This is a genomic window from Mycobacterium sp. PO1 (genome assembly GCF_017312405.1).
GTDB lineage: Bacteria > Actinomycetota > Actinomycetes > Mycobacteriales > Mycobacteriaceae > Mycobacterium.
The window spans coordinates 1-99,283 of record NZ_BLTG01000010.1 but is presented as its reverse complement, the minus strand read 5'-3'; the positions used below and the strand labels follow the sequence as shown (position 1 = coordinate 99,283).

93 protein-coding genes, 4 tRNA genes and 1 pseudogene are annotated in these 99,283 nt (G+C 69.0%); 52 read left to right on the top strand and 46 right to left on the bottom strand.

Annotation, left to right across the window (positions count from 1 at the left end; translation table 11 throughout):
• On the bottom strand, positions 1-1,321 hold a 1,321-nt coding region (locus J3476_RS04430; RefSeq protein WP_207065330.1), incomplete at its 3' end, for a septum formation family protein.
• A gap of 124 nt (positions 1,322-1,445) precedes the next feature.
• Here J3476_RS04430 and serS point away from each other — a divergent pair.
• Genes serS through J3476_RS04415 form a run of 3 tightly spaced genes read left to right on the top strand, consistent with a single transcriptional unit; the run spans position 1,446 to position 4,134 of the window.
• Positions 1,446-2,705 (top strand): serine--tRNA ligase, encoded by a 1,260-nt coding sequence (gene serS / locus J3476_RS04425; RefSeq protein WP_207065316.1) that lies wholly within the window; start codon positions 1,446-1,448, stop codon positions 2,703-2,705.
• A 17-nt stretch (positions 2,706-2,722) separates the two neighbouring features.
• Positions 2,723-3,709 (top strand): MOSC domain-containing protein, encoded by a 987-nt coding sequence (locus tag J3476_RS04420; RefSeq protein WP_207065315.1) that lies wholly within the window; start codon positions 2,723-2,725, stop codon positions 3,707-3,709.
• Complete coding sequence (locus tag J3476_RS04415; protein WP_207065314.1) at positions 3,706-4,134, top strand: DUF3592 domain-containing protein; 429 nt, start codon at positions 3,706-3,708, stop codon at positions 4,132-4,134. Before J3476_RS04420 ends, J3476_RS04415 begins: the two co-directional genes overlap by 4 nt.
• Here J3476_RS04415 and J3476_RS04410 read toward each other — a convergent pair.
• Both J3476_RS04410 and J3476_RS04405 read right to left on the bottom strand, forming a co-directional pair.
• Positions 4,131-4,469, bottom strand: a complete 339-nt coding sequence (locus J3476_RS04410; RefSeq protein ID WP_207065313.1) for a hypothetical protein — start codon at positions 4,467-4,469, stop codon at positions 4,131-4,133. The two genes, J3476_RS04415 and J3476_RS04410, sit on opposite strands and share 4 nt — an antisense overlap.
• Positions 4,466-6,028 (bottom strand): Rieske 2Fe-2S domain-containing protein, encoded by a 1,563-nt coding sequence (locus J3476_RS04405; protein ID WP_207065312.1) that lies wholly within the window; start codon positions 6,026-6,028, stop codon positions 4,466-4,468. The genes J3476_RS04410 and J3476_RS04405 overlap by 4 nt, the downstream gene beginning before the upstream one ends.
• A gap of 135 nt (positions 6,029-6,163) precedes the next feature.
• On the opposite strand from J3476_RS04405, the gene J3476_RS04400 reads away from it, so the two are divergent.
• From J3476_RS04400 to J3476_RS04390, 3 genes are read left to right on the top strand one after another with little or no spacing between them, the layout of a single operon-like run.
• Complete coding sequence (locus J3476_RS04400; protein WP_207065311.1) at positions 6,164-6,952, top strand: 1-acyl-sn-glycerol-3-phosphate acyltransferase; 789 nt, start codon at positions 6,164-6,166, stop codon at positions 6,950-6,952.
• Between the two features lie 7 nt (positions 6,953-6,959).
• Positions 6,960-7,706 (top strand): 1-acyl-sn-glycerol-3-phosphate acyltransferase, encoded by a 747-nt coding sequence (locus J3476_RS04395; RefSeq protein WP_207065310.1) that lies wholly within the window; start codon positions 6,960-6,962, stop codon positions 7,704-7,706.
• Positions 7,703-8,515, top strand: a complete 813-nt coding sequence (locus tag J3476_RS04390) for an HAD family hydrolase (RefSeq protein WP_207065309.1) — start codon at positions 7,703-7,705, stop codon at positions 8,513-8,515. Before J3476_RS04395 ends, J3476_RS04390 begins: the two co-directional genes overlap by 4 nt.
• A gap of 7 nt (positions 8,516-8,522) precedes the next feature.
• Here the strand turns inward: J3476_RS04390 and J3476_RS04385 are convergent, their stop codons facing one another.
• The gene (locus tag J3476_RS04385) at positions 8,523-10,094 is read right to left on the bottom strand and encodes an N-acetylmuramoyl-L-alanine amidase (protein ID WP_373889021.1); all 1,572 of its coding nucleotides are present in this window, start codon (positions 10,092-10,094) and stop codon (positions 8,523-8,525) included.
• Positions 10,095-10,293: 199 nt separating this feature from the next.
• Positions 10,294-11,184 carry a hypothetical protein gene (locus tag J3476_RS04380; protein WP_207065307.1) on the bottom strand — a complete coding sequence of 297 codons (891 nt, stop codon included), beginning with the start codon at positions 11,182-11,184 and terminating at the stop codon, positions 10,294-10,296.
• A 217-nt stretch (positions 11,185-11,401) separates the two neighbouring features.
• On the opposite strand from J3476_RS04380, the gene glf reads away from it, so the two are divergent.
• The 15 genes from glf (at position 11,402) to J3476_RS04305 (ending at position 34,067) form a co-directional block, all read left to right on the top strand.
• On the top strand, positions 11,402-12,619 hold the full coding sequence (gene glf, locus J3476_RS04375; RefSeq protein WP_207065306.1) for a UDP-galactopyranose mutase: 1,218 nt from the start codon (positions 11,402-11,404) through the stop codon (positions 12,617-12,619).
• Positions 12,620-12,621: 2 nt separating this feature from the next.
• Positions 12,622-14,562 carry a glycosyltransferase gene (locus J3476_RS04370; protein WP_207065305.1) on the top strand — a complete coding sequence of 647 codons (1,941 nt, stop codon included), beginning with the start codon at positions 12,622-12,624 and terminating at the stop codon, positions 14,560-14,562.
• Complete coding sequence (locus J3476_RS04365; protein ID WP_207065304.1) at positions 14,555-15,070, top strand: phosphatase PAP2 family protein; 516 nt, start codon at positions 14,555-14,557, stop codon at positions 15,068-15,070. Before J3476_RS04370 ends, J3476_RS04365 begins: the two co-directional genes overlap by 8 nt.
• Complete coding sequence (locus J3476_RS04360; protein WP_207065303.1) at positions 15,067-16,002, top strand: decaprenyl-phosphate phosphoribosyltransferase; 936 nt, start codon at positions 15,067-15,069, stop codon at positions 16,000-16,002. The genes J3476_RS04365 and J3476_RS04360 overlap by 4 nt, the downstream gene beginning before the upstream one ends.
• Positions 15,980-17,986, top strand: a complete 2,007-nt coding sequence (gene zomB / locus J3476_RS04355) for a flagellar motor control protein ZomB (protein WP_286182595.1) — start codon at positions 15,980-15,982, stop codon at positions 17,984-17,986. Before J3476_RS04360 ends, zomB begins: the two co-directional genes overlap by 23 nt.
• A gap of 260 nt (positions 17,987-18,246) precedes the next feature.
• Positions 18,247-19,317, top strand: coding sequence for an alpha/beta hydrolase family protein (locus J3476_RS04350; RefSeq protein ID WP_207065302.1), 1,071 nt, complete (start codon positions 18,247-18,249; stop codon positions 19,315-19,317).
• Positions 19,318-19,460: 143 nt separating this feature from the next.
• The gene (locus J3476_RS04345; RefSeq protein WP_207065328.1) at positions 19,461-20,366 is read left to right on the top strand and encodes an alpha/beta hydrolase family protein; all 906 of its coding nucleotides are present in this window, start codon (positions 19,461-19,463) and stop codon (positions 20,364-20,366) included.
• A 53-nt stretch (positions 20,367-20,419) separates the two neighbouring features.
• Entirely contained in the window at positions 20,420-20,890 is a 471-nt protein-coding gene (locus J3476_RS04340) for a DUF732 domain-containing protein (protein ID WP_207065301.1), read from the top strand.
• 51 nt (positions 20,891-20,941) lie between these two features.
• Positions 20,942-21,952: a cutinase family protein gene (locus J3476_RS04335; RefSeq protein ID WP_207065300.1), complete on the top strand. Its 1,011-nt coding sequence runs from the start codon at positions 20,942-20,944 to the stop codon at positions 21,950-21,952.
• A 196-nt stretch (positions 21,953-22,148) separates the two neighbouring features.
• A complete protein-coding gene (gene fadD32, locus J3476_RS04330; protein ID WP_207065299.1) occupies positions 22,149-24,038 on the top strand; it encodes a long-chain-fatty-acid--AMP ligase FadD32 in 1,890 nt (629 codons plus the stop codon).
• A 66-nt stretch (positions 24,039-24,104) separates the two neighbouring features.
• Positions 24,105-29,630, top strand: a complete 5,526-nt coding sequence (pks13, locus tag J3476_RS04325) for a polyketide synthase Pks13 (RefSeq protein WP_207065298.1) — start codon at positions 24,105-24,107, stop codon at positions 29,628-29,630.
• A complete protein-coding gene (locus J3476_RS04320) occupies positions 29,627-31,177 on the top strand; it encodes an acyl-CoA carboxylase subunit beta (protein ID WP_152519149.1) in 1,551 nt (516 codons plus the stop codon). The genes pks13 and J3476_RS04320 overlap by 4 nt, the downstream gene beginning before the upstream one ends.
• A gap of 15 nt (positions 31,178-31,192) precedes the next feature.
• Positions 31,193-32,209 carry a DUF4331 family protein gene (locus J3476_RS04315; RefSeq protein WP_286182593.1) on the top strand — a complete coding sequence of 339 codons (1,017 nt, stop codon included), beginning with the start codon at positions 31,193-31,195 and terminating at the stop codon, positions 32,207-32,209.
• The gene (locus tag J3476_RS04310) at positions 32,209-32,601 is read left to right on the top strand and encodes a hypothetical protein (protein WP_286182592.1); all 393 of its coding nucleotides are present in this window, start codon (positions 32,209-32,211) and stop codon (positions 32,599-32,601) included. The genes J3476_RS04315 and J3476_RS04310 overlap by 1 nt, the downstream gene beginning before the upstream one ends.
• A 59-nt stretch (positions 32,602-32,660) precedes the next feature.
• Positions 32,661-34,067, top strand: a complete 1,407-nt coding sequence (locus tag J3476_RS04305; RefSeq protein ID WP_207065297.1) for a serine/threonine-protein kinase — start codon at positions 32,661-32,663, stop codon at positions 34,065-34,067.
• A gap of 2 nt (positions 34,068-34,069) precedes the next feature.
• On the opposite strand, the gene J3476_RS04300 is transcribed toward J3476_RS04305, so the two are convergent.
• From J3476_RS04300 to J3476_RS04255, 10 genes are all read right to left on the bottom strand, one after another.
• Positions 34,070-34,960 carry an MBL fold metallo-hydrolase gene (locus tag J3476_RS04300; RefSeq protein ID WP_286182591.1) on the bottom strand — a complete coding sequence of 297 codons (891 nt, stop codon included), beginning with the start codon at positions 34,958-34,960 and terminating at the stop codon, positions 34,070-34,072.
• A complete protein-coding gene (locus J3476_RS04295) occupies positions 34,957-38,157 on the bottom strand; it encodes an arabinosyltransferase domain-containing protein (protein WP_207065296.1) in 3,201 nt (1,066 codons plus the stop codon). Before J3476_RS04295 ends, J3476_RS04300 begins: the two co-directional genes overlap by 4 nt.
• Complete coding sequence (locus J3476_RS04290; RefSeq protein ID WP_207065295.1) at positions 38,154-41,402, bottom strand: arabinosyltransferase domain-containing protein; 3,249 nt, start codon at positions 41,400-41,402, stop codon at positions 38,154-38,156. Before J3476_RS04290 ends, J3476_RS04295 begins: the two co-directional genes overlap by 4 nt.
• 24 nt (positions 41,403-41,426) lie before the next feature.
• Entirely contained in the window at positions 41,427-44,615 is a 3,189-nt protein-coding gene (locus tag J3476_RS04285) for an arabinosyltransferase domain-containing protein (protein ID WP_286182590.1), read from the bottom strand.
• Between the two features lie 4 nt (positions 44,616-44,619).
• Complete coding sequence (locus J3476_RS04280) at positions 44,620-46,518, bottom strand: galactan 5-O-arabinofuranosyltransferase (RefSeq protein ID WP_207065294.1); 1,899 nt, start codon at positions 46,516-46,518, stop codon at positions 44,620-44,622.
• Entirely contained in the window at positions 46,518-47,282 is a 765-nt protein-coding gene (locus J3476_RS04275; protein WP_207065293.1) for a decaprenylphospho-beta-D-erythro-pentofuranosid-2-ulose 2-reductase, read from the bottom strand. The genes J3476_RS04280 and J3476_RS04275 overlap by 1 nt, the downstream gene beginning before the upstream one ends.
• Complete coding sequence (locus J3476_RS04270) at positions 47,283-48,665, bottom strand: FAD-binding oxidoreductase (protein WP_207065292.1); 1,383 nt, start codon at positions 48,663-48,665, stop codon at positions 47,283-47,285.
• Positions 48,666-48,697: 32 nt separating this feature from the next.
• Positions 48,698-49,093, bottom strand: coding sequence for a GtrA family protein (locus J3476_RS04265; RefSeq protein ID WP_286182598.1), 396 nt, complete (start codon positions 49,091-49,093; stop codon positions 48,698-48,700).
• 123 nt (positions 49,094-49,216) lie between these two features.
• Positions 49,217-49,690 (bottom strand): nitroreductase family deazaflavin-dependent oxidoreductase, encoded by a 474-nt coding sequence (locus tag J3476_RS04260; protein ID WP_207065291.1) that lies wholly within the window; start codon positions 49,688-49,690, stop codon positions 49,217-49,219.
• A gap of 9 nt (positions 49,691-49,699) precedes the next feature.
• A complete protein-coding gene (locus J3476_RS04255; protein WP_207065290.1) occupies positions 49,700-51,109 on the bottom strand; it encodes a PLP-dependent aminotransferase family protein in 1,410 nt (469 codons plus the stop codon).
• Between the two features lie 49 nt (positions 51,110-51,158).
• On the opposite strand from J3476_RS04255, the gene J3476_RS04250 reads away from it, so the two are divergent.
• Together J3476_RS04250 and J3476_RS04245 are read left to right on the top strand one after the other, a co-directional pair.
• Positions 51,159-51,620, top strand: coding sequence for a carboxymuconolactone decarboxylase family protein (locus tag J3476_RS04250; protein WP_207065289.1), 462 nt, complete (start codon positions 51,159-51,161; stop codon positions 51,618-51,620).
• Between the two features lie 106 nt (positions 51,621-51,726).
• The gene (locus J3476_RS04245; protein ID WP_207065288.1) at positions 51,727-52,167 is read left to right on the top strand and encodes a pyridoxamine 5'-phosphate oxidase family protein; all 441 of its coding nucleotides are present in this window, start codon (positions 51,727-51,729) and stop codon (positions 52,165-52,167) included.
• 7 nt (positions 52,168-52,174) lie between these two features.
• Here the strand turns inward: J3476_RS04245 and J3476_RS04240 are convergent, their stop codons facing one another.
• From J3476_RS04240 to J3476_RS04225, 4 genes are read right to left on the bottom strand one after another with little or no spacing between them, the layout of a single operon-like run.
• Entirely contained in the window at positions 52,175-53,005 is an 831-nt protein-coding gene (locus J3476_RS04240) for an ABC transporter permease (protein WP_207065287.1), read from the bottom strand.
• A complete protein-coding gene (locus tag J3476_RS04235) occupies positions 53,002-53,892 on the bottom strand; it encodes a glycosyltransferase (RefSeq protein ID WP_373889020.1) in 891 nt (296 codons plus the stop codon). Before J3476_RS04235 ends, J3476_RS04240 begins: the two co-directional genes overlap by 4 nt.
• A gap of 8 nt (positions 53,893-53,900) precedes the next feature.
• Positions 53,901-54,716: an ABC transporter ATP-binding protein gene (locus tag J3476_RS04230; RefSeq protein WP_207065285.1), complete on the bottom strand. Its 816-nt coding sequence runs from the start codon at positions 54,714-54,716 to the stop codon at positions 53,901-53,903.
• 1 nt (position 54,717) lies between these two features.
• On the bottom strand, positions 54,718-55,239 hold the full coding sequence (locus J3476_RS04225; RefSeq protein ID WP_207065284.1) for a bacterial proteasome activator family protein: 522 nt from the start codon (positions 55,237-55,239) through the stop codon (positions 54,718-54,720).
• A 296-nt stretch (positions 55,240-55,535) separates the two neighbouring features.
• On the opposite strand from J3476_RS04225, the gene J3476_RS04220 reads away from it, so the two are divergent.
• On the top strand, positions 55,536-56,732 hold the full coding sequence (locus tag J3476_RS04220; protein WP_207065283.1) for a cysteine desulfurase-like protein: 1,197 nt from the start codon (positions 55,536-55,538) through the stop codon (positions 56,730-56,732).
• 7 nt (positions 56,733-56,739) lie between these two features.
• Here J3476_RS04220 and J3476_RS04215 read toward each other — a convergent pair whose 3' ends face one another.
• Entirely contained in the window at positions 56,740-57,714 is a 975-nt protein-coding gene (locus tag J3476_RS04215) for an NAD(P)H-quinone oxidoreductase (RefSeq protein ID WP_207065282.1), read from the bottom strand.
• A gap of 79 nt (positions 57,715-57,793) precedes the next feature.
• On the opposite strand from J3476_RS04215, the gene J3476_RS04210 reads away from it, so the two are divergent.
• On the top strand, positions 57,794-58,306 hold the full coding sequence (locus tag J3476_RS04210) for a MarR family winged helix-turn-helix transcriptional regulator (RefSeq protein ID WP_207065281.1): 513 nt from the start codon (positions 57,794-57,796) through the stop codon (positions 58,304-58,306).
• 10 nt (positions 58,307-58,316) lie between these two features.
• Positions 58,317-58,403: transfer RNA gene (locus tag J3476_RS04205), tRNA-Ser, on the top strand.
• Between the two features lie 43 nt (positions 58,404-58,446).
• Here J3476_RS04205 and J3476_RS04200 read toward each other — a convergent pair.
• Entirely contained in the window at positions 58,447-59,757 is a 1,311-nt protein-coding gene (locus J3476_RS04200) for a hypothetical protein (RefSeq protein ID WP_207065280.1), read from the bottom strand.
• A gap of 237 nt (positions 59,758-59,994) precedes the next feature.
• Here J3476_RS04200 and J3476_RS04195 point away from each other — a divergent pair, with 237 nt between their 5' ends.
• Entirely contained in the window at positions 59,995-61,260 is a 1,266-nt protein-coding gene (locus tag J3476_RS04195) for an MFS transporter (protein WP_207065322.1), read from the top strand.
• Here J3476_RS04195 and J3476_RS04190 read toward each other — a convergent pair.
• The 4 genes from J3476_RS04190 to hisC are packed head-to-tail and all read right to left on the bottom strand — an operon-like array spanning position 61,247 to position 64,107.
• Complete coding sequence (locus tag J3476_RS04190) at positions 61,247-62,074, bottom strand: crotonase/enoyl-CoA hydratase family protein (RefSeq protein ID WP_207065279.1); 828 nt, start codon at positions 62,072-62,074, stop codon at positions 61,247-61,249. The two genes, J3476_RS04195 and J3476_RS04190, sit on opposite strands and share 14 nt — an antisense overlap.
• A gap of 27 nt (positions 62,075-62,101) precedes the next feature.
• The gene (locus J3476_RS04185; RefSeq protein ID WP_207065278.1) at positions 62,102-62,554 is read right to left on the bottom strand and encodes a hypothetical protein; all 453 of its coding nucleotides are present in this window, start codon (positions 62,552-62,554) and stop codon (positions 62,102-62,104) included.
• A gap of 18 nt (positions 62,555-62,572) precedes the next feature.
• The gene (locus J3476_RS04180) at positions 62,573-63,055 is read right to left on the bottom strand and encodes a DUF4334 domain-containing protein (RefSeq protein ID WP_207065277.1); all 483 of its coding nucleotides are present in this window, start codon (positions 63,053-63,055) and stop codon (positions 62,573-62,575) included.
• Positions 63,052-64,107 (bottom strand): histidinol-phosphate transaminase, encoded by a 1,056-nt coding sequence (hisC, locus tag J3476_RS04175; protein ID WP_207065276.1) that lies wholly within the window; start codon positions 64,105-64,107, stop codon positions 63,052-63,054. The genes J3476_RS04180 and hisC overlap by 4 nt, the downstream gene beginning before the upstream one ends.
• Positions 64,108-64,190: 83 nt before the next feature.
• Between hisC and J3476_RS04170 the strand changes: the two genes are divergently transcribed.
• The 5 genes from J3476_RS04170 to J3476_RS04150 all read left to right on the top strand — a co-directional run bounded on the left by J3476_RS04170 (position 64,191) and on the right by J3476_RS04150 (position 65,898).
• Positions 64,191-64,279, top strand: a tRNA-Ser gene (locus J3476_RS04170).
• A 53-nt stretch (positions 64,280-64,332) separates the two neighbouring features.
• Positions 64,333-64,405, top strand: a tRNA-Arg gene (locus J3476_RS04165).
• Between the two features lie 16 nt (positions 64,406-64,421).
• On the top strand, positions 64,422-64,976 hold the full coding sequence (locus J3476_RS04160) for a DUF664 domain-containing protein (RefSeq protein ID WP_207065275.1): 555 nt from the start codon (positions 64,422-64,424) through the stop codon (positions 64,974-64,976).
• 9 nt (positions 64,977-64,985) lie between these two features.
• Positions 64,986-65,489, top strand: a complete 504-nt coding sequence (locus J3476_RS04155; RefSeq protein WP_207065274.1) for a metallophosphoesterase — start codon at positions 64,986-64,988, stop codon at positions 65,487-65,489.
• Positions 65,482-65,898: an MmcQ/YjbR family DNA-binding protein gene (locus tag J3476_RS04150; protein ID WP_207065273.1), complete on the top strand. Its 417-nt coding sequence runs from the start codon at positions 65,482-65,484 to the stop codon at positions 65,896-65,898. Before J3476_RS04155 ends, J3476_RS04150 begins: the two co-directional genes overlap by 8 nt.
• 1 nt (position 65,899) lies before the next feature.
• Here the strand turns inward: J3476_RS04150 and J3476_RS04145 are convergent, their stop codons facing one another.
• Entirely contained in the window at positions 65,900-66,448 is a 549-nt protein-coding gene (locus J3476_RS04145) for a cupin domain-containing protein (protein ID WP_207065272.1), read from the bottom strand.
• 50 nt (positions 66,449-66,498) lie between these two features.
• Here J3476_RS04145 and J3476_RS04140 point away from each other — a divergent pair, with 50 nt between their 5' ends.
• The gene (locus tag J3476_RS04140; RefSeq protein WP_207065271.1) at positions 66,499-68,373 is read left to right on the top strand and encodes an alkyl/aryl-sulfatase; all 1,875 of its coding nucleotides are present in this window, start codon (positions 66,499-66,501) and stop codon (positions 68,371-68,373) included.
• A 91-nt stretch (positions 68,374-68,464) separates the two neighbouring features.
• Here the strand turns inward: J3476_RS04140 and J3476_RS04135 are convergent, their stop codons facing one another.
• Positions 68,465-69,226, bottom strand: coding sequence for an SDR family NAD(P)-dependent oxidoreductase (locus tag J3476_RS04135; RefSeq protein ID WP_207065270.1), 762 nt, complete (start codon positions 69,224-69,226; stop codon positions 68,465-68,467).
• Positions 69,223-70,305, bottom strand: coding sequence for a putative zinc-binding metallopeptidase (locus J3476_RS04130; protein ID WP_286182587.1), 1,083 nt, complete (start codon positions 70,303-70,305; stop codon positions 69,223-69,225). The genes J3476_RS04135 and J3476_RS04130 overlap by 4 nt, the downstream gene beginning before the upstream one ends.
• Before the next feature lie 18 nt (positions 70,306-70,323).
• On the opposite strand from J3476_RS04130, the gene J3476_RS04125 reads away from it, so the two are divergent.
• The 3 genes from J3476_RS04125 to J3476_RS04115 all read left to right on the top strand — a co-directional run bounded on the left by J3476_RS04125 (position 70,324) and on the right by J3476_RS04115 (position 72,873).
• Positions 70,324-70,932: a histidine phosphatase family protein gene (locus tag J3476_RS04125; RefSeq protein WP_207065268.1), complete on the top strand. Its 609-nt coding sequence runs from the start codon at positions 70,324-70,326 to the stop codon at positions 70,930-70,932.
• 10 nt (positions 70,933-70,942) lie between these two features.
• On the top strand, positions 70,943-71,962 hold the full coding sequence (locus tag J3476_RS04120) for a phosphotransferase family protein (RefSeq protein ID WP_207065267.1): 1,020 nt from the start codon (positions 70,943-70,945) through the stop codon (positions 71,960-71,962).
• 101 nt (positions 71,963-72,063) lie between these two features.
• Entirely contained in the window at positions 72,064-72,873 is an 810-nt protein-coding gene (locus tag J3476_RS04115; protein WP_207065266.1) for a transglutaminase family protein, read from the top strand.
• Between the two features lie 5 nt (positions 72,874-72,878).
• On the opposite strand, the gene J3476_RS04110 is transcribed toward J3476_RS04115, so the two are convergent.
• Complete coding sequence (locus J3476_RS04110) at positions 72,879-73,256, bottom strand: lipopolysaccharide assembly protein LapA domain-containing protein (protein WP_207065265.1); 378 nt, start codon at positions 73,254-73,256, stop codon at positions 72,879-72,881.
• Positions 73,257-73,403: 147 nt separating this feature from the next.
• Between J3476_RS04110 and J3476_RS04105 the strand changes: the two genes are divergently transcribed.
• The 5 genes from J3476_RS04105 to J3476_RS04085 are packed head-to-tail and all read left to right on the top strand — an operon-like array spanning position 73,404 to position 77,498.
• Entirely contained in the window at positions 73,404-74,321 is a 918-nt protein-coding gene (locus J3476_RS04105; protein ID WP_207065321.1) for an ABC transporter substrate-binding protein, read from the top strand.
• Between the two features lie 16 nt (positions 74,322-74,337).
• A complete protein-coding gene (locus J3476_RS04100; protein ID WP_286182586.1) occupies positions 74,338-75,432 on the top strand; it encodes an ABC transporter ATP-binding protein in 1,095 nt (364 codons plus the stop codon).
• 4 nt (positions 75,433-75,436) lie between these two features.
• On the top strand, positions 75,437-76,111 hold the full coding sequence (locus tag J3476_RS04095; RefSeq protein ID WP_207065263.1) for an ABC transporter permease: 675 nt from the start codon (positions 75,437-75,439) through the stop codon (positions 76,109-76,111).
• A complete protein-coding gene (locus J3476_RS04090; protein ID WP_207065262.1) occupies positions 76,108-76,902 on the top strand; it encodes an ABC transporter permease in 795 nt (264 codons plus the stop codon). The genes J3476_RS04095 and J3476_RS04090 overlap by 4 nt, the downstream gene beginning before the upstream one ends.
• The gene (locus J3476_RS04085; RefSeq protein WP_152519097.1) at positions 76,899-77,498 is read left to right on the top strand and encodes a putative glycolipid-binding domain-containing protein; all 600 of its coding nucleotides are present in this window, start codon (positions 76,899-76,901) and stop codon (positions 77,496-77,498) included. Before J3476_RS04090 ends, J3476_RS04085 begins: the two co-directional genes overlap by 4 nt.
• Here J3476_RS04085 and J3476_RS04080 read toward each other — a convergent pair.
• Positions 77,440-78,405: a prephenate dehydrogenase gene (locus J3476_RS04080; protein WP_207065320.1), complete on the bottom strand. Its 966-nt coding sequence runs from the start codon at positions 78,403-78,405 to the stop codon at positions 77,440-77,442. The two genes, J3476_RS04085 and J3476_RS04080, sit on opposite strands and share 59 nt — an antisense overlap.
• A gap of 95 nt (positions 78,406-78,500) precedes the next feature.
• Between J3476_RS04080 and J3476_RS04075 the strand changes: the two genes are divergently transcribed.
• The 4 genes from J3476_RS04075 to J3476_RS04060 all read left to right on the top strand — a co-directional run bounded on the left by J3476_RS04075 (position 78,501) and on the right by J3476_RS04060 (position 80,850).
• Positions 78,501-79,022 (top strand): tRNA adenosine deaminase-associated protein, encoded by a 522-nt coding sequence (locus tag J3476_RS04075; RefSeq protein ID WP_152519096.1) that lies wholly within the window; start codon positions 78,501-78,503, stop codon positions 79,020-79,022.
• Complete coding sequence (locus J3476_RS04070; protein WP_207065261.1) at positions 79,019-79,468, top strand: nucleoside deaminase; 450 nt, start codon at positions 79,019-79,021, stop codon at positions 79,466-79,468. Before J3476_RS04075 ends, J3476_RS04070 begins: the two co-directional genes overlap by 4 nt.
• Before the next feature lie 184 nt (positions 79,469-79,652).
• Positions 79,653-79,743, top strand: a tRNA-Ser gene (locus J3476_RS04065).
• A gap of 90 nt (positions 79,744-79,833) precedes the next feature.
• Positions 79,834-80,850 (top strand): DNA topoisomerase IB, encoded by a 1,017-nt coding sequence (locus J3476_RS04060; protein ID WP_207065260.1) that lies wholly within the window; start codon positions 79,834-79,836, stop codon positions 80,848-80,850.
• Here the strand turns inward: J3476_RS04060 and J3476_RS04055 are convergent, their stop codons facing one another.
• Both J3476_RS04055 and J3476_RS04050 read right to left on the bottom strand, forming a co-directional pair.
• Entirely contained in the window at positions 80,851-81,015 is a 165-nt protein-coding gene (locus J3476_RS04055) for a hypothetical protein (protein WP_173012134.1), read from the bottom strand. It abuts the gene before it with no gap.
• A gap of 73 nt (positions 81,016-81,088) precedes the next feature.
• Positions 81,089-82,174 carry a zinc-dependent dehydrogenase gene (locus J3476_RS04050; RefSeq protein ID WP_207065259.1) on the bottom strand — a complete coding sequence of 362 codons (1,086 nt, stop codon included), beginning with the start codon at positions 82,172-82,174 and terminating at the stop codon, positions 81,089-81,091.
• Positions 82,175-82,381: 207 nt separating this feature from the next.
• Here J3476_RS04050 and J3476_RS04045 point away from each other — a divergent pair, with 207 nt between their 5' ends.
• Together J3476_RS04045 and J3476_RS04040 are read left to right on the top strand one after the other, a co-directional pair.
• On the top strand, positions 82,382-84,373 hold the full coding sequence (locus tag J3476_RS04045; RefSeq protein WP_207065258.1) for a PTS mannitol transporter subunit IICBA: 1,992 nt from the start codon (positions 82,382-82,384) through the stop codon (positions 84,371-84,373).
• Positions 84,374-85,132, top strand: coding sequence for a DeoR/GlpR family DNA-binding transcription regulator (locus tag J3476_RS04040; protein ID WP_207065257.1), 759 nt, complete (start codon positions 84,374-84,376; stop codon positions 85,130-85,132).
• Between the two features lie 63 nt (positions 85,133-85,195).
• Here the strand turns inward: J3476_RS04040 and J3476_RS04035 are convergent.
• Positions 85,196-85,477, bottom strand: a pseudogene (locus J3476_RS04035) (hypothetical protein); the annotation flags it as partial.
• A 157-nt stretch (positions 85,478-85,634) separates the two neighbouring features.
• Between J3476_RS04035 and J3476_RS04030 the strand changes: the two are divergent.
• The gene (locus J3476_RS04030; RefSeq protein WP_207065319.1) at positions 85,635-86,669 is read left to right on the top strand and encodes a dihydrodipicolinate reductase; all 1,035 of its coding nucleotides are present in this window, start codon (positions 85,635-85,637) and stop codon (positions 86,667-86,669) included.
• Here J3476_RS04030 and J3476_RS04025 read toward each other — a convergent pair.
• Positions 86,660-87,031, bottom strand: a complete 372-nt coding sequence (locus J3476_RS04025) for a hypothetical protein (RefSeq protein ID WP_207065255.1) — start codon at positions 87,029-87,031, stop codon at positions 86,660-86,662. The genes J3476_RS04030 and J3476_RS04025 overlap by 10 nt on opposite strands.
• Positions 87,032-87,153: 122 nt before the next feature.
• On the opposite strand from J3476_RS04025, the gene J3476_RS04020 reads away from it, so the two are divergent.
• A complete protein-coding gene (locus J3476_RS04020; RefSeq protein WP_372511815.1) occupies positions 87,154-87,468 on the top strand; it encodes a DUF732 domain-containing protein in 315 nt (104 codons plus the stop codon).
• A 16-nt stretch (positions 87,469-87,484) separates the two neighbouring features.
• Here the strand turns inward: J3476_RS04020 and J3476_RS04015 are convergent, their stop codons facing one another.
• Together J3476_RS04015 and J3476_RS04010 are read right to left on the bottom strand one after the other, a co-directional pair.
• A complete protein-coding gene (locus J3476_RS04015; protein WP_207065254.1) occupies positions 87,485-87,955 on the bottom strand; it encodes a lipoprotein LpqH in 471 nt (156 codons plus the stop codon).
• A gap of 109 nt (positions 87,956-88,064) precedes the next feature.
• Positions 88,065-88,511 carry a lipoprotein LpqH gene (locus J3476_RS04010; RefSeq protein ID WP_207065253.1) on the bottom strand — a complete coding sequence of 149 codons (447 nt, stop codon included), beginning with the start codon at positions 88,509-88,511 and terminating at the stop codon, positions 88,065-88,067.
• Between the two features lie 52 nt (positions 88,512-88,563).
• Here J3476_RS04010 and tgt point away from each other — a divergent pair, with 52 nt between their 5' ends.
• Positions 88,564-89,754, top strand: coding sequence for a tRNA guanosine(34) transglycosylase Tgt (tgt, locus tag J3476_RS04005; protein ID WP_373889019.1), 1,191 nt, complete (start codon positions 88,564-88,566; stop codon positions 89,752-89,754).
• 34 nt (positions 89,755-89,788) lie between these two features.
• A complete protein-coding gene (locus tag J3476_RS04000; RefSeq protein ID WP_207065252.1) occupies positions 89,789-91,012 on the top strand; it encodes a cytochrome P450 in 1,224 nt (407 codons plus the stop codon).
• Here J3476_RS04000 and J3476_RS03995 read toward each other — a convergent pair.
• Positions 91,001-91,918, bottom strand: coding sequence for a LysR family transcriptional regulator (locus tag J3476_RS03995; RefSeq protein ID WP_207065251.1), 918 nt, complete (start codon positions 91,916-91,918; stop codon positions 91,001-91,003). The two genes, J3476_RS04000 and J3476_RS03995, sit on opposite strands and share 12 nt — an antisense overlap.
• Before the next feature lie 81 nt (positions 91,919-91,999).
• Here J3476_RS03995 and J3476_RS03990 point away from each other — a divergent pair, with 81 nt between their 5' ends.
• Positions 92,000-92,764, top strand: coding sequence for an SDR family oxidoreductase (locus J3476_RS03990; RefSeq protein WP_207065250.1), 765 nt, complete (start codon positions 92,000-92,002; stop codon positions 92,762-92,764).
• Position 92,765: 1 nt separating this feature from the next.
• Here the strand turns inward: J3476_RS03990 and J3476_RS03985 are convergent, their stop codons facing one another.
• The 9 genes from J3476_RS03985 to J3476_RS03945 form a co-directional block, all read right to left on the bottom strand.
• Positions 92,766-94,139, bottom strand: a complete 1,374-nt coding sequence (locus tag J3476_RS03985; protein WP_207065249.1) for an FAD-dependent oxidoreductase — start codon at positions 94,137-94,139, stop codon at positions 92,766-92,768.
• A gap of 13 nt (positions 94,140-94,152) precedes the next feature.
• Positions 94,153-95,040, bottom strand: a complete 888-nt coding sequence (gene gluQRS, locus J3476_RS03980) for a tRNA glutamyl-Q(34) synthetase GluQRS (RefSeq protein WP_207065248.1) — start codon at positions 95,038-95,040, stop codon at positions 94,153-94,155.
• Between the two features lie 12 nt (positions 95,041-95,052).
• Complete coding sequence (locus J3476_RS03975; protein WP_207065247.1) at positions 95,053-95,835, bottom strand: GntR family transcriptional regulator; 783 nt, start codon at positions 95,833-95,835, stop codon at positions 95,053-95,055.
• Between the two features lie 63 nt (positions 95,836-95,898).
• Positions 95,899-96,678 carry a 3-oxoacyl-ACP reductase FabG gene (gene fabG / locus J3476_RS03970; RefSeq protein ID WP_207065246.1) on the bottom strand — a complete coding sequence of 260 codons (780 nt, stop codon included), beginning with the start codon at positions 96,676-96,678 and terminating at the stop codon, positions 95,899-95,901.
• 27 nt (positions 96,679-96,705) lie between these two features.
• Positions 96,706-97,704, bottom strand: coding sequence for a phosphotransferase enzyme family protein (locus J3476_RS03965; protein WP_207065245.1), 999 nt, complete (start codon positions 97,702-97,704; stop codon positions 96,706-96,708).
• Positions 97,704-98,345, bottom strand: a complete 642-nt coding sequence (locus tag J3476_RS03960; protein ID WP_152519079.1) for a microcompartment protein — start codon at positions 98,343-98,345, stop codon at positions 97,704-97,706. The genes J3476_RS03965 and J3476_RS03960 overlap by 1 nt, the downstream gene beginning before the upstream one ends.
• A gap of 17 nt (positions 98,346-98,362) precedes the next feature.
• Positions 98,363-98,644, bottom strand: coding sequence for a BMC domain-containing protein (locus J3476_RS03955; protein ID WP_152519078.1), 282 nt, complete (start codon positions 98,642-98,644; stop codon positions 98,363-98,365).
• Positions 98,645-98,685: 41 nt separating this feature from the next.
• Positions 98,686-98,931: a EutN/CcmL family microcompartment protein gene (locus J3476_RS03950; protein WP_207065244.1), complete on the bottom strand. Its 246-nt coding sequence runs from the start codon at positions 98,929-98,931 to the stop codon at positions 98,686-98,688.
• Positions 98,928-99,283, bottom strand: a 356-nt coding sequence (locus J3476_RS03945; protein ID WP_207065243.1) for a hypothetical protein, incomplete at its 5' end; no start/stop codon positions are given. The genes J3476_RS03950 and J3476_RS03945, both read right to left, overlap by 4 nt.

The window sequence follows — 99,283 nt, the reverse complement described above, 5'->3', positions numbered from 1 at the left end:
GCGCATCGGCGGGCGGGGGCGCCGCGACGTCACCGGGCGGTGGCAGCGGCGGCGGCGGCGGACCGTTGAGGAACGTGTTGCCGCTCGGGGCGGGGCCGTCGGCCGGGGGAGCCTGCTCGGTTTGCGGGGCCCCGCCACCGGTGGCCAGCTGCGGCAGATGCTGGGTCTGATCGCTCTGGCTGTCGCTGGACTGGGACCCCTGCGACGACTGAGATCCCTGCGAGGACGACTGCGAGGACTGCGACGACGACTGGGACGGGGATTCGTCGGGGATCGGGATGGGCGGCAGGTTGAGCCGCTCGGCCGGGATGTCCGGCGGCGGCACCGGCGGCTGACCGTTGATCAACAGCGGCCCCTTCGCGCTGTTGAGCAGCGTGGACCAGCCACCGTTGCCGAGCGTCGCGCCGATGCTGCAGGAGACCTGGCGGCTACCCGCCGACCAGCTCGGCAACGAGATGGTGCTGTACACCAGGGTCAGCGTGGTCTCGCGCAACTCGATCGGGGCCAGGTAGGCGTCGGTGATCTTGGTGCAGGTGTCCTTGATGAACGTGTCCTGCTCCGGCTCGGGCGGCAGCGCGTCGGGGAAACGCTCGGCGAGGTTCACCGCGCCGGTGACCTCCATCGCGTGCGGGGCTGCGCAGTCGACCGGGATGTCGGTCGGCTGATTGGTGGCCGGGTCGATGCCCAGACAGGTTCCGGGGGGCCACACCTTGGACTGGTCGATCTCGGCGACCTTGCCGGTGAACGTCAGCTGCTGGTTGTTCGGACCGGGTAACTGCAGGCCGCACAACATCCGGCGCTCCCCGGTGGTGCGCCAGGCCTTCTCGCCGGACCAGAGCATGCTGATGGTGAACCGGCTGTTGGGGTCGAAACGTTGGCCGAGATAACGCTTCACCGCCGCCGAGCACTGTTCCTGGCTGATCTGCTGGATGCGCGCCGCGGACGGCGGGGGCGCCTCGGGGCCGTATTCGCTGCCGGGGAAGGTGCGCATGTCCACCGACTCGGCGACCTCGAACCGGTGCTCGGCGGCGCAGTCGACGATCTCGGCGGCATCGGGGGTGCGCTCTGGCCAGCTGAGGCAGTCGCCTGCCTTCGCGTGATCGAAGGTGTCGTTGCCGCGTGGGCCCAGCGAGATCGCGTTGGCGGTCAGCCCGCTGCTGCGCTCGGACTGCGGGAGCGCGGTGATCACGCCGGCGATCAGCAGTCCGCCGAGCGCGGTGAGCAGCAACGCGCGCCGGGTCGACTCCGCCTGCAGGCTGCGCCACCACCGCGCTTTCGGCGCCTGCGCCTGTCCGTGGTTCGCCCCGGATTCGTCGTGCATGTGTTCGGGTCCCTCCGCCATCGCGCTCCATTGTGACAGGCGTGTCAGGTGCTGTGCCAAGAGATGCAGTTGTAACGTGATGCGGTTGTGCCGGGCGGGGTGCTCACCCCGTAGGGTTCTGGCCGTGATCGACCTCAAGGTGCTTCGCGAAAACCCCGATGTGGTGCGGGCCTCGCAGCAGGCCCGCGGGGAGGACGCCGGTCTCGTCGACGCGCTCGCCGCGGCCGACGCCACCCGCCGGGCGGCGATCTCCTCGGCCGACAACCTGCGCGCCGAGCAGAAATCGGCGAGCAAGCAGATCGGCAAGGCGTCTGCCGAGGAGCGGCCCGCTCTGCTGGCCGCGGCCAAGGACCTGGCCGAGAAGGTGAAGGCGGCCGAGGCGGCGCAGGCCGAGGCCGAGCGCGCCTACACCTCGGCGCACATGGCGATCTCGAACGTCATCATCGACGGTGTGCCCGCCGGCGGCGAGGACGACTTCGTGGTGCTCGACACGGTGGGCGAACCGCCGGCGATCACGGACCCCAAAGACCACCTCGAGCTCGGGGAGTCGCTCGGGCTGATCGACATGGAGCGCGGTGCGAAGGTGTCCGGCTCCCGCTTCTACTTCCTGACCGGTGTCGGAGCACTGCTGCAGCTGGGACTGTTCCAGCTCGCGGTGCGCGTCGCGGTCGACAACGGGTTCACGCTGATGATCCCGCCGGTGCTGGTGCGGCCCGAGGTGATGGCCGGCACCGGGTTCCTCGGCGCCCACGCCGACGAGGTGTACCGCGTCGAGGCCGACGACCTCTACCTGGTCGGCACCTCGGAGGTCCCGCTGGCCGGCTACCACGCCGACGAGATCCTGGACCTGTCGGCGGGACCCAAGCGCTACGCCGGCTGGTCGTCGTGCTTCCGGCGCGAGGCCGGCAGCTACGGCAAGGACACCCGCGGCATCATCCGAGTGCACCAGTTCGACAAGGTCGAGGGCTTCGTCTACTGCCGTCCCGAGGAGGCCGAGGCCGAGCACGAGCGGCTGCTGGGGTGGCAGCGCCAGATGCTGGCCCACATCGAGGTGCCCTACCGGGTGATCGACATCGCCGCCGGGGACCTCGGGTCGTCGGCGGCGCGGAAGTTCGACTGCGAAGCCTGGGTGCCGACTCAGAAGACCTATCGCGAGCTGACCTCCACGTCGAACTGCACGACGTTTCAGGCGCGGCGGTTGGCGGTGCGCTACCGCGACGAGAACGGCAGGCCGCAGACCGCCGCGACGCTCAACGGGACGCTGGCCACCACCCGCTGGCTGGTGGCGATCCTGGAGAACCACCAGCAGCCCGACGGCAGCGTGCGGGTTCCCGCGGCGTTGGTGCCCTACGTGGGCGCCGAGGTGCTGACCCCGGCGCGCTGAGCCGGTTAGGGTTGCCCATGACCGCGTCGGTGGTGCAGTTGTGGCGTTTCCCGGTGAAGTCGATGGCCGGTACCCCGGTCGACCGGCTCCGCATCGACCGTCGCGGCGTGCATGCCGACCGGCTGTGGGCGGTCCGCGACGTGGAACGTGACATCACTGCGTCGGCGCGCAAAGTGCCCGCCCTGCTGGGCTGTTCGGCGCGCTACGCCGCCGAACCCGGACCTGACGCCGGACCGGGCAATGCCCCCGAGGTCATCATCACGCTGCCCGACGGCACCGAGGTGTCCAGCGCCGATCCCGGCGTCGACGCTGCGCTGTCCGCGGTGGCCGACCGTGAGGTGCGGCTGACGTCGCTGCCGGCCGCCGACGACGTCAGCCTGCACCGGCTGTCGATTCGCCAGAGCCGTGCCGGTTTCGCGCCCAGCGAGGTGCGCAGCGACTTCGGTCTGTCGGATACCGAGGCGCTGCCCGACACATCGGTGTTCTCCACCAGGCAGATGCTGACGTTGGCCCGCTTCGCCACCCCGCCGGGGACATTCGTCGATCTCAGCCCGGTCCACCTGCTCAGCACCACCAGCCTGGCGTCGCTGGCCGGTGAGGGCCTGCCCTACGACGTACGTCGATTCCGGCCGAATGTGCTCGTGGACGTCACGCAGCCGGGCGGCGGCTACCCCGAGAGCGGCTGGGTCGGCGCGGAGGTCACCGTCGGTGCGGTGACGGTGCGGGTGACCAATCCGACGATCCGGTGCGTGGTGCCGACCCGGGCCCAGCCCGGGCTGCCACCGGATCGCGCACTGACCAGGCGCCTGGCGCAGGCCACCGACCGATTTCTCGGGGTCTACGCCGACGTCACCGGTCCCGGTGTGGTGCAGGTGGGCGACCCGGTCCAGGTCGATGTGCCCGCTCCGGCCGGGGTGTGGCGCCGGACCGCGTCGGCGGCGGGGCAGGCCACGATGCGGGGACTGCAGAGCGTGCTGGAAGCGACGCTGCTGCGCGGGCGATGACGCCGCCGCGGTACTGGGCGCTGCTGCTGTGGGCGGTCACCGCCGCAGCGCTGTTCGCGGCGCTGCTGCTGGCCGCGTTCAGTTACGGGACGTGGGCCTACGGCCGGTACCTGGACCGCGACGGCCTGGCGACCCAGGCGAGGGTCGTCGACAGCGACGTCACCTCGGTCTCGGTCGAGTTCGCCAACTATCGCGGGTCCCGGTCGGTGGCCGTGGTGCGGTGGTGGGCGCCGGGGGCACCGGGGGTCGGTGACGAGATCGCCGTCGTCTACGACCCGTGGGATCCGCGCGACGCGGTGCGTGCCGGCCGTCCGGAAAATCGAGCGGTGGCGATCGGTGCCGCGGCGGGGTCGGCCGTCATGGTCAGCGTCGCCGTCGGGGCGGGCGTGGGCGCCGGCCTGATCCACCGCGCGCGGCGGTCTTAACTCGGCAGCAGATCGTCGAGCAGGGCCAGGAACTCCTTGGGGCGCACCGGGGTACACGCCGGGTCGGGGAACGAACCGGCGACGTCGAAGGTCACCAGCGTCGATTTGATCGGCCGGTAGATGTCCAGCGGCAGCCAGCGGCGCAGATCCGAGCTGCCCCACAGGCGGAACCGCTGCAGGAACAACCCCAACGGCTCGGCCCGGTAACTGCGGATGTCGCGCAGCGGGATGACTTTCGAGGTGCCGGACGGAAAGTGGTAGCGGCGCAACGTCAACGCCTCCCGATCCAGTTGGATCCGGCCGTCGTCGTAGAACTGCCGCGCGGGCGCGCTCATGCCTTGGCCGACCGCAACTCGTGGCCCTTGGTGGTCAGGCACCGTCCGTTGGTCAGATTCCACTGCCACCCGTGCAGGTTGCAGGTCAGCGTGGTGCCTTCGACGACACCGAACTTCGACAGGTCGGCTTTCAGGTGCGGGCACCGGCGCTGGATCTCCCAGCCGTCCAGCGTGATCGACGCGCTGTCGTCGTGCGCCTCGGCGAACCACCCGTCGGCGTAGGCGATCCGTTCGTCGGTCAGGCACTTGAAGAACGTGTAAAGATACTCGTTGTAACCGCCCACCCGCCAGGCGGTGAATCGGGTGGACAGGAAGATCGTGTTCACCCAGTCCGGTTCGCGGTCGCGCAGCACGGTGCGCACCAGCTCCGGCGCGATCGCGAAACCGTAGCGGAACTTCTCATCCGCAATGGGTTCGCGCACAGCGCGTTTCGGAAAGTCGATGACCACGGTTTCCGAGTGGCCGGAACCGTCGAGCCGCAGCTCCACCGGGTATCCGATGCCGTCGCAGATCTGATCGCTCTGCACCATGATCGGCTCGAACAGCTCGCGCAGCGGTTCGAGGAGCGGCTCGCCCTGCGCGGGTGCCCACCGGGCCTTCTCGGCGGCCAGCACCGGCGCCATCCGCTCGGCGTAGTCGGCGATGTAGTCCGCCTTACCGGTGGTGAAGATCGCCTCCACGTCGCCCTCAGGTAGCGGGTGGGTGAGCGAATCGAGCTGTGCGCCGCGGAAATCGGCGGTGGAGCCGGGGATCATCAACAACCCGCCGTGGTGGTCGTGCGCCCGCATCTCCTCGAGGAAGACCATCTGGTCGGGGAAGATGTTGGCGGGGTCGCCGTGGTCGTCGTTGAGGTCGCGCAGGTCCGGGTCCAGGAAGCAGGGCGGCCCGGCCGACGGGATCACCCACGTGGCGCCGACCTGGGCGATGTACTGGCGGCAGCGGTCCATCTGGCGCTGGCGCTTCTGTGTTCCGAACGCCTCCTTGGCGCGGGCGGGCATCTCGTAGACCATCGGGTACCAGATGGCTCCGGAGTACTGCAGCATGTGCACGTCGATCTGGCCGAAGTCGGTGTGGAGCACGTCGAGGTCCACCGGCCGCGCGTCGTTCATGTTGAACGCGACCGTCTCGCCGTCGTCGACGACCAGTCCCGAGTCCCCGATGGGCCCGTCGGCCGGGGCGCGCAGCGCGATGATCATCACGTCCAGGTCGCCCTTGGGTCCGCTCACCCGGTGCTTGACCGAGTCGGTGGTCTCGAAGAACCGGGAGAATCCGAGTCCCTCCAGTTCGCGACGCAGGTCCGGCACCGGGAAATCGGGGAGCAGCACCACAGCGTCCTTGTTGACGTGCTCACGCAGGTTCTGCGGATCGAAGTGATCCTTGTGCAGGTGGGAGACGTAGAGGTAGTCGACGTCGCCCAACGCCGCCCACTCCAACCCGCTGTTGTCGGGGAACGGGAACCACGACGCGAAGTAGGCCGGGTTGACCCACGGGTCGCACAGGATGGACCCGGCCTTGGTGTCGATCCGGAATCCGGCGTGTCCGACGCTGGTGACCTGCACAAATACCCCTTCGATACGCCCTCGACGACGCTGTCGCGGATCGTCTGAACAGCTGCGTACTCCGCATCGCAGCTTAGTCCTGTCCGATGGGCCCCGTCGTTCTGGTGAGCCGGTCGTCGGATTACGCTGGCGGCTGTGGAACCGGTATACGGCACAGTCATCCAGCTGGCCCGGTTGGTCTGGCGCGCCCAGGGGCTGACGTTCACCGTGACCGGTGTGGAGAACCTGCCGCGCACCGGTGGTGCCGTGGTCGCGATCAACCACACCAGCTACTTCGACTTCACCTTCGCCGGGTTGCCCGCCTACCGGCAGCATCTGGGCCGCAAGGTGCGTTTCATGGCCAAGAAAGAGGTCTTCGACCACAAGATCACCGGGCCGATCATGCGCAGCCTGCGCCACATCGAGGTCGACCGGGACAGCGGGGCGGCGTCGTTCGAAGCGGCGTGCCGCATGCTCAAGGAGGGTGAGCTGGTCGGCGTCTACCCCGAGGCGACCATCAGCCGCAGCTTCGAGATCAAACAGTTCAAATCCGGGGCCGCGCGGATGGCGATCGCCGCCGGGGTGCCGATCGTGCCGCACATCGTCTGGGGTGCCCAGCGGATCTGGACGAAGGGGCACCCGAAGAATCTGCGCCGGCCCAAGGTGCCCATCTCGGTGGCCGTCGGCAAGCCGATCGAGCCGACACTGCCGGCAGAGGAATTGACCGCGTTGCTGCACTCGCGGATGCAGCACCTGCTCGAGCAGGTCCAGGATGCGTACGGCCCGCACCCGCCCGGCGAGTTCTGGGTTCCGCACCGGATGGGCGGCGGGGCGCCGTCGCTGGCCGAGGCCAACCGGATGGACGCCGAGGAAGCAGCGGCCAAGGCCGCGCGACGGGCGCAGCCGCCGCAGGCGGGTGACGGTTCCACCGGGGCGCCGGGCTAGGCGCGCCATGGAGCCGGTCTTCCGCACGCTGGAGATCGCGGCCCACGCGGTGGTCCGGGCCACCGGAACGCGGATCACCTACCACGGGCTGCACCACCTGCCCAGGTCAGGTGGTGCGGTCATCGCCATCAACCACACCGGCTACGTGGACTGGCTTCCCGCGGCGCTGGCCGCCGAGAACCGGGGTCGCCGGATGCGGTTCATGATCAAGGCCGAGATGGCCGATGTGTCGGTCATCGGCTGGCTGATCCGGCACACCAAGACCATTCCCGTCAACCGGCAGGCCGGGGCCGAAGCGTTCGCCGCGGCCGTGCAGGCACTGCGGGACGGTGAGATCGTCGGGGTCTATCCGGAGGCCACGATCAGCCGCAGCTTCGAACTCAAGGAGTTCAAGACCGGTGCCGCCCGGATGGCGCTGCAGGCGCAGGTGCCGATCGTCCCGCTGGTCGTCTGGGGCGCTCACCGGAAATGGACCAAAGACCACCCGCGGGCGCTGGGCCGGACCAAGACCCCGGTCAGCGTCGCGGTGGGCGATCCGCTGGCGCCTGAGGGCAGTGTGGAGGCGCTCGACGCCGCCCTGCGGGCGGAGATGACGCGTCTGCTGCATGATGTGCAAGCCGGTTATCCCCGGCCGAAGGGAGCGTTCTGGGTGCCACGCCGACTGGGCGGCTCTGCGCCGACCCCCGAGCAAGCCAAGGTCCTCGACGCCGAGGAGCTCGCGGAGCGGGCACGCAGGCGGGCCGAGCGCCCATGACCCCTGAGCTCATCGCCACCGATGTCGACGGCACACTCCTCGACGACGACGAGAAGGTCACTGCCAGGACCCGGTCGGCTGTGCACGCCGCGGTCTCGGCGGGGGTGCAGTTCGTGCTGGCCACCGGCCGGCCGCCGCGCTGGGTGACGCCGATCGTGGATCAGTTGGGCTTCGCTCCGATGGCGGTGTGCGCCAACGGCGCGGTGCTCTACGACCCGTCGGCCGACAGGATCGTCTCGGCGCGCACGTTGTCCGCCGAGGCGCTCGCCGGCCTCGCCGAGATCGCCACGCGGGTGATCCCCGGCGCCGGGCTCGCCGTGGAACGGGTGGGGCGCTCGGCTCACGACGCCGCGACCCCGCAGTTCGTCAGTTCGCCCGGCTACGAGCACGCCTGGCTCAACCCCGACAACACCGAGGTGTCGGTCGAGGATCTGCTGAGCGCCCCGGCGGTCAAGCTGCTCATCCGCAAGGCCGGGGCGCGCAGCGCCGACATGGCGGCGGCGCTGCTCGAGCACATCGGCACCGAGGGCGACATCACGTACTCCACCAACAACGGGCTGATCGAGGTGGTGCCGCTGGGCATCAGCAAGGCCACCGGGATCGAGGAGGTGGCCCGCCCGCAGGGTATCGAGGCCGCCGCGGTGGTCGCGTTCGGTGACATGCCCAACGACGTGCCGATGCTGGGCTGGGCCGGACTGGGCGTGGCGATGGGCAATGCCCACCCGGACGCGGTCGCGGCGGCCGACGAGGTGACGGCCACCAACGCCGACGACGGGGTGGCGCGCGTTCTGGAGCGGTGGTGGCCCTGAGCGGCGGTCAGGCCGGGTTGGTCGGCGGGGTGAACCGCTCCAGCTGAATCGGCGCGAAGCCGGACTCGGTGCTCGGCAGTTCGACGGGAACGCCGTCGAGGACGCGGACCACGGTGCCCTTCTCGCGATCGAAGTTCAGGGTGCCGTGCTGGAAGTTCTGCACGATCCACTGCGGTTCGGCGATCTCGGAGCTGGTCGGCAGCCCCAGCGCGCCACGCTCGAAGCCCAGCGATCCCCAGACGGTGTAGATCTCGCCGGTGATCGGTTCGGCCCCGGTCTCCGGGGACCAGTACATGGCGCCGCGTTCGAACGTGACATACCGGCTGGTGCCCTGCCCGAACGCCTCGGGAGACGTTGGCCAACCGAGGTAGCTGTCCTTGCCTCCGAGCGCCTCCCATTTGGCGAAGATCGCTCCGCCGCGCAGCTGCTCGGCCAACTGCGACGGACCCGGGGGATCGTTGAACCGGGCGGCGATGTCGCGGATCTGCCCCATCAGCGCGTAGGCCGCGTCGCCCGGGCATTCGGTGATGCCGACATCGCGGTGGGTGAAGATGGTCGGCAGCGTGATGGGAGCACCGAGCGGGAACTTGGTGAACGAGCCGCCCTCCGAGGGCAGCACGACCGTCCCGAGCGGATCGACACCGGCCACCCCCAGTACCCAGCCGAGCAGGCGGGCGGTGGTGCGCAGCTGGATCGGGGTGGGCGGGTCGACCTCGAAGTCGCCGAGCATCGCCACGCCCCAGGTGTTGTGGTTGAACCCGCCGGTGTGTGCGCCCTCCACCGGTCGGGCCATCCCGCCGGCGCGGCCTTCGAAGACCTGTCCGTATCGGTCGACCATCGCGTTGTAGGCGATGTCGCACCAGCCCAGCGTGCGGGTGTGGTACTCGTAGATCGACCGGATGATCCCGGCGGAGTCCTGCGGCGTGTAGTCGTTGCTGCCGGCGGTGTGGTGCACGACGCCGGCCTGGATGCGGGCGTCATATCGGGGCTGCCCGCAGCGCATCGATTCGTCGGCGCCCCATTGGCTTCGACCGATGATGGCCGGCGGGCGTCCCGGCGGAGTGGCCGCGTTGGGCAACGGCGCCAGGTCGGCGGGTGCCTGCGGAGGGCTGATCAGCACCGCGTTGATGTTCTGGCCGAACGGCTGCTCGGTGGTGGCGGGCACGTAGCCGAGCTCGGGCCGGTCGTCCCCGGAATCGTCGCGGCGGGGCGGGGCGGGCGAGGTCTGCGGGGCGTCGGCCGGTCGGGTCACGGCGATCTGGACCGTGGTGGTGCGGCCGACGAAGACGGGCTCGGTGCCGCGGGGGCCGGGCAGATCGGCGCCCACGCCCTGGAGTTGTTCGGTCTCGTACCAGGGCCCCCAGGAACCGTCGGCCTTCTTGGCGCGCACCCGCGCGCTGGTGGCTGTCAGGTCCGCGGCGGTGAGCGCCACCAGGGAGAACGGGGTGTCCTGGTGGATCTCGCGGATCGTCTCGCCGCCGCCGAGGTCGGCCAGGGGTTGCTGGACCATCGTGGGCGCGGCCACGGCCGGCGTCTCGGAGTCCTCCGGAATGCCGTTGATCGCCCAGGGCAGCAGCATCACCGTCGCCGCTATCGCGGTGAACAGGATCGATGGTGCGGGTCGGCGGCACGGCACAGGGCGATGTTACGTATGTGCTAGATGGTGCTGGTGTTTCGACACGGCAAAAACGGGTACCAACTTCGACCGGCAACGGCACCGCAGAGCGGATGCTTCTGCGGTGCCGTCAGGGGGCAGGACTTCGTTGTCCGCGTGCCGGTTACAGACCAGGGGTGACAGCGGCCTCCGCCGGAAGTGCGGCGGCCTCGGCGGCCGCCCCGGCGATCGGTGCCGCGGCTTCGGCCGGTGGCTTGACCGCAGACATGATCGCGGGCATCACGATGCCCTTGAGCAGGTCGATCGCCTCACCGGCGCCGAGGGAGTTCGCGGCGCTGGTCAGGTCACCGAGCAGGCCCCCACTGGCCGGTGCCACCGGGGCCGCCAGCGACGGATCGCCGAGGATCGGGTAGGCGCCCAGCGCGGGATCCAGACCGACCGGCGCCGAGATCGGGATCTCGCCGGTGGCGGGCAGTGCCGAGGTGGAGATCGGGGCCGCACCCAGCGTCGGGTCGGTCAACGCGGGGGGTGTGCTGAGTCCGGGCACGGTCACCGCCGGATCGGTCAGCGTCGGCGTCACGCCCGGGGTGGTCAGTCCGCCGGGGGCGGTCAGGTCCGGAGAGGCCAGCGCAGGGTCGGTCAGCGTGGGGGCGACACCGGTGGGGCTGGTCAGGCCGGGGTTGGTCAACGCGGGATTGGCCAGGCCCGGATCGGTCAGCGTCGGTGCGGTCAGACCGGGGGTGGTCAGCGCGGGCGCAGTCAACCCCGGGGTGCCCAGGCCGGGCGTCACCGTCGTCGGTGCCGGGCTGGTCCCGGTCAGCAGGCCGGTCGGCATCGGCGGCAGGTTGATGCCGAATTGCGAAAGGCCCTGCGACAGGGCGTTCATCAACTCGCCGGGCAGGTCGGTGATGCTGGCGGCCTGGACGAACTCGCGGTGCTGCGGCTGACGCTCGGAGATGTCGGACAGGGCCACGACGGCCACTGGACTCGCGACTGCCAGCGCGGCGACTGTGCTCAAGGCGGTCGAGAGCCGGCGTCGACGTCGGTTCGGCACGGAAGTCTCCTCAATATCTGGACGTAAAGATGCAGCCCTCCTGCCGCGGCCAACCGGTGCGGTGACCGTCGGGGAGCGTCTGGATCTTCGTACGACCTCGATGTTAATGAAGTGAATGCTGTGACTAGAGTGACGATGCGGAATCGTGAGCTAATTGCGACCTGCGCGGCTCGGCCTACTCGGGGCCACCACCGGCGGTCGGATACCCTTGCTGCCGATGACAGCTCTGCCCCAGCCCGATCAACACTGGGACCTCTTCGTCGTCGGCTCCGGTTTCTTCGGCCTGACGATCGCCGAACGGGCGGCCACGCAGCTGAACAAGCGCGTCCTGGTCCTCGAGCGACGTTCCCACCTCGGCGGCAACGCCTACTCGGAAGCCGAGCCCGAGACCGGTATCGAGGTGCACCGCTACGGCGCGCACCTGTTCCACACCTCCAACCGGCGGGTGTGGGACTACGTGCGCCAGTTCACCGAGTTCACCGGCTACCAGCACCGGGTGTTCGCCCTCTACAACGGCCAGGCCTACCAGTTCCCGATGGGGCTGGGGCTGGTCAGTCAGTTCTTCGGCCGCTATTTCACCCCCGACGAGGCGCGCGCGTTGATCCGCGAGCAGGCTTCGGAGATCGAGACCGAGGACGCGCAGAACCTGGAGGAGAAGGCGATCTCGCTGATCGGCCGCCCGCTCTACGAGGCGTTCGTCAAGCACTACACCGCCAAGCAGTGGCAGACCGATCCCAAGGAACTGCCCGCCTCGAACATCACCCGGCTGCCGGTGCGCTATACGTTCGACAACCGCTATTTCAACGACACCTACGAGGGCCTGCCGGTCGACGGGTACACCGCCTGGCTGCAGAACATGGCCGCCGACGAGCGCATCGAGGTGCGGTGCGACACCGACTGGTTCGACGTGCGTGACCAGTTGCGGGCCGCCAACCCCGACGCGCCGGTGGTCTACACCGGCCCCCTGGACCGCTACTTCGACTACGCCGAAGGCCGGCTGGGGTGGCGCACGCTGGACTTCGAGCTCGAGGTGCTGCCGACGGGTGATTTCCAGGGCACACCGGTCATGAACTACAACGACGCCGACGTGCCCTACACCCGGATCCACGAGTTCCGGCATTTCCACCCCGAGCGCGACTACCCCACGGACAAGACCGTGATCATGCGCGAGTACTCACGCTTCGCCGCCGACGACGACGAGCCCTACTATCCGATCAACACCGAGGCCGACCGCGCCCTGCTGGCGGCCTACCGGGCCCGCGCCAAGGCCGAGTCGGCCGAGGCCAAAGTGCTGTTCGGTGGGCGGCTGGGCACCTATCAGTATCTGGACATGCACATGGCCATCGCCAGCGCGCTGAACATGTACGACAACGTGCTCGCGCCCCACCTGCGCGACGGGGCGCCGCTGGCCGGCGCCGAGACAGAAAGCAGTTGACTATGAGTGACATCCCGTCCGGCGCGCTGGATGCCGGCGCCTCGCGGGCGGTCAGCCTGCTGGCCCGTGTCATCCTGCCGCGCCCAGGCGAGCCGCTCGACGTGCGCAAGCTCTACATCAACGAATCGGACACCAACGCCCGCCGCGCACACGCGCCGGCGCGCACCGAGCTGGAGATCGGGCCCGAGTCCGAGGTCTCGTTCGCCACGTATTTCAACGCCTTCCCGGCCAGCTACTGGCGGCGCTGGTCGACGCTGCAGTCGGTGGTGCTGCGCGTCGAGCTGACCGGCAGCGGCCGCGTCGACCTGTACCGCACCAAGGCCACCGGAGCCCGCATCACCGTCGGTGGCGCGGAGTTCTCGGGTGAACCGGTCGAGTTCGAGATCGGTCTCGACCCGTTCGAGGACGGCGGCTGGATCTGGTTCGACATCACCACCGACAGCGCCGTCACGCTGCAGCACGCCGGGTGGTACGCGCCGGTGCCCGCGCCCGGGCGCGCCGACGTGGCGGTCGGCATCCCGACCTTCAACCGGCCCGCCGACTGCGTCAACGCGCTGACCGCGTTGACTTCGGACCCCTTGGTGGACAAGGTGATCGGAGCGGTCATCGTGTCCGACCAGGGCACCAGCAAGGCCAAGGACCACCCCGGTTTCGACGCGGCCGCCGCCGCGCTGGGGAGCCGGCTGACGGTGCACAACCAGCCCAACCTGGGCGGCTCGGGCGGCTACAGCCGGGTCATGTACGAAGCGCTGAACAACACCGCGTGTGAACAGATCCTGTTCATGGATGACGACATCCGCATCGAACCGGATTCGGTGTTGCGCGCGTTGGCCATGAACCGGTTCGCCAAGTCGCCGACGCTGGTGGGCGGACAGATGCTCAACCTGCAGGAGCCGTCTCATCTGCATGTCATGGGCGAGGTCGTCGATCAGGCCAACTTCATGTGGACCAACGCACCCAATACCGAGTACGACCACGACTTCGCCAAGTACCCGCTGGTCGACGAGGACGACCGCAGCACGATGCTGCACCGTCGGGTCGACGTCGACTACAACGGCTGGTGGATGTGCATGATCCCGCGCCGGGTCGCCGAGGAGTTGGGTCAGCCGCTGCCGTTGTTCATCAAGTGGGACGACGCGGACTACGGGCTGCGCGCCGCCGAGCACGGGTACAGCACGGTCACCCTTCCGGGGGCGGCGATCTGGCACATGGCGTGGAGCGACAAGGACGACGCGATCGACTGGCAGGCGTACTTCCACCTGCGCAACCGCTTGGTCGTCTCGGCGCTGCACTGGGACGGCAAGGTCACCGGCCTGGTCGCCAGCCATCTGAAGGCGACGTTCAAACATCTGCTCTGCCTCGAGTATTCGACGGTGGCCATCCAGAACAGGGCGATGGACGACTTCCTCGCCGGGCCCGAGCACATCTTCTCGATCCTCGAGTCGGCGCTGCCCGACGTGCGTGCGATGCGCCAGCACTACCCCGACGCCGTGGTGCTGCCCGGCGCCACCGCTCTGCCGCCGCCGTCGGACCGGCGCCGGAAGAAGATCAAGATTCCGACCTCGTTGCCGGCCATCGGTTTTCGGCTGGCCCGCGGCGTCGCCCACCAGCTCACCCACCACGATCCCGCCCATCACCAGCGACCGGAACTCAACGTCGCCACCCAGGATGCGCGCTGGTTCGTACTGTGCAAGGTCGACGGCGTCACTGTGACGACTGCCGACGGTCGTGGTGTGGTCTACCGCCAGCGTGACCGCGCCAAGATGTTCGAACTGCTTCGTGCGTCCCTGAAACGCCAGGTTCGGTTGATCCGCAAGTACAACCGGATGCGCCGGGTGTACCGGGAGGCGTTGCCGATGATGACCAGCCAACAGAAGTGGGAGTCGGTGCTCAACGGGCACGCGGGTGCGCCCAAGGCGGCGGTGAGAGTCGGAGATGCCTGACCAGGCGCGTGGCGAGGACGCGGTGCTGGTCGCCGTGCAGCGCGGGCTGGCCGGCCGGCCCGGGGTGCTGGCCACCGCCCGCACGCTGTCCCATTTCGGTGAGCACAGTCTCGGCTGGCTCGCGCTCGCCGCGCTGGGGGCCGTGCTGCGGCCGACGCAGCGCCGCGACTACCTGGCCGCGGGTGTGGGCGCATTCACCGCCCACGCCTGTGCGGTGCTGATCAAGCGGGTGGTGCGCCGGGAACGTCCGCACCACCCGGCGATCGCGGTCAACGTGGGCACCCCGAGCCGGTTGAGCTTCCCGTCGGCGCACGCGACGTCGACGACCGCGGCCGCGGTACTGCTGGCGCGACCCACCGGGTGGCCGCTGCCGGCGCTGCTGGTGCCGCCGATGGCGTTGTCGCGGCTGGTGCTCGGAGTTCATTACCCCAGCGATGTGCTCGCCGGTGTGGCGGTCGGCGCCGCCGTCGGGGGTGCCGTCGCCAGGTTCGAAGGAGGGCGCCGGTGAGCGCATCCCAGGTCGGCCAGGAGACCGGTGCGGCGGCGGGACCGCCCAACAACCTGGTCTCGGGCATCGTCAAGGCCCTACGGCCCCGCCAGTGGGTCAAGAACGTGCTGGTCTTCGCCGCCCCGGTCGCCGCTCTCGGTGACGACCGCTACGTCTACGACTACCGCGAGGTGCTGGTCAAGGTGGCGCTGGCCTTCGTGGTCTTCAGCCTCGCCGCGTCGTGCGTGTATCTGGTCAACGACGCCCGTGACGTCGAAGCCGACCGGGCGCACCCCACCAAGCGGTTCCGCCCGATCGCCGCCGGCGTGGTTCCGGAGTGGCTGGCCTACACGCTGGCCGGCGTGCTGGGCGTGCTGTCCCTGGCGGTCTCGTGGCTGGTCACCCCCAACCTCGCCCTGGTGATGGCCGTCTACATCGCGATCCAGCTGGCCTACTGCTTCGGGCTCAAGCACCAGCCCGTGATCGACATCTGCATCGTGTCCTCGGGCTTCCTGATCCGCGCCATCGCCGGCGGTGTGGCCGCCGAAGTGCCGCTGTCGCAATGGTTCCTGCTGATGATGGCGTTCGGTTCACTGTTCATGGCCGCCGGCAAGCGGTACGCCGAGCTGCAGCTGGCCGAACGCACCGGAGCCAAGATCCGCAAGTCCCTGGAGAGCTACACCAGCTCCTATCTGCGCTTCGTGTGGACGTTGTCGGCCACCTCGCTGGTGCTGTGTTACGGGCTGTGGGCCTTCGAGCGTGACGCCACCGGCGGGGCCTCCTGGTTCGTCGTGTCGATGGTGCCGTTCACGATCGCGATCCTGCGCTACGCCGTCGACGTCGACGGCGGCATGGCCGGCGAGCCCGAGGAGATCGCGTTGAAGGACCGGGTGCTCCAGCTGTTGGCGCTGGCCTGGATCGGGACCATCGGTGCCGCCGTCTTCCTCAGCTGACCGGCACGACGGCCTGGCGGGGCGGCGCAAGCGCTGGCCCGCCTTCCCGTACCACGTCTGGACGAGGACCAGCCTGTGGGCGAGCGTGGCCGTGACTGCGGTGCTGTTCGGTGCGGGTGCCTGGCAGCGCCGCTGGATCGCCGACGACGGCCTGATCGTCCTGCGCACCACGCGAAACATGCTGGCCGGCAACGGTCCGGTGTTCAACGCCGGCGAGCGGGTGGAGGCCAACACCTCCACCGTGTGGTCGTACCTGATGTGGTTGGGCGGCTGGGTGGCCGGTCCGGCCCGGCTGGAGTACGTGGCGCTGACGCTGGCGCTGGTGTTCAGCGTCGCCGGCGTGGTGATGGTCATGCTCGGCACCGCCCGGCTTTATGCGCCCGGGCTGCAGGGGCGGGCGGCGGTGCTGCTGCCCGCCGGCGCCCTGGTCTACATCGCCGTGCCCCCGGCGCGGGACTTCGCCACCTCCGGACTGGAGAACGGTCTGGTGCTCGCCTACCTGGGGCTGCTGTGGTGGATGATGGTGTGCTGGTCGCAGGCTGCCCGCGGCGGGCCGCGTAGACCGACACCTGCTCGGGGCACCACACGGTGGTTCGACGGCGCGCTGGCGTTCGTGGCCGGGCTCAGCGTGCTGGTGCGCCCCGAGTTGGCGCTGATCGGCGGACTGGCTCTGGTGATGATGCTCATCGCGGCGCCCGACTGGCGGCGGCGGCTGCTCGTCGTCGTCGTCGGGGGACTGCTGCCGGTCGGCTACCAGATCTTCCGGATGGGCTACTACGGACTGCTCGTGCCCGGCACCGCGCTGGCCAAGGACGCCAGCGGGTCGAAATGGCACCAGGGTTTCGTGTACCTGGCCAACTTCAACCAGCCCTATCTGCTGTGGGCGCCGGCGATGCTCCTGGTCGGGCTCGCCTTGATGGTGCTGCTGCTGCGCGGGCGCCCCGGCAGGCCGAGCGCACCGGCCCGGGGCGAGTCCGGGCGGCTGGCGCGCCTGGTGCAGAGTCCGCCGGCGGTGGTCGCGTTCATCCTGATCAGCGGTGTGTTGCAGGCGGTGTACTGGATCCGGCAGGGCGGCGACTTCATGCATGGGCGGGTCCTGCTCACCCCGCTGTTCTGCCTGCTGGCGCCGGTCGCGGTCATCCCGCTGCTGGTGCCGGAAGCCTCGCGGATGGCCCGCGGCGCCGGGTACCTGTATGCCGGTGCCACCGGCGTGCTGTGGCTGGCGGTGGTCGGCTGGGCGCTGTGGGCGGCCAACTCGCCGGGAATGGGGCCGGACGCCACCCGGGTGACCGCCACCGGCATCGTCGACGAGAGGCGCTTCTACGCGCAGGCGACCGGGCACGCGCACCCGCTGACGGCGGCGGACTACCTGGACTACCCGCGCATGCGTGCGGTGCTGACCGCGATCCGGAACACACCCGACGGTGCACTGCTGCTGCCGGCGGGCAACTACGACACCTGGGACGTGGTGCCGGCGATCCCGCCTCCGCCGGACGCGCCCACCGGACCGGACGGGGACCGAAACGGCCCCCACACCGTGTTTTTCACGAATCTGGGCATGCTCGGGATGAACGTCGGGCTCGATGTGCGGGTGATCGATCAGATCGGCCTGGCCAATCCGCTGGCCGCGCACACCGCCCGCATCGAGGACGGCAGGATCGGCCACGACAAGAACCTCTTCCCGGACTGGGCGGTCGCCGAGGGGCCGTTCCTGAAGGAGGAGCCGTGGATCCCGCAGTACCTGGACGAGGACTGGATCCGGCAGGCTCAGGCGGCGCTGGCCTGCCCGGAAACCGAGTCGGTGCTCAACGCGGTCCGAGCGCCGATGAGCCCGCGCCGGTTCCTGTCGAACCTGGCCAATGCCGCGGAGTTCACCCGTTACCGCATCGACCGGGTGCCGCTGTACGAACTGGCCCGGTGCGGGCTGCCGCTGCCCGAGCCGGTGAACCCGCCCTACACCGGGCTGCCCGCCACCGGACCGTGAGCAGGCCTCTGGCGTGCGCGATTTGTTGGCGGAGAGGGTTTTCTGCTTTCGTAACGCTGACGCCATGTCGCTCGGATAAGGACATAGGACCGACCGGAACGGACACTGCGGAACGCAGCACGGTGACGTGATGCGGCCCCGCGGTGAGGAGAAGTCACCACAAAGGTGTGGTTGACTACACGGGCAACGAGGCCGGGCGCCTGGGCGACTCCAGGGCCCGCTAGCTGCTGCTTTACGAAAGATGGGAAAGACATACAACCATGAAGCTCGTTGGGAGGCTGCGCGGCGCAGCGAAGATGACGTGGCGTCGGGTCACGGTGGCGGCCCTGGCGGCCACGCTGCTGCCCGGCCTGATCGCCGCCGTCGGCGGCACGGCGACTGCGGGAGCGTTCTCCCGTCCCGGTCTGCCCGTGGAGTACCTGATGGTGCCGTCGGCAGGCATGGGTCGTGACATCAAGGTGCAGTTCCAGAGCGGCGGGCCCAACGCACCCGGCGTGTACCTGCTCGACGGTCTGCGTGCGCAGGACGACTTCAACGGCTGGGACATCAACACCGCCGCCTTCGAGTGGTACCTGGACTCGGGCATGGCCGTGATCATGCCGGTCGGCGGGCAGTCCAGCTTCTACAGCGACTGGTACAGCCCGGCCTGCGGCGACAACGGCTGCCAGACCTACAAGTGGGAGACGTTCATCTCCCAGGAGCTGCCGGCCTACCTGGCGGCCAACAAGGGTGTCGACCCGAACCGCAACGCGGCCGTGGGCCTGTCGATGGCCGGTTCGGCCGCGCTGACCATGGCGATCTACCACCCGCAGGTGTTCCAGTACGCCGGCTCGCTGTCGGGCTTCCTGAACCTGTCCGAGGGCTGGTGGCCGATGCTGGTCAACATCTCGATGGGTGACGCGGGTGGCTACGACGCCAACGACATGTGGGGCAAGACCGAGGACGCCAACAGCGCGTGGAAGCGCAACGACCCGATGGTCAACATCGACAAGCTGGTCGCCAACAACACCCGCATCTGGATCTTCTGCGGCAACGGCAAGCCGGCGGAACTCGATTCCGGGATGAGCTCGGGCAACCTGTTCAACGCGAAGTTCCTGGAGGGCTTCACGCTGCGCACCAACAAGACCTTCCAGGAGGAGTACATCGCCGCGGGTGGCAAGAACGGCGTGTTCAACTTCCCCTCCAACGGAACCCACCAGTGGGCCTACTGGGGTCAGCAGCTGCAGCAGATGAAGCCGGACATCGCCCGGGTGCTCGGCGCGGTGCCGCAGCCGTCGGCTCCGCCGGCTCCGGCCGAGGCCGCAGCTGAGCCGGCCGCCAACGGCGGCTGACGCCACGCGACAGCATTATTGACGGCGGTGATCCCCGGGTGGGGTCACCGCCGTCAGTCTTTTCGTCCTCGGCTGCCACCGGTGATGTGGTTCACTACCTTGCGATGTCGACGACGAACGAGGTGGGGCGGATGCGCGCGCTGATGCGGATGATCCTGGTGCGAATGACCCTGGCCGCCGCACTGGCGGTGACGCTGTGGGGCGCGGGGGCGACGCCGTCGCTGCCGGGCGCCCCGGCCGCCTCCGCGCAGGGCGTCGAGATGTTGATGGTGCCTTCGGCCGCGATGGGCCGCGACATCCCGGTGGCGTTCCAGGGCGGCGGCCCGCACGCCGTCGTGCTGCTCGACGCGTTCAACGCCGCCCCGGACGTGAGCAACTGGGTGACAGCCGGCAACGCCATGAACACGCTGTCGGGTCTGGGTATCTCGGTGGCCGCCCCGGCCGGCGGGGCGTGGAGCATGTACACCAACTGGGAGCAGGACGGCAGCAAGCAGTGGGAGACCTTCCTGGCCGACGAGCTGCCCGACTGGCTCGCCGCCAACAAGGGGCTGGCTCCGGGCGGGCACGGCATCGTCGGCGCCGCCCAGGGCGGCACCGGCGCGCTGACCATGGCGACGTTCCACCCCAACCGCTACCGCTTCGCCGGGACGCTGTCGGGCTTCCTGACCCCGTCGGCCACCACCATGAACGGCGCGATCACCGCAGGGCTCGCCCGCTTCGGCGGGGTGGACACCCGCAACATGTGGGGTTTGCCACAGCTGGGCCGGTGGAAGTGGCACGACCCAGACGTGCACGCTCAACTCCTGGCCAACAACAACACCCGGCTGTGGGTGTACAGCCCGGCCACGGTGACGTGCACCGACCCCGCCGCGATGATCGGCTACTGCGATCAGGCCCAGGGCAGCAATCGGACCTTCTACCAGCACTATCGCTCGATCGGCGGCAGCAACGCCCACTTCGACTTCCCGACGTCGGGCAATCACGACTGGGGTTCGTGGAGCGGCCAGTTGGCCGCCATGACGGGTGAGCTGGTCGCGACCATCCGGTAGTGGCACGGGCTCGGCGCACCGGTCGGGCGTGGGCCAGCCGGTACTTTGGAGGAGTGCAGAACGCGTCACGCAGATCAGGGATCGCCGGGTTGGCCGGCTTCTCGCTGCTGGTGGCGTCGTCGGCGGCGGGGTTGTCCGGCTGCTCGATGACCGATGACATGGTCATGGGGCTGGGCTCGCAGACCGAGGCCGCGCAGAGTGAATCCCCCGCGGCGGTGCCCGGTCCCGACGACCTCGGGGCCGAGGACCACACGCTGGTCGTGACCCCGGCTCAACGCCACTACCTCGACGCGCTGCACGGTGCGGGAGTGCAGCCCAGCAGTGACCTCGCCGCGTTGCGGATCGGGTCCTACGTGTGCCAGGCCCGCTTCGCCAAGCACACCGACCAGCAGGTGTGGGATTTCGTACTGCCTCTGGTGCGCAACGAGGTCGGCTCGTCGGCCACTGCGATGACGCCGTCGGCGGGAGAGGTCAACACGTTGACCGACGACTACATCCGCATCGCGACCGACCAGCTCTGCTGAGCTGTCGACCACATCCCAGCACCCGCGTAGGCGAGGAGAACGAAGAACGTCATGGCCAAGTCCAACCGGCGCAAACGCCACCGCCTTCTGGCGCTGTTCGCGGCAGGCGCGGTGAGCATGGTGGTCGTGCTGATCGTGGCGATCGTGGTCGTGGTGCTGCGCAGGCCCGACGCCCCGCCGACCGCGGTGCCGCCGAGCGCCCAGCCGCCCACCGCGGTGCCTCCGACGATCTCGAAGCCGCGGCCCGAATTCCAGGACGCGAGCTGCCCGGATGTACAGCTGATCTCGATACCGGGCACCTGGGAATCCTCGGTGCAACTGGACCCGTTCAACCCGGTGCAGTTCCCGGCCGCGCTGCTGCTCAACGTGACCAACCCGCTGCGCGCGCAGTTCGGCGCGGACCGCCTCGAGGTGTTCACCGTTCCCTACACCGCGCAGTTCCACAATCCGCTGTCCGCGGATGCGCAGATGTCGTACAACGACAGCCGCGCCGAGGGCACCCAGGCGGCGGTCCGGGCGATGACGGACATGAACAACCGGTGCCCGCTGACCAGTTACGTGCTGGTCGGGTTCTCCCAGGGCGCCGTCATCGCCGGGGACATCGCCAGTGACATCGGCAACGGCCGCGGGCCGGTGGACCAGGATCTGGTGCTCGGTGTGACGCTGATCGCCGACGGACGCCGCCAGGACGGGGTGGGGCAGGACGTCGGTCCCAACCCCGACGGCCAGGGTGCGGAGATCACGCTGCACGAGGTGCCGACCCTGTCGGCGCTGGGGCTGACGATGACCGGACCGCGCCCCGGCGGGTTCGGTGCGCTCAACGACCGGACCAACGAGATCTGCGCCCGCGGCGACCTGATCTGCGCGGCACCCGAGTCGGCGTTCAACATCACCGCGCTGCCGAAGACGTTGGAGGTGCTGTCGGGGGGCGCGGGTCAGCCGGTGCACGCGATGTACGCCACCCCGGACTTCTGGAACATCGACGGGATGCCGGCCACTCAGTGGACGCTGAACTGGGCGCAGAACCTGATCGCCGACGCCCCACAGCCCAAGCACGGGTGAGGTGTGCCACATCTTTTTGGCAACGTTTCGTGACGGTGCGGTGTCCAGATTTGGCGCAGCCCCGCAGGTCGCCTAGCATTACGTGAGATTAAGAAACATCTAAGAGCGACGGCTGGCGGTTCACGGGCGGGGAGCTGTCGGACCGGTACGATCTTCGGGGTTTGGGACAGCGCTCCCGCCTGATTGGAGTATTGAGATGGCCTTCCACAACCCGTTCATCAAAGACGGACTGATCAAGTTCCCGGACAACGGCAGCTTGGTCAAGCACGTCGAACGATGGGCCCGGGTTCGGGGCGACAAGCTCGCCTACCGGTTCATCGACTTCTCCACCGAGCGCGACGGCGTCGAGCGCGATCTGAACTGGGCCGACTTCGGCGCCCGCAACAAGGCCGTCGGGGCCCGCCTGCAGCAGGTCACCGAACCCGGAGACCGGGTCGCGATCCTGTGCCCGCAGAACCTCGAGTACCTCGTGGCCTTCTTCGGTGTGCTCTATTCCGGGCGCATCGCGGTACCGCTGTTCGATCCCAACGAACCCGGCCACGTCGGCCGTCTGCACGCCGTGCTCGACGACTGCGAGCCCTCAGCCATCCTGACCACGACGGCCGCGGCCGAGGGGGTGCGCAAGTTCTTCCGCACCCGGCCGGCCAACCAGCGACCGCGCGTCATCGCCGTCGACGCCGTGCCCAACGAGGTCGGCGCCACCTGGGAGCCGGTCGACGTCCAGCACGACACGATCGCGTACCTGCAGTACACCTCGGGGTCCACCCGGATCCCGACCGGTGTGCAGATCACCCACCTGAACCTGGCCACCAACGTGGTCCAGGTCATCGAGGCGCTCGACGGCCAGGAGGGCGACCGCGGCGTCTCGTGGTTGCCGTTCTTCCACGACATGGGGCTCATCACGGTGCTGCTGTCGCCGATGCTGGGCCACTACATCACGTTCATGACGCCCGCCGCGTTCGTGCGTCGCCCGGGCCGGTGGATCCGCGAGATGGCCCGCAAGGAGAGCGACACCGGCGGCACCATCTCCGTCGCGCCGAACTTCGCGTTCGACCACGCAGCCGTGCGGGGGGTGCCCAAGGACGGCGAGCCGCCGCTGGACATGTCCAACATCAAGTGCATCCTCAACGGCAGCGAGCCCATCTCGGCGGCCACCGTGAACCGGTTCAACGACGCGTTCGGCCCGTTCGGCTTCAAGCCGCAGGCCATCAAGCCGTCCTACGGGCTGGCCGAGGCCACGCTGTTCGTGTCGACCACCCCGATGAACGCCGAGCCCCGGATCATCCACGTGGACCGTGACGAGCTCAACCGGCACCGCTTCGTCGAGGTGCCCGCGGACTCACCGAAGGCGGTCGCGCAGGCCGGTGCCGGTCAGATCGGGGTCGCGGAATGGGCGGTCATCGTCGACAACGACAGCGCCACCGAATTGCCCGACGGCCAGATCGGCGAGGTCTGGATCAGCGGCCAGAACATGGGCACCGGCTACTGGGGCAAGCCCGAGGAGACCGTCGCCACGTTCCAGAACACGCTCAAGTCGCGCACCAACCCGTCCCACGCCGAGGGCGCCACCGACGACGCCACCTGGGTGCGCACCGGCGATCTGGGCGCCTACCACGACGGCGAGCTCTACATCACCGGCCGGACGAAGGACCTGGTGATCATCGACGGCCGCAACCACTATCCCCAGGACCTCGAGTACTCCGCCCAGGAGTCCACCAAGGCGCTGCGCACCGGGTTCGTCGCGGCGTTCTCGGTCCCGGCCAACCAGCTGCCCGACGAGGTGTTCGAGGACGCGCACGCCGGACTGAAGCGCGACCCCGACGACACCTCCGAGCAACTGGTGATCGTCGGTGAGCGCGCCCCGGGCGCGCACAAGCTCGAGATGGCCCCGATCGCCGACGACATCCGCGCGGCGATCGCGGTGCGCCACGGTGTGACGGTGCGCGACGTGCTGCTGACCCCGGCCGGAGCGATCCCCAGGACCTCCAGCGGCAAGATCGGTCGGCGCGCCTGCCGCTCGGCGTACCTGGACGGCAGCCTGCGCAGCGGCAAGGTGGCCAATGCCTTCCCGGACGAGACCGACTGACGTTTCCACTGAAGTGACTCCCCAATGCCGGCCCGCGGGGGCGGCCGGATCGATCGTGAGGTGACGATGACTGATCCACAAGACGATTCGGTGAACCCGGCGGCCCCGGTGGGCGGCCCGGACATGACGGTCGCCGAGATGCGTGCCTGGCTGCGCAACTGGGTCGGCAATGCCACCGGGCAGTCCCCGGATTCGGTGAACGAAACCGCGCCGCTGGTGGAACTCGGCTTGTCGTCGCGCGACGCCGTGGCGATGGCCAGTGACATCGAGGATCTCACCGGTGTGACGCTGACCGCGACGGTCGCCTTCCGCCACCCCACCATCGAGTCGCTGGCCACGGTGATCATCGAGGGTGAGCCCGAAGAGGACACCGCCGCGCTCGACGCCGAGGACTGGTCGCGTGACGGCGACGAGGACCGGCTGAACATCGCCATCGTCGGCGTCGGCACCCGCTTCCCCGGCGACATGAACACGCCGAGCCAGATGTGGCAGGCGCTGCTCGAAGGCCGCGACGCCATCACCGACCTGCCCGACGGGCGCTGGTCGGAATTCCTGTCCGAGCCACGCGTCGCCGAACGGGTGGCCAAGGCGCGCACCCGCGGCGGCTACCTGTCCGACATCAAGGGCTTCGATGCCGAGTTCTTCGCGCTGTCGAAGATGGAAGCCGACAACATCGACCCGCAGCAGCGGATGGCGCTCGAGCTGACCTGGGAGGCGTTGGAGCACGCCAGGATTCCCGCCTCCAGCCTGCGCGGGGAGAGCGTCGGGGTCTACGTCGGCAGCTCCACCAACGACTACAGCTTCCTCGGCGTCGCCGATCCGTCGACCGCCCATCCGTACGCCATCACCGGCACCGCGAGCTCGATCATCGCCAACCGGGTGTCGTACTTCTACGACTTCCGCGGACCCTCGATGGCCATCGACACCGCCTGCTCGTCGTCGTTGGTCGCCGTGCACGAAGGAGTGAAGGCGCTGCGCGCCGGGGACGCCGACGTGGTGCTGGCCGGTGGCGTGAACGCCCTGGTCACCCCGCTGGTGACGGTCGGATTCGACGAGGTGGGCGGCGTGCTGGCGCCCGACGGAAGGATCAAGTCGTTCTCGGCCGACGCCGACGGCTACGCCCGTTCCGAGGGCGGCGGCATGCTGGTGCTCAAGCGCCTGGCCGACGCGCGCCGCGACGGCGACCAGATTCTCGCCGTCATCGCCGGCGGCGCGGTCAACCACGACGGCCGGTCCAACGGCCTGCTGGCCCCCAACCCGGATGCGCAGGAAGCCGTGCTGCGCAAGGCCTACAAGGACGCCGGGATCGATCCGCGCACCGTCGACTACGTCGAGGCGCACGGCACCGGCACCATTCTCGGTGACCCCATCGAAGCCGACGCGCTGGGCCGGGTGATCGGCCGTGGCCGCGCCGCGGACAAGCCTGCGCTGCTGGGCGCCGTGAAATCCAATGTCGGACACCTGGAATCGGCTGCGGGTGCCGCCAGCTTGGCCAAGATGGCGCTCGCGCTGTACCACGACAAGATTCCGCCGTCGATCAACTACAGCGGCCCCAACCCCTACATCGACTTCGACCGCGAACACCTCAAGGTCGCCGACACGGTGACCGACTGGCCCCGTTACAGCGGGCACGCGATCAGCGGGGTCTCCGGATTCGGGTTCGGTGGCGCCAACGCGCACCTGGTGTTGCGTGAGGTGCTGCCCACCGACTTGGTGGAGCCGATGCCCGAGCCCGACGTCGCGGTCGTCACGCCGGCCAACGAGGACGCGAAGGCCGTCTACGTCGGCGGTGTGCGGATGGACGAGTTCGGCGAGTTCATATCAGATGATGATGACGATGACGCGCGGGGTGATGACGACTTCTACGGCCGCGTCGTCGAGGACGAGCCGGAGCTGCCCGGGCTGACCGACGAGGCGCTGCGGCTGCTGGAGGTCGCGCGCGAGGAGCTGGCCGCCGCGGAAGCCGAGAACCCGACGAAGCCAATTGTGCCACTGGCAGTTTCGGGCTTCCTGACCTCGCGTAAGCGCGCCACCGCGGCCGAGCTGGCCGACTGGCTGGACAGCCCGGAAGGTCGGGCGTCGTCGCTGGAATCGATCGGACGGTCGCTGTCGCGGCGCAACCACGGGCGCTCGCGCGCGGTGGTGCTGGCCCACGATCACGACGAGGCGATCAAGGGCATGCGCTCGCTGGCCGAGGGCAAGACCAACCCGATGGTGCTGGCCGCCGACGGGCCGGTCACCAACGGGCCGGTCTGGGTGCTGGCCGGTTTCGGCGCCCAGCACCGCAAGATGGCCAAGAGTCTTTACCTGCGCGACGACACCTTCGCCGAATGGATCAACAAGGTCGACTCCCTGGTGCAGGACGAGCGCGGACACTCGATCCTCGAACTGATCCTCGACGACGCGATCGACTACACCGACGAGACGACCGAGCTCCCGATCGAGAAGGTCCAGCTGGTCATCTTCGCGATCCAGATCGCCCTCGGTGAGGTACTCAAGGCGCACGGCGCGAAACCCGGTGCGCTGGTGGGCCAGTCGCTCGGCGAGGCCGCCGCGGCCTACTTCTCCGGTGGGCTGTCGCTGGAGGATGCCACGCGCGCCATCTGCTCGCGCTCGCACCTGATGGGCGAGGGCGAGGCCATGCTGTTCGGCGAGTACATCCGCCTGATGGCCCTGGTCGAGTACTCGCCCGAGGAGATCGAGACCGTGTTCTCCGACTTCGACGGTCTCGAGGTGTGCGTGTATGCCGCACCGACGCAGACCGTCATCGGCGGGCCGCCCGATCAGATCGACGCGATCATCGCCCGCGCGGAGTCCGAGGGGAAGTTCGCGCGGAAGTTCCAGACCAAGGGCGCCAGCCACACCTCGCAGATGGACCCGCTGCTCGGTGAGCTCGCCGCCGAACTGCAGGGCATCGAACCGCATCCGCTGCAGACGCCGTACTACTCCACCGTGCACGAGGGCAGCCTGATCCGTGCCGGGTCGGAGCCCATCCACGACGTGGACTACTGGAAGAAGGGCCTGCGCCACAGCGTCTACTTCACCCACGGCATCCGTAACGCCGTGGACAACGGTCACACCACGTTCTTGGAGCTGGCGCCGAACCCGGTGGCGTTGATGCAGGTCGGTCTCACCACCGCGACGGCCGGACTGCACGACGCACAGTTGATCCCGACGCTGGCGCGCAAGCAGGACGAGGTCGACTCGATGACGACCGCGATGGCGCACCTGTTCGTCCACGGCCACGATCTGGATTTCCGCACGCTGTTCCCGCTGCCGTCGGATCGCCCGCTGGACCCGGCGACCGACTACGCGGACATCCCGCCCACCCGCTTCAAGCGCAAGCCGCACTGGCTCGACGCGCAGTTCACCGGTGACAGCTCGACGGTCATGCCGGGTAATCACGTCGCCACCCCGGACGGGCGCCACGTGTGGGAGTACCTGCCGCGCGCCAACGCCGCCACCGACCTGTCGGCATTGGTGAAAGCCGCTGCCGCAGCGGTGCTTCCGGATGCCAAGCTCACCGCCTCGGAGCAGCGGGCGGTGCCCGGTGACGGGGCGCGCCTGGTCACGACGCTGACCCGGCACCCGGGCGGGGCCGGCGTGCAGGTGCACGCCCGCATCGACGAATCGTTCACCCTCGTCTACGACGCGATCGTGACCCGGGGTGGTCAGCAGACCGCGCTGCCCACCGCGGTCGGCGCCGGAACCGTCACCGAGGTCACCGCCGCGGCGACGATGCCGGAAGTCGAGCCCGAGGAAGAGGACGCGGCCATCCTCCAGGACCAGCTCGCCGCAGGTGCCGGTCTGGCCGCAGGCTTCGCGAAGTGGAGCCCGGATTCGGGCGAGACGATCGGCGACCGGCTGGGCCACATCGTCGGCGCCGCCATGGGATACGAGCCCGAGGACCTGCCCTGGGAGGTGCCGCTGATCGAGCTCGGCCTGGATTCGCTGATGGCAGTGCGCATCAAGAACCGCGTCGAGTACGACTTCGACCTGCCGCCGATCCAGCTGACCGCGGTGCGCGACGCCAACCTGTACGCGGTGGAGAAACTGATCGCCTACGCCGTCGAGCACCGTGACGAGGTGGGCGATCTCGCCGAGTCGCAGAAGGGCAAGACCGCCGAACAGATCGCCGCCGAACAGGCCGAGTTGATGGGCGGCGCGAGCACGGTCGCCGAGCTGGAGGCCAAGCTGGCCGAGGCCGGACACCCGATTGCGGCCCCGGAGGAGACCGAGCAGCCGGCGGCCGAGCAGATCGCCACCGACTCGGTGGAGGCGCAGGGCGCTCCGGACATCCCCGCTCCGGCGTCTGATGTCGCGGTCCCCGCTCCGCCGACCGACCCGTCGGGTCCTGCCGGTGGCCTGTCCATCCCGCCGCCCCCCACCGACCCGAGCGGTCCCAGCGCGTCGGGGCCCTCGCAGTCCACCATCGCGGCGGCGTCGAAGGCGCTGAGCCAGGAAGCGGTGGTCGAGGCGCTGGGCGCCGACGTGCCACCCCGCGACGCGGCCGAACGGGTCACGTTCGCGACGTGGGCCATCGTCACCGGCAAGTCGCCGGGCGGCATCTTCAACGAGCTGCCCGCCGTCGACGACGCCGTCGCGACGAAGATCGCCGAACGGCTCACCGAGCGGGTCGACGAGGGCACCATCAGCGCCGACGACGTGCGCGCGGCGACGACCATCGAGGAGCTGTCCACCACCGTCCGCGAGTACCTCGAGGGCGGCAAGATCGACGGGTTCGTACGGACCATCCGCGCCCCCAGGGAAGGCAGTTCGAGCATCCCGGTGTTCGTCTTCCACGCCGCCGGCGGGTCCACGGTCGTCTACGAGCCGCTGCTCAAACGCCTTCCGGCGGACACCCCGATGTACGGCATCGAGCGGGTGGAGGGCTCCATCGAGGAGCGCGCCGCCGAGTACGTGCCGAAGCTGCTGGAACTGAACGGCTGGGCGAGCGGAGCGACGGGAGAAGAGGCACGCCGCCCGTTCATCCTGGCCGGGTGGTCGCTGGGCGGGGTGCTGGCCTACGCCTGCGCGATCGGTCTGAAGCAGGCCGGCGCCGATGTGCGCTTCGTGGGCCTCATCGATGCGGTGCGCCCCGGTGAGGAGATCCCGCAGACCCAGGAGGAGACCCGCAAACGCTGGGACCGCTACGCGCGGTTCGCCGAGCGGACCTTCAACGTCGAGGTGCCCGAGATCCCCTACGAGGAACTCGAGAAGCTCGACGACGAGGGCCAGGTCAAATTCGTGCTCGACGTCGTCAGCCAGAGCGGGGTGCAGATCCCGGGCGGCATCATCGAGCATCAGCGCACGTCGTACCTGGATCAGCGGGCCATCGACACCGCCGAGATCAAGCCCTACGACGGGCACGTCACGCTCTACATGGCCGACCGGTACCACGACGACGCGATCTACTTCGAGCCCGCCTACGCGACCCGCGCACCCGACGGCGGGTGGGGCCAGTACGTCGCCGACCTCGAGGTCGTGCCGATCGGGGGCGAACACATCCAGGCGATCGACGAGCCGTACATTGCAAAGGTCGGCGCCCATATGAGCGAGGCGATCACTGCCATCGAGAGCGAGAGCACGTGACCAACAAGACCACTGCTGAACTCCTGTCCGAACTCCGCGAAAAGCTGGAGGAAGCCAAAGAGCCAGGTGGTGAGAAGGCGGTCGCCAAGCGCGCCAAGAAGGGCATCCCGTCGGCGCGGTCCCGCATCTACGACCTGCTCGACCCGGGCAGCTTCCTGGAGATCGGCGCGCTGGCCAAGACGCCCGGCGACCCGCAGGCGCTCTACGGCGACGGTGTGGTGACCGGGCACGGCACGATCAACGGCCGCCCGGTCGGCGTGTTCAGCCACGACCAGACGGTCTTCCAGGGCTCGGTCGGTGAGATGTTCGGCCGCAAGGTGGCCCGGCTGATGGAGTGGGTGGCGATGGTCGGCTGCCCGATCATCGGCATCAACGACTCCGCCGGTGCGCGCATCCAGGACCTGGTGACGTCGCTGGCGTGGTACGCCGAACTGGGCCGCCGCCACGAGCTGCTGCGCGGCCTGGTCCCGGAGATCTCGTTGATCTTCGGCAAGTGCGCCGGCGGTGCGGTGTACTCGCCGATCCAGACCGACCTGGTGGTCGCGGTGCGCGACCAGGGCTACATGTTCGTCACCGGACCCGACGTCATCAAGGACGTCACCGGTGAGGACGTCAGCCTCGACGAGCTCGGCGGCGCCGAAGCCCAGGCCCGGTACGGCAACATCCATCAGGTGGTGGAGTCCGAGGCGGCGGCCTACCAGTATGTCCGCGACTACCTGAGCTTCCTGCCCGCCAACACGTTCGACGACGCGCCGATCGTCAACCCCGGTCTGGAACCGGAGATCACGCCGCACGATCTGGAGCTGGACTCGATCGTGCCGGACTCCGACAACACCGCCTACGACATGCACGAGATCCTGCTGCGGATCTTCGACGACGGCGACGTGTTCGAGGTGGGCGAGCAGTCCGGCCCCGCGATCATCACCGCGTTCGCCCGGGTGGACGGCCGTCCCGTCGGCGTGATCGCCAACCAGCCGATGTATCTGTCGGGGGCGATCGACAACGAGGCCTCCGACAAGGCGGCCCGGTTCATCCGCTTCTGCGACTCGTTCAACACCCCGCTGGTGTTCGTCGTGGACACCCCCGGCTTCATGCCGGGTGTGCAGCAGGAGAAGGGCGGCATCATCAAGCGCGGCGGCCGCTTCCTGAACGCGGTGGTCGAGGCCGACGTACCGAAGGTGACGATCACCATCCGCAAGTCCTACGGCGGCGCGTACGCCGTGATGGGATCCAAGCAGCTCACCGCCGACTTCAACTTCGCGTGGCCGACGGCGCGGATCGCCGTCATCGGCGCCGAGGGCGCGGCACAGCTGGTGGTCAAGCGGTTCCCCGATCCCACCGCCCCCGAGGTGCAGAAGATCCGGGCCGACTTCATCGAGGGCTACAACGCGACGATGGCGGTGCCGTGGGTCGCGGCCGAGCGCGGCTTCATCGACGGCGTCATCGAGCCGCACCAGACCCGGCTGCTGCTGCGCAAGTCGCTGCGCCTGCTGCGTGACAAGCAGATCAGCCGCGTGCAGCGCAAGCACGGCCTCACTCCGATCTAGACGACCCTGGTGCGGTTGGATAGGACTGTGGCCAACGACAAGGCGAATCACATCACCGGGCTGAGCCTCGACGCGCCGCGCGGCGACGCGCGTCTGGACCTGCGGGACCTCTACGTCTTCCAGTCCCCCCACGACCCGGAGCGGACCGCGCTGATCCTGACCGCCAACCCCGACGGCGGTGCGCTGCATCCGGATGCGGTGTACCGGGTGGCCATCGACAACGACGGTGATCTGCGCAACGACATCGCGTTCAACTTCGTGTTCTCCGAGCAGGTCGCGGGGCGTGACGGACCGCGCCAGAAGGTGGATGTGTACCTGGCGCTCGGCTCCACCGCCCGGGTGTACGCAGCCGCCGGATCGCGGATCTTCGGTGACGTGGAGGTGTCCTTCGACGGCACCCCGCACGTCTGGCGGTCCGGCAGTTTCACGTTCTTCGCCGGCGTGCGCAGCGACCCGGCGTTCGTCGACCTCGACGGGCTGGTCAACGTCTTCGACCCGGCCGGACGTCGCGACGGGCGGGGACCGTGGACGGGTCAGGACTCGCGGGCCGCGGCCAACGTGATGGTGATGGCCGTCGAGATGCCCACCAGCTATCTGGGAGCGCACCCCGACGTGCGGGTATGGGGGCGGTGCAGCCTGCTGGAGGACGGCACGTGGGTGCATGTCGACCGGATCGGGCACCCGTTGATCAGCAGCTTCTTCAAGACCGGCGGACCGCCGTACGCATTCGCGGGCAGCGAGCCGAACCAGGACCGGGAGCACTGGATCGGTGCGCTGATCGAACTGATGGGCCACACCGGGGGATATGCGCACGACGAGGCCGCCGAGGCGATCAACGCCGAGGGCGCGCTGCCCGACGTGTTGACCTACAACCCGGCCAAGCCGGCGAAGTATCCGAACGGGCGCACCCTCTCCGACGACGTGATCACCGACCGGGTCGCGTTCCTGACCAACGACGACTGCCCGCCGTCGGGACTGACGCCGCACGACGACCTGCTGCTCGACTTCCCCTATCTGGGTACGCCGCACTGATGGCGCCGCAGCCGCCGTCGTCCCTGCTCGTCGAGGCGTACCGGGGCTGCGAAGGTCTGCCGCTGGTGGGTGGATTGTTCACCCGCGGCAGAGTCGAGGCCAAGGCCGTCCTGTCGCACGTCGTGGCCGCTGTGCTCGACGAACTGGATCTGACCGAGATCATCCGCGACAAGCTGCAGACCGAAGCGGTCGACGCCGTCATCGCCCGCATCGATCTGGTGGCGCTGGCCGATCAGGTCATCGACGGGGTGGATCTGCCGGCGATCATCCGTGCGTCTGTGACCTCCAAGACCGCCGTGACCGCGGACGTGATGACCGACGTACGAGCGCAGGACGGGTTCGTCGACCGGATGCGCGGGCGCCGGGAGCGGTTGCGTGGCCGACAGCGGTAGCGTCGGCGGCCGCGTGGTCTCGGTGCGCTCATGATCACCAGCACTTGTAGGATTCGCCCATGCCGCTGACCGACGGCGAGGTGATCGCGGGTTACACGATCTCGCGTCGGCTGGGAGCCGGCGGGATGGGCGAGGTCTACCTGGCCAAACATCCCCGACTGCCGCGTTACGACGCGCTCAAGGTGCTCTCCGCCGCAGTCACCGCCGACGACGAGTACCGCCAGCGGTTCAACCGCGAAGCCGACATCGCCGCCACCCTGTGGCATCCGCACATCGTGGCGGTCCATGACCGCGGCGAGTTCGGCGGCCGGCTGTGGATCTCGATGGATCACGTCGAAGGCACCGACGCGGCCGCGCTGCTGGCGCAGCGCTACCCCGACGGCATGCCACCGGAACTGGTCGCGCGCATCGTCTCGGCAGTGGGCGACGCGCTGGACTACGCCCACGAGCGCGGCCTGCTGCACCGCGATGTCAAACCCGCCAACATCCTGATCGCCGACCCGCAGACCGACCACGAACGCATCATGCTGGCCGACTTCGGCATCGCCCGCCGCGTCGGCGAGGCCAGCTCGCTGACCGCCACCAACATGACCGTGGGCACGGTCGCCTACTCGGCGCCCGAACAGCTCACCGCCGACAAGCACATCGACGGCCGGGCCGACCAGTACGCCCTCGCCGCGACCGCGTTTCAGCTGCTCACCGGAACCCCACCCTTCCAGCACTCCAACCCGGCGATCGTGATCAGCCAGCACCTGACCGCCCAGCCACCGGCGATCGAGGACCACCGGCCCGAGCTGTCGGGACTCAGCGGTGCGTTCCGCAAAGCGCTGGCCAAGTCGCCGGCCGACCGCTTCGACACCTGCGCGGACTTCGCCCGGGCGCTGGCCAACCGGACTCGGGCTGCGGTGCCGGGCGGCTCCTTCACCGACACCGACGACGACGAAGCGACCATGCTCGCGCCCGCCGCGGCCGGCGGCCGGCACGCCAAGAAGTCCTCGGCCACCCCGTCCCGCGGCCGGCTGCTGATCCTCACCGCGCTGGCGCTGTCGCTGATCGCGGTGGTGTCGGTGCTGCTGCTGGTGTTCTACGACCGCGGCGAGCGGCGCGCCGATGCCGGCAGCGCCACCCCGTCCGCGTCACCGACGCAGCCGGCGCCGGGCGCGGGCGTGACCCTGCCGGTCGTCGTCGTGGGTGCCGACTGCGCAACGCTGGGCGCCGCCGGGCTCACCGAGCAGGGCGCTCCGGCCTACTGCGCCCGGCTGTCGTCGACCGGTGCGCCGCTGTGGTCGCTGTACCCGGGCGAGATCGCCCACCCCTCGGGCGCGCCCACCGCGGGGCCCGCCGCGGACACCGACACCCCGGTGCTGGTGTGCATGCAGCAGACCGGGCGCGACGAGGTCGAGTGCCGGAAGGACATCCTGGCCGAGAACACCGATCCGTCGGCCAACGACAACCAGTCCGGCTGACGTCAGATCGGGGGCAGGTCCAGCCAGCTGTCGACGGCGAAGTTCGCCCCGCGGGCGGCGACCGTCGCTCCGCCGCGGCCCGGGTAATGCGCCGGGATGACGGTCGCGCGACGGCGCGCCGCCTCGGTGAACACCCGCCGGCGGGTGGCGGTTGCCGCGTCGGCATCGACGTCGAAAGCGCACGGGTCGTCGGGGCGCGGCAGCTGGATGGGGCAGTGGGTGAGGTCCCCGACGAACACCGCGGGTGCCCCGGCGTCCAACCAGAGGACCGACGATCCCGGCGTGTGGCCGGGCGCCGCGCGCAGCCACAGCGACGCGCTGAGTTGATGGTCGCCGGCGAACAGTTCGGTCTGCGCCTCGACGGGTGCGATGCTGTCGGCGAACACCAGCCGCATCCCGTCGGTGGCGCCGGCACCGTCCGGGCAGAAGTACCGATGATCGTCGGCGGGCATCAGGTAACGGGCGTTGCGGAACGTCGGCACCCACTCTTCGTCTCCGTCGGTGGCGGACAGCCGGGTGTTCCAGCCGACGTGGTCGGTGTGCAGGTGGGTGTTGATCACGACGTCGACGTCATCGGGAGCGAAACCGGCGTCGGTCAGCGCTGCCAGGAACCCGGTGTCGAGGTGATCCAGCGGCGGCATGTGGGGACGCTGCCTGCCATTGCCCACACCGGTGTCGACCAGCACGGTCAGCCCGTCGACCTCGATCACCCAGGTCTGGACCGCGATCTTCCACTCGTCGGCGCGGCGGTCGACGAACAGCGGGTCGAGCAGGTCGGCGTGGTCGTCCCACGCCTGCGGAGGGGTCTGGGCGAACAGTGATGTGCGCATCTGGAACCGGGTCTCGACCACCCGGGTCAGGGTGGCCCGGCCGAGCCGGGTCCGGTCGGTCACGGCTGGATGCGGATCGGACCCGGCGAATACAGCCCGGAGTGGGTGGACTCGCCCAACTCGATGTCGGCCGGCTCAGCGTCGACGACGGTGTCGAAGCGGCGCAGCGAGCCCCAGTCCTGGCCCCAGTCCTGTGACAGATACGTCGACATCACCGAGGCGCGCAGCAGCAGGTCGGTGATGCCCAGCAGGCCGCCGTTGAGGCCGTCCTGCCAGGTGTCGGTGCTCTGCAGCTTGGCGTAGTAGTCCGGGGAGATCCGGAACTTGGGGATCTGGGTGACGCCGTTGGCGTGCAGCATGGGCTGCTGGCACGGGAAGGCGAGCCCCACCGCCCAGTCCATCAGGACCGGCTGCTCGGAGCCGACGTACTCCTGCACCGAACGCAGCTCCGGCACCCGCGGCGGGGTCACCGCGAGCCAGTCACCCTGGCTGAGCGACAGATCCTCGGCGATGACCCGGACCGCCACCGCGTCGGCGGGGATCTGCTCGCGCGGGTAGCGCAGGTTGCGCCACGACGGTTGCGGGCCGATGTCGTAGGGGCTGACCCGGCCCGCGGCGACCAGCGCGCCGTCGGGTCCGCGCCGGGCGTACTCGAGGTCGACGGTCTGCCCGGAGCTGAACCCGTCGGCCACACTCGTGCCGGCGATCGTGCCTGCCGCGCTGATCACCACCAGCGGATGCGCGTCGTCGGCGGGCGGCAGCTCGTACCAAGCCGAGGCCAGGCGGCTGTCCTGTTGCGCGCCTTCAGAATACGTTCCCGCGACCGGGACCCGGGCAGGGTCCAGACCGTAGGGCAGCGGCACGGTGGATCCGTTCACGCCCGGGCGCGTGAGCCGGATCGGCCGGTTCCAGTCGTAGTCGGTGCCCGGCTGCGGGTTGTTCAGCCGGATCGCCTCGGCGATGATCCGGTCGGGAATGCCGTTGGGGGAGAAGCCGACCGGGTCGGTGCCGCCGAGCGGTCCGAGCGGGCCCCAGTCGCCGGGCAGGGGCTGCAGGAAGCCGTCGTTGGAGTCGGGTTCGACGAGTACGTCGTCGGCCAGCCCGCAGCCTCCGACGAAGGCGCGGACGTTGGCCCAGCCGTTGGAGTAGGTGGGGTACTGGCGCACCACCCCGACCGCCATCGACGCGATGAAGACGACCACCATGAAGCCGGCCGCGATCGGAATCGGGGCGGCGGTGAGCCGGTCGACCATCCGCGAGTCCTGTCGGCCCGCCAGGTGCAGCCACAGCGCCCACAGCGCGGCGACGGCGAACAGCGCGAAGAACACCGCGCTGACGGTGACGCCGCCCAGTTGGGGCATCGAGCTGTTGAACGGGACGCCGAAGTTCGACACGTACCACCAGCCGTTGGTGGAGGCGAAACACAGTGCCAGCACGAAGAACACCAGCGACAGGAAGGCCATGCGGTTGCGTGCCGAGCGCAGCACCAGCGGAGAGACCAGCACGGTGGCCAGCGCCGCCATGGCCGCACCGACCGCGGCGAACAACCCGAAGTGGTGGATCCACTTGGTCGGGGTGAACATCAGGAAGAAGATGGTGGCGAAGATGACACCCATCAGCCGCCAGGCCGGTCCGCGTGCGACGCCGGGAACACGCTTGCGCCGCAACATGATGAACAGCGACGCGAACAGCGACATCGCGGTGAACAGGAATGCCACGCGGCGCGAGATGGCGCCGTCGGTGGTCGGCAGGATCAGGTAGTAGTACCGCAGGTTCTCGGTCCACCACTCCTGGTTGGGGCCGATCGCGGTGCGGATCCGGGTGGCTTCGAGCACCGTGGCCAGGGTCTGGTCGGCGAACACCACGGCCAGCACCACGGTGCCCGCGGCCAGCAGCGGCGCCAGCAGCGGCCAGGTGCCGACCACCCGGCGCCGGCGCATCAGGATGCGCAGGATGGGCCGGCCGCCGGCGACCAGGGCAGCCACCGCGATCAACCCGGTCGGCTGGATGCCGAGGGTGAAGGCTGCGGTCGTGATGGCCAGCGCCGCCGGGGTGAGGCGTCCGGAGGTGATCGCGCGTTCGATCAGCACGTAGGTGATCAGCGCGCCGGTGGCGATCTGGCCTTCGGGGCGCAGCCCGTTGTTGAACGGCATCCACGCGGCCAGCAGCACCAGCCCGGCCGCCCACAGCGCCGGCCGGCTGCTGAGCACGGCGGGGCCCAAGCGGGGCAGCACTTCCCGGGACAGCAGCAGCCAGCACACCAGCGAGCACACCAGGTCGGGCAGCCGGATCCAGATGCTGGCATCGCTGACCTGGGTCATCAGCGCCAGCAGGTTGTAGTACCAGCCGAACGGATCCTCCGGGCTGCCGAACCAGCGGAAGTAGTTCGACATGTAGCCGGCGTGGTCGGCGACCCGCGCCATGGCCAGGATGTAGCCGTCGTCGGAGGAGTTGGCGCCGATGACGTACCAGAGCAGGAAGCCGCCGACGACGACGCCGTCCACCGGGGTCACGGTGCGCCAGCGGGTGGGGATCAGGCGATGCATCCGCCGGCCGTCGAGCCGGTCCAGTCGCCACAGCGCCAGCAGCGCGATCACCGTCGACGTGATCGCGAGCAGGATGGCGACCAGCTTGAGCGTGGTGGGCTGCGACGTGAAACGGGTGTCGATCGTCGCCGACAACGACAGACCCGGCGGCGCCGGACCGCTCAGATCGGTGAACACGCCGACGATGGCCGGGCGCAGGTTCGGGTCGGGATAGCCGGTGCGCTGCGGCGAGCCGGCATCGGGTCCGGAATCCTGGGTCAGCCCGACGAACTCGGCGTAGGTGCCGTCCAGCGACGACGTGATGACCAGCTCCGAGCAGCCGCCCATCCGGTCACGGTCCACGCTGGCGACCACGACGTTGCGCACGATCACGTCGACGCGGGACTCGGAGACCATCACGAGCATCGCGTTCAGCGCGGCGTCGCGCCCCTGTTCCGGTGCGGTGCCCAGCACCAGGCCACCGTCGCCGGGCATCGTGTCGATGACCTCGCACGGCACGGTGGCGGTCAGCTCCACCGGCGCCTGGGAGATCAGCGGCGCCGTCACGTTGCCGACCTGTCCCTGCTGGGGCCAGCTCAGCGTCGCGGTGGTCTGGGTGACGGGCAGCAGCGGAGTGGCCACCGCCATCACGAAGCCGAGCAGCCCGGCGATCATCGCCACCCAGCGGGCCACGCTCACATCGCTTTTCGCCGAGGTGGCGAGGTCCGAGGTCATGGCAGTGCCCTGATGGGTCCGCCCCGGCTCCAGCCGAACACCCGTGTCGTCCCTTCCTCGATGGCGGCATCGGGCGCCTGCTGCGCCGGCACCGCCCGGTAGTAGCGCTCGATCGCACCCCAGTCCCGGTACCAGTCACCGCGCAGATACGTCGGGATCGCCGAGGTGCGCGGCAGCAGCGCCTGGATGAACAGCAGCGGGCCGCCGTCGTCGGCCGACTGCCACTGGTTCGACGAGATCACCATCTGCTTGAAGTTGGGCAGGATCCGGTACTCGGGCAGCTCCGCGACCCCCAGCCGCACCGAGAACGGTTGCTGGCACGGGAAGTTGGCGGCGGTGGCGATGTCCATCAGCACCGGGGTGTCGTCGCCGAGGAACTCGTCGGCGGTCTGCAGCACCGGCACCCGCGGCGGGGTGAAGCCGAACCACTGCTCCTCGGACAGGTTGGGGTCGTCGGCGATGATCCGGGCCACGTTGGCCTCCGGCGGCGCCGTGTCGAGCGGGAACCGCAGGTTGCGCCACGCCTGCTGGGCGAAGACGTCGATCGGATCGACCTCGTTGAGGGCCTGGTAGGAGCCGTCGGGCCGATGCACCCCCCACTGCAGCTTCAGCGACTGACCGTAGTTGAAGGAGCCGTCCTCGTTGTAGTACCAGATCGCGCCCGCCGCGGCGACGGCGACGATCGGCCGGTCGGCCGGGTGCTCCCCGGCGGCGAAGGGCAGCTGGTACCAGGCCGAGGTGACTTTCGCCGCGACGTCATTCTCGTCGTAGCTGCCCATCACCGGGGTGCGGTCGGGGTCGAGCCCGAACGGCAGGAACACCCGGGAACCGTTGACGCCCTCGGGACCGTAGCCACCGCCGGTCTCGGCCGCGTAGCCGATGCCGATGTTGGGCTTGTCGATGGGGCCGTCGGAGTTCACCATGCCCGGGTTGCCCACGATCGGCTCGCCCGGCTCGAGGGTGTCGCTGACCCCGTTGGGGTTGAACCCGACCGGGTCTTCGCCGCCCAGCGGGCCGTATTCGCCGAACTGCTGCCCCGGCACCGGTGTCAGCATGCCGGCGTTGGTGTCGGCTTCGACGAGGACGTCGTCGGCCATCGCGCAGCTCTGTCCCGTCAGCGCCGCCAGGTTGGCCGCGCCGGTGGTGTACACCGGGTAGCGCCCGGCGGTGGCCTTGACCATCGACGCCAGCTCCAGCACCACCATGATGGTGGCCACGACCAGAAGCGGTGTGGACGCCAGCGCCCGGTTGCGCCCGGTGTCGGCGACCTCGGTGTGGCCGGCGTAGTCCATGCGGAAGTGCAGCCACGCCGCCAGCAGGCCCCCGACGATCGCCAGCACCAGGAAGATCGTCGTGACCGGGTAGCCGACGATCACCGGCTGTTTGTCGAACCAGGGGACGCCGTAGTTGCCGGTGTAGAACCAGCCGTTGATGCCCGAGGTCGCCCACGCCAGCACGAACAGCAGCGCGGTGACGTAGAGGGCCAGGTTGCGTCGGCTGTGCAGTCCGACCCGGGCGAACGCGAACGCGGTCACCGCGCCGAGCGCGCCCGCCAGGCCGGCGAACGCGCCGAACTGCACCGCCCACTTGGTCGGGGTGAGGGTCAGCAGCAGCAACCCGACCGCCGTCGTGCCGACCAGCCGCCACACCGGCCCGTTCATCGCGCCGGGCACGCTGCCGCGGCGCAGCAGCACCACCAGCAGTCCGAACACGCACAGCAGCAGGATCAGCACCGAGAAGCGGCGCGTCATGGAGCCGTCGACGCTGTCCTCGACGGTGAGGAAGTAGTAGCGCAGGAACTCCTGGTACCACGGGATCGTCGGCCCCACCGTGTACTTGATGCGCACCGATTCGGCGACGGTGGCCAGGGTCTGGTCCCGGAACACGATGACGAAGACCAGCGAGGCGGCGGCCAGCAGGGGCGCCACCTGGGCGGCCAGCCCGTCGATCGGCCGGCGCGCGGCGATGATCCGCCAGACGGCGCGGGCGCCGACCAGCAGCGGCGCCAGCGCGATCAGACCCTGCGGAGCCAGCGTCACGGTGAACATCGCGACGATCACCGCGACCGCGACGGGCCACAGCCGGCGGGTGCCGATGGTCCATTCGACCAGCATCCACACCGCGATCACGCCGAACGCGATGAGCGGTTCGGGGCGCAGGCCGTTGTTGAACGGCAGCCACGCCGCCAGGAACACCGCGCCGGCGGTCCACACGGCGGCCTTGTTGGCCGCGACCCGGCGGCCCAGCCGGGGCAGCAGGCAGCGGCTGATGATCAGCCAGGTCGCGATCGCCGCCAGGGTGGCCGGCAGGCGCAGCCACACACTGGCGGTGCTGATCGACGCCAGCTGGCCCAGCAGGCTCTGATACCAGTCGAACGGGGCCTCGGCCGCGCCGAAGAAACGGTAGTAGTTGGTGGTGTAGCTGGCCTCCCCGGAGATCCGGGCGATGGTGGTGTTGTATCCGTCGTCGGAGGATTGCGGTCCGACGATGTGCCACAGCAGCAGCGCGGCGACGACACCGGCGTCGGCGAGCCATGTCGACAGCCCGACCCGGCGCCGCCGACCGCTGCGACGGCGTCCCGATGCCCCGTCGAGCACGGCCAGCGCGGCGATCGACGCCAGCACGCACAGCACGCCGAGCACCATCACGGCCAGCTTCAGGGTGGTCGGCGACGTGATGAACCGGGTGTCGACGTCGATCGTCGCGCTCAGCCCGGCGGTGTCGGGCGGGACGTCGAGTTCGGTGAACACCCCGGTGACCTGGGGCCGTTTCTCCGGGGCGAGCGTCCCGGCGGCGCCGGGGATGCCGATGAAGTCGGCGCCGACCTGGCCCACGTCGGCCCACAGCCGCAGCTCGCTGCAGGCGCCGGCCTCGACCTCGGCGCGCGGTGCCACCGCGGCCACGGTGTCGCGGAACGCCGCGACCACGGTGTCGGGGTAGGCGCGCACGAACAGCCCGTTGCGGCTGGCGTCGATGCCGCCCGGTGGGTTGGTCGAGAACACCAGCCCGCCGTCGGCCGGCAGCGTGGCCACCGCGGAGCACGGGATCGAGACGTCCAGCGCCCGGGGCGCCCCCGATACCAGGGGCGCGGTGATGTCGCTGACCGCCCCGTCGGCGCTACTGCCCTGCGGCCAGGCGATGGTCGCGGTGGTCTGGTTGACCGGCAGCAAAGGAGTCAGCCCGCACAGCACCAGCCCGAGGAACCCCGCGACGAGCGCGATGACACGGGAAGGCGGTGCAGACACGAGGCTCGATGGTATGCGAAGAACTTAATGACGCAGCGGCGCCGGGCTCCACAAGCCGCTTCGCGTCGTGGTTCCCAGGTCCAGGCGGGCGGGTTCGGCGTCGGGGTAGTACGGCACCAGCCGCTGCAGTGAGCCCCAGTCGCGGTCCCAGTCGTCCTTCAGGTAGGTCGGCACGGTGGTGGCGCGCAGCAACAGTTCGGTGATGCCGAGCGGCCCGCCGCCGACGTTGTCCATCACCGGGGAGTTGGCTTCGGCGCCGAACCGGTCGGGCAGGATGCGCCACTGCGGAACCTCGGTCACGCCGTACTGATGGTCGAACGGACGCTGACACGGGAAGGCGAGGCCGACCAGCCAGTCCAGCAGCACGGGGTCGCTGGAGCCGACGACGTCCTGCAGCGTGCTCAGCTCGGGGATGCGCGGCGGGGTCAGCGCGATCCAGTGTTGAGGGTCGAGGTCGTCGTCGCGGGCGACGAGACGGATCCGGGTGGCGTCCTCGGGGATCGCGGACAGCGGAGCGCGCAGGTTGCGCCAGGCGGGCGCGGCGCCGACGTCGCCGAAGTTGATGCCACCGGCGGGCTCGCCGTCGGATCCGGCCCACTGCACGGTCACCTCGTCGGGGTCGAAGCGCCCGGCCGCGGACACCACCAGCAGCGGGCCGGCCTCGTCGCGGGGCGGCAGCTGATACCAGGCCGAGCGCAGCAGCGCGGGCTGTTGCGGCCCGGACCGCCAGCTGCCCAACACCGGCGTCTGGGCCGGGTTGAGGCCGAACGGCAGTCGGGCGCGGGATCCGTTGACGCCGGCTGCGGCGGTGGTGCCGCCCTGGGTGTCGGACCCGCTGCCGGTCGCCTCTTCACTGTCACTGTCGGTAAAGCTGGTCGAACTGCTGTCGTCGATCACCGAGTCCGGAGATACGTCCGACGGGATCCCGTTGGGCCGGAAGCCGTCGGCGGTCACCGCGCCGAGCCCGTCGCCGACGGGCACCCCGACCGGGGCGAGCAGCCCGGCGTTGGGGTCCTGCTCGACCAGAACGTCGTCGGCCATCCCGCAGGTGTTGCCGGCCAGCGCGCCGAGGTTGGACCGACCGACGCTCCACGCCGGGTACTGGTTGATCATCCCGAGGGTGAGCGAGACGACCTCGAAGGTCACCAGCGCCCAGGCGGCGACGGCCAGTGGGGGTTGCGCGATGCGCCGCAGCCACGGCCGGGCGCCGTGCGGTGCGTCGGGACGGCCGGAGAAATGCAGCCAGGCGGCCACCAGCAGCGCGAGCACCGAACACCCGAGCAGCACGGTCATGAAGCCGAGCCGCCACTGCGGGAAGTCGTTGGACCACGGCACGCCGAAGTTGGAGACGTACCACCATCCGTTGACCGTCGCGAACGACAACGCGGTGACGAACAGCACGGCGGCGGTGAACAGTGCCCGGTTGCGGGCCGAGCGCATCGCGGCAGCGCCGATCGCGACCGCGGCGAGTGCGCCCAACGAGCCGGCCAGCCCGGCGAACACCCCGAAGTGGTGGGTCCACTTGGTGGGGGTGAACATCATGGCCAGGAACGAGATGACCGTGATCCCGACGATGCGCCTGCTGGGTCCGGCGGCCGTGCCGGGGATGCGGCCCTTGCGCAACGTCATCGCCACCGCCACCGCCAAGGCCAACAGCAGTGTCAGCACCGCGAAGCGGCGGGCGACGGAACCGTCGGGGCTGGTGGTGAACAGCCGGGAGTACCGGATGTGTTCGTCGAACCAGGCCAGGCTCGGACCGACCGACGATTTGAAGCTGCTGGCCTGCAGTTCGGCGGCCAGCGTCTGATCCCGGAAGATCAGGAACACCGCGACGGTACCGGCTGCGGCGATGGGGGCCAGCAGCGCGAGGTAGCCGAAGCGCGACGTGTGCGCGGACACGATCGTCTTCAACGGCCCGATGGCCACCAGCAGCGCGCCGATCGCGGCGATGCCGGTAGGCCCGGAGAACAATGTCAGCGCGCCGATGATGATCGCGACCGCCACGGGGAGCAGCCTGCTGGTCGCGACGCCGCGCTCGACCGAACACCAGGTCAGCAGGATGCCCAGCGCGATGATCGGTTCCGGGCGCAGGCCGTTGTTCAGCGGCAGCCACACCGCCAGGAACATGCCGGCGGCGGTCCACGCGGCGGCGCGGCTGTGTTTGACGGCGATGCCCAGCCGGGGGATGACCTCGCGGCTGATCACCCACCAGCAGGCCAGCGCCATCAGTAGTGTCGGCAACCGCATCCACACGCTGGTCGTGCTGACGTGGCTCCACAGCGCCAGCAGGTCGTAGTACCAGCCGAACGGCGCTTCGGGGGTGCCGAACCAGCGGTAGTAGTTGGCCATGTAGCCGGCGTTCTCCGACACCCGGGCCATCGTCAGGATGTAGCCGTCGTCGGCGGTGTTCGCGCCGACGAAATGCCACCACACCAGCACCGCGGCGACGAGCCCGTCCAGCGGTGTCACCGACCACCAGCGCGGCGGCAGGAATCGGCGGTGCCGCATGCCGTCGGCCCGGTCGAGGACGTGCAGGGCGCCCAGCGAGATCACCGTCATCGTGACGCCGACGATCATGGCCAGCAGCTTGAGCACCGTCGGCGAGGTGCTGTACCGCGAGTCGACGGTCGCCGAGAACTGCAGGCCGGGCGGCGCGGACCCGGACAGGTCGGTGAACACACCGACGATCTGGGGCCGGAAGTCGTAGCCGCTGCGCTCGCCGCGCAGCGGCTCACCGGGATCGGGATCGTCGGGGCCCTGGGTCAGGCCGACGAACTCGCCGGTCACCCGGTCGGCGTGCGCGGTGAACCGCAGTTCCTCGCAGTCCGGGCTGAGTACCTGATCCAGCGGCGCGACGACGACGGGGGTGTTGCGGACGATCACCAGCAGGTCGCCGCCGACCCGTTCGATGAGCAGGCCGCGGTCGACGGCCTTGGGCGCCTGCTTGGGCACCGTGGACAGCAGCACGGTGCGGCCGCGTTCCTGCAGGCCGGCGGCGGCGCTGCAGGGCACCGTGATCTCGAGGTCGGTGGCGACGTAACCGATCAGCGGCGCGTCGACGCTGGCGAGCACATCGTTTTGCGGCCAGTTCAGTTCGGCGGTGGTCTGTTCCACCGGCAGCAACGGAGTCGCGATGGCCAGCAACGTGCCCAGCAACCCCGCGACGATCGCGATCAGCCGCGCGGTGCGGTGGTTGCTCGGCTCTCTGACCACGGGGCTAGATGGTAATTGGCTTGCGGATGGCCAGGACGAACGGCCCGATGGTCGACACGTCGAACCGCGGATCGTCGAACAGGGCGTCGTCGAGCTTGACGTGGTACCGGCGCACGTTGGGCTGATTCGGGTAAACGTCGGCGGCCAGGCGCAGCGTGTAGGTGTCGTTCGCGCCGCGGCGCATCAGGAACACCGACGGCGGCGGCCACGGCATCGCGTCGAGCGCGGCGATGAACTCGTCGGACTCCGACATCAGCGCCCAACTCTCGATGGCTCTCGCCCGGGCGTCGAACTGCGCCAGCGGATTGGCGTAGTGCGACGTGAGTCCCTGGAAACCGTAGTACGGGTAGTAGGACAGGAAGCTGTAGTCGGCGGTCATCACCACGGTCTCGTTGCGGGGCCGGCCGGTGACCTCCAGAATCCGGTCGTCGATCTCCCGGTAGTACTGTTCGGCCCCCGGCGGGCGGCGATCGGCCCGCTCGCCGTAGCCGTCGGTGTCGGTGTAGGCGACGACGATGTCGGGACGCAGCACGTCGGGGATGTCCTGACTGAATGTGACCGCCCCGAGGGCGCCGATCGCGGTGGCCGCGGCGACGACGCGCTGGGCGTTGACCGTCTTCACCCGCGCGGCCAGGGCTCGGGTGATGTCGATGAAGCCGAACGCTCCCGCGGCGGCGAGCAGGATGGTCAGGGTGGGCTGGAGCCGGAACGACAGCAGGGTGGTGCCGACCAGGGTGGTCAGCATCGACAGCAGCGACCACGCGTAGACGGCCAGAACCGCGGCCGCCAAGGCCCCAGCGCGGGTGGACGTGCGTGCGTAGATCACCAGCCACAGCGTGCCGAGCATGCCCAGCGCGCCCAGCAGCGTGAACTGCAGCATCGGGAACGACAGCTCGGCGCCGTCCTTGGGCAGATAGTGCTGGGCGGTCCCGGTGTCGGCGGGGGTGCCGGTCGCGGCCTCGAGCAGATACGGCGCCCAGCCGATCAGCGCGATCGCGCCCGAGATCACCGCGATGACCAGCAGTCGCAGCAGCGGCTCCCAGTGCCTGCGCGTCACCGCCACCAGCGCCGCCATCAGCGTCAGCGTGAACGCGGCGTAGGCCAGCAGCAGCGTGTAGAACAGCGCCGCCACCCCGAGGAAGATCCCCGTCCCGACGATGGCGGCCCAGCCGCCGCTGTGCGTGGTTCCCGCCTCGCCGGGACGCTTCCCGCCCCGCAGCCCCGACCACGCCAGCACGAACACCGGCGGCAGCAGCACCGCGATGATGGCCGCGTACGGCTCGGCGGGCGAATAGGCCAGCGCCGCCGCGGCGGTCGCGGTCGACACCACCAGGGCGTACTCGAAGCGGATCATCGCGGCCCACAGCACCAGCGCCAGCACCATGGCGACGGTGATCGAGATGATCGACCACGGTTTGAACATCTCCCACGCCGGTGTGCCGGTGAGCGCGGCGAGTCGGCCACCGAGCCAGAACCAGCCCGGCGGGTAGAACGGCGGCAGCCCGATGTAGGTCATGTCGTGCAGTTCGGCGGTGTCGGTCAGCCGGGTCAGGTACTCGGTGCGGAACTGCTGGTCGACGGAGATGCCGAACAGGTACAGCCGGGTGGCGCCCAGCGGCATCGCGAGTGTGACGACCGAGAACGCCGCCAGGAACAGCACCGACCCCAGCCGGGCCGCCAGCTGGCGGCCCCGGCGCCACAGCCACCCTGACGCCAGCAGTCCGGCCAGGCAGGCGACCTGTCCCACGGTGGTCAGCGCGTGCAGCTGGTTCGACGAGTTGTAGGCGGGCCACTCGACGCGGGCGATGGCGAGCAGGCTGACCACGGCCACGGCGGCGGCGATGGCGGCCGCAGCGACCATCTGGCCGGCCACCCGCACCGGGACGGCCAGAGCGCTGCGCATCAGATGGGCAGCCTGCGGAAGATCGGGCGGGGGATGTGCCGCAACACCATCATCACGTACCGGAACGCTCCCGGCGCCCACACCAGTTCTTTGCCCTTCGCCGACGCGGTGACGGCGAGATCGGCGACATACTCCTTGTCGACGGTCAGCGGCGCCTCCTTGACGTGGGCACTCATCCGGGTGCGCACCTGGCCGGGACGGATGACCAGCACCCGGACCCCGTACTCGCGCAACGCCTCTCCCAAACCGAGGTAGAAGCCGTCGAGTCCGGCCTTGGTGGAGCCGTAGACGAAGTTCGACCGCCGGACCCGCTCACCTGCCGCCGAGCTCATCGCGATGATCTGGCCGAAGCCCTGGGCACGCATCTTGTCGCCGAGCAGTACCCCGACCGACACCGCTGCGGTGTAGTTGATCTCGGCGATCTGCACCGCCTTGCGCTGGTTCTGCCACAGTTCCTCGGCGTCTCCGAGTAACCCGAACGCGACGATCGCCACGTCCACATCGCCGCCGGCGAACGCCTCGTCGATGACCGTGGGGTGGCTGCCGGTGTCGACGGCGTCGAAGTCGATGACCTCAACCGACTTGGCGCCGGACTGGGTGAGTTGGGCTTTCGCTGTGTCGCGCAACGGATCTCCGGGCATGCAGGCCAGCACCACCCGGGCCGGCGCGTTGCGCAGGTAGCGTTCACAGATCGCCAGCCCGATTTCCGAGGTGCCGCCCAGCAGCAGAATCGTCTGCGGGTTACCAGTGGCGTCGAAGACCATCTACTGCAGCTCCAGTCGTCTGGCCATGTCGGAGACGAACACCCCGTGCGGGTCGACCTTGCGGCGCAGGGCGATCCACTCGTCGATGCGGGGATACATGGCGTGGAAGGTGGCGGCGGTGGTGCGGGAGTCCTTGGCGGTGTAGAGCCGGCCGCCGAACTGCAGCACCCGCTTGTCGAGTGAGTTGAGGAATTCGTTGAGCCCGGCCTTGATCTGGAAGTCGACGCAGACATTCCAGCCGGGAATCGGAAAGCTCAGCGGCGCATCGTTTCCCGGGCCGAACAGTTTGAAGACATTGAGGAACGAGTAGTGACCCGAGCGCTGGATGTCTTTCATGATGCCTTTGAACTCGTCGACCGCCTCGGTGGGGACGACGAACTGGTACTGGGTGAAACCGACCGAACCGTACGCGCGGTTCCACTCTCCGACCATGTCCAACGGGTGGTAGAACTGCGTCAGGTTCTGGGTCTTGCCGCGGTAGGTCTTGCCCATCCGGTACCACAGTTCGGTCATCGCGCCGAAGATCGGCTTGTTGCCCAGGCCGCTGGGGAAGATGTCCGGCGCGGTGAAGTACTGCGGGGCGTCGAACTTCAGGGGGTCTTTCTGCAGCTTGACGGGCAGCTGATCCAGCGTCGCCAGGGAGCCGCGGGAGATGACCGCGCGCCCCAGCTTGGGCGGCGCGCTCATCGCGTCGAACCAGGCACTGGAGTAGGTGTAGTTGTCCTCGGTGCCGTCGCTGTGAAAGGCGATCGTCTCGTCCAGTCCGGCGGTGACGTCTCCGTCGGCGATGAAGTACGCCGTCTCGGTCGGTGTCATCGCGATGGTGGCGCGCAGGATGATGCCGGTCAGGCCGTTGCCGCCGACGGTGGCCCAGAACAACTCGGCGTCCGGACCCGTCGGAGTCAGCGTGCGCACCTCGCCGTCTGCAGTCAGCAGGTCCATCGCGCGGACGTGGTTACCGAAGCTGCCGGCGCTGTGGTGGTTCTTTCCGTGGATGTCACAGGCGATCGCACCACCGACGGTGACCTGGCGGGTGCCGGGAAGCACCGGCACCCACAGCCCGAGGGGCAGGGCGGCGCGCATCAACTGGTCGAGGTTCACCCCGGCATCGAGGTCGACCAGCGCGTCGTCGGCGTTGATGGAATGGATGCGGTTCAACGCGCTCATGTCGATGACCAGCCCGCCGCCGTTCTGGGCGTTGTCGCCGTAGGAGCGACCCAACCCACGGGCGACGACCCCCCGGCCACCGCCTTCGGCGGCACGGGTCACCGCTTCGACGACCACGTCCGGGTCGGGCGGCGACAGCACCTGCGCCACGGAGGGCGCGGTGCGGCCCCACCCGGTGAGCCGCTTGGCGGTGGTCGGGAAGTCGGTGCGCAACATCGTCACAGAGGGTACCGCCTGTGCCGCGGCACTCAGCGCAGCCGGAAGATCACTGCGCGCTGGACGATGAAGTTGATGACCGTGGCGGTGCCCTGGGCGATCACGAACGCGACCGGCACCCCCCAGGACTTGTCCTCGAACTGCAGGTAGAGCACGTAGTTGATGCCGACCTGCACCGCGTAGGTCACGGCGTAGAGCACCGCGACGGCGATGAAGCGCGCCGTGCTGGGCGGGGCCTGGAAGGTCCAGCGCCGATTTATCAGGTAGGCGGTGGTGGTGCCGGCGATGAAACTCAGCGTCTTGGCGACGTTGACGTGCAGTCCGGCGGCGAGCAACGCTATGTAGAGGCCGAAGTCCACCACCGCGGCCAGCCCGCCGGTGACGATGAATCGCACGATCTGAGTTCTGAGGCTCAGCTGCGGGGACAATGGGGGCTCGGCCACCCGGGCAGCTTACGGGGTCAGCCCCTGACGTTGAGACTGCGACCACCGCGGGAAAAACCGAGAAAACCCCACCGTGAACGCAGTATCAACGGTGACGGCGCTGTCTTCTCAGGTGCGGGTGAGTCGGACGACGGGGATGACGCGGCCCTGCGCGCGTGCCACGTAGTCCTCGTACCCGGGATACACCCGCACGGCTTCGGCCCATGCCCGGTCCCGCTCGCCCGGGTCGGTGACCTCGGTGGCGGTGTATCTGCCGCTGCGCCTGCCGGCGAGCACGTCCACGGCGGGGTGGGCCTTCAGGTTGCGGTACCACGCCGGGTGTCCGGTCCTGCCGAAGTTGGAGGCGACGAGGATCAGGGAATCACCGTCGGTGATGTAGACCAGCGGCGACGAGCGCTGCAGTCCCGACTTCGCGCCTGTGGTGGTCAGCAGCATCACCGGTAGCGGATAACCGAAGCTGAACCGCCCGCCGGTCAGCCGCAGCAGCGCCGGGTCCAGCTTGGGGGGAACACTCGAAACGAATTTGTAGCCCAGTGAGGTTCGGGAAATCCGTTGGATCAGTCGCTGCGGTGCACCGGCCATGATCGGAGGCTATATGCCGCTGGCGCGCAACACGTCACAAAGGGCGGACACGGCCGCGGTGAAGGCGTGCTCGGCGGGGGCGGCGAACCCGACGATCAGTCCGTCGGGCGCGGGCAGGGCAGGGTCGGCGTCGGGGTGGCGCATCATCGACAACCCGGTGAGCGTGATGCCCGCCTCGCCGGCTCGGCGCAGTACTTCGGGCTCGGCACCGTCGGGCAGGTTCACCAGTGCGCTGACGCCGGCGGAGACCCCGCGGACGTCGACTTTGAACGGTGACAGGGCGGCAACCAGGTGATCCCGGCGGCGGCGGTAGCGCGCCCGCATGCGTCGGATGTGATGGTCGTAGTGACCTCCGGCGATGAACTCGGCCAACGTGAGCTGCTCGAGCGCCGAGACGGAGAATTGTTGTCCGCCAGCGGCTTCCACCACCCCGTCGACCAGTTCCTCGGGCAGCGCGAGCCAGCCCAGCCGAAGCACCTGCGACAAGCTCTTGCTGGTCGACCCCAGATACACCACCCGCTGCGGGTCCAGCGCCTGCAGCGCACCGACCGGCTGGCGGTCGTAGCGGAACTCGCCGTCGTAGTCGTCGTCGAGCACGAATCCGCCGGTGCGTTGCGCCCATTCGACGACCGCGGTGCGCCGGCGCGGATGCAGAGGCACCCCGAACGGGTTGTGATGTGCCGGGGTCAACAGCACGGCCGGGACCCGCTGGTCATCGAGTTCGTCGACCCGCGCGCCGTCGTCGTCGACGCCGATCGGCACTGTGCCGGATCCGGCGGCGACGAGCGCATCACGAAACAGGAACAGGCCGTAGGCCTCCACCGCGACGGGTCCACCGAGAGTGCGTCCCAGCAGTTCGACGGCGTGGCGCACGCCGGCGCAGATGACGATCGACTCGTCGGAGGTGCGCACGCCGCGGGCCCGCGCAAGGTATTCCGCCAGCGCGCTGCGCAACTCGGGCCGGCCGCGGGGATCACCCATCCGCAGCGCCGAGTTCGGCGCCCGAGTCAGTGCCCGGCGCGCGCACGCCGACCAGGTGCTGCGGGGGAACTCGGCCACATCCGGGCACCCGGGCATCAGGTTGTGGACCGGTTCGGTGCCGATGCGCCGGGGCCGGCGGGAGGGCTGGGCCGGGCGCACCACGTCGACGACCCAGGTGCCCGCACCCTGCCGGGAGTCCAGCCAGCCCTCGGCGACCAGTTCGGCGTACGCGTCGGCGACGGTGTTGCGGGCCAGCCCCAGATCGGTGGCCAGCGTGCGGGACGGCGGCAGCGCCGTGCCGGGGCGCAGCCGGCCGGAGCGGACCGCGTCGCGCAGTGCGCCGATCAGAGCGTCTTTGGCGCCTCTCGCCCCGGGGGTGAGCGCCGAGCGCAGATCCAGATGGAGATCGCGACGACCGGAATTGGCCCAAGAAACCACCCCGGTATTGAACCAAGAACAAGGGCCAATGCGCAGTAGCGTCGAATTCATGACACAGACACTGACCCCACCGGCACGCGTGAAGATCTATAAGGCCTCCCCCGAGTTGTACGACGCGATGATGACGCTGTCCACCGCGTCCGCCCGGGACGTCGAGTCGGACCTCGCCGAGCTGATCAAGATCCGCGCCTCGCAGCTCAACCACTGCGCGTTCTGCCTCGACATGCACCTGCGCGATGCCCGCAAACACGGCGTCGCCGACCAGAAGCTCGACCTGCTGGCCGCATGGGCGGAGGCCGGCGAGGTGTTCACCGACCGCGAGCGCGCGGCGCTGGCGCTCACCGAGGCCATCACCCGCCTCGGTGAGGACGGGGTGAGCGACGAGGTCTATGAGCGGGCGGCTGCGGCGTTCACCGACCGGGAACTGGGGCAGGTGATCGCCATGGCTGTCACCATCAACGCATGGAACCGCATCAACGCGGCCGTCCGGATGCCCCCGCCGCGCCGCTGAGTGCGCAGATCACCGTCGCCGGTGCCTCCGGGAAGTGCCATTGGACCCTGACCTGCGGCGACCCCCGCCCCTAGGGGTGGGCCGGGCGGGCGCCGACGATGGGATCATGAACACCACCGACGCGCCCCAGGCGCCGATCACCGAGCTCACCGAGAAGGACAGCTGGGATCTGCTCTCCAGCGTCTCGCTGGGCCGCCTCGTCACCACGGTGGCCGGGTGGACCGAGATCTTCCCGGTCAATTTCGTCGTCCAGGACAGGACGCTGCTGTTCCGCACCGCCGAAGGCACCAAGCTGCTGACGTCGGTGCTCAACGAGCACGTGGTGTTCGAAGCCGACGATCACAATGTCGCCGAGGGCTGGAGCGTCGTGCTGCGCGGCACCGCACACATGCTGTCGACCTCGGAGGAGATCGACAAGGCCGAGCGGGCCGGCCTCTACCCGTGGGTCGCCACCCAGAAGCTGCGGTTCGTCCGGGTGACTCCCGAGTCGCTGACCGGGCGGCGGTTCGTGTTCGGGCCCGAGCCCGACGGCTCCGTGCCCGGCTGAGCGGTTCTCAGACCCAGTAGGGCACCCGGGCGCGGTACTGCCGCATGGCCAGCGCCGCGAACAGCCAGCCGATCACGGTGAGCGCGATGACGATCACCCAGTGGTGCAGTTGCTGCTCGGCGCCCAGCAGCGGGGCGCGCACGATGTCGAGGTAGTGCAGCAGGGGGTTGAGCTCGACGATCCGGGCCCAGTCCCCGGCGCCCTGGCTCTGCAGCGTCGCCTCGTTCCAGATGATGGGCGTCATGAAGAACAGCAGCTGCACCAGCGAGGTCAGCAGCGGGCCGATATCGCGGTAGCGCGTGGCGAGGATGCCGAAGCACAGCGCCACCCACACGCAGTTCAGCGCGATCAACGCGAGCGCGGGGATGAACGAGAGATCGGTCCACTGCCAGGGTTTGGGGAAGATGATCGCGATGATCACGAAGATGATGATGTTGTGGGCGAACAGGATCATCTGCCGCCACACCAGCCGGTAGACGTGCACCGACAGCGGGGTCGGCAGCTGTTTGATCAGGCCCTCGTTGGCGATGAACACCTCGGCGCCCTCGAGGATCGAGGCGTTGATCAGATTCCAGATGATCAAGCCGAGGGTCACATACGGAAGATGTTCGGACAGCTCGAGTTTGAACAACTTCGAGTACAGCCCACCCATCGCGACCGCGGTGGTGCCGGTGGCGATCGTGATCCAGAACGGGCCGAGCACCGACCGCCGGTAGCGCTGCTTGATGTCCTGCCAGCCCAGGTGCAGCCACAACTCGCGCTTGCCGAAGCCGTCGACGAGGTCGCCCCACGCCCGCCGGAACGTCTTCGACTGGGCAGCGGCGTCCAGGAACGTCATGGTCTGGTGAACCTTTCGCGTCGACCGAGGCGCCGCAACCGGATCCACTCGACCAGTCCGGCCGGGTCGCGCCGCGAGACCAGGAAGTACCAGCCGAAGCGCACCCACTCCTGGGGGATCAGCTTGCGCATGCCCGGCTGGGACTGTAGGTATCCGCGGTTGCGGTAGGTGTAGTAGCGCTTGATCGCATTGTCGGGGTACTGGGTGTGCATGCGCCCGCCCAGGATCGGCTTGAACTCGTCGCCCCCCTGCGGATGCAGATAGACCGCGTCCAGGCAGGTGCCGAACGGCAGGCCCGTGCGCAGCAACCGGCGGTGGATCTCGGTCTCGTCGCCGCGGATGAACATCCGCAGGTCGGGCACGCCGGTGGCCTCCAGCGTCTCGGCGCGAAACAGCGCACCGTTGAACAAGTGCGCGATGCCGGGCAGCAGGTCTTCGTTCGGTGCTTCGGCGCGCAGCTCACTCACCGAGCGACGCCACACCACGCCGCGCCGCAGCGGGAAGGCCAGCAGTTCGGGGCGGTCCAGATCGCAGATCATCGGCGACACCTCCGCGAGGCCGTGGCGCTCGGCACTGGCCAGCAGAGTGGCCAGCACCTCGGCGTCCTGGGGGCGGCCGTCGTCATCGGCCAGCCACACCCAGTCCGCGCCGAGGCTCAGCGCGTGCAGCATCCCCAGCGCGAACCCGCCGGCGCCGCCGAGGTTGCGTCGCGATCCCAGGTAGGTGGTCGGGATCGGTTGCCCGCCAACCAGATCCTGGACGTGTTCGTCGTGGTCGTTGTCGACGACGATCAGATGGTCGGGCCGCCGGCTCTGCGAGCAGAGCGCATCGAGGGACTTGGAGAGGTCGTCAGGGCGGCGATGGGTGACCACGACCGCGCAGATCATCGGGCTGGTCATGCCGGCCGGCTCTCCCGGCCGGTCTCCTCGAGGACTTCGCGGACGTGGCGGGCGGCGTCGTCACCTTCGTAGGCGCGCACGACGTCCTCGATGCCACCCTCCATCTTGACGGTGCCGTGGTCGATCCACATCGCGGTGTTGCACAACCGCGCGAGGAACTCGTTGGAGTGGCTGGCGAACACCAGGATGCCCGAGCGTTCCACCAGCTGGGCCAGTCTGGTCTGCGCCTTCTTCAGGAACTCGGCGTCGACGGCGCCGATGCCTTCGTCGAGCAGCAGTATCTCGGGATCGATGCTGGTCACCACACCCATGGCCAGCCGCACCCGCATACCGGTCGAATACGTGCGCAACGGCATGGACAGGTAGTCGCCGAGCTCGGTGAACTCGGCGATCTCGTCGACCTTGGCCAGCATCTGTTTGCGGGTCTGCCCGAGGAACAAGCCGCGGATGATGATGTTCTCGAAACCGGAGATCTCCGGGTCCATCCCGACGCCGAGGTCGAACACCGGAGCAACCCGGCCGCGCACGCTGGCCATGCCTCTGGTCGGTTCGTAGATGCCCGACAGCAACCGCAGCAACGTCGACTTGCCGGCTCCGTTGTGGCCGACCAACCCGACGCGATCACCCATCTTCAGCGACATCGTGATGTCGCGCAGCGCCTCGATCACCACGACGTTGGAGTCGTTGCGGCCGATTGCGCCGCCTGCTCTGCCGAGGACGGCCTTTTTCAACGACCGGGTCTTGGCATCGAAGATGGGGAACTCGACCCACGCGTTGCGGGTCTCGATGCAGGGCTCACCGGGATCGGTCATGTCACAGGTACTGACCGGTGCCGGGGTGTCCCGGCCCGCCACGCTGCCCCGGCACGCTCACGCCGGGAGGCAGCGCGCCCTGCCGCATCTGCTCCAACTGTTGGCGGGCCGCCATCTGCTGGGCGAACAGCGCGGTCTGGATTCCATGGAAGAGGCCCTCGAGCCACCCGACCAGCTGGGCCTGGGCGATGCGCAGCTCGGCGTCGGAGGGGACGCCGTCCTCGGTGAACGGCAGCGTCAGCCGCTCCAGCTCGTCACGCAGTTCGGGAGCCAGCCCGTCCTCGAGTTCGGAGATGCTGGTGCGGTGGATGTCGCGCAACCGGCCGCGGCTGGCTTCGTCCAACGGAGCCGCGCGCACCTCTTCGAGGAGCTGCTTGATCATGGTGCCGATCCGCATCACCTTGGCGGGCTGCTCGACCAGGTCGGTCAGCGCCTTGCCGTCGGCGCCGCGCTCATCGGCCGCTCCCGCCGGATCACCGCCGATGATCTCGATGTTGTCGTCGTCGTCGGAGTTGCTCGTCATGCTCCTAGGGTGCCCCACCATCGCCGTTCTACCGCGGGCTGGGTCCGCCGCGTCGGCATCGATCTTCTCACGGCGGCCCCAGCTACCGGGTCTGACACCGTAGTCGATAGCCTCCGGCGCTGCCAGCAACGTCGGTGTCAGTAGCCCTCGGCCCCGGCAGGTCCCTGCACTAGTATGGCTGCGCAGATGACCCGATCCGGGTGCGGAGCGGGCAGCGAGAAATGGTCGAGCATCCGCCAGCCTGTCCGGTTCCGGGCGGTTCGGGGGAGTTCCTCGACTCGTTAAGGTGGACAGGCATGGCTTATGACGTCGCCCGGGTGCGTGGATTGCACCCGTCGCTGGGCGATGGGTGGGTGCACATGGACCCGCAGAACGGCATGCTGCTGCCGGACACCGTCAGCCGTGCCGTGTCGACGGCATTTCGTGGTTCCCGGCCCGCTCCGGTCGGCCCGCACCCCGCCGCTCGCCGCAGCGCCGCTGTCCTGACCGCCGCGCGCCAGGCGGTGGCCGATCTGGTCAACGCCGACCCGGCCGGGGTGGTGCTCGGGGCCGATCGGGCGGTGATGCTGACGTCCCTGGCCGACGCCGCGTCTGCGCGCGTCGGGTTGGGCTACGAGCTCGTGGTGACCCGCTTGGACGACGAAGCGAACATCGCGCCGTGGCTGCGGGCGGCCAACCGGTTCGGCGCGAAGGTCAAGTGGGCCGAGGTCGACATCGAGACCGGGGAACTGCCGACGTGGCAGTGGGAGGCACTGGTCACGCGCCCGACGCGGCTGGTGGCAATCACTTCTGCCTCTGCGACTTTGGGCACGGTCACCGAGCTGCGCGAAGTCACCAAACTGGTGCACGAGGTCGGGGGCATGGTGGTCGTCGACCACTCGGCCGCAGCGCCGTACCGGCTGATCGACATCAACGAGATCGACGCCGACGTGGTGGCCGTCAATGCGTTGGCCTGGGGTGGTCCGCCGATCGGCGCGCTGGTCTTCCGCGACCCCGCCGCGATCGACACGTTCGGCTCGGTGTCGCTGAATCCGTATGCCACCGGCCCGGCCCGCCTCGAGCTGGGCTCACACCAGTTCGGCCTGCTCGCCGGGGTCGTCGCCAGTGTGGAATACCTTGCCGGGCTGGAAGATTCGGCCCAGGGCACCCGCCGGGAGCGGCTCGCGGTGTCGATGCAGTCGGCCGGCACCTATCTGAGCGGACTGTTCGACTATCTGCTGGTGTCGCTGCGGTCGTTGCCGACGGTCATGGTGATCGGCAGCCCGGAGGAACGGATTCCGGTGCTGAGTTTCGCGATCAGCAACGTGCCGGCCGAGCGGGTCGTGCAACGGCTCGCCGACAACGGCATCCTGGCCATCCCCAACATGAGTTCGCGGGTTCTCGACCTCATCGGGGTCAACGACATCGGCGGCGCGGTCACCGTCGGGCTGGCGCATTACAGCACCACCGCCGAGGTGGACCAGCTGGTGCGGGCGTTGGCCTCGCTGGGCTGAGCAGGAGTCAATCGCCTACGCGCAGAATGATTTTGCCTGCGACGTCGCCGGAAGCGAGCAATTCGTGGGCGGCCTGGGCCTGCGCGATCGGGAACTCGGCGCCGATGCAGGGGCGCACCAGTCCGTCGGCGAGCATCGGCCAGACGTCGTCGTGGACGCGGGTGACGATCGCGGCTTTGCCCGACGGCCCGTCGACCGGCCGGGAACGCAGCGCGGTGGCGATCACCCCGGCCCGCTTGGCCAGCAGCTTGCCGATGTTCAGCTCGGCTTTCACCCCGCCCTGCATACCGATGATGACGAGGCGACCGTCGTTGCCGAGGGCGTCGACGTTGCGGTCGAGGTAGGGCGCGCCCATGATGTCGAGGATGACGTCGGCGCCGCCGGCGTCGCGGATGATCTCGACGAAATCGTCATTGTGATAGTCGATGGTGATCTCGGCGCCCAGTTCGGCGCACAGGTCGAGTTTGTTGCGCGACCCCGCGGTGACGGCGACCCGGCAGTTCAACGCGCGGGCGACCTGGATGGCATGGGTGCCGATGCCGCTGGCGCCGCCGTGGACGAGTAGCAGCTGACCGGCCCGCAGGCCGGCGGTCATCACCAGATTCGACCACACCGTGCAGGCGACCTCCGGCAAACCCGCGGCGTGCGCTGGGTCCACTCCCGCCGGAATCGGCAGGACCTGGGCCGCCGGAACGGCGACGAACTCCGCGTAACCGCCGCCTGCCAGCAAAGCGCAGCAGGGTTGCCCTGCGCTCCACTGCGTGACGCCGTCACCGAGCGCTTCGATCGTGCCGGACACTTCCAGCCCGATGATGTCGCTGGCGCCGGGCGGCGGGGGATACTTGCCCGCGGCCTGGAGGAGGTCGGCGCGGTTGACCCCGGCCGCGGCGACGCGAATGAGGACCTCATCCGCAGCGGGTGTCACGTCGGGAACGGATTGCCAGGTGAGTCGTTCGGCAGACTCGGCCACGATCGCGAGCATTCTCAAAACGCTACTACGCTGCGCGAACGCGCCGCTGGTTCGGCCTCCTGCCGCGGCCACGCAGTCCTACTATTAGACGATGGAGGGGATCATTGGGGGGCGTACTGCGAGCGATACGCCTGGATTGGACATTGCTGAGCAAAAGGCGTGGCAGAACTTTCTGGACGCCGCGCTGAGGTTGTACGCGACGATGAACCGGTCGCTGGTCGACGACCACGGTCTGACGCTCAACGACGTCAGGCTGCTGGATCTGTTGGCGAAGTCGCCGACCGGGGCCGCCCGGATGGGCGACGTCGCCGAGGCGTTGATGTCGCTGCCGAGCCGGGTAACCCGGCAAATTCACCGATTGGAACGGCAGGGTCTGGTCGTGCGCGGGGCCAGCCCCGAGGACGGACGCGGGGTGCTGGCCACCATCACCCCCGACGGGCGCCAGGCGCTCGGCGAGGCGCTGCAGACCTACGGTGCGGCGGTGCGCGCCCATTTCCTGGACCGGTTGTCCCGGCCTCAGGTCACCGCGATGGGCGAGAACTGCCGACGCATCAGCGCCGGTCTGAAGACCGGGCCGGCGTCCGCCAAGATCGGGCGCGTCTAGACTGACCCGCGGTGGCGTGGCAGAGCGGCCTAATGCACTCGCCTTGAAAGCGAGAGACGGCTAACACCGTCCGGGGGTTCAAATCCCTCCGCCACCGCTCTGGTGGAACCCATCGACGCAACGATGTCGCCGGGTCGGATTCAGAATCCCGGTGCGGTCGCCACGGTGGCCGCCGGGCACCCTGCGGTCGCAGCCGGCGGTGCCGCCTCGCACCGTCCGGCGTCGCTCGACCCCCGGTCGGCGAGCACCGCCACCGTCGTGGCCGCGCCTGGGGCGGCGAGCACGATCACCACGGCGTAGCCGTCGTGGTTCCCGGTGGTGAAACCGTCGGTGTCGTAGATGTTGTCCAGCGACACCATCCCGCCCAGGCTGCCGCGTCCGCTGGCGACGAAGTCGGCAGCCAGGGCGTCCCTGGCCTCGTTGGACGACACGTATCCATGGCGCGGCAGGCCCTGGTAGAAGGTGAACTCCTCGGTGCTGAACGCGCCGCTCCACACGTAGCCGCTACTGGTCTCGACGGGGTCGGGGCCGAAGATCCGACCGTGATTGTTGGGTAGCAGGAAGAAGTCGTCGGAGTAACCCAGGAGCAGTCCGCCCGGCCGCTGCCGATACCGCACATCGTCGATGAGACCGCGAAAACCGGTGCTGTGGAAGAACCGTGGCGGGAAGCCGGCACGGCGCATGGCCGCGCTGAGTCGCCACGTGGCTTCGAGTGCCGACCGCGACGTCTGGTCGACGAAGATGACGTTGACCGGCTCCAACACGGTCTTGCCGTCGTAGGGCAGGCCGCCGTAGTCGGCGATGTCGCCGTTACGCTCCAACATCCACTTGCCGATGTCGCCGTACTCCGTGGCTGCCTGGTCGTCAGGGTCGGGCAGCGCAGCCGTGGTCACCGTGTCGACGGTCGAGGATCGGCCGGACGTCAGCGGTGCCCGCGTCAGCGACGCGGGCGAATAGTCACCGGATCCCGCCGGCGGGTCCGGCACCGCGGCGACGGTCTCGACCTCGACCTGGTCCGTGCCGGCCTGGTCCGTGTCGACCGATTGTGTGTCGACCGATTGTGCGGCGTCGCGCTCGTCGAGTTCGAGATCAGCATCCTCGATGTCGTCATTCACCGCGTCGTCGAGATCGCCGTCACCTCCCGCGAAGTCGCCGCGGTCCTCGTCCTCGCCCTCGGCATCCGTTTCCCTGCCCTCGGTGTCCTGCTCCGTCGTGGCGGTGGCGTGGCTGTCCGGCTGGGGCGATCCCTCGGCGGCAGCGGCGCCGCCTGCGTTGCTGGATGTCACCTCAGCTTCGGCAACGGCGGTGCCGCTGTAGGCGGCGAACCCGATCCCCAGCGCGACCGCCAGCAGCCCGATCCGGCCGACGTGCACGACCGTGGCGGGCGAAGGCGCGCTTCGATGGTGAAGAGCCTGCTGGCGTTGACGATACGACTGGCTGTGCCGCCCCATGGCGATGTCCCCCCACAACGTGTGCCCGGCACCGGATCGGCTCGGAGTGTCCGCATCGGCGCTGTCCGAGCGAACAAGGAGATTGTTGCTGACAGTGATCGTCAGCGATGTCCTCCGATCGGACTACACCCGATTCCACCACCCAGTCCACCGATCGAACGGTGCCGGAATCGCTGGGCTGCGCGGAGGATCGAGCCCATGACACCCATCGTCGCGGCCTCCGGTGCCCGGTCGCAGATGCGCAGAGTGGCCACTGCCAGCTATGTCGGTTCGGCGATCGAGTTCTACGACTTCTTCATCTACGGCACCGCCGCGGCTCTGGTGTTTCCGACGGTGTTCTTCCCCGAGCTCGGGCACGTGATGGCGGTGACCGCCTCACTGGGCGCATTCGCCTCGGCGTTCCTGGCTCGCCCGGTCGGCGCGGCGGTCTTCGGCCACTTCGGTGACCGCGTCGGCCGCACGCAGACGCTGGTCGTCACGTTGCTGTTGATGGGCGTCGCCACCGTGGGTGTCGGCCTGCTGCCCGGCACCGCCAGCATCGGGATCGCCGCCCCGCTGGCGCTGATCGGTCTGCGGCTGATCCAGGGCTTCGCGGTGGGCGGGGAGTGGGCCGGTGCGGTGCTGCTGAGCGCCGAGCACGCCCCCGAGGGGCGCCGCGGCTTCTACGGCATGTTCACCCAGCTGGGCCTCGGCACCGCGCTGGTGCTGTCCAACCTCGTGTTCCTGGTGGTGCACACCGCGTTCGCGGACAGCAGCGAAGCGTTCCTGCAATGGGGTTGGCGGATCCCGTTCCTGCTCAGCGCGGTCCTGATCGCCATCGCGCTGTACATCCGGCTGACGGTCAGCGAGCCGACGGCGGCCGGCGGCGCCGACGATCGCAAGGCGCTGCCCGGCACCCCGATCGGCGTATTGATGCGGCGGCAGGGCGCACGGGTGCTGCTTGCCGGCGGAGCTGCGATCTGCGCACCCATGTTGGTGTTCCAGGCCGGGACGTTCTTCACCCACTACGCCGCCGACCATCTGGGGTACTCGACGAATCTGGTGCTCACGGTCAGTGTGCTCGGCGGCTTCTTCGCGATCGCGTTCGCGGCCGCCTCGGCGATCTCGAGCGACACGTGGGGCCGCAAGCGCGTCACGTCGTGGGCCGTCGCGCTCGCGGTGCCCTGGTCGGTCGCGGTGTTCCCGCTGATCGAGACCCGCGACCCCGTGGTGTTCGGGGTGGCGATGGTGGCCACCTACGCGCTCATCGGCGCCTGCATGGGCCCGATGGCAGCTTTCCTGCCGGAGCTCTTCGCCGCCCGCTACCGCTACACCGCCGCCGCGTTGTCGCACACCATCGGCGCCATCGTGGGTGGTGCGTTGCCGCCGGTGCTGTCCCCGGCATTACTGAATGCGGCAGGCAGCACCGCCGTCGCCGCGATGATGGGTGCGCTGGCGTTGCTCAGTTTCGCCTGTGTGGCCGCGCTGCCCGAGACGGCCGGGCGCCGGGCTACTCGCCGGTGAAGTCGGGCGGGCGCTTCTCGAACATCGCGGTGATGCCCTCGGTGAGATCCTTCGACGGCAGGAACGCCGAGTTCCACGCCGCGACGTAACGCAGGCTCGCCGCGACCGCGTCGGTGCGCTGTTCGTCGAGTACGTCCTTGATCCCCTGCACGGTCAGCGGCGGGTTCGCGGCGATCTCGGCGGCGGTGGCGCGCGCGGCCGCCAGGGTTGCCTCGGCATCGGTGTAGACGTCGTTGACCAGCCCGATCTTCTCGGCGCGTGCGGCGTCGATGTCCTTGCCCGTCAACGCCAGTTCCCGCATGTGGCCGTCGTTGAGGATCATCGGCAGGCGTGCCAGCGTCCCGACGTCGGCGACGATCGCGAGCTTGACCTCGCGCACCGAGAACTTCGCGTCGGCGCTGGCGTAGCGGATGTCGACCGCCGAGATCAGGTCCACTCCGCCGCCGATGCACCAGCCGTGCACCGCGGCGATGGTGGGGGTGCGGCAGTCCGCGACGGCGGTGATCGACTGCTGCATCGACTTGAGGTGTTTGTGGAAATCGGCGCGCGGCTTGGCGGTGGCCCCGTCGCCACCCATGACCCCGGCAAGCGTGCCGCCCATCGCGGCCAGGTCCAGCCCGTAGGTGAAGTTCTTGCCCGACCCGGTCAGCACGATCGCGCGGACGTCCGGGTCGGCGTCGAGGTCGGCGAAGACCACCGGAAGCTCGGCCCAGAACGCCGGGCCCATCGCGTTGCCCTTGCCCGGTCCGATCAGCGTCACCTGGGCGATGTGATCGGCGACGTCGACGGTCAGTGCTTCATAGGTGCTGCTCATGGACAAGAGGCTAGCCAGTGGGCCTGATCAGCCGCCCATCAGGATCTCGCTGACACGGGCGCCGGGCAGGAACTGGCAGGCCGCGTCGGCCAGGATCTGGCCGACGAACTCGCCGTCGGGTCCCAGCGGGTTGTTCTCCTGAGCCAGGATCTCGCGCACCACGGCCACCCGGGTGGCCTCGTCGAGGTCGTTGTACTCGCCGCACGTCATCGTCGTGGCGTTGGGCGGGGCCGGTACTTCCGGGACGTTGGTGTTGCGCGTCGGCAGCGGGATGTCGGGGATCGGGATCCCCGGGATCTCGGGCAGCCCGGGGATGCCCGGTCGACCGCTGGTGGTCGTCGGCGCCGACGGCAGCGGCGGGCCCGGCTCGGTGGTCTGCGCGACCGTGCCCTCGGTGGTGCGCTGGCAGGCCGTGGTCAGGCCGAGGACGATCGCCAACCCGATCAGAGCTGTCGCCGCCACCCGCAGGTGCGTCTTCACGCTGGCCACGATAGGCGGCTACACCCGCTCGAGATAGAAGTACAGGTGGCGAGGCGTGCCGGAGCTGGTGTCCAGGGCGCCTTTGCCGTTCATGATCCCGATCACGGCGTTGTCGTCGATGACCTTGAAATGGTCGTGCACCGGTTTGCCGTCGTACACCATCGAGGCGACCAGCTCGCCGCGGAACTCCTCCATCCACAGGCTGGCCTCGCCGTTCATGGCTTCGGTGTTGGAGAACGTGGTCCCATCGGCGTCGAGACAGACCAGCGGCTTGGCGTCGGCGGCCGAGTGGAATGTCTTGCCGAACCAGTTCAGCTTCTTCATGAAGCCGTTGGCCTTGTGCCCGGTGTGGAACTCGCCGCCCTTCCACTCGCCGATCATGAAGTCGATCGTCGCCGGGGCCAGCGTGGCCCAGAACTCGTCGAGCTCCGCGTCGGTCAGGGTGTCGGTGCGCGCGGTGAGGGCGTCGAACGTCTCGCGGGCGGTCTGCGTGGCGGTCATCGGGATCCTGTCCATGTTCGGGCGAACTCGAGGAAGGTGTCGTTCTCGTCGGGGGAGGCGACGGTGACCCGCACGCCGTCCTCACCGTAGGGGCGCACGATGATGCGGCTGTTGGCGGCGTCGGCGGCGAACTGCTGGGCGCGGCCCACCAGCGGCAGCCACACGAAGTTGGCCTGCGAAGCGGGCAGGTCGTAGCCGGCGTCGTGCAGCGCGGTGCTGACCCGGGCGCGTTCGGCGACGACGGCGTCGGTGCGGGCCAGCAGTTCGTCGGCGGCGTCCAGGCAGGCGATCGCGGCGGCCTGCGACACGCTGGTGGCGGTGAACGGCACGTACACCTTGGACAGCGCGGTGACGATGTCCGGGTCGGCGACCGCATAACCGATGCGCAGGCCGGCCAGGCCATACGCCTTGGAGAACGTCCGCAGCACCACGACGTTGCTGTGCGCGCGCACCAGGCCGAAGCTGTCGGGTACCAGGTCGTCGCGGATGTATTCGACATAGGCCTCGTCCAGCACCACCAGGATGTGCGGCGGCACCGCGGCCACGAAGCGGGCCAGCGCGTCGGGGTCGACGACGGTGCTGGTCGGGTTGTTCGGGTTGCACACGAAGATCAGCCGGGTGCGGTCGGTGATCGCGGCGAGCATCGCGTCCAGGTCGAAGGTGTGGTCGGTCAGCGGTATCTGCACCGGGGTGGCGCCGGCGGTGCGGACCTGCAGCGGATAGATCTCGAAGCTGCGCCAGCCGAAGAGCACCTCGTCGCCGACGGTCGAGGTGATCTGGATCAACTGCTGACACAGGCTGACCGAGCCGCACCCCACCGAGATGTGCTCAGGGGCGAAGTTGACGTGCTTGGCGAGGCGCTCCTTGAGCTCGACGTAGCCGTTGTCGGGGTAGCGGTTGAGGTTGTCGACCGCGGTGGCGATGGCCGCCCGCACGCTGGGCAGCGGGCCGTGCACCGTTTCGTTGCTGGCGATCTTGATGGCGCCGGGTACCGTCCGGCCCGGGGCGTAGGCGGGCAGATCGGCGAGCTCGGGACGCAGGCGGGCGGACACCCGACCAGTTTATGGCCCGCCCGCATCTGCTTTGCTTCCCGTGGCAGGGCCTGTGTACGCTCTTGGCTCGGCGGTAAACGTCAGGAGGCGTGCCAGAGCGGCCGAATGGGGCTCACTGCTAATGAGTTGTCCACCTCAAAGTGGACCGGAGGTTCAAATCCTCTCGCCTCCGCGGTGAGATTGCCGGCTCGCCGGCGTCATACAACTGAACATGCACCACCACAAGCGCCCGTAGCTCAACGGATAGAGCATCTGACTACGGATCAGAAGGTTAGGGGTTCGAATCCCTTCGGGCGCGCTCTAAGTTCGGTCTCATGGCCGATCCTCCCTGGGAACCGCCGCTGGCGGGTACTGAGGCCGAGCATCTTCTCGGCGCGCTCGATCGCCTGCGCATGACGTTTCAGTGGAAGACCGACGGGCTCGATGCGGCCGGCTTGTCCGTCCGCATCGGCGCGTCTGCCCTGACGCTGGGCGGCCTGATCAAACACATGGCCATCAACGAGGACTTCATCACCACCCAGAAGCTGACCGGTGACCCGGTCGGTGAGCCGTGGGAATCGCTGTTCGACGGCACCGAGGACTGGGAGTTCACCTCGGCGGCCGGCGACACGCCCGAGCAGCTCTACACCCTCTACGACGACGCGGTCGAACGTTCCCGGACGCGGTTCGCCGCCGCGCTGCAGCGGGGCGGCCTGGACCAGTTGGTCGCGGTGAGCAACGACGCCGGCGAGCATGCGAGTCTGCGCCGGCTGGTATGCGATCTGATCGAGGAATACGGCCGCCACACCGGCCACGCCGATCTGTTGCGTGAGGCGGTCGACGGCCGGGTCGGTGAGGACCCGCCGCCGGACTGGCGGCCCCGCCGTTAAGTTGGGGTGGTGCGCCTTCTGCTGATCGCCGACACGCACCTGCCCAAGCGCGCCAAGGATCTGCCGGAGCAGGTCTGGGACGCCGTCGACGCTGCCGACGTGGTCATCCACGCCGGGGACTGGGTCGAACCGGATCTGCTCGACCAACTGGAATCCCGCGCCAAGAGGTTGGTGGCGTGCTGGGGTAACAACGACGGCGCCGAGTTGCGTCGCCGGCTGCCTGAGCGCGCCGATGTGATCCTCGGCGGGTTGCGGTTCACCGTGGTGCACGAGACCGGAGCGGCGACGGGCCGGGAAGCGCGCATGGCGCGCGCCTATCCAGGCACCGATGTCCTGGTGTTCGGGCACAGCCACATCCCGTGGGACACGACCACCAAAACCGGTTTGCGGCTGCTCAATCCGGGCTCGCCGACCGACCGGCGACGCCAGCCGCACTGCACCTACATGACCGCTGTGGTGCGGGGGACGTCGCTGACGGACGTCGAGCTGCACCAGTTGCCTCGGCATGGCTGACCGGCCGGCCACGGTCGCCGACGTCCATGAGATCGCGGCGGGCATGCCGCACGTGAGCAGGATCGAGGGATCGAAGGCGGGCAACGCCGTCTATCAGGTGGGCGGCAAGTCGTTCGTGTTCTTCCGCACGCCTCGGTCCGATGCGGTCGATCCGGACACCGGCGAGCGCTACGCCGATGTCATCGTCATCTGGGTCGAGTCCGAGGCCGACAAGCTCGCACTGACCCAGGACCCCGCGTCGCCGTTCTTCACCACCAGCCACTTCGACGGGCATCCGTCGGTGCTGATCCGGCAGAGCAGGCTCGGTGAGATCGGGCTGACCGAACTGCGTGAACTGATCCAGGATGCGTGGCTGGGCCGGGCGTCCAAGCGGCGCGCTGAACGCTGGCTGGCCGGGCAGAGCGGCTGATTCAGCCGCGGTCGACCTTGGCGTGGTGCGCGCCGCAGACGAACAGCGCGAGGCGGGCGGGCACGTCGCCAGGGTTGCGCCACCGGTGCCGGGTGCCGTTCTGCACCACGGTGTCACCCGGGTTCAGCGTCACCTCGGCTCCGTCGTCGAGTTCGAGGATCACGGTGCCCTCCAGCACCACCTCGAAGTCGATCGTGTCCGTGGTGTGCATGCCGGGGTCGTCGAGTTCCATGTAACCCAGCAGCCCCGGCAGCTTCTGCTCGCCGTCGGCGATCGCCTCTTCGGTGGTGAGGTCGTCCGTCCTGGCCTCCGCGGTCCCGGGCGGCAACGTGAACACCGAGAACCGGAACCCGCCCACCGGCGGAAAGTAGGTGTGCCAGTTGGGCATCGAGCCGTCATCGGGGAACTGCGGCGTTTCATCCCCGCCCCACAGCATCGTGAACTCGGATCCGGGCAGCAGCACCGGATTCCGCGGGGCGACGGCTTCGTCGCTGACGAACACAGACTTGCCGGACGCATCGTGCCCGGTGACCACTCGACGTACATCCATTGCGTCAGTCAACCACCGCGGACGGGCTCGGCGTGGCTATCTTGGCAGACATGGAGAACAAGCCGCCCACGGCGACGATCGAGGCTGCCCACCGCGAACACCTGAACGCACTGCCGTTCGACGACACCCGGGATTTCGCCGATGCCGACCGTGGGTTCATCGCCAAGCAGGACCCCTGCGTCATCACCGCCGCCGACGGACGCGTGGTCTGGGACAACGACGTCTACGCGTTCCTGACCGGCGATGCGCCGACCAGCGTGCACCCGAGCCTGTGGCGGCAGTCGACCCTGGTGGCCAAGCAGGGACTCTACGAGGTGGTGCCGGGGATCTACCAGATCCGCGGCTTCGACCTGTCGAACATGACGGTCATCGAGGGTGACACCGGCGTCATCGTGATCGACCCGTTGGTGTCCACCGAGGTCGCCGCCGCGGCGCTGGCGCTCTACCGGCAGCATCGCGGGGACCGGGAGGTCAGAGCAGTCATCTACACCCACAGCCACGTCGACCACTTCGGCGGCGTCCTCGGGGTCACCTCACAGGAGGACGTCGACGCCGGGAAGGTCGCCGTGATCGCCCCGGAAGGCTTCACCGAGCATGCGGTGCAGGAGAACGTCTACGCCGGTACCGCGATGGCGCGCCGCGCCGGCTACATGTACGGCGCGGCGCTGGCCCGCGGGCCGCAGGGTCAGGTGGGCTGCGGGCTCGGACAGACCCCGTCGACCGGCGAGGTGGCGATCATCGTGCCGACCCTCGACATCCGCGAAACCGGCGAGAAGCACACCGTCGACGGTGTCGAGATCGAGTTCCAGATGGCCCCGGGAACCGAGGCGCCGGCCGAGATGCACTTCTACTTTCCGCGGTTCCGCGCGTTGTGCATGGCCGAGAACGCCACCCACAACCTGCACAACCTGCTGACGCTGCGCGGCGCGCTGGTACGCGATCCGCACGGCTGGGCCGGGTACCTCACCGAAGCGATCGACACGTTCGCCGATCGGGCCGACGTGGTGTTCGCCTCGCATCACTGGCCGACGTGGGGCAAGGAACAGATCGTGGAATTCCTGTCGCTGCAACGAGATCTGTACGCCTACCTGCACGACCAGACGCTGCGCCAGCTCAACCAGGGCTACACCGGCATCGAGATCGCCGAGACGTTCGCGATGCCGCCGGCGCTGGAGCGGGCCTGGCACGCCCATGGCTACTACGGCTCGGTCAGCCACAACGTCAAGGCCGTCTACCAGCGCTACATGGGCTGGTTCGACGGCAACCCGGCGCGGCTGTGGCCGCACCCACCCGAAGCGATCGGGCCGCGCTACGTGGCGGCGATGGGTGGCCTCGAGCGCGTCGTCGAACTCGCACAGAGCGCGTTCGACGAGGGAGATTTCCGTTGGGCGGCAACCCTTCTCGATCACGCCGTGTTCACCGACGAGAATCACGGCGCAGCGCGGCAGCTGTACGCGGACACCCTGGAGCAGTTGGCCTACGGTTCCGAGACCGCGACCTGGCGCAACTTCTTCCTGGCCGGGGCCACCGAACTGCGCGACGGAAACTTCGGCACCCCGACGCAGGCGGCGTCACCGTCGATGATGGGACAGCTGACCCCCGAGCAGATGTTCGACGTGCTGGCGATCAGCGTCAACGGCCCCCGCGCCTGGGACCTGGACCTCGCGATCGACGTCACCTTCGGCGGTCAGGACAACTACCGGCTCACGCTGCGCAACGGCGTGCTGGTCTACCGCAAGGTAGCCGCCGACGAGGCCACCGCCCACGCCACCCTGCGCCTGGACAGCAAGCTTCGGCTGATCAGCCTGCTCGGGGGTGACGTCGACTCGCCCGGCTTGCAGATCACCGGCGACGCAGCCGCGCTCGAATCACTGACGTCGGTGCTGGACCGGCCCGACCCCGCGTTCGACATCGTCACTCCCTGACGAGTCGTGCCGGAGTCACTCCCTGACGAGTCGTGCCGGAGTCACTCCCTGACGAGTCGTGCCGCAGTCACTCCCTGACGAATCAGGCTGGTCAGACGCTTCCCCCGTCGGCGCGCAGAATCGAACCGGTGGTGAAACTCGACGCGTCCGACATGAGAAACACTGCGGCGCCGATGATCTCGGCAGGCTGTCCAGCGCGCTGCAGCGCGCTGTCACCGAACGGGTTGGCGGAATCGCCGAAGTCCCATGCCGCGCTGACGTCGGTGAGGAAGGGACCCGGCATCAGCGTGTTCACCCGCACGGTCGGACCGAGGGCCAGTGCCAGGCCCTCGGTCATCGCATTCAGCCCGGCCTTGGCGGCCGCGTAGGGGATGAACGATGGATGCGGGCGCAGCGAGCCGTGCGTGCTGACGTTGATGATGGAGCCGCCGCCGTCGGCGACCATGTGTTCACCGACCAGCGCCGAAAGTCGGAACGGCCCCTTGAGGTTGAGGTTCGTCACCGCGTCGAACAACTTCTCGGTGACGTCGGACAGCTTGTCGTACAGCGGTGACATGCCGGCGTTGTTGACCAGCACGTCGACGCGCCCGAACTCGGTATAGGCGGCGTCGACGAGGCCGTCCAACTCGTCCCACCGACCCACGTGCACGGCGTACGGGAATGCGCGCCGGCCCGTCGCGGCGGTGATCTCCTCGGCGGTCGCCACGCAGGAGTCGTACTTGCGGCTGGCGATGACGACATCGGCACCGCACCGCGCCGCGGCGAACGCCATTTCCCGCCCCAGCCCCCGGCTGCCGCCGGTGATCAGGACCACCCGGTCGGTCAGGTCGAAAAGCTCAGCGGGGTAGGTCATCCGGCTCTCCACTCCCGGGCTGACGCCCGAACGACCCGGTGGACGAAGTCGAGTTTGGTCACGACCGGCGGCGGGATCGTGAACGGATACAGCGGATTCTTGCCCATCGCGGTGTTCACCCTGTTGAAGAACAGCGAGATCCACGACCAGTCGTCGAGCAGCCGTTCGACGGGGACGTCGTCATAGCATTCCAGCGGTGCCACATCGCGCGGGGCGGCGAACCGCACTCGATCGGCGTGCAGCACCATGCCCGCCTCGCGGGCGGTGTCGATGGTGTCGGTGATGTGCAGGTAGTGCGCGAAGCACTCGGCGAAATCCTCCCAGGGGTGCATCGTGGCGTACTCCGAGATGAACGATTCGGCCCAGCTCGCGGGCGCACCGAAGCGGTAGTGACGGTCGATCGCGGCGGCGTAGCTGGCCTGCTCGTCGCCGAACAGCGCACGGCACTCGGCGAGGTATCTGTCCGCCCCCGAACCGGTTTCGACGAGGATGTGCTGGTAGTAGTGGCCGACCTCGTGCCGGAAATGCCCGAGCATCGTGCGGTACGGCTCGCCCAGTCGCACCCGCAGGGACTCGCGATAGGCGTCGAGCGATTCGACGAGGTCGATGGTGATCACCCCGCCGGCGTGTCCGATCGTCACCCGCTCGCGCTCGCTGTAGCTCGACAGCAGGTCGAACGCCAGCCCGGGCGGTCCGTCCGTGTGCCAGAACGGTTGCACCGGCAGGCCCAGGTCGAGCAGTTGGTAGATCAGCCGGCGTAGCGCCTGGGCGGTGGGCGCCAGTTTCTCCCGCGCGACGGTGTCCGAGGCGTCGGGTTCGCGACGGATCAACGAGTCCGGCAGGCACCGGCCCCGGGCACCGGCGTCGTCGCCGTCCTCGGGAACCAGCCAGTTGCAGCCCAGTGTCAGGCTCTGTGTGCAGCGGATCCAACACCGCTCGTCGATGTCCACACCCTCGTCGCCGAGTTGGAACATCGTCATCGACGGCGGATGCAGGCCGATGGCCGCTGCGCACACCGAGCAGGCGGTCGCCTCGAACGCTGCGAACGACCCGCACACGGGGCAGGCGAAGGCGCGCACGAGTCCTATGGTGTCACGGTGCAACTGCTTCTGGTCCGACATGCGTTACCCCGGCGGAGCGAGCCCGGGCAGGGCTCCGACCCGAGCCTGTCCGACGAAGGTGTGGCGCAGGCGGCGCGGCTGCCCGACGCGCTGGCCCGCTTCCCGATCTCCCGCGTGGTGAGCAGCCCCCAGGTCCGCGCGATCGAGACAGGCCGACCGGTCGCCGACAAACTGGGTCTCTCCATCGAGATCGACGAACGATTCGCCGAGTACGACCGCGACCTGCCGCACTACATTCCCGTCGAGCAGATCGCCAAGGAGAATCCGCAGGAGTTGCAGCGCCTCATCGACGGCCGGCTGCCCAGCGGAGTGGACGAGTCGGAGTTCCTGGGGCGGGTGGGCGCCGCGATCGACGACCTGGTGGCGGAGGCCGAGCACGACGACACGGTCGCGGTGTTCAGCCACGGCGGGGTGATCAATGTGCTGCTGCACCGCATCCTGGGCACCGAGCGGCTGCTGTCGTTTCACGTCGACTACGCCTCGGTGACCCGGTTGCTGTCCTCGCGCACCGGCCGGCTGGCCGTCGCGGCCGTGAACACCACCGAACACGTATGGGACTTATTGCCGCGCAATTCGCGATGGTAGACAGATCAGCGTGACCGACCTCGACGGACTCGACCTCACTGCCCTGGACCGACATCTGCGCGACGCCGGGGTGCCGCGCAGCGGAGAACTGCGTGCCGAGTTCATCTCCGGTGGCCGCTCGAACCTGACGTTCCTCGTCAGCGACGACACGTCGCGCTGGGTGCTGCGGCGGCCGCCGCTGCACGGCCTGACGCCGTCGGCGCACGACATGGCGCGCGAATACCGGGTGGTGGCCGCGCTGGCCGACACCCCGGTGCCGGTCGCGCGGGCGGTGACGATGCGCAACGACGACTCGGTGCTGGGCGCGCCGTTCCAGATGGTCGAATACGTGCCCGGCCGGGTGGTGCGCTATTCCGACCAACTCGCCGAGATCGGTGACACCGCCGCCATCGAAGCATGCGTGGACTCGCTGATCACCGTGCTCGCCGACCTGCACGCGGTGGATCCTGACGCGGTGGGGTTGGGCGACTTCGGTAAACCGGCCGGCTACCTGGAACGACAGGTCCGGCGCTGGGGTTCGCAGTGGGAGCTCGTCAAACGTGCCGACGACGCATGCGACGACGACGTGAAGAAGCTGCACGCCAAGCTGGCCGCCGCGGTCCCGGCCCACAGCCGCGCGGCGATCGTGCACGGTGACTACCGCATCGACAACACGATCCTCGACGACAACGATCCGACCAAGGTGGTCGCCGTCCTCGACTGGGAGATGTCGACCCTGGGCGATCCGCTGTCCGATGCGGCGCTGATGTGCGTGTACCGGCACCCGACGTTCCGTCTGGTGCATTCCGACGCCGCGTGGGCGGCCGACCAGATCCCGACCGCCGACGCCCTGGCCGAGAAGTACGCCACCGCCGCCGGCGGTTCGCTGGACAACTGGGACTTCTACATGGCGCTGGCGTATTTCAAGCTCGCGATCATCGGCGCGGGCATCGCCTACCGGGCCCGCGAGAGCGGTGTCACCGATGACAGCGACAAGGTGGAGCAGGCCGTCGGCCCGCTGGTCGCCGCCGGCCTGGCCCAGCTGAGCTGACGCCGCCGAGTTTCGGCGCAGGTCATTGCGGGGTAGAAAGACGCGTGCCCCAAAAACAACCCTCGGGATTCCTTTCCCGGATCGGAAGGAAACGCCCGGTGATGAAGCGCGATGTCGGTGCGGAGTTGGACGTCCAGATCACCGCGCCGACGACGCTGGAGTTCCAGATCGCGGTCGCGCCGCATCCGGGCGCCGAGGTGACGGAGTCGCTGTCGTTCGAGTTGGACGGCAAGACAATCGATCCCGATGTCCGCGAGATCGCCGGCGAACACGGCAACCGCATCCACATGCTCGACGCCCCGGTCGGAAACCTGAAGGTCAACTACACGGCCACCGTGCTGGGGCAGGCCGACCCCGCCCCGGTCGGCGACCTGGACTATTCGACGTATCTACGGCCCAGTCGTTACGCGGAGGCCGACAAGTTCTTCGGATTCGGCGGCACCGAATTCGGCGACGTCGCCGACTCGGTGTCCGTGCTGGAGAAGATCTCGTCGTGGGTCGGGACCCGGCTGAGCTACGTGCCCGGCTCCAGCGATCCGATCGACGGCGCGGCCGACACGCTGCTGGCGGGCTCCGGGGTGTGCCGAGACTACGCCCATCTGGTCATCGCGCTGCTGCGCTCGGTCAACGTGCCCGCCCGCCTGGTCTCGGTCTATGCGCCGGGCTGTCAGCCCATGGACTTCCACGCCGTCGCCGAGGCGCTGGTGGACGGCCGCTGGCAGGTGGTCGATGCCACGTGCCTGGCGCCGCGTCAGTCGATGGTGCGCATCGCCACAGGCCGCGACGCCGCGGACACCGCGTGGCTGGACAACCACAAAGGCGCCATCACGGTCAACAACATGGCCGTCACCGCCACCGTCGACGGCGAGTTACCGAAGGACTCGGTCGACCAACTGGTGATGATCCGGTGACCGGGTCAGAGACCGGCCTTGAGGTTCTTCTTCGCGGCGCGGCGTAGCTGAAAGATGCGTACCGCGCCGACGGCCACCGTCAACAACCCGCCGGCGACGGCCGCGAACAGGATCGCCACGCCCAGCGGCAAGCTCCAGCTGAGGTTGAGGAAGGCGAACTCGGCGGACTCGGTGTTCTGCGCGATGAAGATCAGCAGCACGATCAGAATCAGGAAGCCGAAGATCAACGAGCCCCACAACGCGGCCGCCCTGGTGAACTTCACGGCGTCCTCGGGTGCCCCGGGCTTCTTGGCTGGCTTCGACGTGTCGGACGACGTGGCCTGCGGAGCAGGGGGCGGCGTGTCGGACGGCGTGTCGGGCGACGCGAACGGATCGCTGGTCATGCTCTCCATCTTCCCCTTTCCGTCTTCCGATGAAACCACTGCGCGGGTCGCGTTAGGGTCACGAAAGGTTCCCAGGAGCCCCACAGCTGGAAGGACGTTCGCGTGAATCGTTCCCGACGACTCGGGCCGGCCGGGCCTCGTTCCGCGCTGAGCGCGGTGTTCGCGCTGGTAGCGCTGTTGGTGGTGGCGTGCGGCAGCGCCAACCCGCTCGGTGGCGGAGAGGTCTCCGGTGACCTGAAATCGATCGTCGTCGGCTCGGCGGACTTCCCCGAGTCCAAGATCATCGGCGAGATCTATGCGCAGGCGCTGGAGGCGAACGGGTTCACCGTGGGCCGCCAGTTCGGCATCGGCAGCCGCGAAACCTACATCCCGGCGGTGCAGGACCACTCCATCGACCTGATCCCCGAGTACACCGGCAACCTTCTGCAGTATTTCGATCCCGACACCGAGGTCACCACCCCCGACGGGGTGCTGCTGGAGTTGTTCCGAAAGCTGCCCGGCGACCTGTCGATCCTCAACCCGTCCCCGGCCGAGGACAAGGACACCGTCGCGGTGACGTCGGAAACCGCGCAACGCTGGAACCTGACGACGATCGGTGACCTCGCCGAGCATTCGGCGGAGGTGAAGTTCGGCGGGCCGTCGGAGTTCATCAACCGCGCCGAGGGCCTGCCCGGGCTGAAGGCCAACTACGGCCTCGACATCCCGCGCAGCAATTTCGTGGCGATCAGCGACGGCGGCGGCCCGGCAACGGTGCGGGCGTTGACCGACGGCACCGTCACCGCCGCCAACATCTTCAGCACTTCCCCGGCCATCGAGGAGAACGACCTGGTGGTGCTCGAGGACCCGAAGAACAACTTCCTCGCCGCCAACGTGATCCCGCTGGTCAGTTCGCAGAAGAAGTCCGACGAACTCAAGACCGTCCTCGACGCGGTGTCGGCCGAGCTGACCACCGAGGACCTGATCCGGCTCAACACCGAAGCCTCCGGCAACTCCGGCATCAACCCGGATGAAGCCGCGGCGAACTGGGTCCGGGAGCACGGGTTCGACCAACCCGTGCAGCCCTGAGCATCGAAAGGTCACCGTGATCGAATTCGCCGGCGTCACCAAGCAGTACCCGGACGGCACCGTCGCCGTCGACAACCTCGACCTGGTCGTTCCCGACGGGACGCTGACCGTGTTCGTCGGCCCGTCAGGATGCGGCAAGACGACGTCGATGCGGATGATCAACCGGATGATCGAACCGACGTCGGGCACGCTGACGGTCGATGGCTCCGACATCTCCACCGTCGATCCGGTCAAGCTGCGCCTCGGCATCGGCTACGTGATCCAGAGCGCGGGCCTGATGCCACACCAGCGGGTCATCGACAACGTCGCCACCGTCCCGGTTCTCAAAGGAGAGTCCCGCCGTAAGGCCCGTAAGGCCGCACTCGGCGTGCTCGAACGGGTCGGGCTGGATCCTGAACTGGCCCAACGATATCCGGCACAACTCTCCGGAGGTCAGCAGCAGCGCGTCGGGGTGGCGAGGGCGCTCGCGGCGGACCCGCCGATCCTGTTGATGGACGAACCTTTCAGCGCTGTCGATCCGGTCGTTCGCGAGGAGCTGCAGACCGAGATCCTGCGTCTGCAAGCCGAACTGCACAAGACCATCGTCTTCGTCACCCACGACATCGACGAGGCCGTGAAGATCGGCGACCGGGTCGCGGTGTTCGGACGCGGCGGCGTCCTCGAACAGTACGACGCCCCCGAGCGCCTACTGTCCAACCCGGCCAACGATTTCGTCGCCGGATTCATCGGTGCCGACCGCGGCTACCGTGGCCTGCAGTTCCGCCACGCCACCGGGCTGCCGATGCACGAACTGCGGGTCGTCGCCGAATCCGGCATCGACGGGCTGGATCTGACGGCCGGGCAGTGGGCCCTGGTCACCAAGCCCGACGGGTCGCCCTACGGGTGGATCGACGCGGCGGGTGTCGAGATGCACCGGGCCGGAGACTCGTTGTACGACAGCACCACCGCGGGCGGGTCACTGTTCAGGCCGGACGACTCGCTGCGCCAGGCGCTCGACGCGGCGCTGTCCTCGCCGTCCGGGTTGGGGGTGGCCGTGGACGGCGGCGGTGAACCCATCGGCGGGGTGCTGGCCACCGACGTGCTCGAGGCGCTGCAGAAGCAGCGGGGGTGAGCCGGTGAACTATCTGCTCGACAACCTCGACGACGCCTGGGAACTCACGGTGATCCACCTGCGCCTGTCGCTGGTGCCCATCGTGCTGGGGCTGCTCATCGCGGTTCCGCTCGGCGCTGCGGTGCAGCGCACCACCGCACTGCGCCGGCTGACCACGGTGACGGCCAGCATCGTCTTCACGATCCCCTCGCTGGCGCTGTTCGTCGTGCTGCCGTTGATCATCCCGACCCGAATCCTCGACGAGGCCAACGTCATCGTCGCGTTGACGCTCTACACCACCGCGCTGCTCGTGCGTGCGGTGCCCGAGGCGTTGGACGCCGTGCCTGCGGCGGTGCGCGACGCCGCCACCGCCGTCGGGTACCGGCCGCTCACGCGCATGCTCAAAATCGAACTGCCCCTGGCGATCCCGGTCCTCATCGCCGGTCTGCGGGTGGTGGCGGTGACCAACATCTCGATGGTCGCGGTCGGTTCCGTCATCGGCATCGGCGGCCTGGGCACCTGGTTCACCGAGGGCTACCAGTCCAACAAGAGCGACCAGATCGTCGCCGGCATCATTGCGATCTTCGTGCTGGCGATCGTCATCGACACCCTGATCATGTTGGCCGGCAAGGCTCTGACGCCCTGGACGCGGGCCGACCGCAGCACCGGAAAGCCCAAGGCGCAGGAGGTGGCGGCGTGAACTTCCTGCAGCAGGCGCTGTCGTTCATCTTCACCGCCGAGAACTGGACGGGCCCGGCCGGGCTGACCGCGCGCATCCTCGAGCACCTGGAGTACACGGTGATCGCGGTGTTCTTCTCGGTGCTCATCGCGGTCCCGGTCGGCATGCTGATCGGGCACACCCGCCGCGGCACGTTCCTGATCGTGACCGGGGTCAACGCGCTGCGCGCCCTGCCCACCCTGGGTGTGCTGCTGCTGGGCGTGCTGCTGTGGGGGCTGGGCCTGGTACCGCCGACCGTCGCGCTGATGTTGCTGGGCATCCCGCCGCTGCTGGCCGGCACTTACGCGGGCATCGCCAACGTCGATCCGGCGGTCGTCGACGCCGCACGGTCGATGGGCATGACCGAGCGCCGGATCCTGTTGCGGGTCGAGACTCCCAACGCCTTGCCGCTGATCCTGGGAGGGTTGCGCACCGCCACGCTTCAGATCGTGGCGACCGCCACCATCGCGGCCTACGCCAGCCTGGGCGGGTTGGGCCGCTACCTGATCGACGGCATCAAGATCCGGGAGTTCTACATCGCCCTGGTGGGCGCGCTGATGGTCACGGCCTTGGCGTTGCTCCTCGACGCGCTGCTGGCCTTCGCGGTGTGGGCGTCGGCACCCGGAACCGGTCGGTTGGGGCGGTGGCGTCGTCTGCCGCAACCGCTGCTCGACGACGAAGTCGCGGTCGAATCACGTCCGCACGTCGGTTCGCAGTCCAGTTCCCGAGCCGCCCGCAAACGTGGGGACGCTTCGCATACGGTAGAGGGATGAGTGAAGAGGCTCGCTCTGAAGCGCATGGTTCATGGCCGGCAGTACTGACGTGGCGTGCCCACGAGGTGCCGCGGATGGAGTCGGTCCGGGTGCAAATGTCCGGCAACCGGATCAAGGCGTACGGCCGCATCGTCGCCGCCGCGACACCGGTGCACCCGGCGTTCAGCGCGTCCTATGACCTCGTCACCGACGAACTCGGCGCGACCAAACGTCTGTCGCTGACCGTCACGATGGCCGAGCGGGAACGCCAGCTCTCCATCGCCCGTGACGAGGAGAGCATGTGGCTGGTGCAGGACCATTCCGGGCAGACCAGCCGGTCGGCGTTCGACGGCGCACTCGACGTCGATCTGATCCTCAGCCCGTTCTTCAACACGCTGCCGCTCCGCCGCACCGGGGTGTACCGCCAGCCCGGCGAGTCGGTGACCGTGCCGGTGGTCTACGTGCGGGTGCCCGAACTGTCGGTCGACGTCGCGACGATCAGCTACAGCAGCGGCTCGGACGGCATCAAGGTGCACTCGCCGGTCGCCGAGACGACTCTCAGCGTGGATGCGGAGGGTTTTCTGCTGGACTATCCCGGGTTGGCAGAGCGGATCTGATCACCCCGCCGGCTCGTCCGGCGGTGGCCAGTTCGGCCCGCCATCCGTCGGCGCCGATCACGACGTCGTCGATGGACGGTCGGCTGAAGGTGTCGTAGCGCAGCCTGGCGGCATGGCCGGCGTCGACGAGATCGGACACCGGGCGGCCGGCGGCGAGATGGTCCCGGGCATCGGTGAGCAGCCGCAACGCCTGCTCGAGCACCGATACCAGTTGGGTGGCGTTGGCCTCGCACATCGCCCGCACCAACTCCGGCGCCGTCGCCGCGACCCGCGTGCCGTCCCGGAACGAGCCGGCGGCCAGGGCGAACGACAGCGGCACCGCGCCGGCCGTGGTCGCCAGGGCCTCGGCGAGCAGATGCGGCAGGTGCGAGATCGTCGCCGCGGCCAGGTCGTGCTCGTCGGACAGGGCCGGTACGACGAACGCGCCGCAGTCCAGTGCCAGCGTCATCGCCTCCGTCCACACCTGCCCGTCGACCTGCTCGTCGACGCTGAGCACCCACGGCGCGTCGACGAACAGACCGGCGTCGGTGGCGTGCCATCCCGAGTGCGCGGTGCCTGCCATCGGATGCCCGCCGACGAAGCGCTCCAGCAGACCGGCGGCACGCACTTCGGCGAGCACGGCTCCCTTGACGCTGGTGACATCCGTCACCGGGCAGTGCGGCGCGCGGTCGCGGACCCGGCGCAGAATCGGCGCCAACGCGGGCATCGGCACCGCCAGCACGATCAGCGCGCCGGTGTCGGCGGCTTTGCCCAGCGCCTCGTCGAGATCCGTGGTGGCGTCGAAACCGTCCGCCCGGGCTGCGTCGGCGCCGTCTATAGACCGGTTGTAGCCGAAGACCTCACGTCCGGCGGCCGTTGCCGCCCGCATCACCGACCCGCCGATGAGCCCGAGTCCGATCACGCACACCGGTGTCTTCGCCACGGGTCAAGGTTGGCACACCCACCTCGGGGCGGTCTGGAACCGCTGGTCAAGGCCCTGTCGGGGGACTACCGTGTGCTGTCATGGGAGCGCAGCGAACGCAGAAGCAACAGCAGTCGGTGGACACGCCCGACGGCTTCGGCGTTGCGGTGGTCCGTGAGGACGGCACCTGGCGCTGCACCGCGCTGCGGGCCGCGGCGTTGACCAGCCTCAAGGACGCGGAGACCGAGCTGTGCCAGTTGCGCAGCGCCGGCGCGGTTTTCGGGCTGCTCGACATCGACGACGAGTTCTTTGTGATCGTGCGGCCCGCGCCGTCGGGAACCCGGCTGCTGCTGTCGGACGCCACCGCGGCCCTGGACTACGACATCGCGGCGGAAGCGCTGGAGATGCTGGACTCCGACATCGACGACGAGGATCTCGACGACGCCGACCCGTTCGAGGAGGGTGACCTCGCGGTGCTGGCCGACCTCGGCTTGCCGGCCGGTGTGTTGGGCGTGATCCTCGACGAGAGCGACCTCTACGCCGACGAGCAGGTGGGCCGGATCGCCCGGGAGATGGGCTTCGCCGACGAGCTCTCGTCGGTGCTGGAACGTCTGGGCAGGTGACCGACGCGGAGCTGATCCGGCTCGCGCTCGACGCGGCGGCCGGAGCCGGACCGCGCGACGTGCCGATCGGGGCGGTGGTCGTCGCCGCCGACGGCACCGAGTTGGCGCGCGCGGCCAACGCCCGCGAGGCCCTCGGCGACCCCACCGCGCACGCCGAGATCCTGGCTTTGCGCGCCGCGGCTGCGGTGCACGGTGACGGCTGGCGGCTGGAGGGCGCGACGTTGGCGGTGACGGTGGAGCCGTGCACGATGTGCGCCGGCGCGCTGGTGATGGCGCGGGTGGCGCGGGTGGTGTTCGGGGCGTGGGAGCCGAAGACCGGTGCGGTCGGGTCGCTGTGGGACGTGGTGCGCGACCGTCGGCTGACCCATCGCCCCGAGGTGCGCGGTGGCGTGCTGGCCGCCGAGTGCGCCGCCCCGCTCGAGCAGTTCTTCGCCGCCCAGCGCTGAACTCCCGCCTCGCTTCGGCCGCGCCCACCTCGTCGAGAGTGAATCCTGTGCGATAAATGCGCCGATCTTTCGCACTGGGCTCACGCTCGGCGCCGACCCCGCGCCGTCGCCGCGAAATGTCGGGCGAAAGCGCCGCGAAGACGCGGTTTGGGTTCACCCGGGGTGCGTCGGTAAGCTACCCAGCGGTGGCGTGTCCGAGCGGCCTAAGGAGCACGCCTCGAAAGCGTGTGACGGGTAACCCCCGTCCGAGGGTTCAAATCCCTCCGCCACCGCCACACTTCCCTGGCCCGGGCCCAGGTGTAAAAGCCCAGTTCAGCGGGTAATCCCGCCGCCATAGCAACGGTTTGAGCACACCTGGAGGCGGCGTGCGCTTGCGGCGCAGCACACTCGACAAGCCCGGCCTGACGCGCAAGCGCCGCGGTAAGGGCTTCGCGTACTACGACAGCGACGGTGAACTGCTCACCGACGAGAAAACCCTGCAACGGGTGAAAGACCTGGTCATCCCGCCGGCGTGGAAGAAGGTGTGGATCAGCCCGCACCCCAACGGCCACATCCAGGCCGTCGGCACCGACGCGGCGGGTCGGCGCCAGTACATCTACCACCAGGCCTGGCAGGAAGAGCGGGCCGAGGAGAAGTTCGACCGCGTGCTGGACCTGTCTTTGCAGCTGCCACAGTGGCGGGCCCGGGTTACCGAGGATCTCGGTGCCAAGGGTCTCGGCCGCGACCGGGTGCTGGCGCTGGCGCTGCACCTGCTCGATCGCGGCTATTTCCGTGCCGGGGGTGAGCAGTACGCCGACGAGAACGAGTCCTACGGGTTGGCGACGCTGCTGTGCGAACACATCACGCTGCACCGCGACTCGGTGATGTTCGACTACCCGGCCAAGAGCGGCGTGCGCCGCACGCTGGAGATCACCGACGACGCGGTGGTGCGAGCGGTGCGCTCGCTGATGCGCCGAGACGGCCGGACGGACCGGTTCCTGGTGTGTCGCAACGGCTCCGGCTGGACCGACATCCGCGCCGACGACCTCAACGCCCGCTTCAAGGAACTGGTGGGGGAGGACTACAGCGTCAAGGACCTCCGCACCTGGCACGGCACCGTGCTCGCCGCCGAAGCCTTCGTCGACGCCGACCCGCCGGTGTCGCCGAAGGTGGTCAAGCGCGTCGAGTCGGCGGTGATGAAAGAGGTGTCCGAAGCGCTGGGCAACACGCCCGCGGTGGCGCGCGGCTCCTACGTCGACCCGCGCGTGGTCCGCGGATACGAACAGGGGCAGACCATCGCCGCGGCGGCCAAGCGGGCCGACCGCGCCCGCAACCCCGGCGACGCGCAGGTCATCCTGGAGAAGGCCACGCGGACGTTGATCCGCAAGGTGGCCAACAGCTGATCACTGGTCGGTGGAGCGGGCCTCAGCGCCGGATTCCTCGGCGTCGAAGTCGTCGTCGCCCGACGCCCGGCCCACGTAGGAGCCGTCCTCGCCGGTGTCCTCCCGCGCCGCGGCGACGTGCGGGTCTTTGTCGACGTCTTCTTCGCTCTTCTCTGGACCGGGCATGGAGTCTCCTCGCTGGCGAACGCTGGCAACCACCGAGCATTACCCGCGGGCAGCGCTGACTAACCGTGATTCATCAGACCCCGGCGCCCACCTCGGCCGGCGCCGGTTCCACCGTGACCTTGATGGCCTCGCCGTTCTTGACGATCTGGAAGGCGTCGAGCACGTCGTCGAGCGGGATGTGGCGGGTGATCAGATCCTTGACCGGCACCTGGCCGGTCGAGATGTACTGCAGCGCACGCTTGTTGTGCTCGGGCGCCGACCCGTTGGCCCCGTGGATGTGCAGCTGGCGGTAGTGCACGACGTTCGAGTCGCAGGTGATGTTCGGGTTGGTCTTGGGCAGCCCGCCGAAGAACGAGATGCGCCCGTTGCGGGCGGCCATCGCGATCGCCTGCTCCTGGGCGATGTTGGCCGCCGTCGCGGTGATGACGATGTCGGCACCCCGGCCGCCGGTCAGCTCCATGACCTTCGCCACCACGTCGACCTCGGCAGCGTTGATGACGCCGTCGGGGTTCACCGCGTCGGCCGACATCTGCAGGCGGGCATCGTTGACGTCGACGAGGTACACCGGTCCGACCTTGTGCACGCCGCGGGCGATGCGGATGTGCATGCAGCCGATCGGGCCGGCACCGAACACCACCACGGTGTCGCCCTCTTCGATGCCGAGCAGTTCCTGGGCGTTGATGGCGCAGGCGAACGGCTCGGCGGCCGAGGCCTCGTCGAAGCCGACGTTGTCGGGGATGCGGTTGAGGCCGTCGACCTTAAGCACCTGCCGGGGCACGATCATGTATTCGGCGAAGCCGCCGTCGTACTGGTAGCCCATCGAGGTCTGGTTCTGGCACACCGCCATCCAGCCCTTGCGGCACTCGTGGCACTCGCCGCAGGGCACCGCGGCGATCACCTGCACCCGGTCGCCCTCCTGCCAGTTGCTGCCGTAGAGGGCGTTGACGTCGGCGCCGACCTCGACGATCTCGCCGGCGATCTCGTGGCCGATGGTCCGCGGCGGGGTCAGGTTCTGATGGCCGTTGTAGAAGATCTTGACGTCGGTGCCGCAGGTCGAACAGTTGCGGACGCGCATTTTCACTTCGTCGGGCGCGCAGGTCGGCTCGGGTACGTCCTCCAGTCGGACGTCTTCGGGGGCGTAGAAGCGCAATGCCTTCATGGGTGGGTCCTCTCGGTGTCGACCGCTGCAACTGGTGTGCTCTACCGCACTCTAACGGTCAACCGGGCACAAAACCACCGATTTCTTTGACCATTCATGACCGAATGCTTGCATTCATGCCCGTTCATGCGGTGTACTGAATGTATGTGATTGGTATCACCAGTCTCGGTCCGGGCCGAACGGCCCACATCGAATCGGAGGGCTCGTATGTCACAAACGGTGACCGGCCAGGACGCGTCGTCGCGGTCCGGGGTCCGGGTACGCGTGCAGAAACTGGGCACGGCGCTGTCCAACATGGTCATGCCCAACATCGGCGCGTTCATCGCCTGGGGCCTGATCACCGCGCTGTTCATCGAGGCCGGCTGGTTGACCGGCATCTTCAGCGCCCTGCGGGATCCCGGTGGCTGGGTGGCGCAGATCGGCGGCTGGGGCGACTTCGAGGGCGCGGGCATCGTCGGCCCGATGATCACCTACCTGCTGCCGATCCTGATCGGCTACACCGGCGGGCGGATGGTCTACGGCACCCGCGGTGCGGTGGTCGGCGCGATCGCCACGGTGGGTGTGGTCACCGGCGCCGACGTGCCGATGTTCCTGGGCGCCATGATCATGGGCCCGCTGGGCGGGTTCCTGATCAAGAAGCTGGACGCGTTGTGGGAGGGCAAGATCCGTCCCGGCTTCGAGATGCTGGTCGACAACTTCGCCTCCGGCATCCTCGGGTTGATCCTGGCGGTGATCGGGTTCTTCGGCATCGGCCCGATCGTCTCCTCGATCACCCGCGGCGCCGGCAACGTCGTCGACTTCCTGGTCAACAACGACCTGCTGCCGCTGACGTCGATCCTGATCGAGCCGGCCAAGGTGTTGTTCCTCAACAACGCGATCAACCACGGCGTGCTGACCCCGCTGGGCACCACCCAGGCGCTGGAGACCGGCAAGTCCATCCTGTTCCTGCTCGAGGCCAACCCCGGCCCGGGCCTCGGGCTGCTGCTGGCGTTCATGGTCTTCGGCAAGGGCGCGGCGCGCGCATCGGCGCCGGGCGCGGCGATCATCCAGTTCTTCGGCGGCATCCACGAGATCTACTTCCCCTACGTGCTGATGAAGCCGAAGCTGATCGCGGCCACCATCCTGGGCGGCATGACCGGCGTGTTCATCAACGTGCTCTTCGGGTCCGGTCTGCGGGCGCCGGCCGCGCCCGGGTCGATCATCGCCGTCTACGCCCAGACTCCCGGCGACAGCTTCATCGGGGTCACGCTGTCGGTGTTCGGTGCGGCCGCGGTGTCCTTCGCCGTCGCGGGGCTGCTGCTCAAGACCGACAAGGGCGGTGACGAGGACGACCTGGCCGCCGCCACCGCGTCGATGGAATCGATGAAGGGCAAGAAGTCCAGCGTGGCCTCGGCTCTGGTCGGCACCAAGGCAGGTCCGATCCACACCATCGTGTTCGCCTGCGACGCCGGCATGGGGTCCTCCGCGATGGGCGCCTCGGTACTGCGCCGCAAGATCCAGAAAGCCGGCTACGGCGATGTCAAGGTGACCAACTCGGCGATCTCGAACCTGTCCGACAGCTACGACCTCGTCGTGTCCCACCGGGACCTGACCGAGCGGGCGCGCCAGCGCACCCCGTCGGCGCTGCACGTCTCCGTCGACGACTTCATGTCCAGCCCGCGCTACGACGAGATCGTCGAGCAGCTCGAACAGACCAACGGTGCCGGCACCGGAGGGGACGTTTCCGAGCCGGAGCAGGACACCGCAGGAACCGAGGGTGACGTGCTCGCGCTGGACTCGATCGTGCTCAGCGGGTCGGCCACCGACGCCGCCGCCGCGATCGACGAAGCGGGCCGTCTGCTCGTCCAGGCGGGAGCGGTCGAACCGGCCTACGTGGAGGCGATGCACGAGCGGGAGAAGTCGATCTCGACCTACATGGGCAACGGTCTGGCCATCCCGCACGGCACCAACGAGGCCAAGGACACGATCCGCCGGACCGGGCTGTCGTTCGTGCGGTATCCGGAGCCGATCGACTGGAACGGCAAGCCCGCCGAGTTCGTCGTCGGCATCGCCGGCGCCGGCAAGGATCACATGGCTCTGCTGACCAAGATCGCGCAGGTGTTCCTCAAGGCCGACGACGTCGCCCGACTGCGGGAGGCCACCACATCCGAGGAGGTCAAGGCGATCCTGATCGCCGGTGACACCAGTAGCGTGACGTAGGTGGATTCCGACACCCGTCAGAACCGGATCGTCGAATTCGCCCGCACCCGCGGGCGGGTGGAGGTCGCCTCGCTCGCGGACGAGCTGGACGTCGCGAGCGAGACGATCCGCCGCGACCTGAAGGTTCTGGCGGGTCGTCGTCTGCTCAAGCGCGTGCACGGCGGAGCGGTCCCGCTGGAGACGGCGGCCTTCGAGTCGGGCGTCGAGTACCGCAGCCAGGTGGACCTGGCCCAGAAGCACCGGATCGCCGCCGAAGCCGCGAAGCTGCTACACGGTGCCGAAACCGTCTATCTGGACGAAGGTTTCACCCCGCGCCTGATCGCCGAACGGCTCGCCGAGCAGGAGCTCACCGTGGTCACGTCGTCGCTGCTGGCCGCCGAGGCGCTCGCGCACAGCAGCACCGTCACCGTGCTGCTGCTCGGTGGCCGGATGCGGGGGCGCACGTTGGCGACCGTCGATCACTGGGCCACCGACATGCTGCGCGGCCTGGTGATCGACGTCGCGTTCCTGGGCACCAACGGGATCTCGCTGGAGCACGGCCTGACCACACCCGATCCTGCCGTCGCCGCGGTCAAGAACACCGCTGTGCAGGTGGCGCGCAGGCCCATCCTCGTCGCCGCCCGGTCGAAGTTCGGGGAGAGCAGCTTCTGCCGCTTCGCCCAGGTGCGCGACTTCGAGTCGATCGTGACCGGCGCGGAGCTGTCGGCGGCCGAAGCGCGGCGCTACGAGGAGCTGGGCCCGGTCGTCATCCGGGCGTGAGGGTCACCCGTCGCTGACGATGGAGTCGGCTTCGTCGTCGCCGGGCACGACCTGCTTCTCGTCGTCGTCGGCGACGGTGAAGAACGAGTCGCCGTCCTCGGGGGTGCCGTCGATCTGGCCGGCCGACCGCCGGCTCGGCCGCGCGTCGTCGGGCTCGAGGTCGGGTTCGACATCGGGGACCTCGGCGGAGAGCCTCTCGTCGAGGGTCTCGTCCTCCTCGGCGTCGATCCACTGCTCGGGCGGATCGACGACGATGTCGCCGTCGTCGTTGCGGACCTCGTCGGAGTCCAGCGATTCGCTGGGGCCGAGTGTGTTGTCGGGGCCTGCGTCGTCGTAATCACCCATGCTGTCGAGTGTGCCCTATCCCCGGCCGACTCAACCGAGCCGGGAAGTCGCGGAACACTGGTGGTCGTCGGTCTGGTCTTGCCACGTTCGCCGTCTTGTTAGGTTCAGCAGTGTGTACCGGGTCATCCAGTGGGGGACAGGCGCTGTCGGAACCGAGATGATGACGGCGGTCCTGGACCACCGGCCCGACCTGGCGCTGGTCGGCGCCCGCGTCTACTCGCCCGACAAGCACGGCGCCGATCTCGGCACGCTTCTCGGTCGCGACCCGATCGGTGTCACGGCCACCACCGACGTCGACGAGATCCTCGGACTCGAGGCCGACTGCGTGCTCTACACGCCGCGCACCGCCAGTATCGACGACGTCTGCGCGCTGCTGGCCGCGGGCAAGAACGTGGCGACGACGGCGTTCATGTTCCATCCGCGCCGCATAGCCGCTGCCGACCGGGACCGGGTCGCCGCCGCGTGCGAGGCCGGATCCAGTGCGATCCACGGCAGCGGTCTGAACCCGGGGAACCTGTCCGGGGTGTTGCCGTTGGCGTTGTCGGGCATGAGCCGCACCATCGACACGATCACGCTGCAGGAACGTGCCGACTGGTCGTCCTACGAGAGCACCGGCATCACCTTCGACAACATGGCGTTCGGGCAGCCGGTCGACTCGATCAGCCCGACGGCGACCGACTTCCTGGCGTTCAACAGCTCGATCTTCACCGAACAGGTGTGGTTCCTGGGCGACGAACTCGGCGCCGACCTCGACGAGGTCACCGCGACCGTCGACGCGGTGCCGGCGCGGGCGGACCACCAGATCTTCGATCACCTGCTGGCCGCCGGCACCACCGCCGGTCAGCGGTGGAACTGGACCGGACGGCGCGACGGGCGGACGCTGATCGAGATCGAGACGCTGTGGACCGTCGGCAACGAGTACCCGGAGCACTGGCCCGCCCCGCAGCACGGCTGGACGCTGACCATCGAGGGCGATCCGTCGATGCGAGCCCACTTCATGTCGCTGGCCAGCTTCCGCCGCAGAGCCAGCCTCGCCGAGCATGTCCGGTCGGCCAACGTGGCGACCGCGATGCAGGTGCTCAACGCGGTCCCCGCCGTCTGCGACGCACCACCGGGGTTCGCCACGTCGGCGACGTTGCCGCTGATCCGCAGCGGGGCCGGCTTCCGGACCGCCGGCCGCGCTCAGCCGTAGAAGATCACCGAGTAGTCAGCGCTCCACGCCACACCGTCACAGGTCAGGGGCACCCCGTCGGGGCTCTGCGCCGTCGCGCCGGCGCTGGTGCACGGGGAGCGCAGCAGCCGGACCCCGACCAGCGGAGTCTCTGACACCCACTGCCCGTCGAAGTTGCACGCCAGCGTGTTGCCGGAGGCGTCGATGCCGAAGTTGTAGCGGGTGGACTGGTCGCACGATCCGCCGAGATGGGCGGTGCGGTCGACGTAGGGCACGCAGCCGTCTCCGTCACAGACCGTGTTCGGCTGTGCCGATGCGTTTCCCGCCGCGAAAGCCAATCCCACCAGCGGCGCGGCCAGCGCCATCGCAACCGTCAGCTTCATGGCCTCACCATAAGCGGCTGTCCCGCTGCACGGGCGGGATCGGGCATTCGCCCCGCAGCCGGGACGGCTGGCGTAGGGTCTGTCCCATGAAGTGGCTGGTCGGAGTCGTTTCCGCGATCACGATGGGGCTGGTGTCGGCGGCCGGGTTCGCCGCGCCGAACGCGCACGCCGACGAGGTGGCCTACCTGGTCAACGTGCACGTCCGGCCCGGCTACAACTTCCCCAACGCCGAAGCCGCGTTGGGCTACGGCCGCAGCGTCTGTGATCGCGTGGCGACCACGATGCCCTACGCGGATCTGGTGAATCAGGTGAAGGCCGACTTCCGCACCACCGACTACTACCAGGCCGGGTACCTGATCAATCAGGCCGTCAACGAGCTGTGTCCGGCGCAGATCTGGCAGTTGCGGCAGTCGGCCGCGGGCTACACCCCGTTCTGAACCCGCACCCCTGATGTCAGGGGCAGGTCACCTCGATCTCGAACGGCTTGTTCACCGGCTGCATGGGATTGGCCATGTCGACACCGGTCGCCGTGCCGGAGATGGTGTAGGTGTCGCCATCCTTCTGGACCGTGGCTTCGCCCTGGTTGACCCCGCTCTGGTAGCCCAGCGTGACGCCGTTGACGTTGCCCAGGCCCACCGAGACGACGCTGGGCTCGTCCCCCTCGGAGACCACGGCACCGATGCCGGTGGTCGCGTCGCCGATGGCGATGTTCATGTTTCCGCCCATGGACGAGCACACCACGGTGCCCTCGACGCTCTGGTCCTGACCGTCGATCGTGACGGTGCTCGTTCCCTCGGCCGCGGCCGCTGTCGACGTCTCGCCCGACGTCGACGAGCCTTCATCCGATCCGCCGCAGGCCGACAGGCCCATGATCACTGCTGCGCCTCCGACAGCGACAGCGATTCGGCGTGCTCCACGGTTCATCCCGACTCTCCTTCGTCTGGTGTGGCATGGTCCGCCGAGGCCGGCGAATCATGATCAGAAGTATGAGGCGGCGGTCTCCAAAACCGGGCCTGAATCCGCGAAACGGGACTCAGCAGGCGATCTTGATCCGGAAGTCGCCCGTGGAGCGGAAGCTCGGGTTGTCGAGGTCGAAGCCCACCGCGGTGCCGTTGATGTCGTAGGTGCGGTCGGTCATCGAGACCGTCGCCTCGCCATCGAGGCCCTGGTTGTAGCTGCCGGTGAAGCCGCCCAGGTCGGTCAGGCGCAACAACTTGACGTCGAGGCCCTCCGCGTTCGAGACCATCGTGTACACGCCGGACTCGTCCCCGCCGGTGGAGATCATGGTCATCGGGCCGATCGTCATGCAGTCCACCGAGTGGGTGGTGCCCGCGTCCCGGCCGTTGACCGTGGCCTGCGCGGTGCCCGGAATCAGCGCGCCCTGTGGTGGCTGGTAGGCGGGTTGCGGCGACGACGAGCACCCTGCGACGGCGAGCACGGTCGCCAGGGCCCCCGCGCCGAGGGTCGATCGTGTGGTCACAGGCAGAATCTACTGCGTGCCTGAGCAGCGTGTGAGTGATCCGTTCTTTCAGGTGCGTGCCGAGCTGCCCGGACGGCTGGGCCGCACCGGGGTCATCTCGACCCCGCACGGCGACATCCACACTCCGGCGTTCATCGCGGTCGGCACGCAGGCCACCGTCAAGGCGGTGCTCCCGGAGACGATGAAGTCGCTGGGCGCCCAGGCCGTGCTGGCCAACGCCTACCACCTCTATCTGCAGCCCGGGCCCGACATCGTCGACGAGGCCGGTGGGTTGGCTGCGTTCATGAACTGGCCCGGCCCCACCTTCACCGACAGCGGCGGATTCCAGGTGCTCTCACTGGGTGCCGGCTTCCGCAAGGTGCTGTCGATGGATGCCCAGCGTGTGCAGGCCGACGACATCATCGCCGAGGGCAAGCAGCGCCTCGCCCACGTCGACGACGACGGCGTGACGTTCCGCTCGCACCTCAACGGATCCACCCACCGCTTCACCCCCGAGGTGTCGATCGGCATCCAGCACAAGCTCGGCGCGGACATCATCTTCGCGTTCGACGAACTGACCACATTGGTCAACACCCGCGGCTACCAGGAGCGCTCGGTGCAGCGCACGCACGAGTGGGCGGTGCGGTGCGTCGCCGAGCACCGCCGGCTCTCGGAGTTGCGGTCCGACAAGCCGCCGCAGGCGCTGTTCGGCGTGGTGCAGGGCGCGCAGTACGAGGACCTGCGCCGCCAGGCCGCGCGGGGACTGGCCGGGTTGGGGTTCGACGGCTTCGGCATCGGGGGAGCGCTGGAGAAGCAGAACCTGGCCACGATCGTGGGCTGGGTGAGCAGTGAGTTGCCCGCCGACAAGCCGCGGCACCTGCTGGGAATCAGCGAGCCGGACGACCTGTTCGCCGCTGTCGCGGCGGGCGCGGACACTTTCGACTGCGTGTCGCCGTCGCGGGTGGCCCGCAACGCGGCGGTCTACTCGCCGACCGGGAGGTTCAACATCACCGGCTCGCGCTATCGGCGCGATTTCACGCCGATCGACGAGGAATGCGACTGCTACACCTGCGCCAACTACACCCGCGCCTACCTGCATCATCTGTTCAAGGCCAAGGAGATCCTGGCCTCGACGCTGTGCACGATCCACAACGAGCGGTTCGTCATCCGTCTGGTCGACGACATCCGCGCGGCGATTCCTGCCGGTCGCTTCGACGACCTGAGGGAGCACGTGCTGGGTCGGTATTACGCGCCGAAAGCCTGACCTGCGTCTTCTTGAACGCGTGCACAATAAGGCTATGACGACCGCTGCGGATTCTCAGTCCCCGCTGGTGCAGCTGCTCGATCCCGCGCATCGCGCCGACCCGTACCCGGTCTACGCCCGGATCCGGCAGAGCGGTCCGATGCAGCTGCCCGACAGCAACCTGACCGTGTTCTCGACCTTCGCGCACTGTGACGAGGTGCTGCGCCACCCCGCCTCCGCCAGTGACCGCCTGAAGTCGACCGTGGCGCAACGGATGATCGCCGAGGGTGCTGCTGCGCGGCCGTTCGGTCCACCGGGCTTCCTGTTCCTCGACCCGCCGGACCACACCCGGTTGCGGCGGCTGGTGAGCAAGGCGTTCGTACCGAAGGTGGTCAACGCGCTCGAACCGGACATCGCCGCGCTGGTGGCCTCCCTGCTCGACGCCGCCGCCGGCGAGGACTTCGACGTCATCGAGGGGTTGGCCTACCCGCTTCCGGTCGCGGTGATCTGCCGGCTGCTGGGCGTCCCGCTGGAGGACGAGCCCCGGTTCTCGCGGGCCTCGGCGCTGCTGGCGCAGTCCCTGGACCCGTTCGTCACCGTCACCGGGGCCGCCGGCGACGGGGTCGAGGAGCGCATGCAGGCGGGTCTCTGGTTGCGCGACTACCTGCGCGAGTTGATCGGGCGTCGGCGCCGTGATCCCGGCGAGGACCTGATGTCCGGGCTCATCCACGTCGAAGAGTCCGGGGATCAGCTGACCGAGGAGGAGATCGTTGCGACGTGCAACCTGCTGCTGGTCGCCGGACACGAGACGACGGTGAACCTGATCGCCAACGCGACGCTGGCACTGTTGCGTAACCCCGAGCAGTGGGCGGCGCTGGCCGCCGACCCCGGCCGGGTCGCGGGTGTCATCGAGGAGACGTTGCGCTACGACCCGCCGGTGCAACTGGTCGGCCGCATCGCCGCCGAGGACATGTCCGTCGGTGGGGTGACGGTACCCAAGGGGGACAACATGCTGCTGCTGCTCGCCGCGGCCCATCGCGATCCCGAATTGCTCGAGCGCCCAGATGAATTCGATCCGCAGCGGCCGACGATCCGGCACCTCGGATTCGGGAAGGGGCCGCACTTCTGCCTGGGTGCTCCGCTGGCGCGGCTGGAGGCCACCGTCGCGCTGACGGCGCTGACGGCACGGTTCCCGGACGCCGCCCTGGCCGGCGAGCCGACCTACAAGCAGAACGTCACGCTGCGGGGGATGTCCGAACTGCCGGTGTCACTGACCTGACACGGATTCGGTGACCGCGGCCCGGATCGTCGATCGCAGCCATTGGTGGCGCCGGTCGTCGTCGTAGGCGGGATGCCACACCATCCGGTAGGGCATGAGCCGGATTTCCGCCGGCGCCGTGACGATGCGCACCGGGTAGGACTGCAGCCACGTCTCGGCCAGGACCGCGGGGATGGTGGCCACCAGGTCGGTGCCGGCCAGTAGCAGCGGTACCGCTGCGTGATAGGGGACGGTGACCGCCGCGGTCCGCTCCAGACCCATTGCGCGCAGCCGCAGATCGATGTCGGGCTGGATGCCGTCGGCGACATCGACGATGAGGTGTCGTCGTCGGCAGTAGTCGTCGAGACCGAGCTCGTCACCGGCCGCGCCGTCGCTGTCGAGCACACACACGAAGTGCTCGTCGAGCAGATCGGCCCCGGACAAGTCGGCGGCGGTGAAGCCACCGAACAGGCCGAGATCGACGGTGCCGCGCCGGATCTGTTCGGCCATCGAGTCGTAGCGCCAACTGTGGAACCGCACCGTGGTCATCGGCGCCTCGCTCATGAGCCGGTGATAGATCGTCGAGCCGTAGGCCAGTACCGCGAAATCGGTGCCCGCCAGGTGGATCGGTTCGGCGGTGCCCGCGGGGTCGAACGGATCCGGGGACAGCAGGGTCTCCAGGCCGGGCAGCAGATCCTCGAGCCGGCGGCGCAGCGCTTCGGCCCGTGCACTGAGCCGGTATCCGTCGGGCGCCCGGATCAGTAGCGGGTCGTCGAGTTGGACGCGGAGTCGGTGCAGCGCGCGGCTCATCGCCGGCTGGCTGAGGCCCAGTCGCTCGGCGGCGCGGGACACGTGACGCTCGTCGAGGAGCACCGCGAGGGCCGGAACGAGGTTGAGGTCTGCGCGCAGAGTATGCGTGAGCTGCATGGCAGCGATCATAAGAATGCATGGGACAAATCGCTGCACGTCTGGGAGTGTCGAAACCAGAGCGAGAAGGAGTCCGCACCGATGAACATCTCCGGCAACACCATCTTCATCCCCGGCGCCACCAGTGGCATCGGTCTCGCATTGGCCGAACAGTTCCACGCAGCGGGAAACACCGTCATCGTCGGCGGCCGGCGCACCGACCGTCTCGAAAAGATCGCCGCTGAGCAGCCCGAGTTCGGCACCGTGCAGATCGACACCACCGATCCGGGCAGCATCACCCGCGCGGCCGACGAGGTGATCGCCAAGTACCCCGACCTCAACGTGGTCATCGCGATGGCCGGCATCATGAAGGTCGAGGACTGGCACCATCCCGGATCGTTCCTCGAATCCGCCGAGGCCGTCGTCACCACCAACGTGCTGGGTCCGATCCGCCTGATCGCCGCATTCGTCGAACATCTCGCCGAACAGCCCGCGTCGACCATCGTCACGGTGTCGTCCGGTCTCGCATTCACGCCGTTGCAGGCCACCCCGAGCTACAACGCCTCCAAGGCGGCGATCCACATGCTCAGCGAGTCCATCCGACTGCAACTCGCCGACACCAGTATCCGCATCATGGAGCTGGTGCCGCCGTCGGTGCGTACCGCGCTGCTGCCGGGACAAGAGGACAGCGACTTCGCCATGCCGCTCGACGAGTTCGTCAGCGAAGTGATGACACTGGTGCGCACCCAGCCAGATGCCCACGAGATCCAGGTCGAGGGCGTGAAGTTCCTCCGGTACGCCGAGCGGAACGGAAACTACGGCGAGGTGATCGAAACACTGAACTCGGCCGACCCACACGGCAACTGAATCACGCAGTCAGCTCCTCGATGACCGCGTGCGCGGCCCGCTCACCGGCCTCGACCGCACCCTCCATGTAGGCGCTCCACTGGGTGGCGGTGTCCGTGCCTGCCCAGTGGATCGCGCCGATCGGTGCGGCCAGCGCCCGCCCGAACGTGGTCCACACCAGCGGGCCGCAGTTGGCGTTGTAGCAGCCGCGGGTCCACTGCCGATCGGACCACTCGTCGTCGACGTAGCACTCGGGACGCGCAGCCCTGTCGCCGAAGTGGCGGACCAACTCGGCGGTCAGCGCGGCCCGGCGCTCGTCGTGCGGCAGCCGACCGTAGGTGCGTGCCTGTTCGCCTTCCAGGAACAGCAGGATGACGCCGTGGTCGTCACCGGGCAGACACGTGTCGTTGGACATCCGGGCCGGTCCGATGTCAGAGATCAACTGGCCGTTGAGCCCGTCGGCGCGCCAGAACGGTTCGTCGTAGATGAAGAACGCCTTCATCGCCGAGGCGTTCGGTAACCGCTGGGTCAGCTGATCGCGCACCCCGGGCAGGGGTGGGTCGTACATGATGCGCCCGGCCAGGGTCGGCGAGATGGTGACGATGACGCGCCGGCCGCGGGCCACCAACCCGCCGCGGCAGGTCACCGTGACCTGATCGGAGCTGTGCTCGATGAGTTGCACCGGGGCCCGGAGCACCAGGTGTTCGGCGACCAGATCGGCCAGTCTGCGCGGGATCTCACCGGTGCCGCCGACGAACCGGGTGGTCTGCGCGCCCCCCTCGGACTCGGCGAACAGCTCGGAGGTCACCCCGCAGGTCTGGATGGTGAACAGCAGATGCAGGAACGACACCTCCACGGTGGGCACCGCCAGGATCCCGACCGTGCAGATCTCCAGGAGCGTGCGCGCGACAGGGGACAGACCCTGGCCGTCGTACCAGGCGCCGGCAGTCACCGAATCCCATTCCGCGGCAGCCGGTGCCAGCCACGGCGCCTCAGGCGGGACCTCGGCCGCGAGCTCGTCGAGCAGCCGGAACACCTTCTCCAACTCGGCCAGCTCACCGGCGAAGCGGCTGTGAAACTCGCTCTGGCGCAACACACCCGAGCCCGCCAGGTCGTAGGACGTCTCACCGTCGTCGTACTGCGGGTACGTCGGCACGCCCAGCTCGGCGGCGAGCGCGAACATCCGATGATGTGTATCGCCGATCCACTGCGCGCCGAGTTCCACCGGCAGACCTGGCAGTGCGTCCTGGGTCAGGATGCGTCCGCCGACACGGTCGTCCGCCTCCAGCACCACCGGTGTCAAACCTGCCGCGAGGACCGTGCGCGCGGCGATCAGCCCGGAGATCCCAGCTCCGACGATGACGACGTCCGCCTCGTGGGTCGGTGCAGTGCTCATGCCGGAAACCTTCTCACGGCTGGGGTCGAGCAGGCCGGTATATCCAGGGAGATCGTGGCAACCGTTGCGGGTCGAACTCGGCGAGCATGCCGTCGACGGTGTCCGCGGTGTAGTCGAGCGATGCGGCGATCTCGCGTAGCGCGGTGTCCACGCCGATCTCAGCGAGCGTCACCGCCCCGTCGCGCTTGGCCAGTCGGGCGCCCTCGGCGTTGAGCACCAACGGCACATGGGCGTACTGCGGTGCATGATGCCCGAGCAGCCGGGCGAGGTAGGCCTGCCGCGGCGACGACGACAGCAGGTCGTCGCCGCGCACCACCTGATCGACACCGGTGGCGGCGTCGTCGACCACGACCGCGAGGTTGTAGGCCGGCACGCCGTCACCGCGTCGCACCACGAAGTCGTCCACCAGTCCGGTGAAGTCGCCGTGCAACAGGTCGTGCACGGTGTATTCGGTGACCTCGGTGCGCAGCCGCAGCGCCGGGGGCCGTCCGGTCTGCTCGCGGCGGACGGCACGCTCGGCGTCGGTCAGGTCGCGGCAGGTGCCGGGGTAGGCCCCCTGCGGGGCGTGCGGGGCCCGCGGTGCGGACGCGATGTCCTTTCTGCTGCAGAAGCATTCGAAGACCAGTCCGCGGCGGCTCAGCTCATCGACGACGGCGGCGTAGCGTTCCGGGTGTGCGGTCTGGCGGGTGGCGGGGCCGTCCCAGTCGAGGCCGAGGGCGGCGAGGTCGGCGAGTTGACGGTCGGCGATGTCGGTGTCGGTGCGGTCGTCGAGGTCTTCGACCCGCATCAGGAATCGGCGCCCGGTCGAGCGGGCGAACAGCCAGGCGAGCACGGCGGTGCGCAGGTTGCCGATGTGCAGGTCCGCCGAGGGACTGGGCGCGAACCTACCTGCGGCGGTCATCGCTGACGCGACTCAGCTGGCCTTGATCCGCGCCGACTGGCTCTGCAGTGCGACCGAGGCGGTGTCGACCGTCGATTGCACGCCGACCCCTCGGCCCTGGACCGTGACCGCCAGTCTGGTGCGGTCACCGCGGAACAGGTCCTTGGAGAATTCGCACGGCTGGCCCGACTGGTCGAACGTCACCCGGGTGATGAGCAGCAGCGCGGACTCCGGGGCGATCCCCAGCAGCCTGGCCTCCTCGGGCGTGGCGTTGACCGCTTCGATGCGCTCGTCGGCGCGCGAGGTCACCAGTCCGTAGCTGCTTTCCAGCAGCTCGTAGATGGAACCGCCGAGTTGGCGTTCGAGCAGTCCGGGAAACGCGTCGGCGGGAAACTGGGCCGACTCCAGCGAGATCGGTGAGCCGTCGGCCAGCCGGACGCGGCGAATCTCCACGACGAAATCGTCCGGGCCCAGGCCCAGCGCATGCTGGGCAGGCCGGTCCGGTGCCGCGATCCGCGTGGACAGCACGCGGGTGCCGGCCTCGTAACCCTGGTTGGCGAGGAAGGCCGGGACGCCGACCAGGTCGGACAGGCTGCGCTGCACCTGGGCGTGGCTGATGAAGATTCCCCCGGACCGGCCGATCACGCGGTCGATCAATCCGGACTCCTGCAGAGCGGCCAGGACCTGCCGCAGGCTGGATCGGCTGGTGCCGTACCGCTCGGCGAGCTCCCGCTCGCTGCCCAGCTTGGCTCCGGGCTCGCCGGCGTTGATGTCGGCCACGATCCGGCGTCGCAGATCCTCGGTCTGTGTGGGCACCGGTCCTCCCCGCCTCAATTTGGTACGACCAATTCTACGGCAGGCAGGACGCCGCACCGCCGCTCACATGTCGGCGAGTGCTTCCTGGGACTCGGGGAGGATCTGCCCGCCGTCGACGACCAGCGTCTGGCCGGTGATGTAGGACGCCTCATCGGTGGCGAAGAACAACGCCGCGTTGCCGATGTCACTGACGCTGCCCAGCCGCCCGGCGGGGACCGCCGCGGCCATCTGGTCCATGTACTGCTGGCCCATGTCCACCAGGCCCTCGGTGACGATGTTGCCGGGCAGCACGGCGTTGACCGTGATCTTCTTCGGCGCCAGTTCCATTGCGGCGGTGCGCAGGAACCCGAGTTGCGCGGCCTTGCTGGCGCCGTAATGCGACCAACCGGGGAAGCCGGTGATCGGACCGGTGATGGAGGACGTGATCACCACCCGCCCGTGACCGCTGGCGGTCAGCGCGTCGAGCGCGGCCTGCACGATGTACACGGTGCCCTTGAAGTTGACCCCGATCACCTCGTCGATCTTCTCCGGAGTCAGCTCCTCCAGTCGGCTGGACGGGAAGATGCCGGCATTGGCACAGACGATGTCGAGCCCCCCGTGGCGCTCCACCGCCGCGGCGACCACCCGACGGCAGTCGGCGGGATCGGTGACATCGGAGGTCACCCCGCTGACCGTGCCGGGCTTACCCGCGAGGCTGTCGACGGTGGCATCGATGTCGGCCTGATGGCGACCGGTGATGACGACGTGGACGCCGGCGTCGGCGAGTACCTCCGCGATTCCGCGACCGATGCCTTTGCTGCCGCCGGTGACGACGGCCGATCGGCCGGCGAGTGAAGTGAACATCTGCGGGTCTGCCTTTCGCTGTTCGGATCAGGCCAGTGTCAGGCCGTTGGACATCAGGTAGCGCTCTGCCAGCGCGGCACTGCCCGCGGCGTAGGTGATCGACATCTGCTGGGATTCGCGGGAATGGTTGTGCGTGCCCATCCAGGCCAGGAGCAGGAATCTGCGCAACAGCACGAAGGACGGCAGCATCGCCTCGTCGGCGGCGCTCATCGACCGTCGGGTGCGGTAGCCGCGCACCCAGGCGTCCTGCCACTCGGGCACCGACGGGTCGTCTTCGAAGAAGGACACCGCGGTGCCGAAGTCGTAGAAGTACCAACTGAATCCACAGTCGTCGAAGTCGATGACGGTGATGGTGTCGTCGTCGACGAGCAGATTGGCCAACCGCAGGTCGGCGTGTACCAGCCCGAATGTGTCCGGCCCGTCGCCGTATTCGGCGAGTCGCCGCGACAGTAGCTGTTGCGCGCGGGTGAGCACATCGGTTTCGGCGTCCCCGACCCCGACGGCATCCTGCCAGCGACCCCAGCGCGGTGTGGCGCCCAGGCTGTGCTCCCAGTCCCAGCAGAACCGACCGAAACCCTGCGGGCGCTGCCAGGTGCGGGAGTGGTCGTGCAGGGCGGCGGTGATCGCGCCCAACGTGTGGAAGTCCTGGACTGTCAACGTCTTCTCGTCCGGCTCGACACCGTCGACCATCTCGAAGTGGACGACGTGCCGGGGTCCGTCCTCGTCGTCGATGGTGACGACGCGGGTGCCGTCCCGGGCCGGCACGACGACGGGGACGGTCAGGTCGCTGTCCCGGCGCAGCGCGTCGAGCCAGTCGAGCTCCGATTCGATCTCGTGTCGGCGGTGGTAGTTCTTGCGGTGTACCCGCAGGATCGACTTCGCCCCGGTGCCGGGTTCCTCGACGGCGTAGGTGGCGTTCTCCGAGAGGTTCAACAGAGTCAGCGCCGACGCCGGCGGTAGGTCATAGGCCGCCAGGGCCTGCTCGGCTATCGCCAGGTCGTTGCCGACGAAGTCAGCCTCAGCCATCAATGATCTCGCCCTTCGATTCCGGCCAGCACGGTCGTGATGCGGTCACGGGCCGTCGTGACGTCAGCGGTCGCCCCACTGATGTACAGCCTGCCCGCTGCCCCGATCATCTGCACGTCCACCAGCGTCAGGTTCGGCGCTGCCCTCTCCGCTTCATTGGCCGCAACCGCAGCGAACAGGGCCGGTGTCATCTCATAGACCAGGAGCGATTGACCCGGAAGAACCATAGACGCCTGCCGGTTGCGGTTCAGGATGACCGCATGCTGATCGGTGATGTCCTCGATGATGTCGTGGTAGAGCACCCGCGGCCGCAGCTGGTCGGCAGCCGAGTTCCCCGTGCCCGTGAGGATGGCCTCACCGGCGCGGATGACGTCGGAGAGGTCGGCGGAATGGATCTCCAGCACGCCGAACTGCCGCTCGACGTACAGGATGCCGGGGGCGATACCGGGCACCTCGCGCAGAGCGAGGTCGATGACGCGTTCGATCGCCAGCGCGGGTGACACCTCGACGATCAGCGCGTGTTCCCCCGCGTAGGGCGGATAGCCGCGGGCCCGGGTGGGGGTGCCGAGGTAGGCGGCGAACTGGGCTTGGAGATCCTCGACGAGCAGGTACACGCGGATGTCGGTGCGGGTACCCGTCATCGGGGTGGCCGCGGGGGTCACTGAGCGGCGACGGAGAAGTGCGCGCCCAACTCGTTGTGCGGGCGGGGGATCACGTGCACGCTGACGAGCTCGCCGACCTGCGAGGCGGATTCGGCGCCGGCCTCGGTGGCCGCCTTCACCGCACCGACCTCGCCCGTCACGATCACCGCGACCAAACCGTCACCGACCTGCTGACGGTCGGTGATGGTGACGTTGGCGGCTTTGACCATGGCGTCGGCCGCCGCCAGAGCTGCGACGTACCCCTTGGTCTCGATCATTCCGATTGCGTTGCTGGCCATGATGGTTCTCCTTCTGCTGGTTGCTGTCGGTTGCTTCTGGGTCAGTGCGACGGGTCGATGGACCCGATGATGAGGGCGTCCACCGGTGGTGGGGGACCGGTGAACCAACTGGACGCGACCGAGCCCTGCGTCACCAGGACCCGCTCGCCGACCCCGCTGCCGAGGACGTCGAAGGCGATCAGCCGATTCGCCGTGCCCTCGATCTCGACCTCGAGGAATGCTCCGGCCGGCACGCCTTCCACGCGCCGGGTGGACCAGACCTGGCCGGTCACCGTGCCTTGGATCATCTGCGCTCCTTTTCGATCGTCACGCCGAGAGCACGGGCGCGTTCTCGTGCCAGGGGGGTCAGTACCGCGCGGGGGCCCAGGACCAGGGTGGCTCCGGAGCCGGCCAATTCCGCGATCTGACGCTCGGTGACCGCCCCGCGTTCGACACGTCGCGCGCTCGCCCCCGAGCCGCGCTGCACACCGGCGAGCCGGAACGTCAGCCGGCCGGCCCGCAGATCGGCTCGGTTCTTGGGGTTTTCGAACAGATGCAGCAGATGGCGGGCGAACGCCGCCAGCTCGGCATCGGAGGTGATGCGCACCGCTTCGGTGCGGAAGCGCTCGTCGGCGGCCAGGGGGCCGGAGGGTATCGGGC

Excerpts from the sequence above, each read along its gene's own strand:
- J3476_RS04420 (WP_207065315.1), top strand. The coding sequence starts at position 2,723 with ATGACCGCGTCGGTGGTGCAGTTGTGGCGTTTCCCGGTGAAGTCGATG.
- J3476_RS04415 (WP_207065314.1), top strand. The coding sequence starts at position 3,706 with ATGACGCCGCCGCGGTACTGGGCGCTGCTGCTGTGGGCGGTCACCGCC.
- J3476_RS04410 (WP_207065313.1), bottom strand. The coding sequence starts at position 4,469 with ATGAGCGCGCCCGCGCGGCAGTTCTACGACGACGGCCGGATCCAACTG.
- J3476_RS04395 (WP_207065310.1), top strand. The coding sequence starts at position 6,960 with ATGGAGCCGGTCTTCCGCACGCTGGAGATCGCGGCCCACGCGGTGGTC.
- J3476_RS04390 (WP_207065309.1), top strand. The coding sequence starts at position 7,703 with ATGACCCCTGAGCTCATCGCCACCGATGTCGACGGCACACTCCTCGAC.
- J3476_RS04385 (WP_373889021.1), bottom strand. The coding sequence starts at position 10,094 with ATGCTGCTGCCCTGGGCGATCAACGGCATTCCGGAGGACTCCGAGACG.
- glf (WP_207065306.1), top strand. The coding sequence starts at position 11,402 with ATGACAGCTCTGCCCCAGCCCGATCAACACTGGGACCTCTTCGTCGTC.
- J3476_RS04370 (WP_207065305.1), top strand. The coding sequence starts at position 12,622 with ATGAGTGACATCCCGTCCGGCGCGCTGGATGCCGGCGCCTCGCGGGCG.
- J3476_RS04365 (WP_207065304.1), top strand. The coding sequence starts at position 14,555 with ATGCCTGACCAGGCGCGTGGCGAGGACGCGGTGCTGGTCGCCGTGCAG.
- J3476_RS04350 (WP_207065302.1), top strand. The coding sequence starts at position 18,247 with ATGAAGCTCGTTGGGAGGCTGCGCGGCGCAGCGAAGATGACGTGGCGT.
- J3476_RS04345 (WP_207065328.1), top strand. The coding sequence starts at position 19,461 with ATGCGGATGATCCTGGTGCGAATGACCCTGGCCGCCGCACTGGCGGTG.
- J3476_RS04335 (WP_207065300.1), top strand. The coding sequence starts at position 20,942 with ATGGCCAAGTCCAACCGGCGCAAACGCCACCGCCTTCTGGCGCTGTTC.
- fadD32 (WP_207065299.1), top strand. The coding sequence starts at position 22,149 with ATGGCCTTCCACAACCCGTTCATCAAAGACGGACTGATCAAGTTCCCG.
- pks13 (WP_207065298.1), top strand. The coding sequence starts at position 24,105 with ATGACTGATCCACAAGACGATTCGGTGAACCCGGCGGCCCCGGTGGGC.
- J3476_RS04310 (WP_286182592.1), top strand. The coding sequence starts at position 32,209 with ATGGCGCCGCAGCCGCCGTCGTCCCTGCTCGTCGAGGCGTACCGGGGC.
- J3476_RS04305 (WP_207065297.1), top strand. The coding sequence starts at position 32,661 with ATGCCGCTGACCGACGGCGAGGTGATCGCGGGTTACACGATCTCGCGT.
- J3476_RS04295 (WP_207065296.1), bottom strand. The coding sequence starts at position 38,157 with ATGACCTCGGACCTCGCCACCTCGGCGAAAAGCGATGTGAGCGTGGCC.
- J3476_RS04280 (WP_207065294.1), bottom strand. The coding sequence starts at position 46,518 with ATGCGCAGCGCTCTGGCCGTCCCGGTGCGGGTGGCCGGCCAGATGGTC.
- J3476_RS04275 (WP_207065293.1), bottom strand. The coding sequence starts at position 47,282 with ATGGTCTTCGACGCCACTGGTAACCCGCAGACGATTCTGCTGCTGGGC.
- J3476_RS04270 (WP_207065292.1), bottom strand. The coding sequence starts at position 48,665 with ATGTTGCGCACCGACTTCCCGACCACCGCCAAGCGGCTCACCGGGTGG.
- J3476_RS04260 (WP_207065291.1), bottom strand. The coding sequence starts at position 49,690 with ATGGCCGGTGCACCGCAGCGACTGATCCAACGGATTTCCCGAACCTCA.
- J3476_RS04250 (WP_207065289.1), top strand. The coding sequence starts at position 51,159 with ATGACACAGACACTGACCCCACCGGCACGCGTGAAGATCTATAAGGCC.
- J3476_RS04245 (WP_207065288.1), top strand. The coding sequence starts at position 51,727 with ATGAACACCACCGACGCGCCCCAGGCGCCGATCACCGAGCTCACCGAG.
- J3476_RS04240 (WP_207065287.1), bottom strand. The coding sequence starts at position 53,005 with ATGACGTTCCTGGACGCCGCTGCCCAGTCGAAGACGTTCCGGCGGGCG.
- J3476_RS04235 (WP_373889020.1), bottom strand. The coding sequence starts at position 53,892 with ATGATCTGCGCGGTCGTGGTCACCCATCGCCGCCCTGACGACCTCTCC.
- J3476_RS04230 (WP_207065285.1), bottom strand. The coding sequence starts at position 54,716 with ATGACCGATCCCGGTGAGCCCTGCATCGAGACCCGCAACGCGTGGGTC.
- J3476_RS04225 (WP_207065284.1), bottom strand. The coding sequence starts at position 55,239 with ATGACGAGCAACTCCGACGACGACGACAACATCGAGATCATCGGCGGT.
- J3476_RS04220 (WP_207065283.1), top strand. The coding sequence starts at position 55,536 with ATGGCTTATGACGTCGCCCGGGTGCGTGGATTGCACCCGTCGCTGGGC.
- J3476_RS04215 (WP_207065282.1), bottom strand. The coding sequence starts at position 57,714 with ATGCTCGCGATCGTGGCCGAGTCTGCCGAACGACTCACCTGGCAATCC.
- J3476_RS04210 (WP_207065281.1), top strand. The coding sequence starts at position 57,794 with ATGGAGGGGATCATTGGGGGGCGTACTGCGAGCGATACGCCTGGATTG.
- J3476_RS04200 (WP_207065280.1), bottom strand. The coding sequence starts at position 59,757 with ATGGGGCGGCACAGCCAGTCGTATCGTCAACGCCAGCAGGCTCTTCAC.
- J3476_RS04195 (WP_207065322.1), top strand. The coding sequence starts at position 59,995 with ATGCGCAGAGTGGCCACTGCCAGCTATGTCGGTTCGGCGATCGAGTTC.
- J3476_RS04190 (WP_207065279.1), bottom strand. The coding sequence starts at position 62,074 with ATGAGCAGCACCTATGAAGCACTGACCGTCGACGTCGCCGATCACATC.
- J3476_RS04180 (WP_207065277.1), bottom strand. The coding sequence starts at position 63,055 with ATGACCGCCACGCAGACCGCCCGCGAGACGTTCGACGCCCTCACCGCG.
- J3476_RS04160 (WP_207065275.1), top strand. The coding sequence starts at position 64,422 with ATGGCCGATCCTCCCTGGGAACCGCCGCTGGCGGGTACTGAGGCCGAG.
- J3476_RS04150 (WP_207065273.1), top strand. The coding sequence starts at position 65,482 with ATGGCTGACCGGCCGGCCACGGTCGCCGACGTCCATGAGATCGCGGCG.
- J3476_RS04145 (WP_207065272.1), bottom strand. The coding sequence starts at position 66,448 with ATGGATGTACGTCGAGTGGTCACCGGGCACGATGCGTCCGGCAAGTCT.
- J3476_RS04140 (WP_207065271.1), top strand. The coding sequence starts at position 66,499 with ATGGAGAACAAGCCGCCCACGGCGACGATCGAGGCTGCCCACCGCGAA.
- J3476_RS04135 (WP_207065270.1), bottom strand. The coding sequence starts at position 69,226 with ATGACCTACCCCGCTGAGCTTTTCGACCTGACCGACCGGGTGGTCCTG.
- J3476_RS04115 (WP_207065266.1), top strand. The coding sequence starts at position 72,064 with ATGAAGCGCGATGTCGGTGCGGAGTTGGACGTCCAGATCACCGCGCCG.
- J3476_RS04110 (WP_207065265.1), bottom strand. The coding sequence starts at position 73,256 with ATGACCAGCGATCCGTTCGCGTCGCCCGACACGCCGTCCGACACGCCG.
- J3476_RS04085 (WP_152519097.1), top strand. The coding sequence starts at position 76,899 with ATGAGTGAAGAGGCTCGCTCTGAAGCGCATGGTTCATGGCCGGCAGTA.
- J3476_RS04075 (WP_152519096.1), top strand. The coding sequence starts at position 78,501 with ATGGGAGCGCAGCGAACGCAGAAGCAACAGCAGTCGGTGGACACGCCC.
- J3476_RS04055 (WP_173012134.1), bottom strand. The coding sequence starts at position 81,015 with ATGCCCGGTCCAGAGAAGAGCGAAGAAGACGTCGACAAAGACCCGCAC.
- J3476_RS04050 (WP_207065259.1), bottom strand. The coding sequence starts at position 82,174 with ATGAAGGCATTGCGCTTCTACGCCCCCGAAGACGTCCGACTGGAGGAC.
- J3476_RS04045 (WP_207065258.1), top strand. The coding sequence starts at position 82,382 with ATGTCACAAACGGTGACCGGCCAGGACGCGTCGTCGCGGTCCGGGGTC.
- J3476_RS04030 (WP_207065319.1), top strand. The coding sequence starts at position 85,635 with ATGATGACGGCGGTCCTGGACCACCGGCCCGACCTGGCGCTGGTCGGC.
- J3476_RS04025 (WP_207065255.1), bottom strand. The coding sequence starts at position 87,031 with ATGAAGCTGACGGTTGCGATGGCGCTGGCCGCGCCGCTGGTGGGATTG.
- J3476_RS04020 (WP_372511815.1), top strand. The coding sequence starts at position 87,154 with ATGGGGCTGGTGTCGGCGGCCGGGTTCGCCGCGCCGAACGCGCACGCC.
- J3476_RS04015 (WP_207065254.1), bottom strand. The coding sequence starts at position 87,955 with ATGAACCGTGGAGCACGCCGAATCGCTGTCGCTGTCGGAGGCGCAGCA.
- J3476_RS04000 (WP_207065252.1), top strand. The coding sequence starts at position 89,789 with ATGACGACCGCTGCGGATTCTCAGTCCCCGCTGGTGCAGCTGCTCGAT.
- J3476_RS03995 (WP_207065251.1), bottom strand. The coding sequence starts at position 91,918 with ATGCAGCTCACGCATACTCTGCGCGCAGACCTCAACCTCGTTCCGGCC.
- J3476_RS03990 (WP_207065250.1), top strand. The coding sequence starts at position 92,000 with ATGAACATCTCCGGCAACACCATCTTCATCCCCGGCGCCACCAGTGGC.
- J3476_RS03985 (WP_207065249.1), bottom strand. The coding sequence starts at position 94,139 with ATGAGCACTGCACCGACCCACGAGGCGGACGTCGTCATCGTCGGAGCT.
- gluQRS (WP_207065248.1), bottom strand. The coding sequence starts at position 95,040 with ATGACCGCCGCAGGTAGGTTCGCGCCCAGTCCCTCGGCGGACCTGCAC.
- fabG (WP_207065246.1), bottom strand. The coding sequence starts at position 96,678 with ATGTTCACTTCACTCGCCGGCCGATCGGCCGTCGTCACCGGCGGCAGC.
- J3476_RS03965 (WP_207065245.1), bottom strand. The coding sequence starts at position 97,704 with ATGGCTGAGGCTGACTTCGTCGGCAACGACCTGGCGATAGCCGAGCAG.
- J3476_RS03960 (WP_152519079.1), bottom strand. The coding sequence starts at position 98,345 with ATGACGGGTACCCGCACCGACATCCGCGTGTACCTGCTCGTCGAGGAT.
- J3476_RS03955 (WP_152519078.1), bottom strand. The coding sequence starts at position 98,644 with ATGGCCAGCAACGCAATCGGAATGATCGAGACCAAGGGGTACGTCGCA.
- J3476_RS03950 (WP_207065244.1), bottom strand. The coding sequence starts at position 98,931 with ATGATCCAAGGCACGGTGACCGGCCAGGTCTGGTCCACCCGGCGCGTG.